Below are 81,873 nucleotides of genomic sequence, written 5' to 3'. Positions count from 1 at the left end.
AGCTGACCATTACTAATAAATTGATAGGTTTAAAAGTAAATGTATTCAAGACATTTTAATGAATTATAATTACTATTCAGTTTTCAAAGAACTATGCCTAAGGGGCATTTTTTTATTCAATTTACGAATATTTCTACAAAAATATGCTTTTATGTTAAAATAATGATAGAAATTATATTTAGAACATTATAAGTATATTGTTTTAATAATAAAAACTGAAAGGAATTGATAATGAAAAGATTTAGTAAATTAAAGATGTTATTATGAGCTTTACCTACGACTGCATTAGTTTTAGCATCTACAGTGATTTTTTCAGTTAAAGAAAAAGGAAAATCTGATATTAAATGATTTGAAAATTATCATAATAATAAATTTCAAGTGAGGAATTTTAGAATAAAGACAAGTTCTTCTGATCCGACTATAATTAATTCACTTAAAAATTTCGAGTTGAAAATTATTTTAAAACATGAATTTGACAAAAACAGCGAAAATGATTTGGAGGATTTGTTAAAAAACAAGAACCAAGATTTCATTGAAAAAATCAAAAAATCAAATCTAATTTTTAAAGATGTTAAAACTTCTTCGTTAGCACCGTTTGTTTGATTTTATTTTGAAAACGAAGAACAACGAAAAAATTTTGTTGAAAAAATACAAAAACTTGATTCAATATTAGGAATTGTTCTTTTTGATCAAAGTGTTGTACAACTAAGCAATAGTAATCAATATGATCCATATTATAAACTTTATAGAAAAATAAATAATAATAATGATTTGTTTATGGATTTTATTAAACAAAAAGAGCGAGAAAATCATAGAAGTTATATACCCACATCTAAAATTGGAATTTTAGAAGTTGGTGGAAAATTTGATGAAACTATGGATAATGACTTTTTAAACAGAGGTTATGAGGTTCTAATAACAAATAAAAATCTTGAATTAAACCATCATTCTCAAGAGGTTCCATTGATTGCAGCTGGTAGTCAGGGATTTGACAGATACGCTAAAATGTATTTTAGTAGTTTTAAAACTGATAAAGAATGAGAAGGCGCCCTTGAATGGTTTGTTAAAAATGGTGTAAAAGTTATAAATCATAGTTATGGATCGATTTATGATTTATTAGGTAGCGAATATAATGAAAATAACTTACTTTTGGATAGTATTTCAAGAAAATATGGAATTATAAATGTATTTGCATCCGGGAATGATAATGATAACCGTGACAAAGGAAATGAATGAATAAATTCAAAATCATTATCAATTAACAATATTGTAGTCGGAGCATTAGAATATGATTCATATCGTGGAATATCATCTGATAATATTGCCCGATATTCAAATTATCTATTATTTGATAAATATAAAAACTTAGCAAAACCTAATGTTGTTGCACCAGGTTATTTATATAAAAGAAAAATATTGGGTTATGGTGATAGTCAATATAATAAAATTGGTACAAGTTATGCAGCACCAATTATTTCAGGGTTGATATCTACATTATTAAGAGAGAAAAGTTTAATTAATAATGATAATTATAGAATTCAAGCAATTAAAGCAATTTTAGCTGTGGCATCTTGAATTCCGAATAATAATGATATAGCTTATAAAAGTAATGGGTACTCACTAAAATATGGAGCTGGTATTCCTAATTTTGAAAAGATGCTTAAAGCGTTTGATAATCTAACAATTGCTAATATTGATAAAAAAACAAACGGAACTGTGTTAGCAACAAAAGAATTTTATGCTTATAAAGGACAAAACATAAGAGTAGCTAGTTCGTGATTATTCAATGCTGGATTGCTTAAAAATAAAGAAAATAAACCAAGTTCGAATTTTAGTTGATATCTATATTTAATTCCATTTTTTGCAATCGGAACAGGAATTGCAGATTTAGTGTGAAGTGGTACACATAAAAACGACAGCCAACTTAAATTACATGAAACCCTAAAAAGACAAGAACAAAAATTATATTCTGATTATGATTTAATTTTAGAATATAAAGATAAAAATGGGAATTGAAAGCAAATTAAAAAAATAATTACAGAAGATTCAACAGATGAACTTATAATCCATAATGCAAATATATCAGGTTTATATCGAGCAAGGGTAGTAAAATATAAAGATTCATTATTTGAAAATTCTATTGATGATAATATTGCAATGACATATTTGGTATCTTGATAAATGAAAAGAACATTTAAAACTATATTAGCATCTTCTGTTTTATCAACTTCTTTAATAGCTTTGTCATGCTCTAGTAACAAAGTTTCTATAAATTACGACGATGAAAATATTGATTATCGTTTAAGATTTGCTGAATTACTTGATCTTTACCAAACCCAAACTAATATAAAAAGAAATCCATATGATTTTTTTATGTTAAAATGAGAATCTGGTGAAAATAATGGTGGGTATGGTGTTGAAACCTTATTAAAGAATAATTTCACAATATTTACAAGTTCCAATCAAGTTCGGAATGATTATTTAAGTAGGTTTTCACTAGATTTTTATAAGAAAATATACAATATGTTTTTAAGGTTAAATGAAAAAGAGAGGGATTTTAATATCAATAATTATTGAAAAATTAATCCTAATAATATGACACAAGAGCAAATAAATAAGTATAATGAACAAAAATTCGAAGAACAATATTTATATAATCAAAAAATAGATGAATTTTTTAAGACAAAAAACTTGGTTCTTTCTACATCTTGACATGCTCGCTATCGTATTGACTATTCCCAAATAGATTACTTGATATATAATCCTAGAAGTAATCCTGATGAAATCTCGTTTATTAAAGTACATACTGGACAATTGCAACCTGCGAGGTATTACCAACCTGCAAGTGGAGGTGCATCATTTATGGATTCTGCTGTAATAAATAAAAATATTAAAATTAATCCGATTGTAAATGATCACTTAACTAAGCAAGAAGTTATAGATCTCTTTGAATTTCTTGAAAAAAAATATGAGGTAAAATAAATGAAGCATCATAAGTGATTGATATTATTTGTTTCTGTATCAATGATTGCACCTATTTTAATTGCTTGCTCAAATGTTGAAACAAAAAAACCGACGGAAAATAAAGCAGAGATTAATGCCACAAATGAATTTAATAATTTACTCGAGTGATATCAAAAGCAAAATAAAATAGTATCTAACCAAGACCGCTTTGGTAAGTATTGAAGTTATCTTTGAAACAAAGATAAGATACCTTTATTTAAGCAGCCATACCTTATTATTGAGACACTAGATGACCTAAAGAAAAAAATACTTAATAAATTTGATCGTAAATTATTTGTGGAACTATATAATAGTAAAAAATATAGTTTAGATTTTGATATTCGAAAATTAGATGAAAAAGATATTCTTGAACTTAATTTACAAAAATTTTCTAATATTTTTTTAAATAACCAAAACCTTGAAACTTTCTTTAAAGAAAATAATTTACTTATAGCTCAATATTGACTCGATCCAAACGATAAAAACAAATACAATCAAAAATATCTTATACCAGATCCTACACACCAATCAGATACTCATTTAATATTTGATGTAGTTAGTCCAAATGACTTATATTATGTGGAAGATTTTTGGTTATATCAAAGTTCACCACAATATGAAAAAGACTTTTTATACAAAGATGTAAAATTAACTGTAATTACTTTTAATAAAGGAAAAAAGATTTTTATAGATGAAAATTTAACAAAAACTCAAACTAAAAATATTTACAAAACACTTTTAACAAAATATGGTGATCGAGTATAAAATATACACAACAATATTAATATTGTTGTGTTTTAATAACAAAACACATAAATTTAAAAGCAAAAAATATTAAAATTAGCTTATTTTTATACACTAAAAAACCTAATTTTATAATATAATTTAAGATATGAATAAATTGAAAATAGGTGTTGATATAACACATATTTCCAGGTTTGTAAACAAAAGTAATTCTTTTATTGATAGGTTGCTTTCTGCAGATGAATTAGTTAAATTTGATAAACTTAAACAAAAACAAAAGCAATTATTTTTAGCACGAAGTTGAGCAATAAAGGAAGCTATTTTTAAAGCAGATAATCAATATTATAAATTTAAAGAAATTGATATAAAAAAAATAAACAATAGATGAATCTTTAAAGATTTTATTATTACAATTTCGCATGAAAAAGATATATTGGTTGCTTTTGTAATTAATATGGGGGAATAAATGAAATTTACAATAGATACTAGAATTAAGTTTCTTGCTACATGTTTAGCATGATTGCGTCGTTGATTGAAACTTGGTTCAATGCTGCGTAAGTATAAAAAAACACCTGAATTAGTTTCTCGTGAACAACGCTATAAGTTTATTCTAAAAATTGCTAAGAAATTAATTAAAATTTATAATATTGATTTGGCTATTGAAGGCATTGAAAATATTCCAAATAATGGTGGAATTATTTTAACCCCTAACCATAAATCATATATTGATGCCTTAGTTTTGATTGCTGCATTAGAACAAACAAATCAAGAATTTATTGATAAGCCTCGTGTCCCTACATTTATTGGTAAAGAAGGATTGAAAAAAAGTAAAACTATTTATAAATCAATGCAACTACTTGATTCATTTTTTATAGATAACAAAAATATCCGCGATAGTCTTCGTACATTAGATGAATTTACTGATTTTGTCAAAAATCAAAAAACTTTTGGAATTGTCTTTCCGGAAGGAACCCGCATTAAAGAAGAGAAATTAGGTGATTTTAAATCAGGTATCTATAAAATGGCTAATAATACATATATGGATGTGATTCCTGTTGCTATCTCAAATACATTAGATGCTTTTAGTCTCAAACGTCATGGCAGAATCAAAGTTACAGTTTCATTTTTAACTACTTTAAAAGCTAAAACTAATATTACTAAGGAACCAGCAATAATTGCAACTAAAGCAAAAGATATGATTGCTGCAAAGTTAGGATATACTGATGAAATTAAAAAATAAAAATCTTAACTATTCTTATGAGCATAATTTCAAATTAGCTGATTTTGATGGACCACTTGATTTGTTGTTAGAGTTAATTAAAGCGAAGAAAATAAGCATCATGGAAGTTAATTTAATCGAATTAGCAACTCAATATATTCAAATCATTAATCATTTAAAAGAAGCAGAAATTGATATTGCTGGCGATTATTTAGTAATGGCTACAACCTTAATCAACCTAAAAGCAAAGATGATCCTACAAGGTCCTGATGAAGTGGATGAAGAAATAGAACAAGAAAAGAAATTGTTTATTCAAGATTTAGTTGAATATGAGCAGTTTCGTCAGGTTCGTGAAGCTTTAAAAACATTTCAAAGTCAGCGCGCTGATATTTATATTAAAAAAGCAAGTAATATTGATGAATACATTCAAGACAGTGATTCAGCAAAACTTGATGGACATTCAAATCCGATAAAATTAATTAATGTTCTGCGTAAGATGTTTGAAAGAGTTTATGCACAGCATTTGAGACAAACCAAACTTGAAAAGTTTAATTTAACACCATCCGATCAATTTCCGTTTATTAAGAATTTATTAAGACAACACCAAACCTTAACTTTTGAAATGGTATTTAATCAACCATCCTTGAATCACTTTGTTATTACCTTAATTGCAGTTTTAGATTTAGCAAGACAACAGTATTTACTAATCAAACAAGATAATCAATTTGATGCAATTTCAATAACCAGAGGAGAAAAATTCAATGAAGAATAAAATATTAGAGGCACTTTTATATATTCAAGGTGATGATGGACTTACTTTAGAACAAGTTAAAGAAATATTTAACTTAAATACCTTACACGAAGCAAAAAAAGTAATGGCAGATTTTCATAAGGATTTCAACTCTGAAGATCGTGGTTTAAAAGTTGTAGTATTCAATGAAATATATAAATTAGCTACCCGTGAAAGTGTTAAAGAATATATAACTAAGATGGTATCAGTTGTGCGTCCACATCGTTTATCAAATGCTGCTATTGAAGTAGCAGGAATTGTAGCTTATAAACAACCAATAACCCGCAGTCAAATTAACAAAGTGCGAGGAACCGGTTCTGATCAGGTAATTAATACTTTATTAGTTAAAGGTGTGATTGAAGAGGTTGGTATTTCACCTACTCCTGGTAGACCAATATTATATGGGATAACAAATAAATTCTATGATCACTTTAAAATTTCTACTTTACGTGATTTACCAAAACTAGATGATTTCAATTATGTTGATGGTGTTGAAAATGAGGCAAATGATTTTGATTTATTTACCAGCCAAAGAGAGGATAAATAACCTATCACTTAGATAGGTTATTTTCTATTTCGCAAAAAAAAAAAAAAACTATAATAATATTTATGAAAAATCAAACTAATATTGATGTTAATCTTAGGAAATGAAAACAAAAATTATTGGATTTATCGAACAGAAATAACGCAATAACTTTTAAAGTTGATCCACTAGGTGAAAGCACAAATTTTAAAACTAAAAATAAACAACAAATTCAAATTATTAATCCGACCTTTCAAGAAATTTTATCCATTTTTCAAAACACAGAAAATAAAGTATTCAAAATAAAAACAATTGACGAATCTTCACAAATACAATATAACACTAAGTCGAATATTTTTTATACAAATTCAGAAACCGAAGAAATTGATGCAAGATTAAAAAACATTTATAAAAAAGTCGAAACCTTTAAAAACGAATATTCTATTGATATTCTTTATTTTACTATTGGGTTATTAAAATGATATGAAGATTCAAACTCTGATGTATTCCATTATTCACCGCTTTTATTTATTCCAATTACATTAAAAAAACAAGAAAATATCTTAAAGATTGAATTTACAGACACAAGTAATGTAATAATAAATGAATCACTTTTATTAAAATTGAAAGAAGATTTTGGTATCTTTGTGGAGTGAAATCTTGATGAGAATTTAGATTTATATACCCAATACCAAGAACTCAGTTCTAAAATATTGAATTCATATCCTAACGATACAAGATGAAAAATTATTGATTATTGCTATATTTCTACATTTGATTTCACTAAGATTGTTATATATGAAGATATCCAAAAGAATAGTCAAAAAATTATTGAAAGCAATTTCTACAAAGGATTTCAAGGTAAAGGAGATTTAAGTAATTATGATATTAGTTCCATTAATTCTGACAACATTAATTCACATATTGATGTTAATACAGAATATCGTGGACTAGATGCAGATTCATCTCAAGAAATAGCAATTCAAAATGCTATTAAAGGTAAATCATTTGTTTTACAAGGACCTCCTGGGACGGGAAAATCACAAACAATTACTAACATTATTACTGAGTTAATTGCAAGAAATAAAAAAGTACTATTTGTAGCAGAAAAGAATACAGCATTGCAGGTTGTATTTAATAATCTTAAAAAAATAGGTTTAGAAAAATATGTAGTTGCAATTCACGATGGCGATCTTGATAAAAGGAAAATACTTAATGATATAATAACATCGATAGAAGATTCAAAATTTTATGAATTAGATAGTGAAAAAACTGATGCATTATTAGCAAAACATAATAATAGCAAAGACATTTTAGATGCATATGGTGAAATACTTATTAAAAAAAGAAAACCACAAAACTTAAATTTATATGAATATATTTCTGAATATTATAAGTTAGAAAACTATCCTGATATAGAATTTTATACAGGAAATTTCTCAGAATTGTCACTTAATGAACATGAGAATATTCTTGAAAAAATAGATAGTTTTTATAAAGCATATAAAGAATTAAATTTTGATATGCAAGCATCGGTATGATATGGTTTAAATATAAATCAAAAAAACCAACAAATATATCAGTCATTAAAAGAGAGTATTTGAAACCTTATTAATAATTTTGCTAATATTAATGAATATTTTAATAATATTTTATTAAAACCTTCAAATATTTTTATTAACAATTTTCAAAAAATATTTATGCAACTTAATTTATATACAAAATATAACATTCAATTATATAAATTTGCAAACTATGCAGAATTTATACAAATTAATGATAATTTAAAAACCATATTTAATAAGAAAAGTGAAAATAACAAGTTATTAGATGAATTTATTGAGCATTTTGTTGATGTTAATGTAATACAACAAATTAAGATACAAGAAATTAATAGTAAAATACCTAGCATAGAAAACTCATGAACTAGAATATTTTCATCAGCATGAAAATACGCTAAAAAATTACTTAAAAAGTCATCGTTTAAAGTTTTATCTAAGCAAGATAAAGGGATTTCAAATTTATACAAAAAGGTTGCACAATATTTAAAAAATAATTTAGATATAAAAGAAATTTGAAATAAGTTAGGTGTATCTGTTATAGATGATGTTGACAAACTAAATGAATTAATTGATGTCTTTGATAAAATTATTGAATTTAATGATACAGAAAGTAATGGTTATATTTCTTTTTTGACTAACCTATCATATATTAATCAGATGATTAATGATTTTGAAAAATTTTATTCAAATTGGAACCTCTTTATCTCATTTTTTGATAAAAAACAAATTGATTATGCAAATTATGATTACCAACAATTAATATCAAAAATACAAACATTACAAAAAAATTTTTATGATACATTGGAACCATATATTGAATTAAATTGAGCTATAAGTGAACTTAAATATATAAACTTAGATTCATTTGTAAATGCAATTATTAATAACAAAATAACAAATTATTTTCAAGAAATTTATTTACGCAAAAATTATCAAATATTGATTCAAAGTATATTATGAAATGAAGTAAAAACAAATCAAGCACAATTTCTATCTACACACCTTGATATATTACGTGAAAAAGAAATCGAATGTCTTTCATTTTCAAAGCAAAAAGTTAAACAAAAAAATGATGAATATTTAAGTTATAAACTCAGTTTATCTAGAAATAACCCTGAATATAGAATAATTAAAGCAGAAAGTCAAAAGAAGAGAAATTTTTTACCTTTTAAGAAAATCTTTGAAAAAGCATATAACTTTATATTAGATGTAAAACCCTGTTTATTATTATCACCCTTAATGGTATCAAATTTATTTAAAGATATTGATTTTGAATTTGATACAGTGATTTTTGATGAAGCTTCTCAAATAAAACCTGAAAAAGCAATTTGTTCACTTTTTCGTGCTAAACAAGCTATAATAGTTGGTGATCAAGAACAAATGCCTGCTTCCGACTTCTTTGAAAAACAACTCATATCCGAAACTTATATTGATGAAGAAAGTGAAGATATTTCATCTGGTTACGACTCGTTACTTGATTTTGTTGCTTCTAGATATGATTCGATAAGACTAAAATGACATTACCGTTCAAAATTCGAAGAACTAATTCATACATCAAATCAAATGATTTATAGAGATTTAATAACCTTTCCTAACTCAAGAAACCCTAAAAAATTTGAGGGATTAAACTTTATTTATGCAGAAAATGATACTTTTAATAAAAAAGAAGATATTTTTGTATTAATTGAAGAAACTAAAAAACTTCTTAAAGATATTATTGAAACTCATAGAGATAAGTATTCTGTAGGTATTGTTGTATTTAATGTTAATATCTTAGATAAAGTTGAAAGAGAAATTGAAAAATTTAGAGAAAGCAATCCTGAATTAGCTTATTTCTTTGAAAAAAATAAAGATGAACCATTTTTTGTTAAAAGCATTGATGGAGTTCAAGGAGATGAAAGAGATATTGTTATCTTCATAATTGAAGCAAAAAGAATTTCAAAGGATCGTTTTGGAACAAGTTTTGGTGCAATAAATCGAAGTAATTCAGGTTATAAACGTTTAAATGTTGCAATAACTCGTTCTAAAATTGGAATGCATATAATTTCTAATTTCACAAGTTCGCAAATAGACTGATTCCGTAGTGAAAGTCGTGGGATAAAAATCTTAGAGCAATTTATTAAAAATGCAGAATTTGGTATTTCTAATCTAAGTGATAACGATAGTAATAATGGTGATGTAAGTATACATTTTGATTCTGGTTTTGAAAAACAAGTATATGATAAACTAATAATGCAAGGCTTGATGGTTCGCACCCAAGTCGGAGTTTCAGGGTATCGAATTGATTTAGGAATTGTAAATCCTAAAACAAACAAGTTTATTTTAGGTATAGAATGTGATGGGGCTTTATATCATTCTTCTAAATCAACTCGTGATAGAGATCGCTTAAGGCAACAAGTCTTAGAAACACGTGGTTGGATAATCCATCGCATCTGGTCTACTGATTGATTTAATAATCCGGATCGTGAAGTTCAAAAAATATTAAATAAATTAAAAGAATTAGAAATGTCAAAAACAAATCAATCGCAACAAGAAACAGGTATACCTAAAATAGCAAATAATGTCCATCAAGAATCATTAGTAAATACATATTTAAAAGAAAATAAAATTCCTAATGTTGAAATTTTTGAAAAATATTGACCAATACAAAAAAGTGCAAGACACTATAAAGTAGAATTTAATTTACATTCTAGCTTGAGAAATAAATTAAAATGTAAGGAAATATTGCTAAAAATTTTTGAAAAATCAGGAGCATTAACATTCAATAAATTCCTTGCCTTCGTAAAAATTTTATTAGAAGAAAATTCTACAACAAATAAAGTAAAGGATTTTGCTCAGTCTATAATAAATAGATATAATTTGATTTTAGATTCTGATGAATTTGTTTATCCTGATTCAGAAAATTTTAAATTCATCTTTAGACAATCAGATGAAGATGATGAACGCAGACCGATAAATGAAATTCATAATAGTGAACTTCAACATTTAATTTTGACACTATTTAAATATGCTAATGTGTTTGATTTTAAAGGTATTAGCACTGAAATTCTTTCACGAACTAACAATAAAGCATTAACTGTGAACACTAAAAATAAAATAAAATCAGTAATCGATAAAATGATTGATAACCAACTACTTGAAGAAATATCGAATGAGCATTATAAACTGGTAAAAGCAAATTAACTTGCTTTTATTTATACAACTTTTTAAAACTATTATAATTTTATTATGTTGAAAAGACATTTATGAATCATTTTGTTTTTTTATCCAATTATAGTGTTTTTAATGCTATATAATATCATATTAAAACAAATACAAATATATAATAACAGTTATGAATTAATTATTTTAATAATTTATGCTCTAAGTAGTATCATTTATCTTTTAGCACTATATAATAGTGCTAAAAGGAATATTTTATCGTTTATATACTTTATTATTTATTTTGTTATTAATTGTATTTTCCATTTAATTTATAAAAATTATATTAACTTATTTACTACTTTAATAACTTTTATTATTCTAACTTTATCAATGTTAAAACAATTAATAAGATGGAATAAAACTAATAAAGGAAATAAATTTATATATTATCGGTTAAATATTATTTCTATTTTATTTTTAATAATTTTATTTATTCTTATTTTTAATTTAACTTATTTTTTAGGTTTTTGACTTAAAGATACTTTAAAAAATTACTTTTTTACCTATGATACAGCATCGAAAGTAATTTTTAGTATATCAGAAAGCATTTATATTGTCTTTATTTTGATGTTAATTTTTGGAATCAGATTTTCATATATATTAACATTTTTATCTAGTATTTTTGCAATTATTTTTTATTCTTTAAAAATAGTAGATATATCAAAAATACTTTTAATTTTAATATATCAAATTATTTATTTATATTTATTTTTTATCAGTAAAAACAAGCAACTTTCAATAGCATTTATCGGTATGGGGGCTTCAGGAAAATCAACTTTAATAGCAAAATTAGATGATTTTTGAATTCCTAATAATTTTAAAATTCTAAATGATCGCAGTAAAATAATAAAACCATATAATGAATGTTTAAAAGATTTAAAAGATAATGCTTTTAAATATCAATGAACTTTTTTTACTGATCGACTTAGACAACAGCAGATGATGCAAAAATATGATTGTTCTGTAATTGATCGACATTTAATTGAAGAACTTATTGCTCATAATGTGCTTGAAAAAATGCAGTTTTTTAACCAAAAACAAAAATTTTTATGATACATATGGTATAAACCACTGATGAATTTTATTCTAAATTCACAACCCAAAACAACTTTAGCTTTTATTATTCTTAAAAATCCAGAATTTATTAAAAATAACCGTTTGAATGTTATTAATAGTAAAGATATACAGCAAAGTCAAAAAAGACAAAACGAACTAATAAATACTGAATTTATGAACTTAATAAATAAAAATTATTTAGATCAGCAAAAGGTTGGTAGACTTTTAAAACGTCTTTTAAAACATATTAAATATTCATATATATTCATTGATGAACAATGATTTGAAAGTATACCTAAAATTAAAAAAATAATATTATCGCATCTAAATAAATATGTTTAAGTCTAGAATATAGGTTTAGACATATTTTTGTATAAAAAAAGACCAAAGGCCTTTGGTCAATTACTTGAAATGGTACGTCCTAGAGGATTCGAACCTCTGACCCAATGGTTAAAAGCCATTTGCTCTACCTGCTGAGCTAAGGACGCACAATCCTGGTGCCCAAGACTGGACTTGAACCAGCACGGTCTTGCGACCGAGGGATTTTAAGTCCCTTGCGTCTACCATTCCGCCACCTGGGCAATTCGTTAATTGCTTATAAATTATAGCACAAAAGAATAATAACATAATTTTTATTTTATTTATTTTTCTTATGAACACTATTAATTTACAATGCAGTTTTTCACATATTTTTAAGCAAATAAAGAATTTTATGATATTTAAAAGAAACTTTTAAATATCTAAAATAAATGAAGTAAAATTAAAATATGAAAGAACATTTACAAAATTCTGAATATGCTGCTGTTGATATTGGCGGAACCAATACTCGCTTTGCTGTATTTGATAAATATGGAAACATTATCAAAAAGAGCAAAACACAAACTGATTATCTATCAGCAGAAAAAACTTGTGATTGAATAATCGAACAAATCAAAAAATATGAAATTAAATATCTTGCTTTATGCATTCCGGGACCATCTGATTATCAAAATGGTATTGTTTTAAAGAGTCCTAACTTAGCAGGTAGTTGAGTAAATTTTGATGTAAGAAGTTATCTTATGCAAACACGCACACTTTCTGATATTGTTTTTGAAAATGATGCAAATGTTATGGCCTTAGCAAATCATGTAAAAGCAAACGGATTTAATTCAGATAAAATAAGTCAATTTTTTACTATCAGTACAGGTTTTGGTGCAGGACTGATTATAGATAATAAAATTTATCATGGACGTGATTATTATGCACAAGAAATTGCCCAACTACCTGCAAGCAAAATCGGTTTTTATCAAGAACATCGTCTTAAAAATCCTTATGCATTAGAGTTACATTGTTCAGGTAGTGGTATTGAAACCAAGGCAAAAGCATTATTAATAGCAAATTCAGCAAAAGAGGTGTTTGAATTAGCTAAAAATAACGATGCTAAAGCCATGAATTTAATTAAAGAAGCGTCTGATGTATTAACTAATATTTTTGCTACTTGTGCTGCTTTGTTGGCTCCACATGATTTTTATGTTGGTGGAAGTTTAGCACTTGCTCAAAAAGATTTTGTAACAGATGCATTTGAAAAAGCAAAATTAATTAGTGATCCTAATCATTTTAAAGATGTCAAACTTATCTTTGATCAACACGGTGATGATTCTGCATTAATCGGTCTATATTATTTAACTAAAATGCGAAATAATATGGATAATTAATCAAAACAATCACATCTGCTTATAAAAGTTTATAATTAAGATGTAATAAGGAGAATTATGAAGAAATTTTTATTACCTTTTTTAACTATTGTGTCAGTTACTACCCTAATAGCAACAAGTTGCAATAGTCAAAGTAATTCTACACAAGAAAAAACAGACAAAAATTCACAAAAACCATCTGAAATAAGCATCCCTAAGGAATCAGGAGGCCAAAAACAACAAACCCCTCAAAATCCCATGAATAAACAGCAACCAAAGACAGAAAATAAGATTCCTAAGATCCAATCTGAATCAGGAAATTTTAGTGGTAATGAATTAGATAACTTTGTTTCAAGTCATTTAGATATGGTTTCATTGCTTAAGCAAGATTTATTAAATGAAGTTGCTACGAGTGATTTAAAAATTGTTTATGATTGGAAAAATAAGAAAATTATCAAACTTAATAAAGATGAGTCATTAAACTGAAAAAACCTTGGGGATCGTAGTTTAAGGAATATTTTTGATGTCAATATAGATAAAACATATAATATGGTAAATGATCAACAACCAAAGCAAGAAAATAACGAAAAACCAAATGATTATTTAAGATATACAGCTGAAAATAATCAATTTAAATTATTTTTTAAAGTTGCTAAAATTTCCAAAGGAAAAGTTACATTACTTTCAGATAATACTTTTTCTATAGTTTTTGAAGTGCAAAAACAAACTACACAAGCAGATTCAACACCAGTTCAGATACAACCAAAACAAGAAATTAATATCCAAATCCCAAATCCAGTTGATATATCAAATTTAAAATATAAATCAGATAATTATTATCAAGCAGCAAATGGAAAAAGTGGAAAAGCACTTTGAGAAGCCCTAAGCAAGCTGCAAAAAACACATTTAAATGAATTACAAAATAAAGATTCATATAAAAAACTACCTGAATTTTATAAGGATTCAAAAGCATTCATAGATTTATATTATGAAAAAGATAATTCTTTATTGGATATTTATTCAGAAAATCCAAACGGTAAAGATCCTTATGAATATAAAAGTTATCAAGGTGGAGACTCTGCTAATACCGAAGGAAAAGGTACAAATCGTGAGCATTTAATTCCACAAAGTTGGTTTAATAAAAACCTACCAATGCGTTCTGATCCGAATTTTGTATGACCAACTGATATCAAAGTAAATTCAGAGCGTGCTGATTTTCCACATGATAATGTAAAAAATGTAGAATTAACAACTGAAAATGGTTCAAAATTAGGGACAAACATTCTAGGTCAAAAAGTTTTTGAAGTAATTGATACTTTTAAAGGTGATGTAGCGCGAAGTTATTTATATTTTATTACAATTTACCATGATAACGGTATTTATCATAAAGAAACTAATATATTCACTCAAACATTTCCTAATATTAAAGCGCACTTTTTACAAACTTATTTAAATTGAGATACTAAAGACCCTGTTGATGCTTTTGATATCAATCGAAATAACGAAACATATCGAGTTTATGGATTAAGAAATCCATTTATCGATTATCCCAACCTTTTTGAAAATTTATTTTCAAAAAATCCTAAACCATTTATAAACAAAGGAATTTTAGTATCAAATGGTTCATCCGAGATACTAAATTCATAAAGGAAGTATATGAAATTTAATAAGAAATTATTATCATTATCATTTTTTATCCCTGCTGCAGCTGCAATAGCAACCAGTTGTGCATCACATCCGAGTAAGGTGGATAAAAAGTCTGGTGATAAAGACGATAATCAAACTACTACATCAGGACAATCTGCTGATAAAACAACAAATCCAGGTTCTAAAACAAACCCAGTGACAACAGAAGAAGATAGAAGTCCAATTAATTTGACGGATACAAGTAATTTAGTTTATAAACCATCTAATTATTATGCATCTGCAGATGGTAAAAAAGGTATGGATTTATGAAGAGCATTAGAAATGCATCATCACGGAATTCGGGCTGGTATTTTACACGGTTCAGTTATATATGAAGCATTAAAAACTTTTTATAATGAATCTAATGCATATAAAGATTTATATTATAAAAAAGATAAAAGTATTTTAGATATTTTTACAGCCCAACCAGATAAAACTAATTTTGCTTCAAAACAAACTTTTGTAGAAAATGCTAACTCATCATCTGAAAATACTGCACAAATGCGTGGACATTTAATACCAGAAAAATGATACTCAAGCGATGATCCGATGCAACCCGATCCATTTGTAACTTGACCATTAGATACATTTGTAAACTCTAAAAGGGGTAATTTTCCTTTTGGAGAAGTAAAAAATGTAACTTTTACCTTTAAGAACGGGTCAAAACTTGGAACAAATAACAAAGGACAAATGGTGTTTGAAGTGATTGATAAATTTAAAGGTGATGTGGCTCGTAGTGTGTTATATTTTATTTTAATGTATTATGAAAAAAATATTTATTCAGATGCATCTAATAATTTATTTATAAGTAATTTTCCTTATATCAAAGATGATTTTTTACATACACTTTTAAAGTGAGATATGCAAGATCCAGTTGATGCTGTAGATATTAACCGAAATAATGAAATTTTCAAAAAATACCAATTTAGAAATCCATTTATAGATTATCCAAACCTTCCCGCAAATCTTTTTGGTGCAATGCCAGACACATTTAATGATAAAGGTATTTTAGTTTCAAACGGCGATAATGCTGTAATCAAAGAGTAGTAGTTGTATTTTTTGGTATTTTTATAAATTTACTAATTGCAAATTTATAAAAATCATATTTTCGCAAAAAATATAAATACAAAAACAGATAAAACACAACATTTAAAAACACAGATTATTTATTGTATTTTTTTACATATAATAATATAATTTAAGATATTAAAATATTAAATATACCTTATTGGTAGTTATATAGGAGTTTATATGAGTGAAAAAAATACTCACAGTGAAAAAGAAAGAAAGCATCGTGTAGGAAAACAAGCATTTATAGTTGCTTTTGCTGCTGCAACTGCTACTGCAGCATTAACAATTGCTGTTGCTACATCAGGTGTTAAAACTAACAAGGAAGCACAAGCGAAGTATGAAAAAGCAGTTAATGATTTTTTAGCAGTAGTACCAAAGATCCAAACTGTTGCTAATCGTAATTTATTAGTTGAAGAATTTCATAAAATCCCATTACAATATTCTGATGCTTCATATCGTAAAGTATTAGATTTATTTAAGCAAGCTAACGGTTTTATTCAGGCTGAATTTGATGCTAAAATTAAGGTTCAATTAGATAATATTAACTCACAAATTGGTGCTGTTAAAAATCAGGATGCACAAGAAACTAAAGCAGTTGTTGATAAATTACACCAGTTAGTTGAAAGTTCTAAAACCCTAAGTGAAAGTTTGTTACATAAAGATGGAATTTATAGCGAAGGTAAATTATTAGGACTTTACACTTCTAATTTTATTCCTAAATTCAACCAACCACTTAATTTATTAGATAAATTGTTTTACAGTGAAAACTTTACCAAACAAGCTGATGATAAGAAGCTGAATATCGAAGGAAAAACAACTTTATTAGATGCATTGTTACAGACTATCAATTTGGATGTACTTAAGTTTAAATCAACAAATGAAAACAATTTAACCAAAGTAAAAGATGTGACAATTGCTGCTTTAACTACATCTTCATCAGCATTAGATGATGTATTATCGCGTATTAATACTGCAATTGATACACAGTTTGCTAACTTTAAATTCAACCTTAATAAATCAAGTGAATATTTAAATAATCAAAAATATGCTAATCAAGCATACTTTAATCAAAAAGTTATTGAATTTAAACTAGATTTACAAAAATTACAACTTAAAATGCAACAAAAAGATACCTTAACCAAATCTAATGTAACTGATGCAGAAGTTTTATATTGAAAATCTAGATATTTACTTGAAGCAACTGAGATGACTGAAAGTCTTTTTGATCAAGCAAGTAAGAATACTGCTCGTGCGATGATTTTAAATTCTGAATCAATCAATGATTTTCTTAATGTATTAAAATACATCGAAGAAAAACGCAAATCAGAAGCGTCTATGAATCAACAAAAACTTGACTTAATTTTAAGTGTAGTTAAACAAATTAAAGATAGTGCAAAAAACAAAGAATATCAAAATAAATATAATGCACTTGTGCAACCATTGAGTGAATCAATGATTAATCCATTATTATCATATGCACATGCATTATTAACTGAAGCAACTACTTTTACCAGCGATCAAAAGAGTTCATATCAATCACAAATTACAGATTTTGAAAGTAAATTAGGATCAGATTTTGATGAAAAAACAGGTGCTTCATACTTACAAGAACTCAATTCTATCGTAGCACATATGGAAAATGATTTAAGATCATTATCACTTGCTGACTTTGAAGCAAAAAGATTAGCTGCTAAAAAAGCAGGTTTAACCAACTTCATTAAAAAATACTTACCTTCACTTTCATTAGATTCATTGAATATTCCAACAATCAGCAACGATGATGATTACAATACTTTATACAATAATGTAATGTCTAAATACATTGATTTATTTGTAGCGACTCATACAGGATTGATCGCTTCACGTTTAGCAAACTTTGATGAAGCAGATTTAGTTGCATACCGTCGCATAGATTTAGTTGATGCAACATATAAAATGTATGATGGAGATGCATATGAACCAAGTTTTGTAAGAACCCAATTTAATGCTCTTTATGCAAATACCTTAGCAAAACAACAAGCATTATTTACTACTTTACAAAACAGTTTTGATGCACAAAAGCAATCCTTAACCGATGATATTAATAAAATTACAGATGAAAAAGTTAAAAACCTATATACATCTGAATTAAACAAACTTACATCAACTGATTCAAAGACAACTATAAATGACTTTAAAAACTTACATCAAAAAGTAATATATCATTTATCATTGCAAACTTATCAAGGCCAAATTATTAAAGAAGCAAATGATTCAGGTTTATCAAATGATTTTAAAACCAATTTTGCTAATGCGATAAAATTACCAGAGAATTTTACTTATGTTAATCTAACAAAATATCAATCAGTTTTAAGACTAAAAGAAACTGAAAGCAAAATTAGGACACAATTACAAGAATCAATTAATAAACTATCCGATGCGGATAAAACAAAGATGCAAGTTGAGTTTGATAGAATCAAACAAATTAGCACTGATAATTTATCTAGCATCCAAGCAGCTGTAAGTAGATTGACTCAACTTGCAACAATTTATGAAGCATCATTATCACAAAATAATGCTCCAAAAGCAAGTGCAAACGATTTAACCATAGTAAATTTTGGTTCTTATGCTAAATTACAATATCAAATTGCACAAGCAACCGAATCGACTTCACAAACAGCAGCCTTAAAAGCACTCTTAAATTCACAAAAAGAATACCTTTTAAAATTAGCACAACTTTTTGGTCAAGCAGCAATTGATGAAGTTAATAAAGTTGATAAGAAAACAGTCGATGGAAAATTAGAAGACGAACCCGATTTATACACAATTCGTCATAATATTGATAAAGTTCAATATATGCTATTTTATAATAAATTAGGCACACCTGGATTTATTACAAAAGATGAACATAATTCATCAGAAGATAAAACTAATAATAAAACAACTGAAAACAAAACTGATGCAACTAAAAATACAAAAGATCAAGCAGCAGGGTCAAATGCAGCATCTGGTTCAACAGATAAAAAAGATGCAGTAAAAGAAACAACTAGTGATAATTCACAAAAACAGATAAATGCAGACAAAACTCAACCAGAAAATGCAAAACAACCATCAGACATGACTGAATCTGGTGCAGCAAGTACCGAAACTAAAGATAAACAAGGTGCTACAAGTACGCCTGCTACAAATAATGCTGGGGCAGGACAAGGTAATAATGAACAAAAAAACTCTCAAACCTCTACATCACCTGCAACAAATACTACTTCTGAAAACACACAAAATCAGCAAAATCAGCAACCAACTCAAGCAACACAGTCAGCAGATGAAGATCAAACTAATGCATCAGCAAATACAGATGTTATAGCAAACAAAGTTAAATATGTAGAAATTATATTAAGAGAAATTAATGATATACTTTCTGCTTTAGCATCTATTCAAGATGTAACCACTAAGAATCAAGCAGCAATTCTTAAAAACACATATACTACTCTTAGTGATACAAATAGTACAAATAAATATAAGACTGCCTTAGCATCAGATAAAACAGAAGACAAAGTCTTTGTTAATTCATATTTAGATAATGTAATGACATTAAAATTCCAAGTTGATAAACTTGCATATGATAATATGTATCGTAGTAGTGTATGAGCATATTTAAAACCACAAATAGCCCAATTGCAATTTGCTTCTGATCGAAGCAAGATTATGGCATTAATTCGTGATAAAAATGTAGATAATTTATTAACACTTGATAGTATCAAATCTCTTATTGATTCTTATGCTTCATTAGTTAATCGAAATAATTTATCAAAAGTATTCTTAATCGCAGCATTATCAGTTGTTTCAGATACTTTAAAAGATGATAGTCAATTTAAATTAGATTACTACCAAAGTATTTCAAAATACTTTGATGCAGATAAAGATAATTTAGTGCATTCTAACTTAGGATATAACCAAGTTTTTGAAATGTTGCTTTCAAACTTTGACTTAGCAAAACAAACAGCAAAATTACTGGAATTAGGTAAATCATTACAACCAACTGGTTATGCAAATTATGAAACAAACAAAAAAGAACTTGATCAAATGAAAAAATCAAGAAATTTTGATCAAAGTAAGTTGATGCAAATTAATTCAGATGTGCAAAGCGCTTTAAATGAGCAAAAAAATTCTGCTTTAGATGAATTATTAACTTGAAACGATCAAAATCCTAATAAAGAAAAATTCCTTAGTCAACTTAATACTCAAACTGCACAAAATCTTTTTGATGTAGTTCAAGAAATCAAATTTACTACATTATTGCAAACACTAATTGCACAAGTTAAAGATGAAAGTAAAAAAACAGAATTTACCAATGAACTAAATTCTGCTACTAATTTAACTAAATTGACAGAATTAAAAACAAAAGTAGATGCTCAAATAGAATCACAGAAACCAAAAGAACAAACACCTCCTGCAAACACAGCACCAAGTGATCAACCTAGTTTACCAGCAGAAAATAACCAAAGTGCAAAAACACCAGATAATGCTAGTGGACAAGGTGAGCAAACAAAGTCACCACAAACCGAAAACACCGAAAATAACCCTAAAACTCCAACTGAATCAAAAAACACACTTTCTGGTAATGGTGAATCAGGAGGTCAACAACAAACCCAAACTGCACCAAAATCTAATGAAGTTGACGCATCTGCTTCAACAGGGGAGGACAACAGTCATAATACCACTGCACAAGTTCCAAACTCAGGTGGTTCAACTGCTTCAAACAACCAAACAAGTAATACTCCTGCTGCACAACCTGGACAAAGTGAATCAAGCGAATCAGCACAAACTGCAACAAATCCATCATCAACAGCTAGTTCATCGACTACTGGAACTACAACTTCTCAAGGACAAACAGATGCATCTAGTTCGGGTAGTTCACAAACATCATCAGGACAAACTGCTTCAGCCACTCATACAGAAAATAGTGGTTCTGAACAACATACAGAGCAAGGAACTTCCACAACAACTCAAGCTTCACAAGCATCAGGATCAAGTCCACAAGGAGCAACTTCAACTGATACACAGGCAGTAACACCACAAGCATCTGCACAATCACAAGGACAATCATCCGAAGCTTCAAGTACACCTGCTAAACAAGCAGCTTAATTTACTAAAAATAACCCAAGAATGGGTTATTTTTAAATTATTTGATCTTTATTAATGCTTATGTATTCTCTTGGTGATAAATCATCTGGCAATATAAACTTACCAAAAGCAACTCTCTTTAAATCAATTACATTGTAACCAAGTTTATTAAACATCCTTTTGACTTGATGGTATTTACCCTCATTTATAGTTAAATAGCAGTTATATCGATCAATAATCTCTAGTTTAGCACTTTGACATACCTTTGCTTCACCAATATCGATACCTTGCTTAAAAACTTCTATCATATATACATCAAGTTCTTTATCAACTTGCACTAAATAAACTTTTTGAATATGGTTTTTTGGTGATAACACCCGATGAGTAAAAGCACCATCATTTGTAATAATTAGCAAACCGTGTGTATCTACATCAAGTCTACCTACGGTATGGATATTTTTGGCAAACCTATATAAATCTGAAATAAGATGCAAAACACTTGGATACTTAGCATCCGCATTTGCACAAATATATCCTTTAGGCTTATTCAGTGCTAAATAAAACAACTTTGTATTAATGTTCTGATTATCAACTGTGATGATATCATCAACATTTACATAACAACTTTTATAGACAACTATATCATTCACCTTTATTTTACCTTTTTTAAGCATTTTATTTATCATCAAACGAGAATAATTAGTATTATTAGCAACCATTTTTTCAATACGATGTTTCATATAATTATTTTATCTATTTAAAATTAAAAATAAAAATTTTTTTGTTTTTATTTTAAAAAAGGTATAAAATAACTAACAGCAAAACAAGGAGAAAAATGCATAAATTCCAAAGAGATTATGAAATAGTATTTTGAAGTCTTTTTGGGTTTTTATCAGTTATTTTTAGTATCTTATCAATATGATTTAAAGGTAGTTTTTTTGGTTTTGCGATTGGAGCGCTAAGCTCATATTTGCTTTTTATGATCACAAGAATTTTCGGGATGATACCATTAAAAAAACGAAAATCACTAATATTTTTAAATATTTTAAAGATGTTTGTCTTTTTTATTTATTTAACTGCAGTAATTTTAAGCATATATCATATTAATTTAAAAATATATGCATTAAAAAAATATACTGGATTATCTGAATTTACTCTACCAATTAATATGTTTGTGTTTTTTGGGAGCGTAGGATTTAATTTTTTTGTGATTATAGCAACATTTATTTATTCAAAATACAAAGGAGGCAAAATTGGACGAAATTAAACAAAGACTTTGAAAGTTTGATTTACCTCAGTTATTTTCACTGATTGTAACAGTGATAATTATCGCGATATTCTCATTAATTATCTTTTTCAAAGTTCGCAAACAACGTGCTGATCAAGCTCCTAAAGGTATCACTCAGCTTGCTGAAGGATATTTAGGATATATAGATAATTCGTATCAAGAAACAGTTGGTGATCAACTACCAGGTTCGCGTTTTTATATTTTTACCTTAGCAACTTTTTTACTTGTTGGTAACTGAGTTTCAATTATCGGTTTAGAACCAATTGGAACTGCATTTAGTGTTCCAATTACCTTAGCAGTTGCTACTTGATTAGGAATTATTCTTTCAGGGACTATATACCGTCGCTGAAGATATTATTGATCCATTATTAAAGCACCTTGAGATATTTTTGGTAAGTTTTCCCCACTTATTTCCTTAAGTGCTCGTATGTATGGGAATTTAGTTGGAGGATCAACCATTATTGTTTTAATTTATGCAATGTTTGGATATTTATTTAAGGTTGCTTTAGGCACAGATAATAGTGCATTTCAAAATATTTTTGCCATATATTTCACACCATTGCTACATATGTACTTTGATTTATTTGATGGAATATTGCAGGCATTAATTTTCACAATGCTGACTGCTGTATATTGAACAATAGAATCGCAATCTACAGAACCAGCTAAAAAAACAAAGAATTCTGAAAGTAGATTCTTTAAGAAATTTACCAAAAGAAAGATACAATCGATTTATTAATAAGGAGATAAAATGATTTTAGATTTACTTACAAAATTAGCCGATGGAACAACCTCTACTACAGCACCTGCTTCAAATGCTGCAGCTGCAGCAAAAACAGCCATATCAAATTCTGCCAGTGATATGGGATCTAAGGCAGGAACACACATTGGTTTAGGTTTAGTAGCAGTTGGTGCTGGATTAGCAGCAATCGGGGTTCTTGGTACTGGAGTTGGACAAGGATATGCTGCTGGTAAAGCAGCTGAAGCAGTTGGACGTAATCCGGAGGCTGAAAGCAAAATAAGAACTATGTTAATTATCGGTGTTGGTATTGCTGAAACAGCTGCGATTTATGCTTTCGTTACTGCGATTATTATCTTATTCGTTTTCGCAAGTAAAGTAGTCTAGAAAATGATTACTACATCAGTTGCTGCAGCAGTAAAGTTTGAGTCAAGTTCAGATGTAGGACAAGCTGTAGCAGGAAAATTTGAAGGATTATTTCCTAGCATCCCAATTATGATTGCAACTATTATTGCATTTATAATTGTTGCTATTATTCTCTGAATTTTCTTTTATAAACCCATTAAAAAAATGATGAAAGCACGCAGAGATTTTGTTCAAAACAATATCGATGAATCTGTAAGACAAAAAGAAGCAAGTATTTTAGCTCTTAATAAAGCAAATGAAAATCTTAAAAATGCCCACACACAAGCAGATAACATCATTACAAATGCTAAAATAAAAGCTGAAAAAGTTGCTGAATTTTATACCATAAAAGCACAAACCGAAGCAAAAAGGCTTTTATCTGAAACTGCTTTGGATATCAATGCACAACAAAAAGAATTTCAACAAAATGCTAAAAAATACATTGTTGAAGTAGCTACAGACCTTTCGCAAAAGATTCTTAGACGTGAAATTAGTCAACAAACACAAGATGAAATTGTAAATCAATTTTTAAATACAGATAAAGATGTTGAAGACTTATAATGCAAATTAAAAAGAACATTCAAGCTTATTCTGTAGCTATATTTGATTTAGTTCATGAAGCAGATAAATTTCAACAATTACATACCCAATTTGAAGCAGTCAAAGAAATTTTTAGCAAACATCCTGAGTTTGTTGATTTCTTTAAAGATGAGTTTGTTCCTGAAGAAGAACGTTTGAAAACTGTTGATTTAGCATTCAAGGACTTTGATTGAATTATTATTAATGCTTTAAAAGTTATAATAATGCGAAAGGTTGCCAAATATATTCGTAAAATCATTATCGAATATTTAAAACTTTCAAACCGTGAATTAAGAATTCGTTTTATTGATGTTATTTCAGCTTTTCCACTAACAAATGAGCAACTTGAAAAAATAAAAACTAAAATTCAAAATAAAACTCGTCGTACCATTGAGATGACCAATCATGTTGATCCATCTTTAATTGCAGGGATAAAAATTGTGTCACGTAGTGAAACAGTTGAAATGAATATCAAAAACAACTTAGAAAAACTAAAACATGAACTTATAAAATACGAAAAGGAGGTGTAAATGGCAATTAAATTAGATGATATTTCAGCAATTATTAAAGATCGCATTCAAAATATGGGATCTAAAGTAGATTATTCTGAAATAGGACGTGTAATTTCAGTAGGTGATGGAATTGCTGTTGTCACCGGATTAGATAAGGTTAAAAATAGCGAGATAGTTATTTTTAACAAAAGTGTCTATGGTTTAGCATTAAACTTAGAAGAAGAAACCGTCGGGGTAGCACTATTTGGTAATGCTAACTCAGTTTCTGAAGGTGATTATGTTGAACGTACCGGAAAAGTTATCTCTGTTGAAGTAGGAGATGCTCTTTTGGGTCGTGTAGTCGATGCTTTAGGAAATCCAATTGATGGAAAAGGTAAGATCGATGGAACTCACCGTTCAGAAATTTTTAAAAGAGCATCAGGTGTAATGTCACGTCAAGAAGTTAATCAACCACTTGAAACAGGTATTTTAGCAATCGATACAATGATACCAATTGGTAAAGGACAACGTGAGTTAATTATTGGAGATCGTCAAACCGGAAAAACAGCCATTGCAATTGATACTATTATTAATCAAAAAGGTAAAAATGTTAAATGTGTTTATGTTGCAATTGGACAAAAAAATTCTACCGTTGCTCAAATAGTTCAAAAACTTTCTGATTCACAGGCACTTGAATATACCACAATTGTGGTTGCAGGTGCTTCAGAACTTGCGCCACAACAATATATTGCTCCATATACAGGAGTTACAATTGCTGAAGAATGAATGAGTAAAGGACAAGATGTTTTAATTATTTACGATGATTTATCAAAACATGCCATTGCATATCGTACCTTATCATTACTTTTAAGACGTCCACCTGGTCGTGAAGCTTATCCTGGTGATGTTTTCTATCTACACTCACAACTACTTGAACGTGCTGCTCGTTTAAATTCTGAATATGGTGGTGGTTCAATTACTGCATTGCCAATTATTGAAACACAACAAGGTGATATTAGTGCTTATATACCTACTAATGTAATTTCAATTACAGACGGACAAATTTTTACCAAAGAAAGTTTATTTAATGCCGGACAGCGTCCAGCAGTTGACATCGGTTTTAGTGTTTCACGGGTAGGTTCTGCAGCGCAAACTAAGGCAACAAAGCAAGTTGTAGGTTCATTAAAATTAGAACTTGCACAATACAATGAAATGCAAGCTTTTGCACAATTTGGTTCAGATTTAGATGATTCAACTAAAACTATTTTGGATCATGGAGCAAAGGTATATCAACTTTTGAAGCAAGAACAATACTTTCCTATTCAACAACAAACACAAGCGATTATTTTGTTAGGTGTTAAAGAACGTCTTATCAACCCGCTTCCTCTTGATTATATGCATGAATACCGTGATCAAGTAATTAATTGAGTTACTAATGATAGTGAAGGAATGCAAGTATTTAAAAACATCACTGCAAGTGGAAAAATTTCAGAAACAGATTATCAAGTAATTGCTAAAAAATTAGCAAGCATCATTGAAGGTATCATTGCGACTATTCCGAACTATGATAGTCGTATGTATAAAGAAATGCCATCAAAATATAAGGTTGCATAATGCCGAGTTTAAATAGCTTAAAAAATCGCATTTCAGTAGTTTCTAATACTCAAAAAATTACCAATGCGATGGAATTGGTTTCAACTTCCAAATTAAGACGTTTGCGCAATGAATACACCCGAATACAAGCATATAAAGAAACATTAGAAGATACTTTCAATGAATTAATTTCACATGTTAGTTCTCGTCAATTTTATGAAATTTTTCCTAAAAACGAAGGAATTGATGGTAGCGTATATATTGTAATCACAAGTGATTTAGGTTTATGTGGTTCATATAATTCTAATATATATAAAATGTTAAATGAAAATCTTAAACCACAAGATAAAATTGTTGTAATTGGTACCAAAGGATTTAGTATGATAAATTCTGCGACAATTAAAGCACAAATGATTAAATATTACATTAATAACGGAGATAAAATTACATATAAAATTTGCAATGATATCACTAAAATCGCATTCGAGTTATATAGTAAAAAACTAGTTTCGCAAGTGAAATTAATTTATACTAAATTTATCAATAATATTAATCAAGAACCACGATTAAAAACACTTTTTCCACTAGATTTTAGTATTCAAAAACAACATAATGCACAAATTATTGAATTTGAACCCTCTGCTGAAGAAGTGCTTTCCGATTCAGTTCCGATGTATATTGCAAGTATGATATATGCTTTATCAGGTGAATCAAAAATTTCAGAAATGGCATCACGTCGAAATGCAATGGAAAATGCAACCAATAATGCTGAAGATTTAATTAAAGAACTTAGATTAGAGTTCAACAGACAACGTCAAGGAAAAATTACTCAAGAAATTACCGAGATTGTTGCTGGTGCTGATGCAACTTAATAAGGAGAGAATATGAAACAACATAATGGAACAATTGTTCAAATTTTAGGACCTGTTGTTGATGTGCGTTTTAGTGAAGGAAAACTTCCAAAACTTCTTAATGCTTTAACTATAACAACTGATAATGGACAAGTTTATACATTAGAAGTAGCGCAACATATTGGTGACGATACTGCTCGAACCATTGCGATGGGTAGCACAAATGGGTTGCAACGTGGAATGACAGTTGTTGATACCAAAGCACCTATTTCGGTTCCGGTTGGAAATATTGTTTTAGGTCGTATTTTTGATGTTTTAGGTAACCCGATTGATGAGTTACCGCTTGAAGGTGAAATAATCCGTGCTCCAATTCATGCTCCTTCTCCATCATATGAAGAACAAAAAACATCTTCTGAAATTTTAGAAACCGGGATTAAAGTTATTGACTTATTAATCCCATATGCAAAAGGTGGAAAAATAGGTTTATTTGGTGGTGCAGGAGTTGGAAAAACAGTTTTAGTACAAGAGTTAATCAATAACATCGCTACCCAACATAATGGTCTTTCCGTGTTTGCTGGTGTCGGTGAACGTACCCGTGAAGGTAATGATTTATACCACGAAATGAAAGCAGCTGGTGTGCTCGATAAAACTGCCTTAGTCTTTGGGCAAATGAATGAATCCCCTGGAGCTCGTATGCGTGTTGCACTAAGTGGTTTAACAATGGCTGAATACTTTCGTGATAAACAAAATCAAGATGTGTTATTGTTTATTGATAACATCTTCAGATTCACCCAAGCAGGTTCAGAAGTATCAGCACTTTTAGGACGTATGCCTTCTGCAGTTGGTTATCAACCTACCTTAGCAACTGAAATGGGTGCTTTACAAGAACGGATTACTTCAACACGTCGTGGATCAATTACATCAGTGCAAGCTGTTTATGTTCCTGCTGATGATTTAACTGATCCAGCTCCTGCAACAACATTTACCCACTTGGATGCTAAAACTGTTTTAGACCGTGGAATTGCATCCTTAGGAATTTATCCTGCTATCGATCCACTTAACTCCGCATCAAGATTACTTGATCCTCTGGTAGTTGGAGCGGAGCATTATAATGTTGCACAAAGTGTAATTTCGATTTTACAACGCTTCAAAGAACTACAAGATATCATTGCAATTTTAGGAATGGGTGAACTTTCTGAAGAAGATAAAAAAATCGTTGCCCGTGCCCGTAGAATCCGTAACTTTTTATCACAACCTTTTACTGTCGCTGAAAAGTTCTCAGGAATCAAAGGACAATATGTACCTCTTTCAAACACCATACGCAGTTTTAAAGCAATTTTAAATGGTGATTATGATTCATATCCTGAAGATATCTTTAGATATGCAGGAAGCATTGAAGATGTAATCGAAAGATACCAAAAGAATAATGGCTAATACATCATATCTTAAAATTACTGCACCAAATGGAATTGTTTATGAAGGTAAAGTATATATTGTTACCTTAAAAACACCTAAAGGTTACATTGGATTGCAACCAAACCGATCTCCATTGTTTTCAAGTATCGAAATTGGAACCTTGAAGATTGAAACATCTAAATCTGATACTTTAACATATTATATTGGTGGTGGAATAGTTTATGCAGACCAACATAAAATCAATATTATCACCGATGATATTATTGATGTTAAAAAAATCGATATAGAACGAGCTAAAAAGGATGCTGCATCATTAACTGAGGCAATTAAAAGTAATAAAGATACAGTTGATTTAGCCTTATTAGAAACGAAACTTAAAAAAGCTTTGTTTCGAGTTGATACATATAATTTATTCAATAAATAACACCTTTGGTGTTATTTTTTTATCCTTTGGGTAACAAAAACCTACTAAGTGTATTAGTAGGTTTGATCATAAAAATGAAATGGTACATCGTACAGGGTTCGAACCTGCGACCCGCTGGTTAAGAGCCAGCTGCTCTACCGACTGAGCTAACGATGCAGGATTATTATAAACCTTTTTAACAAAAATATAAAAATATTTTTATCCTATCTAATTATTTTTGTTCTTTTTTAGTTCTTAAATATACATTTTCTTATATATATAACGAGGTAAGAATGAAACTAGATGAAAAATTTAAACTAACCAGCAATATCAAACTTTTTAGGTTATACAAAATGAGCGAGAAACTCAGTAAATCTATAAGTAAATTTACTGAGCAGCAAACTGAGCATTTGCTTCCGATTTTATATATAGGTGATGATATTATTTTTGGTGAAGTTCGAGCACAGGATAAAACTGAAAATCTTGAGACAACCGATTTATATAACCATGAGAAAATGTGGGATGTTGCTTTATATTATAAAAATTTCTATCGGATGAACTCAAAAATCTTAAAAGAATATATTTATGAAGATGAACAAACCATTTCATTAGGGCATGTTAGCGAAGTTAATGAGTTAAATATTTTAGATAAATTAAAATACTGCTTTACAAGTTTAGATGCTGATACTAAATTAACATATATTTATCCGAAAAAAACTGAAAATAAAAGTATTGCTAATTAAGAGTTTCTGCTAAAATTTTGACATGAATATTTTAACGATTGAAAAAAAGTTATGAAGGTATTGATTTACCAATACATTCATTAAACTCTTATTTATAGGTTTGCTAGTATTTAGCATCGTTATCATTCCGAGTCTTAATTTAGTTGATATCAAAATCAAGCAAGACTCAGATCTTGCTTTTTTATTTTTATTTGATGTAATTTTGTTTATTTTAAGCATCTTTTTTGGGTATTATGAGCAATTTTACTGAAAAAAACTACTTTATAAGCATTTGGATGATAAATATCAAACAAATAGGTTTTTAAAACTATTAAACATCTCTTTTTATACATATTTATCAGGACCATTGTATCGAGCATATTTATTAATTTCATTATTTTTTGAAGATGGTAAATATCATTTTATGTTTAAATATGCCAGACGCAAAAAATATGGTTTTTCAATTCAAGATATTTCATTTTCAGGAATTTTATTTGCCTTATTTTTAACATTAACTTTAATTAAAAACTTTACAGCAGCAAGAATAATCAATTTAGATTTTGAATTTGCTTTTTATATTCTCTTTGCTTATTTTTTAGGTAAATTCAAAGGTGCTTTATTATCCTTTATGGCTGATTTTTTTGGATTGCTGTTTTCAGGAAGAATCGGTTTTTATCATTGAGTTTATGCCATCGTTCCGATTATTGCAACGATATTGATTGGATGATTTATTGATTTATTTAAAAAACATAAACAAACATCGATGATTGTGATGAATATTGCATTGGTTGTTATTTTTGTTATTTTGCTAGTTGTATTTTTATCACAAGTTAATAATCCTAAAGGAATAAGAATTTCTAAAACCTTTGGAGTTTCAAAAATATCACTTGCAGCTGGGATAATTTTATTAGTTTTTGCTGCTGCATTTATATTTATTATGATAGCCTTAACTATTTATTATTTAAAAACTAAAAATGATTCACAAAGCAAAAATAGAATTGGTTTTTTAGTTCTATCATTCTTTTTAACAGTTGCATTAATTGTTGTAGCCCGTTGAATTTGAGGACCATTTGCATTCATTCGTTTTGCTAACTACTTCTTAGGTCGTAAATACACATTATCACAACACTATTTAATATTTATGACACCAATTGTAATTAGATCACTGATATCAATTCCGATTTATGTTTTTATTTTATATATTATCTTGCTTCCGTTATCTATAATGAAGAAGCAATATGAAAAAAAAGAATATGGTATTACATATTAATAAGGATTCGTTTCCTTATTTTTATAAAAAAAATTAAATAAATTTGCTGTGTGTTATAATTTATAAGAAAACAAAACTACATAAGGAAAAAAATGAAATCAATTAAATTAATGTTTCAGAGATCGACACAAAAGAAGAAATTAAATAACTCTGGATCTGGTAAGGTTCGTAAAGTGTTATCAAAAATTTCTGGTGCTTTTATGTTACCAATCTCTGTTATGTCTATTGCTGGTTTATTTTTAGGAATCGGTGCAGCAATTGCAACTGGTGCTCCTGAAGGAAGCACTGCAAATATAATAGGTAATTTAGTTAAACAACTAGGAGACCCAGTTTTTGGTGCATTACCATTGTTATTTGCAACTGCCTTTGTGATTGCATTCACGGATGAAGCAGGAGTCGGAGTGTTTGCTACGATAATTGCCTTTTTAATCTTCACTGCTGTTCAGAGTGTCTTTATTTTTGATCATACAGTAAAGTATATGGGTAAGGAGTGATTTAATGGTGCATTACGAGATTCTGTAAAAACAAAAATAACTGGTTATACAATATTCTTTCAAGGAGCAGGACGTAATCCACAAAACTTAGTTAAATTAGTTGGAACTACCTTAGGGATTAAGTCAATGCAAACTTCAGTATTTGGTGGGATAACAATCGGATTATTAGTGCAATGATTATATAATCGTTTTCACACCATACAACTACCACAAGTTATCTCTTTCTTTGGTGGTAAAAGATTTGTTTCAATAGTTGCAATCCCTGCTGCATTTATTGTTGCAATCATCTTCTTAATTTTTTGACCATGGATTGGAGTTGGATTAAATGTTTTTGGAACAGCACTTGGAAAAGCTCCATATGGTATAGAATCACTTGTTTTTGGTATCATCGAAAGATCGTTAATTCCATTTGGATTACACCATGTATTCTATGCTCCATTATGATATTCAAGTGTTGGTGGAGATTTAAATACATCACTTGTTAACTGACAACAAGGATTACAAAAAGAAAATATTACATTAATTCCAGGTGATACATTAACTACATTAATAAAAGCTATTACTAAGGACCCTGATAAATACCAAGGTGATTCAACTGCTGCATTATCGCTTGTTGGGATGCCAAACAATATTGATTATACCTTGCAGCAAGCAGGTAAACCTGATTTGCATATATCTAAACAATTATTTGTTTTTGTTGCAGATGAATTAGGAACAAAGATTGGACGCTTTACTGATGGTAAGTTTGGATTTATGATTATAGCCCTTCCTGCAGCTGCAGCCGCTATGATTATGGCTGCTCCAAAAGAAAATCGTAAAGTTGCCTTAGGAACAGTGCTACCAGCCGGATTTACAGCAATGCTTACAGGTGTAACTGAACCAATCGAATTTACCTTCTTATTTTTAGCACCATATCTATTCTGAGGTTTCCATGCATTTATGGCTGGATTGTCATTTATGTTTGCTAACTTAGCTGGTGTGCATATTCCACAAGCATTCTCAGGTGGATTGTTAGACTTCTTTATTTATGGAGTAATAAATGTAGCAAAAGGAACTCATTTCTGATGAACACTTGTTATAGGTGCTGCTTATGCACCAGTATACTACTTTGTCTTCTACTTTGTAATTAAGAAATTCGATCTTGCTACTCCAGGACGTGGAGGGAATACTAAACTATTTACAAAAGCAGATTTTCAAAATAAAAATGCTCAAGTAAATGATGAAGCAGCAAGCGAAATAGATCCTACTGCCTTAGCAGTGGTTGAAGCATATGGTGGTTTAGAAAATATTACAGCTTTTAATAACTGTGCTTCTAGACTTAGATATGATGTTAAAGATGCAAGTAAGGTTGATGTTGATAAACTAAAGGCTGCTGGTGCATTTGGTGTAAAAATTGAAGGAAATAACCATGCACAAGCAATTATGGGTCCTGTTTCTGAGCAACTTAATGCTAAAATAAAATCGCAAAGAGAATTAATTGCTAAATATGAATCAGAACATAAAGGACAAGAATTTGTTACACCTACAACATCACAGTCACAACCAAAAATAATCACTTCGGCTAAATCGCTTGAATTACATACTGCTGCTCGTGGAAAAATCTTACCACTAGAAGATTTAAAAGACGGTATCTTCTCTGAAAAGATGCTTGGTAATGGTTTTGTAGTTAAATTTGATTCAACTACTGAAGGAAATGTTTATACACCTGCTGCTGGAACTATTGATTTAGTAGCAGACACTAAGCATGCATATGGAATAACTACTGATGAGGGTGTTAAATTGCTAGTTCATATTGGTCTTGATACCGTTAAATTGAATGGACAAGGATTTAAAGACTTAGTTAAAGTTGGTGATAAAGTAAAAATTGGTGATAAGCTTGCAAGTGTAGACTTAGAATTTATTAAATCACAAAACCTTCGCAGCGATGTTATTGTCGTTGTGCTGCATGAAGGAAGTATGTCAAACTTCGAAGTTTATAATAATTCTAAAGCTGACACCACAACTGAAATAGTCGGAATTGTCAGAAAGTAAAAAAAGATACTAACCGTATCTTTTTTTTATCTCTCATGGTTAATATGTTCATATTTATATGTAGTGAATTCTGCTTCTTGATGGATAATATTTTCTGGTATCAATTGGCTTTTATCAATGTATTCAAAATATGTATCACATTTATAAGTACCATTAATCACTGAAACATATACTTCCTTAGTTATTTGTCAATAATCTAAATATAAAAATCTTCCACCACAAATAAAAATATCCTTATCACATTTAAGCATCGCAGCAGTTGCTGGGCCTGAATCAAAGAAAACACGATGTGGTCGTAATTTTTTGTTTTCTGGTATCTCAAAAGGTTGATAATAGGTTAAAACTCAAATTTCCCGATTTGATGTATCAAAATCATCTGGCAAAGAAAAAAAAGTTCTTGCACCAAAAACCAAAACACTATTTTGAGTTATCTTATTAAAAACTTTTAATTCGCTTTTTGTCTTTCAAGGAAGATGGTTTTTATATCCAATGCAGTTTTTCTCATCAACTGCGACAATTAATTTAATCATAAAAATCCTTATCTGCTTTCCCGTTGGCTTTTCATCTTACAATTAATTGGTTATATTGTTCATAATTTTCACATTCTAAATATTCAAGTTGATCAGCATCATTACTAAAATCAAATTGTGGAGATGTATCGGTACTGGTATATTTATAATATCATTCTTTAACCAATCGAATATCTTCTTCAACTTCAGCATTATTAACATTAAAAGTATATGATTTGATTTTACGTTTATTTAAATCTACTGCTTGTGGGTTTAAATAATCACCTTGAGCATCGATTAAAAAAGCAGCAATAATTGAATAAGTTGTTATCGGTTTATTTAACTTTTTAGACATTAAATATGCATATAATTGTGCTTGCTTGCGATATGATGCATCAACACCCTCAATTTCTCATTTATCTTTTTTACTTTCACCAGCTGTTTTAATTTCTAAAATTCTATTTAGTGATGGAATATATCCATCTGGAACACCACTTAAAACATCATCAACACCTGCAAAATAATCATAATTGAAGTTTTTTGCTTCATAGTTTTCTATATACAAATTTGGTGATTTTGCTCTTAAAAGATCAAAGATTTTAGGTTCTAAAATAGTTCCGGCATTAATGTATTTTTTACTTAATACAGGTAATTTAAGTCTTGTGATATGACAGAAAGCATTAAATTGTGATTTATATTTATTTTCAATTAAAATATCACCAACACTGCTTCCTCCAATCTTTTTATACCCTCTGAATTTATCAAAAGTTTTTAATTCTGAATAAAATTCGGGTAGCAACTTAATTACCCTATTTTCCTTATCGATAATATAATGTTGTTTGTTAAAATATTTTCTTGCCATTTATTTAAAGAAATTTTTCACAATAGTATTTGCTGAAATTTCTACTCCTTTAAAATCTGCTTCCCATTCTTCATTAATCATAGTGTTTTGTGGGACAATATGGTCAAAACATATATTTACCAATTTATCAAAACTTGTTTCTGTTGAATTATCATCAACACCCACCACAAACTTATTAGCATCCATAAACTTTTCAATTCGAATTGATATCACACGACATTCGTCATCACTTTTTTTCAAAGTTGCTTCTAAATCCTTAACATTCTTTTTAAAGAAGTCTAATTCGTTTGGAAAGCGCAAATCATCTATTATAAATAAGGTGCTTTTGCTGCCCTTAATTGATTGTTTCACAGTTGCTTTTATTTTATCGAAGACACGTGCGCATCAGATGTTGCTATCGATGTTTCGACCTACTTCACCCATTGCAATTCATAACGGACGTACAATTTCTTTATTTATTCCATCTCATTTTATTTCATCTAAAATCGGTTTAGTAATACTTTTTATAGGTTCTGCAAAGGATAAAATATGTACATTGTTATCAAATTTTTTAGCTAACTTTTTAGATAATGCTTGTGTTAGCAATCCTTTTCCACTTCTTCTTTTTCCGTTAATTAAAACTATGGTATGTTTTCTCATCATTCTCCTTTTAATAAAATAGTGTTTTAATATTATATATATAAAATAAATTCTGTTATTTATTTATTATATTTTTTGATTTTTGGTTAATTAGATAACTTGTTTATAAAAATGTATAAAAATTTTTATACCTATGATATAGATAAATAAGTTTTAATAATATATAATAATAAATTAAGTTAATATTCTTAAAATAACATATTTACCTAGTATATAGCACAAAAAGAAAATATAAATAATATGGAAATTTTGCAGAACCATTTTTATTAAGGTGTACACAGTCATTAGAGTCTTTAGATAATATAAAAATCTTTTTTAATTATATAAGCAACATTATTCATGCAGAATTCATAACATCAATAATTTCTAATATCTAAATATTTTACCAAATCCATATAAAAATAATTTTATTTGTTAAAATTTAAATATATAAAGGAAAATAAATGACATTAACACAACTTATAAAAGCAGAATTAATTAATATTGTTAAAAAACTACAAGAATCACATTATTTTGATGTAGATTTTAATGCAGATGATTTAAATTTTATCTTAGGTGAACCTAATTTACCTGTAAAAACAAGTTCGGTTGCAAAAAGATATGATTTATCAACTAATTTAGCATTTGTTTTAAAAGCATATAAAAAAATAAATCCAATGAAAATAGCAGAATGTCTCGTTGAAAAGTTAGCAAATTCATTTAAATTTATTTATCAAGTTGATATAGCTCCACCAGGTTTTTTAAATATTGTTTTAAATGATTCTGCTTTTATTTATATAATATCGAATATCTTAGAGCAAAAATCTTTGTATGCAAAAAATCAAGTAGAAGGACAAAAGATAAATGTAGAATATATCTCTGCTAATCCGACAGGTTTTTTGCATGTTGGTCATGTGCGTGGTGCGGTTTTCGGAAGTACTTTAATTAATGTTTTAAGGCATATTGGATATAATGTTGAATCTGAATATTATATAAATGATGCCGGAAATCAAATTAACATCTTAGTTAATTCATTATATGTGCGTTATGCAGCATTGTTTGGTAAAAATCTTAAAATGTCAGATGAATGCTATCAAGGTAATGATATCATATGAGTAGCACAGCAGGTTAAAGAAAGTTATAATGATTACTTTTTGGATCTTAATACAAATAAACGTAGTGAACTTGAAAACCTTGCTGTTGAGATATTGTTGAATAAAATAAAAGATGATTTAGCAAAACTTAACATTCATATTGATACTTTTACATCTGAAAATTCTCTATATGAGCAAGATATGATTAAACCAGTATTGGAAAAATTAGCTCCATATACATATTTAAAAGATGGTGCATTATTTTTAAAAACCAGTGATTTTGGTGATGATAAAGATCGTGTATTAATTAAATCGGATGCAAGTAATACTTATTTATTACCTGATATTGCATATCATTTGACTAAAATAAAAAAAGCAAGTCGTTTAATAAACATCTGAGGTGCAGATCATTCTGGTTATGTTGCTCGGATGAAAATCGCTTTTCAGTGTTTAGGATATAATCCAAAAAATCTAGAAGTACTAATTATTCAACTAGTTAGATTGATAAAAGATGGTAGTGAATTTAAAATGTCTAAAAGAGCAGGGACATCAGTTACTTTAGCAGACCTTTTAGATGTAAGTTCATCTGATGCGATTCGTTTTATGATGCTAACTAGAGAAATATCAAATAAATTTGATTTTGATATAGATTATGCTAATTCAAATGATACAAATAACCCTGTATTTTTAGTCCAATACACTTATTCACGCATTGTTTCGTTACTTAAGAAGATTAAAAAACCACATTTAAATAACACTGCCAAATTTACTGATAAGGCTAAAAAAACCATTATAACACTTGATTTATTTTCAGATTTAATTAAAACGATTTCTGTGACATCAAAAGTAAATTTATTAAGTCAATATTTGCTTAATTTGGTAAAATTATTTAACAGTTTTTATGAACAAACATATATTCAAACAAATGAGCAAGAAGAATCATATGCAGCAATGATTGAATCAATAAGAATTGTAATGAAAATTGCTTTAGATTTAATGGGTGTAAATGCACCTGAGCAAATGTAATTGATTCCATATTTTGTTATAATCAAAGTGATTAAATATTTAAAAAAAACAAATAAATATATAAAATAAAAAAGGAGAAATTATGAAAAATACTACAATGTTAGAAGTAGCGATTGAAAAAGTTAACTCTAATCCACTTTATTCATTCACATTCGCAGAACTTTTTGATGCAGTTGAAAAAGAATTAAAGGATAACTGATACTTTAGATTTGTCAAAGGTGAACCTAATTTACCTTATGAAAAAGTTCGTGAAACCAAAATGGGTGAGCTTTATCGTTTGTTAACAGTAGATAAAAGATTTCACAGAAACATAGATGGTAGCTGAAGAGCTGCAAATTAAGGAGAATTATGCCATTAGTAAATGCAAAGGAAATGCTACATAAAGCAAAAGAAGGAAAATATGCGATTCCACATATAAATATTAACAACCTTGAATGAGCAAAAGCTGTGCTTTTAACAGCTGAGGCTGAAAAATCACCAGTGATTATTGCAACTTCTGAAGGAGCAATTAAATATATGGGTGGATTTAATGTTGTTTCAGGGATGATGTTAGGATTGGTTCAGGATTTAAATATTAGTGTTCCAGTCGCATTACATTTAGATCATGGAACATTTGAAGGAGCAAAAAAAGCAATTGCTACCGAAGCATACACTTCATTAATGTTTGATGGATCGCATCTTGATTTTGAAGAAAACTACTCAAAAACCAAGGAATTAGTTGAATTAGCAAAAGAAAAAAATATGTCATTTGAAGCTGAAGTAGGAACCATCGGGGGTGAAGAAGATGGGATTGTAGGAAACGGAGAATTCGCTGATCCTGAACAAGCTCGTAAGATGGCAACACTCGGAATCGATGTCTTAGCAGCCGGAATCGGAAATATTCACGGACCATATCCAGCAAGTTGAAAATCACTTAGTTTTGAAACTTTAACTAAAATTTCATCAGCAGCAGGAATAGGGATTGTATTACATGGAGGCAGTGGAATTCCAAGTGAACAAATTAAAAAAGCTATTTCTTTAGGTGTAACTAAAATTAATGTTAATACCGAACTACAACAAGCAAATCATAAAGCAATTCGTGAATTCATCATATCTGGAGAAGATTTAAAAGGTAAAAACTTTGATCCACGTAAATTATACAAACCAGGTTATGATGCAATGTGTCAAACAGTTCGTGATAAAATTTATGAATTTGGTTCAAACAATAAAGCATAAACTAACGAAAGTTAGTTTTTTTTATCCCTTTGGTCCCGGGATAAAAAAATCACATTACTGTGATTGTTCGATAGGATTACATTCATCGGTGCAACTTTCTGCATGTTTGCATTTAGGGAAGTTTTTGCAACCGATGAATTTTTGACCTTTTTTATTATTACGAATCAGCAAGGTTCCGCTGCAAAGTGGACAAGGACGTTTTAGTTCTTCTAATTTAAATTGCACAACATCAATTTTACCCTCTGCTTTAACAATTTCTTTTTGAAAATTATCTCAAAAAGATTGCATTAATTGATTCTTGTTTAGTTGTGATTCAGCTACCTTATCAAGATCTTCTTCAACTGCAGCGGTATATTTTTCGTTAAAAATATCTGGGAAAGCTTTAATTAATGTATCATTAACTTTCATTCCAAAAACAGTCGGGATAAGTTGTGTTGAATTTGTTTCAACAAATCCACGATCTTTAATAATATTAACAGTTGAAGCAAATGTTGAAGGTCTCCCAACTTTGATAATATCAAGCATTTCAATTAAACTACCATCATTATATCTCGGAGCAGGCTTAGTTTCATGATCTTCAAAATTAAAACTTTCAACATCTACTTGCTGATGAAGTTTATAATTTGGATCTTTGTTATCATTTTCATAACCAGAAACTACATAATATCCATCGAAAATAACTTTTGAATAAGTTTGTCGAAATTGATATCCGTTGTTATCAAATGTATATGCTTTTGATTCACGAATTGGTTGTTTTATTAGTGCCTGCAAGGTGGTTTCGTAAATCAACTTATAAATTCTTAACTCCGATTCACTGATATTAGGATATGTTTGTTTTAGTAGTTGCGGTGTCATAGATACATCAGTTGGTCGAATCGCTTCATGAGCATCTTGGTCACCACTAAATCCTTTTATTTCACTAGCTACATAGTCTTTGCTTCATTTTGTAGTTATATAACTTTGTGCATTTGATACAAATGAAGCAGACATACGGGTTGAATCGGTTCTTGGATAAGAAATTAATCCACCGTCACCAAAACCTTCATATAATCTTTGCACAATAGCCTGGGTTGTTGCAGCACTAAACGGACTCTTTTTATATAAAACAGATTGTTTTAGTGGGGTAATAGCACCGATTTTACGTTTGGAAACATTAATATCAGTAACCGTTAAAATTTTCTTAGTTTTTTTAATATCAGCTTTATATTGATCAATTTGACTCGGATAAATTCAATCACGATGTTCTGAATCATTTTTTGGATTGAAATAATTTGCTAAAACTTCATTATTAACAAGTTTTGCATTTAATTTATAGTATTTTTCAGGGATAAAAGCTTGTATTTCTCGTTCACGGTCTACAACTAATTTTAGAGCAATTGACTGCACACGTCCTGCAGTAGGTGTGCCGGGAGAATTTTTAAACTTATTTTTAATTAAATTAGTTACTCTAAAACCGATAATGCGATCAAGCATACGACGTGATTTTTGTGCAGCAACTAAATCATTATCAAGTGAGTTTGGTTTTTGAATCGCATGTTTTATAGCATCCTTGGTAATTTCATTATATTTTATTCTTGAATATTTGTTTTCAAGTTTAAAATAGGAAATCAAATGACTTCCGATTGCTTCTCCTTCGCGGTCTGGGTCAGTTGCAATATAAATATGTTCTGCTTGCTTAACTAACTCGTTAATATCTTTTACTACCTTTTTCTTAGTTGAATCTAATGAATATTTTGGTTCTCAATTTTCAAAATCAATTCCAAGTCCATAAATACCTTCGGTTTTCATTTTCAAAAAATGTCCAACTGAAGCAACTACTTTATATTCATCACCCAAATATTTTTGGATGGTTTGAACTTTATTAGGGGACTCGACTATTACTAAATTTTTCATATTCAATAATAATACAATATTTTGCAAGAAAAATTTAAAAATTTATAGAAATTTATATAATCACTTTCTATAAATTTTTGTTGATTTATGCAATAATAAATATTACAATTTAATATTTTAATGACAATTATTTGTAAATTTTTTATTTGAGTAAAATTTAAATTTACAAATAACACTAAATTACAGAACTTTTATCCCTTTGATACAGGATTATAAGAATATAAAGTATAAAGCAACCTGTCTATAAATTTAATTTATATTATAGTAACAAAACACAAGAAAATGATAAAATTAATTATGAGTATTATATTAGATACTCCTTGGCAAATTTAGCCCAGTAAAGACCATAAGGAGAAAAATGTTTAAATACGAAATTATGATGATCGTGAATCCAAAAGCGGATGTAAAAGTTGCTTTTGACTTGCTTTCAGAAGTTTTCGGCAAGGGTATAAAAAAAGCTGAAAAACTAGAAAGACACGAATTAGCATATGAAATCAATAAATCAAAACATGCACAATATGTTTTAGCACATGTAGAGGCAGATGCCAAAGCACCTGCAGAATTTACCCGTCGGGCAAATATTATTAAAGATATTTGAAGAACATTGTTAATTAACTTAGATACTGAAAGAGGGATGCATCCAAAAAAAGAAGTAAAACAATCTAAACCAAAAAGAACATATGTAAAAAGAGAAGTTAAAGTTAACGAGGAAAGTGAAAAACCTAGAAGACGTCCAAGAGTTAGTAAACCAGCTGAAACATCTATAAATAAGTAAAAGGTAATTATGAACAGAGTAATTTTAATCGGAAGAACAACTACAAATATTGAATTAAATACTACATCATCAGGTGTTGCTTGAGTAAGATTTACACTTGCAGTAACACGCAGAAGCCAAAGTCGCAATGAAATAACTGATTTTATTCCTATTGTTGCATTTTCACATTCAGCAATTTTGTTAAAAAATTCAGTTCCAAAAGGAACCTTAATTGCTGTAGAAGGTAATTTACAATCAAGTTCTTATCAGTCACGTACATCGAATCACACAATCAGAAGTTTGGATGTGCATTTAGATACTTTTTACTTCTTAGAATCAAAACGTGTTACTGATGAACGTGCTAAAAATCGTTCTTCTGATGATTTTATCGGCACTAGTCCATTTACTGGTACCAGTTCATATCCAAAAAATACTTATTCAACGGAAAAAGTTGAACCAATATCATCACAGTCATTTTCACCAAATCCTGTAGTTGAAGAGTACCCAAATAAAAAACCAATTGAAGAAAAATTACACGATTTAGGTGATTTAGAATCAGATGTTAATGATGATATTGATATATTTTAGTTAAACCAAGGAGATTTATGGCTTACATTAAACGTAAAAAGAACTTCTCAAATAGAAAAAAAGTATGTGCTTTCTGTGAAGAAAAAGTTAATTATGTAGATTTTAAAAATGTTGAATTATTATTCAAATATATTTCTGGAACTGGATCAATTAAATCAAAATCAATGACCGGAACTTGTGCAAAACACCAAAGAAAGGTTGCTAATGCAATTAAAAGAGCCAGATTTATGGCCTTAATGCCTTATACAATCGTTCGCACACGTAATTTATCAAAATAATATAATATCCCAATAAAATACAGCAAACAGCTGTGTTTTTTATAAAAAAATAATATAATTAAGAATATTAACATTAAAAGGAGATTTAATGAAATTTAAAAAAATATTCTTAAGTTTAGGAGCAGTTTCAGCATCGGTTGCATCAGTATCTGTTGCTGTTGCTTGTCATCCAGAAACTCACGAAAATGCTAAAATTGATTTTAAAAGCATCAGAGTAAATTCAAACATTTGAAATAGCATTTCGACTGAAAAAGATGCAATGACATTAGGACAATACCGTTCGGCACAAAAACAATTTGATGCTATGGTGCAAGGACAAAAAACATTATTTGATACTGATAAAGTAAAGGTAACAGATAAATCAGTAACTGTTACTAATCCAGAAACAGGCAAAGCAATTCCGGTTGTATTTATGGATATCGATGAAACCATTTTAAATAATTTTGGATATCAAAATTATTTAACTGCTAATGGACTTTCATTTAGTCCTAAAACATGACATCAATTTGTTACCGATGAAGTATCAACAGCAATTGCTGGCGCAATTGATTTTATTAAATATGTATGAAATCACGGTGGAGTTGTAATGTATAATTCTAATCGTGACCAAGCAACTGAATTAGATGCAACTATTTCAAATCTTGAAAAAGCAGGATTAGATGCTAAATACCTACCTAAATGAGCATTCTGAATGCAAGGGGTAGACTTATCTAATGCTAAACCTTGAACAGCAATTGACAAAACTAAAGTTAAAGATTCAAAAGGTAATGTTGTAAAAGAAAAAGTAACTGTTACTGAAAAACAAGCAGACGGAAGTGAAAAAACAGTTGAAAAAGAAGTTGATAAAGAAAAAGTTGTTAACTCTAATAAAGAAGCAAGAATGAACCTTGTAAATAGTAAAGGATGAGATTTATCAGGTGAAAACTCTGATAATGGTAGTTTCGGAAATAATGTTGCTTTAAAAACTGTAATGCGTATCGGGGATAACTTTGATGATTTTAACGATATTGCTAGTCATGGACTTTTAAACATCAATCAAAATAAAGAAAAAGATAAAAAACAAGATCGTAAAGGTGTTTTAGAACAAACAGATAAATTATTTGGTAACTTTGATGTAAATGTTAAAGGTGTTATGTTTACCAAAGACGACAATGGAAATCCGGTTGCATCAAATGAAGCATGATCAGAGTCATATGTTTTAATCGGTGGTAATTCATCATATGGAGGTTTTGAAAGTGGTATAATGAAAGATTACTATAAAACTGTTGCAACAAAACCAAATGATGCTCAAAAAGCTATTTATGAAGCTTTAAAACCATTTACTTGAGAACCTAATAAGAAAGCAAATGAAACAACTCAAAATAAAGCAAAATAAGTCAATTTTAAAAATCATCAATTGGGTGATTTTTAAAATATTAATTTTTTTATACTATATATAAGCAAAAAAAGAAAATAAAAAAATTTACATAATTTTACTATTTTAATATAATTATTTTGCAATACATCAAGACAGTAACGGCAAAATTGCTTAATTATGTTACCAAGTGTATCCTTAAGATTGCTCTTGTATTGCTTAATTATGCGAAAGGGGGCATTATGTCAGAATCAAAATTTAAGTTAGCTAAAAGAGAAGTTGTTTTAGAAATCTCACAAAAGATTCAAGAATCACAAGCACTAGCTTTTGCTGAATACCGTGGTTTATCAGTTTCTGAATTAGAAAATTTAAGAAATGAAGCTACTAAATTAGATGTTGAAGTTAAAGTATATAAAAATCGCTTATTTAAACTTGCAGCAAAAGCAGCCGGTTTAGGTGATTTAGAACAATTTCTAGTAGGTCCAAACATCTTTGTTTTTTCAAAAAACGATGAAATGTCAGCAGCGAAATTACTTACAGCATTTGCTAAAAAACATAAATTAATGGTAATTAAAGCCGGAACCTTCGATGGTAAAGTTGTTGATGCTAAAGGTGTTAAAGATGTAGCGACATTACCTACATACGATGAAGCACTTGCTATTCTTGCAAGATCATTGATGTCACCATTACAACAACTAGGTATGGCACTTAAAATATATGCAGAAAATTTACCTGCTACAGAATAATAAATAAAATATCAAATAAACGAAAGGAATATATTATGGCAAAATTAACTAAAGAAACATTTGTAGAATCATTAAAAGAAATGTCTATTAAAGAAGTAATGGAACTTGTAGAAGCAATGAAAGAAGCATTTGGAATTGATCCGATGGCCGCTATGGCAGTAGCTGCTGCCCCAGCAGAAGCTGCAGTTGAAGAAAAAACAAGTTTCAAAGTTGTATTAAAATCAGATGGTGGAAAGAAAGTTCAAGTTATTAAAGCTGTTCAATCAGTTTTAGGTGTTGGACTTATGGATGCTAAAAAAGTTGTTGATGCACTTCCTGCTGTAGTTAAAGAAAATGTTAACTCAGATGAAGCTGAATCAATTAAAGCAACATTAGTTGCTGCTGGTGCAGAAGTTTCAGTAGAATAATGAAATAACATTAATACCGTTTTAAAGTAGGAATAAAAGATTAACAACTAATTATAAAGTAGGACAAAAAGATTAACAGAATTAATTGTTAATCTTTTTGTCCTACTTTAGTTGAATAGGATTAATAAATAAAATTCCAGATACACAAAAAATAAAGAAAGTATTGGTGATATGAATATTCCAAGTGAAATAGCTATCGAAAATCCAGTATTAATGTTTCTTAACTCTTTTTGTGAACTAGCATAATGATATACAATATTTTTTAGATGAATAAATCGATATGAGTGAATTAAGGAAATTAATATATTAATAGAAAGTAATAAGTAAGAAAATCAAGGTGTATGTGCATTTTTGAATATAAAAAAGAAAGCAACAAAGGGAATGATAAGTGTTATAACACTTAATATATCTGCCAAAAATAAAGCATTTTTATCTTTTAAAAATTTTATAATTTTATTAGCAAATAAATAAGTAATTAAGGTAGGAAGTTGCATTAGAATATAAAGCAGAGAAACGATTCAAAAATCACCAGTAAATTTAAAGATATATAATGAACTACTAAGTTTAAATGCTTCAGAACCGATAGAAGAAAGAGAGATAGCTAATATATATTTTAATAAGTTTGACTTAAAATATTTCATATCATCCTTTCTCGAAGTATTATAATATTATACTCCTTTTGTTGTTAAACATATTTATGTATTTTTAAAATCATTAATTATATGATTTCAAGCAATTTTATGCTCAGAATTTATCTCGTTGTTTTCTTTCATATTGTTAATATAATTTTCGATGAAATTTTCAGTATTATGCAAAAGTCTTAGATAATACTTTATCGATTCTAATACACCATTTACAACTACTTGACAGCCGTGTTCAAGTTTGATTTTATTGATAAGTTGATTAATTCTTTCTGTTTCATCTTGCTTTACCGTAGAAAGCAAATAAAATCTTTGGATACTAGTGTTTTTAAACTTTATGTATGAATCGGCAAGTAATATATCATTAGCTTTTATATTAAATTTAACTTCAATTGCTTCAAATAGTGAACCATCCTTATTTTTGATGATTATATCAGCAACATTCTTGGAACTTTTATCACTACTGTAGTGCGAACTAAGTGGATTTAAAATTTTGTCTTTATATCTATGATTTTCTTTTAGGATACATTGATAGATGCTATATAAAGCAATAACAGGTAGAATTGATGCACCGCGTGATTTATAATTGTAATAAAAATGTCGATTTAAAAGATTAATAATATCATCAATTGTTATTTGTGTCTTATTAGCAAAGGGATTTAAAATATTCACAGATTTTATCTCTTTTTGTTTAATACTTAATGCAAACAGAGATTTTAAATATAACCGTGGATCAATATTTAATTCTTGCACATCATATAAAATACTTAAAAATGCATTCTTGATATCTATGTTACTTATTTTACCTGGATAATCTAAATTATAAGCGAAATTTTGTTCTAAGGTTCTAGTTGTTCATCCTGATTCCTTCATTGCACCTAAAAACTGTTTTTGTTTTAAAAAAGGTGTAATATATTTTGCATCAAAACTTCTTCCACTATATCCATTTTTCATATTTGCTTGATGTAATCTAATGTCTTGATGTGGATGTAGAATTTTATAGACTAAGGAAGTAACTAAAACTGTAAAAACACCTTTATAACCTTCTTCGTGATCAACTATTATTTGAATATTATGTTTTTGTTTATTATTTAAATTTGTTTTGTCAACTGATGTGAAAGTCAAAGACTCTTTATAAATATTTTCTAAAAATGTTGTTATATCCATATTCTCCCTATTATCTCAAAACTGATGTATCATTTCATTAGCAATTTGCCTTATCATCGGTACACAAACACTATTGCCGATTCTTTCATATAATTTTGAAGTTGACCCAATTTTCTTAAAGTCATCAGGAAAACCCATCAGCTTATAACACTCATTTAAGGTTAATTTTCTGACTTTATTGTTGTCATAAATAAAGTATCTTCCACTTTTTTCTTGCGATGTTATTGTTGGAACTAGTCCTCTTGAAGAATAAATCCGATTCACTTGCTTATGCACTCTTGATAGATGTAAGGTTTTTTTATCGATACCTTTATTACGAATCTTTTTATTTCGATATCCGATAAAAATCAATCCAGATTTTTGTATTTTTATTTGTGATTGATCTAATAATGTGTATTCATTTTGATTTAGATATTCATTAGCATCCTTATCTAAAAATTCTTTCATTGAACTAACTGGATTGATTTTGATTTTATCAAAATCAAACACTTTCCCTTGGTTGTTTCCTACAATTACGATTCTTGCTCGATTTTGAGCGACACCAAAATCTTTTGCATTTAGAACTTTGTATGAAACAGTATATCCTAATTCAGTTAATGTTTTTTGCATAATAAAGAAGGTATTTCCCTTATCGTGTTTTAATAAATTAGCAACATTTTCTAAGATGAATGCTTTTGGTTTCTTTTCCCTTAAGATTCTAATGATATCAAAAAATAAGGTTCCACGAATTGCATCGTTGAATCCTTTTTGCTTTCCTGATATCGAAAATGCTTGACAAGGAAACCCAGCACATAGGATATCAAAATCTGGAATATTCTTAGCATCCAGATTGCTAATATCGCAACTAGGATCATCACCAAAATTTGCTTGATACATTGATGCTGCATGTGCATCAATTTCGCAAGCAAAAACACACTTGGTTATTTTACTTTGTAAACCAAGTCGAAATCCACCTATACCAGCAAATAAATCAATAAATTTTATCTCTTGCTTTTTATCCATTATTTTTATTATATCATACCAAAACAAACAAAACAAAAATTTTTCTAAATCAGATTTAAATAAAACTAACGCAAATTGCATTAGTTTTATAATCCTATTTAATTTTATCAAAGTTCATATATACTCCACCATAACTTGTGTCAATACTATAAAGTTGTGGTCAAGCTGGATCAAGTTTTGAACCAGGGATATTGTTTCTAATTCAGTATGTATCATCATATTTTCAATAATGTGAAGCAGAGTAGTTTGGTGAAATTGATGTTGGTAAGGTTGGATCATCGGCATTTACTTTTTTCAATACTGTTAAGATGTCATTTCTAGAAACGGATTTAGCCAATAAGTCTAAATATTTAACTTTTTGATTAAAGGTAAGTCGTTTTGATTCTACAATAACATTACGAGCAAACTTCTTAGCACGTGGGTTCATAACTTCTCCAATCATGAAGTTTGCTTGTTCTTTGGTAAATAAAGTAACTTGTGGTTGATTTGTAGTTTCCTTATAAGGTTGCGGGCTAGTTACATAGCGATATCATTTTAAAGCAAGTTCTTTGTAGTAACTTCCGATATGTGAATCACCTGTTTCTAAACCAGATATTTGGGTAGGGGCTCAATCTTTAATTTTCTTACTTACATCAAAAGTGATATCAGCAGTAAGTGGTTGTGGATTTACCTTAAAGAAGTTGTTTAATAGATATTCTTTAAAGACTTGGAATGAACGGTAGTCAAATAAAGAATATAAGAATTTCTTTTGTGCAGCTTTTTTTGCATCACCAGTCGAATTTGCAATTGCATTCGAAAGTTGTTTTTGTACATTATCAGGTAATCTAAATTGTTGTCATCCGAATAATGGATTTGATTTGGTATCAAAGAAATTACCATTAGCAACATTAGCGTCGTGATCACCTTGTTCACCAACATATGCATCAGTTTGTGAATTTGGTGAATATTTATCAATTTCATCCATAATTGCTTTAAATGCTTTATAAGTATTAGTAGAACTGTTATTGATACGGTTGTTTCAATCAGCACGTTTATTATTATTATTATTATTATTAGCTGCTGTAGCATCACCGAGTTTTGCAATAACTACAGCAAGAGCTTCTTGTCGTAATTTTTCAAGTCTGTCTTTAACTATGTTTTGGAATTTATTTACTAATGAATTATCTGTAGTAGAATCTGCTTGTGTAAGTAGTTGTGAATACATTGCATCACCATCTAAAGGAGCAATGATGTTTTTAAGTTGATTTCTTAGATTTTGAATTTGTTGTTTTTGATCATTAAATTGTGATTCATTGTATTTATTGATGATCGCTTGATATCTAAATGTTGAATAATCGATATCTCTAATACTTTTAAAAGAATCAATATATTTTTTGTAATAACTATAAAATGATGGATCTTTTGTTTTAATTACCTCTAAGTCGTGAGATAAACGATCTTTTATACCCATGAATATAGCATTAGCTTGTTTTTCAATGTCTGTTAATTTAGTGATTTTTTCATCTTGCGATAAAGTATTATCTTTTATTATTGATTCTCGCTTTTCATTTAAACTTTTAGCAAGATTTTTTAGTTCATCTGTATATATATTAGAAAATCCACTATTAGAACCTAATAATCCATAATCATTAAATGCTTTTTGTGATTTGCTTACAGCATCATTATATCTTTTTTGTTCTTCTGCTTTGGCTTTATCAGCGATTTCTTTTTTCTTAGCATCAATTTCTTTTTTTATCTCTGCTAACTTAGCACTATCTCCATCAGATATTGCTTTTTCAATTTCTTTTTTCTTAGCATCATCAATTTGTAGGATATTTTTATATGTTTGATCTTTAGTTTCACCACTACCTTGTTGATTAATCTCAGATATTCCCAAAGCATCTTTAATATCATTAATGGTATTAGTATATGATGCTTGTGCTTTATCAATGATATCTTGCTTTTCTGTATCAGTTTTAGCTTTTAATAATTCATCTGCTAATTTGCTTTTACTTTGCTCATCGATTCCATCGAGACGTTTAATAATCGTATTAGCAATATTTTCCTTATTTTTTTGTTGAGCTATTGCTAAAGCCTTTTTATTTTCGATTGTTTGTTGTGTTACATTAGTAGCATCTAATCCATCCATTAAATTATTTGATTGAATAATTTCTTTTGGTAGTTTATTAATTTCTTTTAAAGCATCATCTTTAAGTTTATTAATTTCTGAATTTACATCAGCAACTACTTTTTGGTATTGGCTTTCGGTGGTATTATCTGAATTAACTAAATTCTTCAATGAATCATAGTTAGATACTTTGGTAGCACCAGTTGAACTAAGACGGTTAAGTTGATTTTGTGCTTCAGTTTTCTTTTGATTTAAATAATTTGAAACTTCTGCTTTTAAATTATTTAAAGTAGATGTATCACTATTATAAGTTGATTCATTAGCATAATCGTGATTATTTACTGCATTGTTTTTATTGGTAAAATCATTTTTCTTGCTTTGATCACTTAGGCGATTTATCAATCCAGATATTTGATCTTTAAGTTTTTTTATTTCTTCATCACGTTTATACTTTTTAGCTTCATTAACAGCAGAATCAATACTATTTTTATCAGTTGCATTATATAGTGAATTATTGATTAACTCATTTTTCTTAGATGCATATTTGCTGTCGTTTAAAATAGTATCAATTTGTGATTTAGCAGCATCAACTTGTTGTTTTAAAGTAATTGCATCATTTTTAATTTTTGTTGCAGTTGATGAATCCTTAGCATTTGATAATTTAGTTTTTAAAATAGTTTGGTTACCAGATTGTAATTTATTAATTTCACTTTGAGCTGCATCGATATCTTTTTTAAGTTGTACTGCTTTATTTTTGATTGTATTATATGAATCAATGCTTTGGGTTCTATTATTTGTCAATTCACTCTGTAAGGTTGATTTTTGGTTATTATCTAATTTATTAATTTCATTTAATGCATCATTTTTAGCTTTAGCAACTAAGATTTTATTCTTTAAAGTATCTAATGTACTTTCATCATGTGCATTACCTAGTTCAGTAGTAAATTGTGATACTTCATTATGTGGCAATCCAGCTGAATTTAATGTATTTTGTACATCAGTAACCTTAGCAGCAACCTTAGTAATTTTTGCTTTTAATGAATCTAGTTTTGTTTCGTTATCTCCGTTTGTTGAATTTACTTGATCTTTAAAGTAAGTTTTTTGAGCATTATTATTTGCAAATTGTGAATCGATATAAGAGCTAACTTCATCTGATTTGGTTTTAATTCGTTTTGCTTCTTCTTTTAGATATAATAATTTTTGTCCGTCGTTGTTTTCTTGATTCTTTTTGCTTTCTAAATAAGATTTTTGTGAACTACCAAGTTTATAAATTTCAGTTCGTACATCATTACGAATAGTATTTAAAGCAGACTCTGCTTGTGTTTTTTTAGCATTAACATCATCTATTTTTGTAAGCGAATCAACTTGATAATTAGTTCTTTGTGAGACAGGAAGTTTATTTATTTCTACTTTTGCAGCATCCTTAGCAGCTTTTAAAGAATTTTTAATTTCATTAAATTTATTATCAACTTCTTGCTTTATTTGCTCAAGATTTGCGTTTGGTTGCTTTGCTCGATTAATAAAGTTATTTTTATCAGTATCAGGGATAATACTTTGGTTATTAACCCCATCAGAATTTAATTTTTTATTATTAATATATGCAATAGTATCATCAACTTGTTTTTGTCTTTTGGCTTTATTTTCAATATCTACTAATGCACTTTTAGTTAAATCACTTTGTTTAAGTTGATTTTCTAAATTGGTTTTTTCTTGCGATTGTGTTAGTGCATCAACTTGGGTTTTTACAGCTGATTTTTTATTATTAAGTTTTTGATTTACTTGATTAATGATGTTATTTAAAGCACTTTCGGTTGCTTGATCATTAATTTGATTATTGGTAATATATTTATTAAGTGCTTCTTTTAATTGATTATAATCGTTATTTTCAGAAGAATCATTTGTTGCGCTTGTATTAACTTTTAACTTCTCAACAGCAGCAGATGCGTTATCCTTAATTTTTGCTAATTCGTTTTTTAAAGCAGTAGTTGCATCAGTAATTGCTTTTTCATTGTCAGCAGGATGTTGGTTTGCTACAAACACTGAATCTGTTGAATTAGCATCAAAACGGTTTTTAGTTTTGGTGAATTCATTATTTAGATTATTTAAAATATTTTGTGCTTCTTGACCTTTTGCTTGTGCAACGGTAGGATCAGTTGCTGCATTTATCGCATTTTTTAATTCATTCTTTTTGTTATTTGTATCTGCTAATTTATTAACAATTTGTAATGCATTATTTTTGGCACTAGCAAGTGCTTGGTCATGATTTTGTTGAGCAACAGCTTGCTTTTTGATTTCATTAGCTTGTTCAACTGATGCAACTTTATTAAGTTGTGATTCTAACTTAGTTTTTTCTGAATTATTTGCAGCAATTTTATCTACTTCAGTTTTTGCTTGTTTTTTAGCTTCTTCAATAACTTGCTTCTTTAAATTATTTAAATCACTAATGGTGTCTTTACCAGTTGTAGAAAGACTTGAAGGATTTGAAGTAAGTTGATTGATTTCGTTTTGAACTTCGTTTTTCTTATTTGCAAGAGTTGTTGCAATAGTGTTTTCAACTGCTTTAATTTGATCTTCGGTGGTAGCATTTTGTAAGTTTTGTTGCGCTTGCACATGTGCTACGTCACCAGTAATTTTATTTAAATCATTAGTTGCTTTATCTTTAATAGTTTTTAAAGCATTTGTTGCAGCAGTTTTTTGATTATTTACATCAGCAGATGTAGTAGCATTATTTATAGCATTAATAATAGTTTGTTTTTGAACATTAGAATCTGAAAGTTTATTTGCTTCGTTTAGTGCAGATTCTTTGTCTTTTTGCAGTTGTATCTGAGTTTTGATTTCTTCGATTTTTGCTTTAGTAGGTGCTGAATCAATTTGTTTTTGTAATTTTGCTTTTTCAGAAGTATTAGTGATACCATCCAAAGAAGCTTTAGTTTGGTTCTTAAGGTTGCTAAATTCTTGGTTTATTTTGTTAGTAAAATCTGTATATGCTTTTTCGGTATCGGTTGTTTTAGCAGTATTAAATTCTGAATCTTTTTCATTACCAAAGATTTTGTTTGCAGCTTCAGCTTTTGCTTTAATATCGTTGAATTTAGCTTCAATTTTTGCTTTTAAAGCATTATATTCAGATTCTTTGTGAGCACCTTTTAAATCATTTTCAAATTGTTTACGGTTGTTTCCGTTTTCATTCACTGGAATAAATTTATTCAGTAAATTATTAATTTCTTGTTGCTTAGAATTTAAATATTCAGTAACTTTATTTTCAGCATCTTTAATAGTTTGTGGATCACTGCTTCCTGCTTGGTTTTTAAATTCATTCTTTTTATCAGTCGATACATCAATTTTATCTACTTGTTGGTTAAATGCTTGTAAAGCAGACTGGATTGCAACGGTTTGTTCGCGATTTTTTGTAGTTACATCAGCAGATAATTGATTAAGTTCATTAAGTTTCTGATTCATATCTGCTTCAGATGTCGGATGAGTAGAAGTGATGCTAGTTAATCGAGTAGTATATGGACTTTGGTCTCTTGATAAAATGCTTGAAATACTTGTTTTAATTGGGTCGGCTTTTTCTTGAACCTTAGCAGCATATTCAAGTGATTTAATTTTTGCATATGTATCTGTTTTAGATGCATCCTTTAATTCTTTAATTAATTCTGCTTTATTAGATGCAGATGTAGCATTAATAGCATTTTCAGCATCAGTGCGAGCTTGTGATATTTTTTGTTCAACATTAGTTTTAAGTTGATTTAAAGCACTTTCTGTTTTAGATGTATCGTTGATAAGTTGATTATAGGTATTATAATCTGGAGAACCTTGTAGTTTATTTAGTTCAGCTAATGCAGCATTCTTAGCAGTTTCAACATCTTTAATCGCTTTATCTTTAACAGTTTTAACAGCATCTAAGGTAGTAGCATTTTGTAGCTCGTTATTATATTGATTTGCTTTGCTTGCTTTATCAATATATTGTTTAGCCTCGGTTTTAGCTTGAGCTAATTGAGTATCTTGATTGCGTTTAGCGGCTTGAACTTGCGATTCGATGTTGTTTAATTTATCTAAGGTAACATCGGTGGCGTTAACTTGATTTTGGTAATTATCTTTGTTTCATAATTGATTAATTTCTTTAGTAATTTGTTCTTGTTTGTATTTGATTTGTGCTTTGTTTTTGATGTTAGATAATTCAGTATATGTTTGTTTGCTGGTATCATTTACTTCACTTGTTAATGTGGTTTTAGTAGAATTATCTTCAACTTGATTAATCGCAGCAGTAACTTCATTTTTATAGTCATTTAAAACTTTGTTTGCTTCAGCTTGGATGGTATTGATGTTATTTAAATCATTACTTTGGTCAAGTCTTTGTTTTAAATTATCGTATCTGTTATTACCTTTTAATTTTTCAATTACAGCAGTTGCTGTAGTTTTAGCATCGGTAATTTCTTTTTCTACTTTTGTTTTTACATCATTTGCTTTAGTAGATGTATCTGCTGATTTTAATTCATTTTCTAATTCAGTCTTTTTAGCAGATTTAGCAGAATCATTAAGTGATGCATTAATTTGGTTAGTAATTTGTGCTTTCAGATTTTTTAAGTTAGTTTCTTCAAGTTGTCTTTGTGTTTGAATCTTGTCATAAACTTCTTTAATCTTTTCAAGTTTATTAACAAATACTGAACCGGTATTAGTTTGATTATATGCATCATTTAATTCTTTGGTAAATTCTGCTTTTTTGCTAGCATCTTCAACTTTATTGTTAAGGGTTTCTGCATTTTGTTTTAATTTATCTTGAGCTTGTTTTAGAACATCATCAATTTGGTTGACAGTAGATAAATCTTTGGTAGCAGGGGTAGTTGAACTGGTAGACCCACTTCCAGGTATTGTTGAACCACCTTGTGAACCCCCAGAACCTTGAGTTGCTGCAGTAGGAACAAATTTTTCAGCTGTTTGCAGTTTTGTATCAAATTCTTTTGCATCGGTTGCATCTAAACTGCTATCGATTTTACTTTTATATTGTGCAACAACTGATTTAAGGTAATCTGGGATAATAGTATTTTTAATTCTTAATAAATCTTCATCAGTTCGAGCATTTTTAACTTGTTCTTGAAGTTCGTTATACTTATTAAGATGACCTGGGTTTTCATTATTTCGATTAGTAGGTTGAATCTTTTGGGTAATTTCTTTTTGTACTTCATCGCGAATGCGTTTTAGTTCAGTATCAATTTTTTGTGAATCCTCTTTTAGTTTAGAGATTTGAGTTTGGTTATCAATAGTTTCTTCAATTTTGGTTCTTACACTATTAGAACTATTTAAAACATTTAATTTTTCTTTAACTTGCGCTTTTAAAGCAGTAACTTGATTACTTTGATTTGTAAGTTTACTATTAACTTCAGTTTCGACTTTTTGTAAACTTTCTGCATTTTGAGCTTGATTTAAATCATTTTGCAGTTTTGCTTTATCAGTACTTTCTTGAATTGTATCAATTAATTTTTGAATACCTTCACGAGTCTTTTGATTATTGATTTTAATGCGTTCTGCATCTAACTCTCCCATATTAGCAGCATTATCAATTGCTTTTAATGCAGCATCTTTAAAACTTTGATCACTTACCCCTGTTACACTTTGAACTTTTTGATTATTATCAGTATATGTATATCCATTTAATAGTTTTTTTAAATCAGCTTGTTCATCTGAGAAGATTTTAGCAGCTGCATCTTTAATTTGTTTATATCCACTTTCACTTTGGGTACTATCAAGATTACCTTGTTCAGTCTCTCTAGATTGTCTACCAGTAAGTTTATCAACTTGAGTTTTTGCTTCAGCCTTTTTAGCATCTAGGAATGCTTTGATTTTAGCCATAACAGCAGCAACATCCTCGTTGCTTCGAGCATCATTGATTAATTGTGCATATTCATCTTTGGTTGCTTTTGATTCATCCAAGTCGATATTATTATTAGCAGCAGTTGCAGCATTAATTTGTGGTTGTAAAGCACGGTTATATACATCCTTGACTTCCAAGTCCTTGATTACTTGATTCAATGCATCTTCGCTTTGTGCTCCATTGATAGATACATTAAATGAAGTCTTTTGTTCAGGGAAAAGTTTTTTAGAATCTAAGGTTGCTAAAACTGCTTCTTTATGAATTTGTAATTGGATTGCAGTTTTAGCATCGTTTAAATCTTGAATGGTTGCTGCAGTATTAACCATTTGATTCAAGACACTTTTTTGTTCGTTGTTTGTAACGGATGAAAGTAATCCTAAATCATTTTGTTTTTGTCCTTCAAAAGCAGCATTCATTTCAGAAATATAGTCAAGAATTTGTTGTTCTTTAACTTTTGATGTATCCATAGCAGTTTTAATATCAGCATATTTTTTATGCATTGTATTATCACCGACTAATTTAGCGAGGGTAGCATCATATTCTGAAAGTCTAGAATTTATTTTATCTGAAACACGATCACGTTGTTGTTTTGAAATGGATTGGGTAGTTCAGTGTTCGGAAGTTATGATGTGATCAGCATCAGGGTTATTCAAACGGGCTACATCGACTTTAGTATCAGCATTATAAGCAGCTAACTTAGCATCAATGTCATTATTTACTTGATTAATTTGTGTTTGATTATCAGCAGCAGTTAAAGCATCTTTTAATGCTTTATTATCAGCAGCAACAACATTAATTACTTCATCGATTCGATTCGATACTTGTGCCTTAGCATCGTTTAAACGAGTAATTGCTGTTTGCTTTGCTGCAGCAATAGCTGCTTGTGTTGTTGCAGCATCAATATCATGAATAAGACCTTCGTTGTCGTTAAGTTTTAATGCTTGTGCTTTAGCATCATCTTTTAAAGATTGTAAATATGCATCAACTTCTTTAATAACACCATCAACAGCTACTTGAGATTGTGCATTCTGGATTTTTTCTTTAAATTCATCAAGTTTTGGGCCTGCTAATAAACGAGCTTGTGTATCTTTGCGAGCTTGTGTTTTTTTATTAGCTAATTCATCTTGTTCTAGAGCAATGGTATTTTTGATGGTTTTAAGCATATCACGAGCATCTAATAAACCTAAGTCAGGTTTATTTGCACGTTTATTGAATAAGTCGATATTTTCTGGTTTATATAATTTCTTGATTTGTTCTTTAGTTTGTGCTACTAAATTAGCAATTTCATTGTGTTCAGATTCTATTTGTTGGTTAATTTTATCTAAAATTGCATTCGCACCCGGAGTATCTTCATTTGCTTTAGTTGCTTCTAGTTCCTTAGCTAATTCAGCAGCTTTTTGTGGATCTTGTACATTTTGTAGTTGTGCATCAGCAGCATCATGAGCGTGCTCATATGCAATAGATTTATTAATTTTATCTAAAACATTATTTAAGTCTTTAATGGTATTTGAATTAATGATATCTTGTGCATATTTAGCTTTTTTGTCAGTATCTTTAAGACCAGGATTTGCTGTGCTTCCATCTCCATCTAATGTATCAATAACTTTATCATGAACATCTGAGAATGCTTTGTTAGCTTGATCGATAACATTTTGGATAGCGGCTTCAACTTGTGATGCACCAAAAGAAGATTCTAAATTTTGCTTTAAATCTCCGTTATATTCAGTTAATCCACCTTCGGTGCGAGCAATAGCCTTTTTAGCTTGATCTTTAAGTTCGTTAATATATGAATCAACTTGATCAGAAATAGTTTTAATTTCTTGTGGTGTTTTAGCATTAGAAAGTTGGTTATATAAATCTAGTTTTTTTGGATTAGCATTCGATAATAAACCTAATTTATCTTTAGCAGCAGTTTTGGCAGTCGCTAGTGCTGCATCTTGGTCTGCTAAGGATTTATTAATTTGCTCTGCTAAAGCAGCACCAGCAGCAGCATCAGGTAGTGAATTTATTTTGTTTAAAAACTCTTGTTTTGTTTTTGGATCAATGATATTATCAGCTAGGTTGCTTAAATGTGATTGTTCGTTTTGTAATTTAATTTGATTATCAATCGAACCTAATAAATCGTTTGCAGCATTTGGATCGTTGACATCAACTAATTTATCACGAAAAGCAAGTTTTTTAGCAGGATCGCTAATTCGGTCGATTAAAGCACCAATTTGTTCTTTTTGTGAATCAAGTTGGTTTTGTGCATCAATACTATTAGTAATTTCATTACGGATTTTAGAAAGATTATCAAAAATGGTATTTTGATTATCAATTGTCTTTCCGTTTGAATCACTTGTAGCATTTTTAAGGTTATTTAATAATTCTGCTTTCTTCTTAGGATCTTTGATGTATTTATTAATAATATATTCAAGTTGTCCGTTGGTAAGTTTATTATCTGATTCAAGTTTGTGGTAGTTTTTAATATCTGAAATTAATCCTGCTAATTCAGCATTGTTAGTTACTTTTAATAAACGATCTTTAAATTCTGCTTTTTTAGTAGTATTTTCAATTTGATCGATTCCGGCTTGTGCTATTTTTTTGTTTTCTTGGAAGTTATAAATATCTTCGATTTTTTCCTTAGCATCTAAAACTGCTTTAAAGGCTTGATTAGTGGTTTTATCATTAGGATCAAAAAGTTTTTCAGGATCGAATTTTGCTGAATTTATAGTGTTATATTCTTTAGTAATTTTGGCTTTGTTTTCATCATCTAATTTATTGTAGTATTCATTAGCACGCTTTTTAGCTTCTTCATAGTTATCAACGGTGTTTGCTTTTTTAGATAAGTCTAAATAGTCTTTTGCTATAGCGTTTGGATTATTATTTAAATCAGTAAGTTTGCTTTGTAGTTCTTTTTTAAATTGACTAAATTCACCATTAGGATCGATTTTATTAATATCATCTTGGGTATTATCTTTAATTTTTTGGAAAATACGTTCTGCTTCTAATTCTAAATCAACTACATCTTTTTGTGTTTTAGCATCAACAAGTGCAACATCTAAACGGTTTTTATTATCATAATCACCATCTAGTAAACGAATTTTGGTTCTGGCTTCTTTTTTAGCAACATTTAACAAATCAAGTGCTTTTTGTCCTACCTTATTAATATCTTCTAAGGTATTAGCATTATTAAGTTCGTTTAAAAGTTCATTTCTAGGTGGATTATTCAGTGCTTCAATTTGAGCACGTGCAGCATTTCTAGCATCTTCAATTGCTAAAACACCTTTTAATTCAGTTTCGATGTTATCTAAATCTGATAAAAGGTTAGCATTATCGATATCATCGAGATATCTTTGTTTAATAATTTCAGGTAAATTTGATTTGTTAACTCTGTCTTTTAAAATTTTCTTTTTAGAATTTAACAATCCTTCAACCCCAGAAATTGCTCTAAGTTTATTTTCTATTTGTTTTTGGATCTCAACAAGTTCAGGGATGTTTCCAGCTTTATCAATTTTATCTGAAAAATCTTTTTTAGCAGCTTCATCATCAAGAACATTATTTAACTCATGTACTTGTTTTCTTAAGTCTTCTAAATCACGATTTTCTTCTGAATTTAAGATTTCATCTACTTTTTTGTTAATGGTATCAAGTTGTCCACCAGGTAGTTCATCACCTGGAGCTAATGTAGTCATATCTTGATATACGTCATCTCTTTGATAGATATTTTGAATTTCTTTTGCTTTATCAGCAACTAACTGAGTTTTATCTAATAAAGTAGATAACTCACGTAATTTTTCTTTATCATCTCCTGCTCTAGCACGTAAATCTAAAAAGTTATCTTGAATTACTGATGGAAGTTTAGCAATCTTAGCATCAACGCTTTCTTTTAGTTTTGCTAACTCTTTTGCTTGTTTATCAATTAATTCTTTAAGACGATCAATTAAAGGTTGTACTTGCTCTGGTTTAGTCGCTTGTGCAGCCTGAGCAATAAGTTCATCCTTATCCTTTGAATCATTAAGTTTTGGAAGTAATTTATCGAATTCAAGTAATTTATCAAGAGCATCGTTGAATGTAATCAAATCATCAAGATTGGTAAAAGTAGTAACCTTAGAATCAAAATTCACAAGTTCATTTAACTTGTTATTTACTGAATTAACTGCTGCATCGGTGATTTTCTTATTTATTTCTGCAAGATATTCAAATTGTCTTGGGGTCTTATATGTAGTTGGTAATTTAGATAAATCTGCAAAAAGCAGCCTCTTAGTTTCATCAGAGATGTTTACCCTTTTTATATCATTTAAAGTTTTATTATATAAGGTTTTATATTGATCACTTGCTTGTTTGCGATCATATAAAATTCCTATTGTTAGTCCTGTGACAGTTGTAGCAGCAACTGCAGCAGATGAAACAAAAATTATTCCTTTTCTTTTGTTAGTCATAATTTCTTCCTTTATATTTTACTTATTTAATTTTGTAGTTTTTGTTATTTTTATATATATTGACTGTATAAAAATTGTATAACAAAAAAAACACACAATAAATTCATAGAATAAAATTATACTCTCTTATATATATATATATATGGTAAAAAAATTTTTAGTGCTATAAATTCAAGTAAAAAGTTAATTTTTCAAGAATGTTAAAATCCAAAAATGCTTATGTTGTGTATTTTAAAAACAAGCAAAGATATTGATTTTACTTGTTAATAAAGTTGTTAATAAACATAAATTAACTCAGATAAATGATATCAAATTTTAGTATAAACAAACATTATTAAAAACACAACCATAGGTTGTATTAGTTACTAAATTGTGACCGATATAGATTATTATAAAAGCCTTTTGCATTTAGAAGTTCTTCATGTGTTCCACTTTCAATAATCTCTCCGTCATTTACTACTAATATCAAATCAGCATGTTTAATGGTGCTAAGTCGATGAGCAATAATAAATGAAGTTTTATATTGCATCAGATGCAGCATTGCTTTTTGAACAATCTGCTCAGTACTTGAATCAATATTAGATGTAGCTTCATCCAAAATTAAAATATTACGATTTGATAAAATTGCTCGCGACAAAGAAAGCAGTTGTCTTTGACCTTGTGAAATATTCATTCCATTATGTTCAATTTGTGTTTGATATCCTTTTTCCATATTTTGGATAAAGTGGTGTGCTTGTGTCATTTGGGTTGCTTGTTCAATTTGTTCCATACTTGCATTTGGATTGGTCATTTTAAGATTTGCTAAAATAGTTTCATTGAATAAAAATGAATCTTGTAGCACAATAGTTAAGATGTCTTTCAAGTCTTTTGAATTGATTTCTTTTAGCTCATTTCCATCGATTTTAATGCTTCCTTGTTGGTAATCATAGTATTTTGAAATTAAGTTAATAATTGTGGTTTTACCAGAACCAGTTGGTCCTACAATCGCAATCACTTTTCCTTGCTCAGCTTTAAAGGAAGCTCCTTTAAGTTGGTAATTAGAAGAATTTGGATTATATTTAAAGAAAACATTATCAAAAACAACTTCCCCTTTCACTGATGCATAACTAACGGTATTGTTTTGATTATATTTATATGCTGCAAACGCGTATGGATCATTTGTGTTAGTTTCAATGAATTTTTGCTCATTTTGATCAAATCTGATTTTAACAATGCGGATTTTTTCATTTTGATGCGATTCAATTGGTGCATCTAAAATGCGAATAACTCTGGTAGTTGCTGCAATTCCAACTTGTGCTTGAAATACAGTTCCTAATACCGCTTGAAAAGGTCCCATAAAGTTTCAATTCAATGATGTATAAGTAAAAATTAATGCAGCAGTTGCTTTTCCATCCACCCCTGCACCTAACCCAGGTACACCTAAAACAGGGACTGAAAATAAATAAAATACTGCTGAAATGGCTGTAATAATTAAGATAATTAAGTTTGAAATCACATAATAAATAGTTTCAAGACTCTTGGTAATTAAATCACCTCGAAAAGCAATTTGACGAATTTTTTTGGTTATCTTTTTTAACTCACTATTAATTAATTCTTGACGGTTAAATGCATTTGTAACCTTAGTATTTGCTAACATTTCTTCGACAAAAGAGTTAAGTTCTCCAAATGCTTCTTGAACTTTGATAAAGTATGGTTGTGAACGTCTAATTACAATTGCAACTGATGCAAACATCAAAAGTGAAAACGGAACAACAATTAATGTTAAATAAACAGATACCATTGACATAACAATAATAGCAATCGAGATGTTAAATATCGCATTAATAACTTGGGTTAGCCCTTGATAAAGCGATAAAGCGATGTTATTGCAATCAACAATTAAGCTTGAAATAAGGTTCCCGGTTTTATTATTATCATAATAACTAATTGGCATTTCTAACAGCGAATGCATTAATTTGTTTCTCACCCTTGCCGCTGCATAAAAGGCAACTTTAGCATAAATGCTATTTTCTAAATAACGAAAAATGGCATATATTAAATAACATCCACCTAATCCAGCAAGAGTCAAAGCAAACTGTGTGATAGAAATATTTTCAAAAGCGATATTACCTTTTGCTAGAGGTTCAAAAAAGTGGTTAATAACAAATCCTATTAAAAAACTGCCACCAATATAAGCCAATGCATTTAAAACAGAAAACAATAATGCTCAATAAATAATAGTTCTATCTTCTTTAATAAAAGAAATTCAAACCTTAAAAGCACGTCAATTTGAATGTTTAGTCATTATGCTCCTTATTGTTGTAATTGGTTAAAGTTAACATCAGCATATCATTGGCATGTTTGTAGGAGTTCATCGTGACTGCCTTGTCCAATGATTCTACCTTTGTCTAAAACGATAATTTTATCAGCATGCTTGATAGAATTAATTTTTTGTGAAATGATAATATTGGTGGTTTGATAATTTGTTGACAAATTATGAATAAGGTTTTTAGTAGTTATGTTATCTAAAGCACTGGTAGAATCATCTAAAATTAATATTTTTGGTTCAATTAATAAGGTTCGAGCAATCGAAAGACGTTGTTTTTGTCCACCTGATAAGTTTTTGCCACGTTGTCCTACAATATGATCAAGTTTATCTGCAAACGAATTAACAAATTCGTTTGCACATGAAGAATCGAGTGCTTTTTGAATTTGTAGTTCAGTAGCATCTTCTTTAGCAAAAAGTAGATTAGATTTAATGCTACCTGAATAAAGTAAAGCATCTTGGTATACAATCCCGACATCTTTACGGATTTGGTTGGTATCAAGGTTATTAACTTCTTGGTTATCGATTAAAATATTTCCGTCAGTATATTGCATATTTTTAATCAATAAGTTTGCTAAGGTAGATTTTCCAGCACCAGTTGGTCCGATGATTCCTAAGGTTTGACCTGCATCAATTTTAAAATTAATATCTTTTAATACATAATCTTCAGATGTTTGAAAATATTTAAAATTCAAGTTTTTAAATTCAATGCTGTAGCTGTTTTTATCGTTATTTGTATTAAGATGTGTTGGAAATAATTTATCTGAACTTTTGAAGTTATAGACATATGAAATTCTTTTAGCAGAAACACGAGCGCGGAAAAAAGTTCCTAAAAATTGACTAAAACTACTGATACCAAGTGCGATAATAAATTCATATTCAATAAATGTATTAATCTTAGCAATTAATTGTGGGATATTAGTATTTGGATTTTTTTGAATTGTCACAAATGCGACAGCATAAATAATAATAATTATTAAGTTAGTAATAAAGAAAAATGCAGGCATTGCTAATGAAAAGAGTGAAAAAATTCCACGTTCATTAACTTTTCATTTATTGGTTGCGCTTTGATATTTGCTATATTGTTGCTCTTGCAGGTTATATGCTTTAATAAATCTGATTCCTAGGATGTTTTCATCAGATTCTTTGGTAATTGCATCCAAGTTTTTACGGTTTTGCGCAATTAATGGTCGAACAAATTTAAAGATAAAATACATTACAAAAACTAGCAAAGGAATTACGGCAATAATCGCTCATGTTAAAGGAACATCAGTTAAAAATGCAAAAACTAAACCAGCAATGATATAAAAAGGAGCTTTAACTAAGGTAGTGCTTGCTCCAACTAAAAACTCTCAAAAGACTGCAACATCGTCGTTGATCCGAGTGATAAGACTTTCTGGTGTAATTTGTGCAATTTCTTTTAATGATAACTTTTGGTATTTAGCAAACAGTTTATCGCGATAAAAATTTGATGCTCTTTCTCCTGATCAGACAATGATTAAAAGACCCATCATTGATACAAAAGAAGAAAAAGCGATTAATCCTAAGGTAACACCTAAAAGTAGACCTAATGTATTAGAAAAATTTGTAGATTGATAAATTATATGATTGAAAAGTACTATGTGATATGTTCCACTTTTATTAATCAACAGAGGTAAAAATTGAGCAATAAAAATTGGAATAAACATTGTTATAATTACATTTAATAAGATTAAAGATACTCCAAATCAAATCCGATTCTTCAGATTTTTCGGGAGAATCTTAAACATAGATATCATATTACCCCCTATTCTTGGTCATCTCATTCGAACTCAAAACCATAAATTGCAACGATATCACCTTTTTGGATGTTGCGACGAATTAGTTCGTCTCATACACCGATTTTTTTAAGGATGTTATTAAAGCGAACTAAGTTATCATAAGTGTTAATAGGAATTTTATAATAAAGTTCTTCAACTTTCTTTCCATTAACATCAAAGTATCCTTTATAAGGATTTTTTACAATAAAATCTGGTTCATAAGTTATAACCTTTACTGAATCATTTTCTTCAGTAATTGTTTGAAATTGAGTAGTTGAAATAAGTTCTCATAAAGCAGCTTTAACAGCTTCTAAGTTATGATGAAAAATTGCAGATATCGAAATAACTTTAACATCAGGATATTTATTCTTAAATGCTTTTAAATGTGAATTAAAAGCATCTAAATCAGATTTATTGGCTATAACTAATTGTGGTTTTGATTCAAGTTTTAAATTATATGATTTTAGTTCATTATTAATAGTTTCATAGTCTAAAATCGGGTTTTTATCTTCTGAACCAAAATCAATAATATGTGCGATGACTTTACATCTTTCGATGTGTTTTAAAAATTGAATTCCAAGTCCTTTACCTAATGCGGCACCTTGAATTAAACCAGGTAAATCAGCAACGGTAAAAGAGTTTTGATGAAATTGCACCATTCCTAATTGTGGTACTAAGGTTGTAAATTCATATTCTGCAACTTTTGCATGTGCATTTGAAATAGAATTTAAAAATGTCGATTTTCCTGCTGAAGGCTTACCTACCACACCGACATCAGAAAGAATTTTTAAGACTATATGTGCTTGGTATTTTTCTCCAGGCATACCGTTTTCAGCAATTCTAGGTGCTGTGTTTTTAGCGGTTTTAAACTTGTTATTACCACGACCACCTTTTCCACCTTTTGCTACCAAATATGCTTGATCAGCTTTGATAACATCAGCAATTAATTTCGTCCCATTATATACCAAGGTTCCTATTGGAACTTTGACATAAGTGTCTTTAGCATTAGCACCGTAAAGATTTTTTGGGCCACCCTTGACACCATCTTCTGCTGTAATATGCTTGTTTTTGTAAAAACTAAGCAAGGTGTTTTTACCTAAATCACCAACAAAATAGATGTTTCCTCCACGACCTCCATCGCCTCCATCTGGGCCACCTTTATCAACATGCGCCTCGCGACGAAAAGAGATCATCCCATCTCCACCTTTACCAGCTTGCAATAATATGCTAACTTCATCGATAAACTTTGCCATAAAATCCTTTCTTAATATTATAGTATTTTAAAGTGTCAACTTAGGTAATTATTTTAAATATTGTTTTAATTCTTCAACTTTATTAAGTCGCTCTCATGGTAGATCGATATCATTTCTACCAAAGTGTCCAAAATATGCTGTTTTTGCATAAATTGGTTTTCTTAATCCAAGTGCTTCGATAATTGCTTTTGGTGTGAGATTAAAGGTATTAATAATTGCATTTTCAATTTTTTCTTTAGCGATTTTTTCGCTCCCGAATGTCTCAACCATAACCGAAATAGGTTTTGCTATTCCAATAGAATAAGCAATTTGAATTTCAACTTTATCTGCTAAACCGGCTGCAACAACATTTTTTGCCACTCATCGAGCAGCATATGCAGCAGATCTGTCAACTTTGGTAGCATCCTTACCACTAAAAGCTCCGCCGCCATGTCGCGATGCTCCACCGTAGGTATCAACAATGATTTTACGTCCTGTTAAGCCAGTATCCCCGATAGGTCCACCGATAATAAATTGTCCGGTTGGGTTAATTAGGATGTGTTTTGGAGCATCTAAATTAAATTTTTGTAATGTTGGCAAAATGATTTTTTGCACTATATAATCTTTAAATTCGGATTCAACATACTTACTTGAATGTTGAATGCTTAATAAAACTGTATCAACACTTGTATGTTCAGGATCGCTGTAATCTAAGGTAACTTGCGATTTCATATCGGCTTTTGCTCATACAAAATCTCCACTAACTCTAAGTTTTTCAGCCACCCTGACAAGTTCATGTGCAACTGTAATCGCAAGTGGCATATAAACATCGGTTTCGTTAGTTGCATAACCAAACATTATCCCTTGATCGCCTGCTCCGATTTCATCACCTAATTCAACTCCCTGAGCGATGTCGGGACTTTGGTGTCGGATGTCTGTGATAAAACTTGTTTCGTTAGTGTAATATCCTAAGGATTTTAAGATATTTTTAGCAATTTCAATAACATCAATATCAGCAGTTGCTTTAACTTCCCCTGCTATAAAGATGTTGTGTCCACTCGCCATTGTTTCGACTGCAACTTTAGCATATGGATCTAAGGTTAAATAAGCATCCAAAATCGCATCTGAAATTTGATCACAGACTTTATCTGGATGTCCTCTTCCAACTGATTCGCTGGTAAATAATTTTCTCATATAAAAAAACTCCTTATTAGTTAAATAGGAGCATAAAGATGGTCATTTGCATGTTGGGATACATCCCCTGACTCTCCACCGTGTATTAAACCGGTTGGCAATGGTTTTCGTTGTCAACTACCATACTCTTTATGCTGACCATATAAAAATATATGGGTTATGCAATTATAGCAGAATTTTTAAGGAAAGAAATAATTTAACGATTTTTGTTTTGGATGCTATATAAAATAAATTTATTTTCTTTTTTATGTTATATATAGTAAAAAAAGAAAATAAAGGGATTTATACACAAAGATATTAAGATTTAATTCACAAGCAAAACAAATTAAAAATTTTGCTAAAAAAATATAACATTTTTAATATAATAAAAATTAAAGAGGTAAATATGAAAAAAAGTTATCAAGCAATCGTTATTGGTGGTGGTCATGCAGGTGTGGAGGCTGCTTTTGCTCTAGGAAATAAAGGTTATCAAACTGCATTAATTTCATTTGATTTAAAGCGTTTAGCGATGATGCCTTGTAATCCGTCGATTGGGGGTCCTGCAAAAGGGATTATAACTCGTGAAATTGATGCATTAGGTGGAGTTCAGGGATATTTTTCAGATTTAGCGATGATTCAAATTAAGATGTTAAATGAATCAAAGGGTCCTGCTGTTAGGGCATTAAGGGCTCAAATAGACAAAGATAAATATTCTAATATTATTGCAAAAGCACTAAATGAGCATCTAAATATTGATTTAATTGAAGCGGTTGTTGAAGAAGTTTTAACAGATTCAGAAAAAAAAGTAGTTGGTGTTGTTTTATCAGATGGAAGTGTTATAAAAACAACTGTGTTAGTGATCACAACTGGAACATATATGAATTCAAGAATTTTACGTGGAGATGAAATTACTATATCCGGACCTGATAATCAAAAAACTACACCAAAACTTAGTTTATCACTAAAAAAATTAGGTTTGCAACTTCAACGCCTTAAAACTGGTACACCTGCTCGAGTTTATGCCGATTCAATAGATTTTTCACAAGTAGAAAAAGAAGACTTAGAAGATAATGTATTGACTTTTTCAAATCATTCTAACATCAAACTTGATAAACAAATTTCATGTTATCTTACCTATACAAATGATGCAACACACAAAATAATTGAAGAAAATATTGGTAAATCTGCAATGTATTCAGGTTTAATCGAAGGGGTGGGACCTAGATATTGTCCTAGCATAGAAGATAAAGTAATGCGTTTTCGAGATAAACATCGTCATCAAATCTTTTTTGAACCTGAAACAGCTGATGGAAGTATTATATATGTAAACGGGATGTCAACATCAATGCCAATAGATGTGCAAGATAGGATGTTAAGAACTATACCAGGATTACAAAATTGTCGCATCCAAAAATGAGGGTATGCAATTGAATATGATGCTTTAAATCCCTTACAAATCCAACCATCCTTAGAATCAAAAGTGATTAAAAATCTCTATACAGCAGGACAAATCAATGGAACAAGTGGATATGAAGAGGCAGCCGCACAAGGATTAATTGCAGGAATAAATGCTGCATTAAATCTAGAAAATAAAGAGCCATTAATTTTAAAGCGTGATGATGCATATATCGGAGTATTAATAGATGATTTGGTAACAAAAGGAACAAAAGAACCATATCGAATGTTAACATCTAGAGCTGAATATCGATTGTTATTGCGTAATGATAACCCTGACTTACGTTTATCTAAATATGGTTATCAAATCGGATTGGTTTCTAAACAAACATATGATTATGTACTAAAAAAATATCAAACCATCGATGCAAAAATAAAGCAACTGAGTGAAGAATTTTTATCTTCAAAGTCACAATTAGCACAAAAATATGGAATAGAAAATGGAGTTTCAATGTTAAAAGTTTTAGCCCGTCCAGATGTTAAAGCAGAAGAAGTACTAGGTGATTTCGAATTCAAAAATGAACTTACTACCATTATCCGTTTAGATGGTTATATTAAAAAACAACAAATCCAAGCACAAAAAATGTCGCGCTTAGATTCACTAAAAATACCAAAAGATATAGACTATCAAAAGGTGATGAATTTAGCAACAGAAGCTCGACAAAAACTTGAAGCAATTCGACCACAAACCATAGGTCAGGCATCTCGGATTTCCGGGATAAATCCTACTGATATACAAATGTTGATGTTTTATTTAGGTAGCAAAAAGTAATGAAATTGAATATTATCGCTGTTGGAAGTTTATCAAAAGAATACCAAGATATCTATAAACAATATATCAAGAAAATTAATTTTTTTGCAAAAATTAATTTAATAGAAATCAAAGAACAAAAAAATGATAATATTGACTTGAAAATAAAAAAAGAAACCCAATTAATCCTCGAGAAGATACCTAAAAACTCAAAAGTATTTTATTTATCTACCAATGCAAAACAATATGATTCAATAGAATTTGGCAATTTATTTTTAGATATTGATAATGCTACATTTGTAATTGGAGGTTCAAATGGAGTTGATGAATCATATTTTGAAAATAAGATAAATTTTTCCAAAATGACTTTTCCACACGAATTATTTCGCATAATGCTTATTGAACAAATATATCGAAGTTTTACAATTAAAAATAATATAACTTATCATAAATAATTTTTTAATCTTATTAATATAAAATAAAAAATCTAAATTAATAATAAATTTTTATCATAAACTGCTATAATATAACAACTTCTCTTTTTTATGAATTATAAGGAGTTGTACGTCAGTGCAACTTTTCTTATTTTAAGGAGTCAAATGAACTATAAACAAATTTTAATTGAACAATTTGGTGATAATATTTTGGATGCAAAAATGGTTTCAAATGATTTTGGACAAACTTTAGAAATTACAAGTAAGTTTACTGACTTAAAGCAAGTTGAAGAATTATCCAAACAAGTTTCAATGTTTTTAAACACTCAAAATTGGTTTAAAGATGAATATAATTTAGAAGTTTTATCAAAGGGTTTAAAAACGGATTTAGATATCAATGATTTAACAAGTTATATAAATAAAGAAATAAAAATAAAAACAATTAAAAGTTATGAATCACATAATATCTTTGTAGTCACATTATTGGAAGTTTTTGATGATAAAATACTTGTTAGATGAAATAAAAAAGGGCAGATGCGAAAAGTATCATTTGAAAAAAATAATATTTCTTCAGTAGAGTTATATATTAAATTTTAAGGAACATATGGCAGAAAATAAAAATATTGTTATTGACAAAAGAATAAATGAAAAAAATCAGTTATATCAAATGATTAACTCATATGCAGAATCTAAAAATTTTGACTTTGATACCATTTTAAATATCTTTAAAGAAGAAACATTAAAAGTTATAACAAAAGATATAGATCCTGATGCAGAAATTGATTTTATAGTTAATCACGAAGATAAGACTATCACATTAATCAAGCATAATATTATAGTAGTAGATGATTCAGATGAAATTGTTTTTGAAGAAATAAATGAGAAAAATAGTGAACCAGATTTACAGAGATTATTATTTATTCATATTAAAGAAGCGAAAATTTTAAATCCGAATATTCATTCAGGTGATACAGTTGATATAATTTGAGATTTTGGTTGAATCAGTAAAAAACATCGTGCTGCTATAGAAAACGGGTTTCGCAGTGAGTTAAAATTTGTTGATAAAGAACGTATAAGCAATATTTTTGCTAATAAAATTGGTCAAAAATTTCATGCTAAGGTTTTATCAACTATGGTTCGTGGTGGATTTTTAGTGGAAATCTTAGAAGATAATCGCTTATATAAAGCCTACTTATCGAAACATAAATTAAATCGTTCTGAACCGATACATCCTGGTTCAGATATACAGGTTACATTAGAAGGTATTAATTTAGAAAATAATCTCAATGTTTTAGAAGTTTCGATGATTGATCCAAACCAAGTCCAAGAAACTTTAAAAACTCAGATATCTGAAATAGGTAGTGGAGATATCGAAATTGTTAAGGTGCAAAGAATACCAGGAATTCGTTCTAAGGTTGCTGTAAGAGTTAATCCAAATCGTAACTTTAACTACGATATTGTTGGTTCAATTTTTGGTGAGGGAGCCAAACGCATCATTGCTGTATCTGATATTATTAAAGAAAAAATAGATATTATAAGGTGATCTGCAAATAAATTAGAATATGTTAAAAATGCATTATCGCCTGCTAAAGTAATTGATGTTGTTTTGCACAAGAAAACTCAAAAAGCCTATGCTGTAGTTGAAAAAGAAGAATTTAAAACAGTAATTGGGCGCAGTGCATTAAATATTGACTTAGCATCAAAATTAACTGAAACCAAAATAGAAGTTGTTGATGTTGAAAAAGCGATGCAACTAAAAATACCATTTAAATTAAAAGAAGTTAAAAAGACATTTGTTCCAAGAGAAAAATCGTTATTTAACACAAATAAAAAACCAAGAAAATCAAAACCAAATCAATATCTTAAAGATATCAATATTTCAATGGATGATTTTGATAAAGATGTAGCAGACTTTTATAGTTCAATGCGTATGCAGTCTAGCGATTCATTAATTGCTAAACAAAATACATCGGAAACTATTGATTCACAACAAAAAAATAAATTACAAAAAACAAATGATAAAATTAAACAATCTAGTGAAAGTGTGTTTGATGATTTATTTGAAAAAGTTGATAACCAAATTCAATCTGATAGCGAGTTAAATAATTATGATTTTGTAGATGATATTAATTCATCATTTGATATTAACTTTGCAGCAGAAGAAGAAATAGAAGAATTTCAAAATAGTATGCAAAGTAGTGATAAACCAAAAGAATTTAATAATAAAAACCAAATTAAAAAAGAGAAAAAAGTTATTACTGAATACAAGAAGATTAAAGACTTTAAAGTTGATAATGATTTAATGAACTATGGCTTAGATACAGATATTAATTTTGATGATTTAGATGATGAATGAGAATCTTAAAAACTTTAATCGTAAATGTATCGCGACTAACCAAATAGTAAATGTTAAGGAAATGTTGCGTTTTGATTTTAATCGCAAAGCAAATACAGTTATTTTAGATAAAAATCAAAATATGAAAGGAAGAGGTGCTTATTTTATTCCATCTTTTGAAAATTGGAATAAAATAAGAAGAACTAAAGCATTAAATCGTACCTTTCGTACCAATGTCACTAATGAAACTTACGATGACTTGGAATCACAAATTCAGGAGGTGATCAATGTCAAAGAAAACACATCGGATTAGTAATGTTGCTGAAATAAAGCAACAACTACAAACAGCAAAAACTGAAGTAAAAGATGGAGTGTTTATTTTTACAGGTAAAATGACTATCGGAGATTTTGCTAAAATTACTCGTATTAATGCAAACGACATAATCAAAAAATTCTTTTTACAAGGTAAAATGTATAATCTTAATCACATTTTATCCGAAGAAGAAATTGGTGAAATTTGTTTAGAAAATAATTTAGACTTTCAAAAAGAAACAAATGTTGATGGATCAAACTTTTTAGATGAAGTAAATTTTGAAGATAAACCAGAAGATTTAATTCATCGTAGTCCAATTATTACAGTGATGGGTCATGTTGATCATGGAAAAACCACCCTAATAGATAAAATAAGACGATCGAATATTGTCGCAACCGAATCAAGTGGGATTACCCAACATACCGGAGCATATCAAATTGAACATAAGAATGCAAAAATAACTTTCTTAGATACTCCAGGGCATGAAGCATTTACTAAAATGCGTGCTCGTGGAGCGAAAATTACTGATATTATTATTTTAGTTGTTGCAGCAGACGATGGTGTAATGCCTCAAACCAAAGAAGCGATTCAACATGCAAAGGCAGCTAATGTTCCTATTATTGTTTTTGTCAATAAAATGGATAAGCCTAACAAGGATTTAGATCGTTTGAAGGGAGAGTTAGCAGATAATGAAGTTGTAATCAATGAATACGGTGGAGACACTCAAATAGTTTATGGATCAGCAATAAATGGTGATGGTTTAACTCAATTATTTGATGAAATAACCTTACTTGCTGAACTTTTAGATTTAAAAGCTAATCCAAAACGATATCCAATTGGAACAGTTATCGAATCACGTGTTGATAAAGGTGCTGGTGCAGTTTCTACAATAGTAATTGAAAATGGAACATTATATAAAGGTGACTTTATTGTTGCTGGCTCTAAATATGGAAGGATTCGTTCTTTAACTGATACAAACGGGCATCCTATTAAAAAAGTTTATCCAGGTATGCCGGCTATTATAACAGGATTAAATTATGCCCCTGATGCTGGTGATAAATTTATTGGATTTAGTGATGAAAAATTTGCAAAGAAATTAGCTAACGAAAAGGCTTTTTCTGATAAAATGAATTTATTGCATGATAAATCATTAGTAAATGCAAATTCAGATGGTAAAAAAATAATAAATATTATAATTAAATCAGATGTTCACGGGACTTCTGAAGCTATCAAAGGACAAATAAATGGACTTGAAAATGATGAAGCAATTATAAAGGTTATTGCTGCATCAGCAGGGTTTGTAAGCGGAAATGATTTATTACTAGCACAAGCATCAAATGCTATAATCTTCGTGTTTAACCTAAAAACACCATCAAATATGAAACAAAATGCTCAGGCACAAAATATTAGTATTATTGAGCATAATGTAATTTATAAGATAATTCAAGATTGTCAAAGTATTTTAGATGAATTAAAAGCACCAATTTATGAAGATCGCAAGATCGGTGAAGCACATATTATCAAGGTTTTCTTTTATTCAAAAGTAGGAAAGATTGCAGGATGTATGATGGATGCTGGTGTGGTTCGCGAAAAATGTAAGGTAAAAGTATATCGTAAAGGAAAAATAATTCACGAAGGACAACTAGAAACTTTACGTCGTGAATTAAATGATGCAAAAGAAGTTGTAAAAGGTAAAGACTTTGGTACACATATAAAAGATTTTAATGATATCCAAGAAGATGATGTTTTAGAATTCTATGAAGAAGTAAGAATTAATTAAAAATTGATTTAAAGTATAAATATGTGAAAAATTAACATATTTATTTTTTATCTAGAAATATTTATATACCAGAAAAATTATAAGAATGTTTGAATTGCTAAAAAAGACTATAATATAGATATATATCAATTATGGAGCAATGTTTAAAAAACATTAAATAATTATGAAAAAAAGTGTTAGAAAAATTTTGGTTTCAGGTGGTTCTTTATTGCCTTTAATAACAACATCGGCTGCTATTTCATGTAGTTATCGGAAAATTAACGATGAAAAAATTAAGGTTGGTGGAACTGATAAACAAACCCCAAGTAAAAATGATAAAATTTCACCTGTTCAATCTGTATTAAATTTACAAAAGAAAATCAGAACTGAAAATAACGAATTCTTTAATAATAATCTTACAAAATATAAAGCATATGATAAAGCAAAAAACGAAGGAAGAGATCAGTCTGATTTAGATAAAATTCTTTCTGCATCTGAAGTGAAAAGATTCGAAAGTTTAGTTCGTAATTTTTCGCAAGCAGTTAGATCACAAAGCAAAAAGAATTTTGATAATTTATCATTCTTTAATGAATATCATCCTGCAATTTATTTTCAAAAGGAAAATGAATATATATCACTTTTAAACAAAAATGAACTTAATAAAAAACACGATTTTTATCGTTTATCTACATCAAAAGATGAAGCAAGTGTTAATGAATACAAAAAATATGAAGCTATAAAAGAAAATTTTCAAAAAATTGGTACTCTTTCAAATATTGATGATATAGTTTTTAATAATTTAAATTCTTATCAAGTAGGTCGAATTAAAGAATATGCTCAATTAGTAGCAAATACAAGCTTAGAAAATTTACTGCATAATAACAATGTATATTATTATTTTACAGATAATTATGCAAGGAATATCGATGCTTATAGTTTTAATTTAGATAGTATTTTAAAGAAAGTATATCTTATTAATTGATTTATGCCTAACAGCGAAAATGTTCGTAATTCACATCGTCCAATTGCTTTGTTTATCAGTGTTCCTAAAAGCGAAAATTATCAATTGTTTGATAAAGATAATGAAATGGTTAGAAATAAAACATTTTTTGTTACCAACTGATCAAGGTATGATGAATTAACATCTGATAATTTATAGTTCATTAGCAAAAAAACCGAGAAGTAAAATTTCTTGGTTTTTTTTAATAACAAATATAAAAAATTTTGTAATTTCACTTTTTTATGTTATTATAATTATAGATAAGGTTAAAAAAGGATGAAATCTTATTAAGGTAAATAATTAAATATAATAAAACCTACCTTATCAATTTAAAATTAAAAAATGGAGTAAAATGGTTATTGAAAATAAACTGACATCAAAATTTATAAACAATTGAGATTATAAACCGAGGATATTAAAGTATCTAAATTTATATGATGTTAATAATAAATTATATTTATCAATATTTAATAAATTAATCAATGATATAGTAAATAATATTAAAAAAAGACTTAATAGATATAAACAAATCAACTCAATTTAAAAATTTAGTTGATGTTTTAGTATTAAAATATGTATTATAAATGAAAAAAAGCGATATATATCATTGAACCTATCCGTATCAAACCATTAAATATCAAACTAATAACAAAGAAGTTGTATTAGCAGAAATTTCAGATAGAATATTCAGTTTTAATTCAAGCAGGTTATATTTATATGATCTACCTAAACTTGATGATATTAAATCAAATTTAATTTATGAAGTTATTCAAATACCAAAGGATTATAGTGTGGAATTTGAAGGTATATTAAACTTTAAAGAAACCAATGATTTTTTAGTAAAACAAAAATAATATTAAAAGAAAATAATATATTGGTGGAGTGGAATCTTGCCTTTATAAAATATACTAAATAAAATAGTTAAATAATGTTATCAATCAAAATAAAAGGAGTAAAATGAAAAATAGAAGAAAATTTTTATGAGCATTAGGTATGACATCGACTATTGTCTTACCTATTGCAATCGTATCAACACCAAATACAAATAAAAACATCCAATGATATGAAAAAGCAAATGATCTAAAGTTAGAAGTTAGAGATTCGTTTGGTAAAAATTATAATCTTAATTCAAGTGTTGAACAAATAAATAATGATTATGAGTTAAAAGTTTTATTAAATCATAAATATTTAACCAACTTACAAATTAATGATGAAAAATATATAAAAGAACAAAATGATGAATTTATTAAATCAGTTAGAACTCAAGGTTTAAAGTTTTTAAATTCCAATGTAAGTATGATATCCCCGATAGTATGATTTTATTTTCAAAAGGAAGAAGATCGTAAAGAATTTATACATAAATTAAATAAAGATAATCAGGTTAATCGATTTATTCTTTATAAAAACGATTCTTTAAATCCTACTTCATCGATTTCATATTCAAAATTTAAAGATGATTATTTATTTAATAACCATCCTGATTTTTATAAATATGATATAAAGAATAAATATCAAATTTATAAAACTATAAATTTTGAAAAACAAAACGAAAAGGATTCAAACAGCCACACACAATTTAATGAAAATAAGGTCGCTGTATATGAATACAAAGGACAATTAAGAAATCACGAAACTAATAATTTTTATAAAAATGAAGAATACATTTTAAACGAATACACAAAACCTGATGGTTATAAGGATCATGGAACATTTGTTACATCGATAGTAGCAGGTGACGAAGGATTTGATAAAAAAGCATCAATATATTTTGCAACATTTGAAGATAAAAATGGTGATTGACAAAGAAACTTAGAGAATTTAATAATCAATAAAGGTGTAAGAATAATAAACCATAGTTATGGAAGTGGACGTGATTTATCTCAAAGATTTTATGGGGAAGAAAGTTATATAGTAGATTATTTATCAAGAAAATATGGTGTAGTTAATGTATTTTCTGCAGGTAATGGTAATAACGGAATAGGAGATATGGAATGAATAAATAAATATTCACTATCTTATAATTCAATTGTTGTTGGTGCATTAAGTAATAATTTAATGTCAGATATAAAGGATGATAGAATTGCTTATTATTCTAATATATTAATTGATTCAAGCAATGGCGATATTGCAAAACCTTTTATAGTTGCACCTGGTACATTTGATTTTTATAGAAAAGATAAAGGAACAAGTTTTGCTGCTCCAGTTGTAACAGGTTTATTATCTACTTTGTCAAGAGAAAGAAAATTTATGATAGATAATGATGAATATCGGATTCCCGTATTAAAAAGTATCTTAAGTGCATCTGCTATATCAACAAACGATTCAAATCAATATAGAAAATCAAGTGGTTTTAGCAATGTTTATGGAGCAGGCATTCCAGATTTTGAAAATATGAAGAAAGCCGCAGAAAATGTGAAAATCATAAAAGTTACTAATGCAGATACTAGAGATATCCTTATGAGATCAAATTCAATTTATCTAAATGATGGACAAATACTGAAAACATCTTTATCGTGGATGTTTAATGCAGGATTATTAAAAAATAAAAACAATAAGCCGCAATATAATCCTAATGTAAATTGATGATGGTTCTTAGGTCCGATTGGTGGTATAATAGCAAATTCTGTCGAATTTGATAGATTAAAAAGTGAGACTGATGAATGAAATAAAATTCATATAAAAGAGGATTGATTAAAAAAAGATGAAGTCATAAAAAGACAAAATATGAAATTTTCTGATTATGATTTAATATTAGAAAAATATGATTCTAATTTAGGTTGAGTTCAAGTAGCAACATCACAATCTTCTTCATCAAATGATGAATTAATAGAATATAAATCAGATGGTTGGGGTGAATATAGACTGGTAGTTAAAAAATATAAATCTGCTTTATTTGATAATTCAGTTGATGATGTTTTAGCATTTACATATGTTGTTCAAAAATAAACTATTTAAATTTTTATTAACTAATTCTGCAATTATTACATTAATTACTTCATCATGTGCTTATTTAAATAATGAAGTCGAAAAAAACCTTAAAAATCATTCTCAACTCAATTATTCAATGAATTTACTAAGATTAGAGCAACAAAACCAAGATATAAGCATTAATAATTCTCAAATTTTTGACCAATTTATTTATGATCTTAATCAAACAAAAAAGATAACTTATTTTTTTAAAGAACCTGTTTTAATAAAGTCAAAAGAAGAATTTATTCAAAAAGTTGTCGGAAAAATAAACGATTTTTACCATAAATATAACTTAAATAAATCAATTAATGATGAACAGATAATAAAGATGTTCGAAACAGATTACTTAAAAAAATTAAATTTAGACGAAATATTATCAACACAAAACATCTTGATTTATGAACAATCACCATATTCGATCCCTTCTGATTTAGAATATTTAGTTTATGACGAATCAAATGATTTAGATAATATAAAAATTTTAAAAGTAAAACCAGGATATTATTTAAGTGTTAATCATAATCTTTATTCATTTGCTAAAAAGATTTTTACAGTCCTTAAATTACCGAAAAATAAAAATTATAAAATTGTAGGTTTAAATGATGAACAAATTGATAAATATATTGCTAATTTATCAAAAAAGTCAAAGTATAAACGTGATAATTTTATCATAAAAGATGATAATTTTGATGTTTATTTAGATGTTAAATCCTTAATAAACAGAATCCAAACAAACCAAAGTATAATTTACAAACCCATCACCTTTATTAATAATCTTACAAATGAAGCACTTAAAGATATTAATACATCTGTAGAATATTTTAAAATATCAAATGAAACAGAATTTAATGAAAAAATTTTAATTCCATTATTCAACATTTCAGAAAAATCACATCAAAACAAGACACAACAAGAAATTAAAATCATTTTTGAAAATGAATTCTTAAATGCTAAGACTATAGCTGATGTCTTAAGTGATATGAATTTATATATTCGAATTATAAAAGAAAAGGGTGATATATATCATTGAACCTATCCGTATCAAACCATTAAATATCAAACAAATAACAAAGAAGTTGTATTAGCAGAAATTTCAGATAGAATATTCAGTTTTAATTCAAGCAGGTTATATTTATATGATCTACCTAAACTTGATGATATTAAATCAAATTTAATTTATGAAGTTATTCAAATACCAAAGGATTATAGTGTGGAATTTGAAGGTATTTTAAACTTTAAAGAAACCAATGATTTTTTAGTAAAACAAAAATAATATTAAAAGAAAATAATATATTGGTGGAGTGGAATCTTGCCTTTATAAAATATACTAAATAAAATAGCTAAATAATGTTATCAATCAAAATAAAAGGAGTAAAATGAAAAATAGAAGAAAATTTTTATGAGCATTAGGTATAACATCGACTGTTGTCTTACCTATTGCAATCGTATCAACACCAAATACAAATAAAAACATCCAATGATATGAAAAAGCAAATGATCTAAAGATAGAAGTTAGAGATTCGTTTGGTAAAAATTATAATCTTAATTCAAGTGTTGAACAAATAAATAATGATTATGAGTTAAAAGTTTTATTAAATCATAAATATTTAACCAACTTACAAATTAATGATGAAAAATATATAAAAGAACAAAACCAAAATTTTATTAATTATGTTAAAAAAATAGGATTAAAATTTCTGAGTTCTACTTCAAGCAGAATCTCACCGATAGTATGATTTTATTTTCAAAATGAAGATAATCGTAAAGAATTTATACATAAATTAAATAAAGATAATCAGGTTAATAGATTTATTCTTTATAAAAATGATATAACAAATATCAAAATACCTGTAAAAGAAATTTATGAATCTCCTGATAATTATTATTCATACAGAGATGATCTTTTCAGATATGAAATCAAAAATAAATATCAAATTTATAAAACAGTAAATTTTGAAAAACAAAATCAAAAAGATCTAAATAGTCATACCAGTTACAATCAAAATAATGTAGGTGTTATGGAATATAGAGGACAACTTAATTATTCGACTACATATAATTTTTTCAAAAATAATATGTACGTTTTGAATCAATATACAGAGACAAAAGAAGATGTAGATGATCACGGTATTATTGTTTCATCTATTGTAGGTGGCAAGGAAGGTTTTGATAAGAAAGCAAGTATTTATTTTACATCTTTTGATGGCAAAAATAGCGACTGACAAAAAAGACTTGAAGATTTAATTATAGATAAAGGTATTAGAGTTATTAACCATAGTTACGGAAGTGGTCTTAATTTAAGAGAAAAACTTTACGGTGAAGAAAGTTATATAGTTGATTATCTTTCTCGAAAATATGGTGTTGTAAATGTATTTTCTGCTGGAAATGGTAATGATGGCAGAGGAATGAATTGAATAAATAAATATTCATTATCTTACAATTCAATTGTTGTAGGTGCATTAAATAAGAATTTAGAAGCAAATATAAAAGACAACCGAATTGCATCATACTCGAATATATTAATTGACCCAAGTAATGGTGATGTTGCAAAACCATTTATAACTGCACCTGGAACGTTTGAATTATATGAAGAAAAAAATGGAACAAGTTTTTCTGCACCAGTTATAACTGGATTATTATCTACATTATTAAGAGAGAAAAAATTAATATTAGATAAAGATGAAACTAGAATACCTGCTTTAAAAAGTATCCTTAGTGCTTCTGCTATATCAACAAACGATCCGAAACAACTCAATAAATCTAATGGTTTTAGCAATTTATATGGATCAGGTATACCTGACTTTGAAAATATGAAAATAGCCGCAGATAATTTAAGTATATTAAAGATCAATTCATCCGATACTAATGATATTCTTAAAAGATCAAATTCGATTTATTTAAATTCAGGCCAAATATTAAAAGCATCGTTATCATGAATGTTTAATGCAGGTTTATTAAAGAATCTTGAAAATAAACCAAAATACAATTCAAATGTAAATTGATGGTGATTTTTAGGTCCAATCGGTGGTTTAATAGCTAACAAAGTAGAGTCAGATCGTGTAAAAAGAGAGACATCAGAATGAGAAAAAACCCACCACAAATCAGATTGATTAAAAACAGATGAAGTATTAAAAAAACAAAAAATGAAATTTTCAGATTATGATTTTATCTTAGAAAAGTATGAGTATAATAAAGGTTGAGTTGAAGTTGCAAGATCTGAATCTTCAACATCTAATGATGAATTAATTGAATATAAATCAGATGGTTCAGGAGAATATAGATTAGTAGTAAGGAAATATAAATCAGCTTTATTTGATAACTCAGTGGATGATATTTTAGCATATACATATGTTGTTCAAAAATAAACTATTTAAATTTATTTTCGGTACTACACCTATTATTACTATTATTGCATCTGCATGTTCAACTTCAAAACACGATAATAAAAATTCAGAAACTCAACAAACCGAACGTAACCTTGGATATTCAATAAATTTACTAAGATTAAAACAACAATCACAAGATATTAAACTAAATAATTCACAAATTTTTGACCAATTTATTCCTTACAAAAAAGATCAATGAAGTGCTGTTAATTATTTTAATCAACCACTTTTAATTAAAACAAAAGATGAGTTTATTAAGAATGTTGTAGGTAAGGTTAATGAACTTTACCAAAAATATAACTTAAATAAATCTATGAGTGATGAAGAAATAACAAAAACATTTGAAGATGATTTTTTAGATGCTAAAAACATAGATGATATATTAAAAACACAAAATATTTTAATTTATGAGCAAACCCCGTATCAAATCCCATCTTATCTAGATTATCTTGTTTATGATGCGGAAAATGATATGGGGAAAATAAAAATTTTTA

Annotated in this window: 58 protein-coding genes and 3 tRNA genes (1 of these 61 running past the window's edge); 46 read left to right on the top strand and 15 right to left on the bottom strand. The window is 28.5% G+C overall.

Annotated elements, in window-relative coordinates; genetic code table 4:
• The first annotated feature begins 231 nt into the window (after window positions 1–231).
• The 9 genes from ACXYRR_RS01850 (at window position 232) to ACXYRR_RS01810 (ending at window position 12,443) form a co-directional block, all read left to right on the top strand.
• A complete protein-coding gene (locus ACXYRR_RS01850; RefSeq protein ID WP_458597544.1) occupies window positions 232–2,181 on the top strand; it encodes a S8 family serine peptidase in 1,950 nt (649 codons plus the stop codon).
• A complete protein-coding gene (locus tag ACXYRR_RS01845; RefSeq protein WP_458597543.1) occupies window positions 2,182–2,982 on the top strand; it encodes a hypothetical protein in 801 nt (266 codons plus the stop codon). It abuts the gene before it with no gap.
• Window positions 2,983–3,768: a hypothetical protein gene (locus tag ACXYRR_RS01840; RefSeq protein ID WP_458597542.1), complete on the top strand. Its 786-nt coding sequence runs from the start codon at window positions 2,983–2,985 to the stop codon at window positions 3,766–3,768. It abuts the gene before it with no gap.
• 127 nt (window positions 3,769–3,895) lie between these two features.
• Window positions 3,896–4,213, top strand: coding sequence for a 4'-phosphopantetheinyl transferase superfamily protein (locus ACXYRR_RS01835; RefSeq protein WP_458597541.1), 318 nt, complete (start codon window positions 3,896–3,898; stop codon window positions 4,211–4,213).
• Window positions 4,214–4,987 (top strand): lysophospholipid acyltransferase family protein, encoded by a 774-nt coding sequence (locus ACXYRR_RS01830; protein WP_435129286.1) that lies wholly within the window; start codon window positions 4,214–4,216, stop codon window positions 4,985–4,987.
• A complete protein-coding gene (locus ACXYRR_RS01825) occupies window positions 4,971–5,738 on the top strand; it encodes a segregation/condensation protein A (protein WP_458597540.1) in 768 nt (255 codons plus the stop codon). Before ACXYRR_RS01830 ends, ACXYRR_RS01825 begins: the two co-directional genes overlap by 17 nt.
• Complete coding sequence (scpB, locus tag ACXYRR_RS01820) at window positions 5,728–6,303, top strand: SMC-Scp complex subunit ScpB (RefSeq protein WP_458597539.1); 576 nt, start codon at window positions 5,728–5,730, stop codon at window positions 6,301–6,303. Before ACXYRR_RS01825 ends, scpB begins: the two co-directional genes overlap by 11 nt.
• A 62-nt stretch (window positions 6,304–6,365) precedes the next feature.
• The gene (locus ACXYRR_RS01815) at window positions 6,366–11,024 is read left to right on the top strand and encodes a DUF4011 domain-containing protein (RefSeq protein WP_458597538.1); all 4,659 of its coding nucleotides are present in this window, start codon (window positions 6,366–6,368) and stop codon (window positions 11,022–11,024) included.
• 351 nt (window positions 11,025–11,375) lie between these two features.
• Window positions 11,376–12,443, top strand: a complete 1,068-nt coding sequence (locus tag ACXYRR_RS01810; protein ID WP_458597537.1) for a hypothetical protein — start codon at window positions 11,376–11,378, stop codon at window positions 12,441–12,443.
• Window positions 12,444–12,513: 70 nt separating this feature from the next.
• On the opposite strand, the gene ACXYRR_RS01805 is transcribed toward ACXYRR_RS01810, so the two are convergent.
• Together ACXYRR_RS01805 and ACXYRR_RS01800 are read right to left on the bottom strand one after the other, a co-directional pair.
• Window positions 12,514–12,589: transfer RNA gene (locus tag ACXYRR_RS01805), tRNA-Lys, on the bottom strand.
• A 7-nt stretch (window positions 12,590–12,596) separates the two neighbouring features.
• Window positions 12,597–12,682 (bottom strand) — tRNA-Leu (locus ACXYRR_RS01800).
• A gap of 186 nt (window positions 12,683–12,868) precedes the next feature.
• Here ACXYRR_RS01800 and ACXYRR_RS01795 point away from each other — a divergent pair.
• The 4 genes from ACXYRR_RS01795 to ACXYRR_RS01780 all read left to right on the top strand — a co-directional run bounded on the left by ACXYRR_RS01795 (window position 12,869) and on the right by ACXYRR_RS01780 (window position 21,655).
• Window positions 12,869–13,795: an ROK family protein gene (locus tag ACXYRR_RS01795; RefSeq protein WP_458597536.1), complete on the top strand. Its 927-nt coding sequence runs from the start codon at window positions 12,869–12,871 to the stop codon at window positions 13,793–13,795.
• Between the two features lie 57 nt (window positions 13,796–13,852).
• On the top strand, window positions 13,853–15,421 hold the full coding sequence (locus ACXYRR_RS01790) for an endonuclease (protein ID WP_458597535.1): 1,569 nt from the start codon (window positions 13,853–13,855) through the stop codon (window positions 15,419–15,421).
• Between the two features lie 9 nt (window positions 15,422–15,430).
• Window positions 15,431–16,507, top strand: coding sequence for an endonuclease (locus ACXYRR_RS01785; RefSeq protein WP_458597534.1), 1,077 nt, complete (start codon window positions 15,431–15,433; stop codon window positions 16,505–16,507).
• 204 nt (window positions 16,508–16,711) lie between these two features.
• Complete coding sequence (locus ACXYRR_RS01780) at window positions 16,712–21,655, top strand: hypothetical protein (protein ID WP_458597533.1); 4,944 nt, start codon at window positions 16,712–16,714, stop codon at window positions 21,653–21,655.
• A gap of 32 nt (window positions 21,656–21,687) precedes the next feature.
• Here ACXYRR_RS01780 and ACXYRR_RS01775 read toward each other — a convergent pair whose 3' ends face one another.
• Window positions 21,688–22,374 carry a pseudouridine synthase gene (locus ACXYRR_RS01775; protein WP_458597532.1) on the bottom strand — a complete coding sequence of 229 codons (687 nt, stop codon included), beginning with the start codon at window positions 22,372–22,374 and terminating at the stop codon, window positions 21,688–21,690.
• Window positions 22,375–22,469: 95 nt separating this feature from the next.
• Between ACXYRR_RS01775 and ACXYRR_RS01770 the strand changes: the two genes are divergently transcribed.
• The 9 genes from ACXYRR_RS01770 to atpC are packed head-to-tail and all read left to right on the top strand — an operon-like array spanning window position 22,470 to window position 29,420.
• On the top strand, window positions 22,470–22,901 hold the full coding sequence (locus ACXYRR_RS01770; RefSeq protein WP_458597531.1) for a hypothetical protein: 432 nt from the start codon (window positions 22,470–22,472) through the stop codon (window positions 22,899–22,901).
• Window positions 22,888–23,661 (top strand): F0F1 ATP synthase subunit A, encoded by a 774-nt coding sequence (locus ACXYRR_RS01765; RefSeq protein ID WP_458597530.1) that lies wholly within the window; start codon window positions 22,888–22,890, stop codon window positions 23,659–23,661. Before ACXYRR_RS01770 ends, ACXYRR_RS01765 begins: the two co-directional genes overlap by 14 nt.
• A gap of 12 nt (window positions 23,662–23,673) precedes the next feature.
• Window positions 23,674–24,048: an ATP synthase F0 subunit C gene (gene atpE / locus ACXYRR_RS01760; protein WP_458597529.1), complete on the top strand. Its 375-nt coding sequence runs from the start codon at window positions 23,674–23,676 to the stop codon at window positions 24,046–24,048.
• A gap of 3 nt (window positions 24,049–24,051) precedes the next feature.
• Window positions 24,052–24,627, top strand: a complete 576-nt coding sequence (gene atpF / locus ACXYRR_RS01755; protein ID WP_458597528.1) for a F0F1 ATP synthase subunit B — start codon at window positions 24,052–24,054, stop codon at window positions 24,625–24,627.
• Window positions 24,627–25,175: an ATP synthase F1 subunit delta gene (gene atpH, locus ACXYRR_RS01750; RefSeq protein ID WP_435129330.1), complete on the top strand. Its 549-nt coding sequence runs from the start codon at window positions 24,627–24,629 to the stop codon at window positions 25,173–25,175. The genes atpF and atpH overlap by 1 nt, the downstream gene beginning before the upstream one ends.
• Complete coding sequence (gene atpA, locus ACXYRR_RS01745) at window positions 25,176–26,750, top strand: F0F1 ATP synthase subunit alpha (protein WP_458597527.1); 1,575 nt, start codon at window positions 25,176–25,178, stop codon at window positions 26,748–26,750.
• Window positions 26,750–27,601, top strand: coding sequence for an ATP synthase F1 subunit gamma (atpG, locus tag ACXYRR_RS01740; RefSeq protein WP_458597526.1), 852 nt, complete (start codon window positions 26,750–26,752; stop codon window positions 27,599–27,601). Before atpA ends, atpG begins: the two co-directional genes overlap by 1 nt.
• Window positions 27,602–27,613: 12 nt before the next feature.
• Complete coding sequence (gene atpD, locus ACXYRR_RS01735; RefSeq protein WP_458597525.1) at window positions 27,614–29,014, top strand: F0F1 ATP synthase subunit beta; 1,401 nt, start codon at window positions 27,614–27,616, stop codon at window positions 29,012–29,014.
• Complete coding sequence (atpC, locus tag ACXYRR_RS01730) at window positions 29,007–29,420, top strand: ATP synthase F1 subunit epsilon (RefSeq protein ID WP_435129342.1); 414 nt, start codon at window positions 29,007–29,009, stop codon at window positions 29,418–29,420. Before atpD ends, atpC begins: the two co-directional genes overlap by 8 nt.
• Window positions 29,421–29,500: 80 nt before the next feature.
• Here the strand turns inward: atpC and ACXYRR_RS01725 are convergent.
• Window positions 29,501–29,576, bottom strand: a tRNA-Lys gene (locus ACXYRR_RS01725).
• Window positions 29,577–29,692: 116 nt separating this feature from the next.
• Between ACXYRR_RS01725 and ACXYRR_RS01720 the strand changes: the two genes are divergently transcribed.
• The 3 genes from ACXYRR_RS01720 to ACXYRR_RS01710 all read left to right on the top strand — a co-directional run bounded on the left by ACXYRR_RS01720 (window position 29,693) and on the right by ACXYRR_RS01710 (window position 33,916).
• Window positions 29,693–30,142, top strand: coding sequence for a hypothetical protein (locus tag ACXYRR_RS01720; protein ID WP_458597524.1), 450 nt, complete (start codon window positions 29,693–29,695; stop codon window positions 30,140–30,142).
• A 22-nt stretch (window positions 30,143–30,164) separates the two neighbouring features.
• A complete protein-coding gene (locus ACXYRR_RS01715; RefSeq protein WP_458597523.1) occupies window positions 30,165–31,391 on the top strand; it encodes a hypothetical protein in 1,227 nt (408 codons plus the stop codon).
• 92 nt (window positions 31,392–31,483) lie between these two features.
• A complete protein-coding gene (locus ACXYRR_RS01710) occupies window positions 31,484–33,916 on the top strand; it encodes a PTS transporter subunit IIABC (RefSeq protein ID WP_458597522.1) in 2,433 nt (810 codons plus the stop codon).
• 26 nt (window positions 33,917–33,942) lie between these two features.
• On the opposite strand, the gene ACXYRR_RS01705 is transcribed toward ACXYRR_RS01710, so the two are convergent.
• Genes ACXYRR_RS01705 through ACXYRR_RS01695 form a run of 3 tightly spaced genes read right to left on the bottom strand, consistent with a single transcriptional unit; the run spans window position 33,943 to window position 35,926 of the window.
• Entirely contained in the window at window positions 33,943–34,446 is a 504-nt protein-coding gene (locus ACXYRR_RS01705) for a dihydrofolate reductase (protein WP_458597521.1), read from the bottom strand.
• A complete protein-coding gene (locus ACXYRR_RS01700; RefSeq protein ID WP_458597520.1) occupies window positions 34,439–35,287 on the bottom strand; it encodes an MAGa7180 family putative nuclease in 849 nt (282 codons plus the stop codon). The genes ACXYRR_RS01705 and ACXYRR_RS01700 overlap by 8 nt, the downstream gene beginning before the upstream one ends.
• Window positions 35,288–35,926 carry a hypothetical protein gene (locus ACXYRR_RS01695; RefSeq protein WP_458597519.1) on the bottom strand — a complete coding sequence of 213 codons (639 nt, stop codon included), beginning with the start codon at window positions 35,924–35,926 and terminating at the stop codon, window positions 35,288–35,290.
• 443 nt (window positions 35,927–36,369) lie between these two features.
• On the opposite strand from ACXYRR_RS01695, the gene argS reads away from it, so the two are divergent.
• The 3 genes from argS (at window position 36,370) to fba (ending at window position 39,240) form a co-directional block, all read left to right on the top strand.
• Window positions 36,370–38,025: an arginine--tRNA ligase gene (argS, locus tag ACXYRR_RS01690; protein WP_458597518.1), complete on the top strand. Its 1,656-nt coding sequence runs from the start codon at window positions 36,370–36,372 to the stop codon at window positions 38,023–38,025.
• Window positions 38,026–38,107: 82 nt separating this feature from the next.
• Window positions 38,108–38,365: a DNA-directed RNA polymerase subunit delta gene (gene rpoE / locus ACXYRR_RS01685; protein WP_435129364.1), complete on the top strand. Its 258-nt coding sequence runs from the start codon at window positions 38,108–38,110 to the stop codon at window positions 38,363–38,365.
• A gap of 8 nt (window positions 38,366–38,373) precedes the next feature.
• On the top strand, window positions 38,374–39,240 hold the full coding sequence (gene fba / locus ACXYRR_RS01680) for a class II fructose-1,6-bisphosphate aldolase (protein ID WP_458597517.1): 867 nt from the start codon (window positions 38,374–38,376) through the stop codon (window positions 39,238–39,240).
• A 54-nt stretch (window positions 39,241–39,294) separates the two neighbouring features.
• On the opposite strand, the gene topA is transcribed toward fba, so the two are convergent.
• Window positions 39,295–41,133 carry a type I DNA topoisomerase gene (gene topA, locus ACXYRR_RS01675; RefSeq protein WP_458597516.1) on the bottom strand — a complete coding sequence of 613 codons (1,839 nt, stop codon included), beginning with the start codon at window positions 41,131–41,133 and terminating at the stop codon, window positions 39,295–39,297.
• Window positions 41,134–41,491: 358 nt separating this feature from the next.
• Here topA and rpsF point away from each other — a divergent pair, with 358 nt between their 5' ends.
• From rpsF to rplL, 6 genes are all read left to right on the top strand, one after another.
• The gene (rpsF, locus tag ACXYRR_RS01670) at window positions 41,492–41,908 is read left to right on the top strand and encodes a 30S ribosomal protein S6 (protein WP_458597515.1); all 417 of its coding nucleotides are present in this window, start codon (window positions 41,492–41,494) and stop codon (window positions 41,906–41,908) included.
• A 9-nt stretch (window positions 41,909–41,917) separates the two neighbouring features.
• Entirely contained in the window at window positions 41,918–42,475 is a 558-nt protein-coding gene (locus tag ACXYRR_RS01665) for a single-stranded DNA-binding protein (protein WP_458597514.1), read from the top strand.
• Between the two features lie 17 nt (window positions 42,476–42,492).
• Entirely contained in the window at window positions 42,493–42,753 is a 261-nt protein-coding gene (rpsR, locus tag ACXYRR_RS01660; protein WP_458597513.1) for a 30S ribosomal protein S18, read from the top strand.
• Window positions 42,754–42,841: 88 nt separating this feature from the next.
• Complete coding sequence (locus ACXYRR_RS01655) at window positions 42,842–44,128, top strand: HAD family acid phosphatase (protein ID WP_458597512.1); 1,287 nt, start codon at window positions 42,842–42,844, stop codon at window positions 44,126–44,128.
• 221 nt (window positions 44,129–44,349) lie between these two features.
• On the top strand, window positions 44,350–44,853 hold the full coding sequence (gene rplJ, locus ACXYRR_RS01650) for a 50S ribosomal protein L10 (RefSeq protein WP_458597511.1): 504 nt from the start codon (window positions 44,350–44,352) through the stop codon (window positions 44,851–44,853).
• Window positions 44,854–44,888: 35 nt separating this feature from the next.
• Window positions 44,889–45,260, top strand: a complete 372-nt coding sequence (gene rplL / locus ACXYRR_RS01645) for a 50S ribosomal protein L7/L12 (protein WP_458597510.1) — start codon at window positions 44,889–44,891, stop codon at window positions 45,258–45,260.
• Between the two features lie 107 nt (window positions 45,261–45,367).
• Here rplL and ACXYRR_RS01640 read toward each other — a convergent pair whose 3' ends face one another.
• The 7 genes from ACXYRR_RS01640 to metK all read right to left on the bottom strand — a co-directional run bounded on the left by ACXYRR_RS01640 (window position 45,368) and on the right by metK (window position 66,997).
• On the bottom strand, window positions 45,368–45,901 hold the full coding sequence (locus ACXYRR_RS01640; RefSeq protein WP_458597509.1) for a hypothetical protein: 534 nt from the start codon (window positions 45,899–45,901) through the stop codon (window positions 45,368–45,370).
• A gap of 54 nt (window positions 45,902–45,955) precedes the next feature.
• Window positions 45,956–48,070: a DNA (cytosine-5-)-methyltransferase gene (gene dcm / locus ACXYRR_RS01635; protein ID WP_458597508.1), complete on the bottom strand. Its 2,115-nt coding sequence runs from the start codon at window positions 48,068–48,070 to the stop codon at window positions 45,956–45,958.
• 94 nt (window positions 48,071–48,164) lie between these two features.
• Window positions 48,165–60,467: a hypothetical protein gene (locus tag ACXYRR_RS01630; RefSeq protein ID WP_458597507.1), complete on the bottom strand. Its 12,303-nt coding sequence runs from the start codon at window positions 60,465–60,467 to the stop codon at window positions 48,165–48,167.
• A 358-nt stretch (window positions 60,468–60,825) separates the two neighbouring features.
• Entirely contained in the window at window positions 60,826–62,751 is a 1,926-nt protein-coding gene (locus ACXYRR_RS01625; protein WP_458597506.1) for an ABC transporter ATP-binding protein, read from the bottom strand.
• An 8-nt stretch (window positions 62,752–62,759) separates the two neighbouring features.
• Window positions 62,760–64,550: an ABC transporter ATP-binding protein gene (locus ACXYRR_RS01620; protein ID WP_458597505.1), complete on the bottom strand. Its 1,791-nt coding sequence runs from the start codon at window positions 64,548–64,550 to the stop codon at window positions 62,760–62,762.
• Between the two features lie 8 nt (window positions 64,551–64,558).
• Window positions 64,559–65,824: a GTPase ObgE gene (gene obgE / locus ACXYRR_RS01615; protein ID WP_458597504.1), complete on the bottom strand. Its 1,266-nt coding sequence runs from the start codon at window positions 65,822–65,824 to the stop codon at window positions 64,559–64,561.
• Window positions 65,825–65,872: 48 nt separating this feature from the next.
• Window positions 65,873–66,997, bottom strand: a complete 1,125-nt coding sequence (metK, locus tag ACXYRR_RS01610; protein WP_458597503.1) for a methionine adenosyltransferase — start codon at window positions 66,995–66,997, stop codon at window positions 65,873–65,875.
• Window positions 66,998–67,382: 385 nt separating this feature from the next.
• Between metK and mnmG the strand changes: the two genes are divergently transcribed.
• The 12 genes from mnmG to ACXYRR_RS01550 all read left to right on the top strand — a co-directional run.
• Window positions 67,383–69,203 carry a tRNA uridine-5-carboxymethylaminomethyl(34) synthesis enzyme MnmG gene (mnmG, locus tag ACXYRR_RS01605; RefSeq protein WP_458597502.1) on the top strand — a complete coding sequence of 607 codons (1,821 nt, stop codon included), beginning with the start codon at window positions 67,383–67,385 and terminating at the stop codon, window positions 69,201–69,203.
• Complete coding sequence (locus ACXYRR_RS01600) at window positions 69,203–69,637, top strand: 23S rRNA (pseudouridine(1915)-N(3))-methyltransferase RlmH (protein ID WP_458597501.1); 435 nt, start codon at window positions 69,203–69,205, stop codon at window positions 69,635–69,637. Before mnmG ends, ACXYRR_RS01600 begins: the two co-directional genes overlap by 1 nt.
• 144 nt (window positions 69,638–69,781) lie before the next feature.
• The gene (locus ACXYRR_RS01595; RefSeq protein ID WP_435128526.1) at window positions 69,782–70,213 is read left to right on the top strand and encodes an LSm family protein; all 432 of its coding nucleotides are present in this window, start codon (window positions 69,782–69,784) and stop codon (window positions 70,211–70,213) included.
• A gap of 7 nt (window positions 70,214–70,220) precedes the next feature.
• Entirely contained in the window at window positions 70,221–71,981 is a 1,761-nt protein-coding gene (locus ACXYRR_RS01590) for a NusA N-terminal domain-containing protein (protein ID WP_458597500.1), read from the top strand.
• A complete protein-coding gene (locus tag ACXYRR_RS01585; RefSeq protein WP_458597499.1) occupies window positions 71,962–72,264 on the top strand; it encodes a YlxR family protein in 303 nt (100 codons plus the stop codon). The genes ACXYRR_RS01590 and ACXYRR_RS01585 overlap by 20 nt, the downstream gene beginning before the upstream one ends.
• A complete protein-coding gene (gene infB / locus ACXYRR_RS01580; RefSeq protein WP_458597498.1) occupies window positions 72,239–74,044 on the top strand; it encodes a translation initiation factor IF-2 in 1,806 nt (601 codons plus the stop codon). Before ACXYRR_RS01585 ends, infB begins: the two co-directional genes overlap by 26 nt.
• Window positions 74,045–74,207: 163 nt before the next feature.
• Window positions 74,208–75,182 carry a hypothetical protein gene (locus ACXYRR_RS01575; protein WP_458597497.1) on the top strand — a complete coding sequence of 325 codons (975 nt, stop codon included), beginning with the start codon at window positions 74,208–74,210 and terminating at the stop codon, window positions 75,180–75,182.
• Window positions 75,183–75,607: 425 nt separating this feature from the next.
• Window positions 75,608–75,877 carry a hypothetical protein gene (locus tag ACXYRR_RS01570; protein WP_458597496.1) on the top strand — a complete coding sequence of 90 codons (270 nt, stop codon included), beginning with the start codon at window positions 75,608–75,610 and terminating at the stop codon, window positions 75,875–75,877.
• Between the two features lie 103 nt (window positions 75,878–75,980).
• Window positions 75,981–77,969: a S8 family serine peptidase gene (locus ACXYRR_RS01565; RefSeq protein WP_458597495.1), complete on the top strand. Its 1,989-nt coding sequence runs from the start codon at window positions 75,981–75,983 to the stop codon at window positions 77,967–77,969.
• Entirely contained in the window at window positions 77,953–79,266 is a 1,314-nt protein-coding gene (locus ACXYRR_RS01560; protein ID WP_458597494.1) for a hypothetical protein, read from the top strand. The genes ACXYRR_RS01565 and ACXYRR_RS01560 overlap by 17 nt, the downstream gene beginning before the upstream one ends.
• A gap of 103 nt (window positions 79,267–79,369) precedes the next feature.
• Window positions 79,370–81,358, top strand: coding sequence for a S8 family serine peptidase (locus tag ACXYRR_RS01555; RefSeq protein WP_458597493.1), 1,989 nt, complete (start codon window positions 79,370–79,372; stop codon window positions 81,356–81,358).
• A protein-coding gene (locus ACXYRR_RS01550) for a hypothetical protein (protein ID WP_458597491.1) crosses the window boundary here: on the top strand, window positions 81,342–81,873 show its beginning. The gene runs 779 nt beyond the window's last position; the window shows 532 of its 1,311 coding nt (coding positions 1–532); its start codon is at window positions 81,342–81,344; its stop codon lies off the right edge, out of view. The genes ACXYRR_RS01555 and ACXYRR_RS01550 overlap by 17 nt, the downstream gene beginning before the upstream one ends.

It is taken from the genome of Mycoplasma sp. 246B (genome assembly GCF_054353935.1).
Note: the sequence above shows the minus strand (reverse complement) of the source record. Positions and strands in the feature narration are given on the sequence as shown.